General features: G+C 67.7%; 99 protein-coding genes and 1 tRNA gene (1 of these 100 running past the window's edge). 50 read left to right on the top strand and 50 right to left on the bottom strand.

Annotated features, from left to right (window positions below; all coding sequences use genetic code 11):
* Positions 1-122: 122 nt before the first annotated feature.
* Positions 123-431 (bottom strand): VF_A0006 family four-cysteine protein, encoded by a 309-nt coding sequence (locus tag SB786_RS11510; protein ID WP_410727565.1) that lies wholly within the window; start codon positions 429-431, stop codon positions 123-125.
* A gap of 202 nt (positions 432-633) precedes the next feature.
* Between SB786_RS11510 and imuA the strand changes: the two genes are divergently transcribed.
* The 13 genes from imuA (at position 634) to nagE (ending at position 20,185) form a co-directional block, all read left to right on the top strand.
* Positions 634-1,341, top strand: a complete 708-nt coding sequence (gene imuA / locus SB786_RS11515) for a translesion DNA synthesis-associated protein ImuA (protein WP_105787172.1) — start codon at positions 634-636, stop codon at positions 1,339-1,341.
* On the top strand, positions 1,274-2,761 hold the full coding sequence (locus SB786_RS11520) for a Y-family DNA polymerase (RefSeq protein ID WP_410727566.1): 1,488 nt from the start codon (positions 1,274-1,276) through the stop codon (positions 2,759-2,761). The genes imuA and SB786_RS11520 overlap by 68 nt, the downstream gene beginning before the upstream one ends.
* A 6-nt stretch (positions 2,762-2,767) precedes the next feature.
* A complete protein-coding gene (locus SB786_RS11525; RefSeq protein WP_410727567.1) occupies positions 2,768-5,983 on the top strand; it encodes an error-prone DNA polymerase in 3,216 nt (1,071 codons plus the stop codon).
* A gap of 607 nt (positions 5,984-6,590) precedes the next feature.
* Positions 6,591-7,139 carry a fimbrial protein gene (locus tag SB786_RS11530; RefSeq protein ID WP_410727568.1) on the top strand — a complete coding sequence of 183 codons (549 nt, stop codon included), beginning with the start codon at positions 6,591-6,593 and terminating at the stop codon, positions 7,137-7,139.
* Between the two features lie 104 nt (positions 7,140-7,243).
* A complete protein-coding gene (locus tag SB786_RS11535; protein WP_410727569.1) occupies positions 7,244-8,020 on the top strand; it encodes a fimbria/pilus periplasmic chaperone in 777 nt (258 codons plus the stop codon).
* A gap of 130 nt (positions 8,021-8,150) precedes the next feature.
* On the top strand, positions 8,151-10,730 hold the full coding sequence (locus SB786_RS11540) for a fimbria/pilus outer membrane usher protein (RefSeq protein ID WP_410727570.1): 2,580 nt from the start codon (positions 8,151-8,153) through the stop codon (positions 10,728-10,730).
* Between the two features lie 114 nt (positions 10,731-10,844).
* Positions 10,845-11,927: a fimbrial protein gene (locus SB786_RS11545; protein WP_410727571.1), complete on the top strand. Its 1,083-nt coding sequence runs from the start codon at positions 10,845-10,847 to the stop codon at positions 11,925-11,927.
* A 228-nt stretch (positions 11,928-12,155) separates the two neighbouring features.
* Complete coding sequence (locus tag SB786_RS11550) at positions 12,156-12,338, top strand: hypothetical protein (RefSeq protein WP_410727572.1); 183 nt, start codon at positions 12,156-12,158, stop codon at positions 12,336-12,338.
* A 452-nt stretch (positions 12,339-12,790) separates the two neighbouring features.
* Entirely contained in the window at positions 12,791-13,525 is a 735-nt protein-coding gene (locus SB786_RS11555; RefSeq protein WP_410727573.1) for a GntR family transcriptional regulator, read from the top strand.
* Between the two features lie 107 nt (positions 13,526-13,632).
* Positions 13,633-14,736: an N-acetylglucosamine-6-phosphate deacetylase gene (gene nagA, locus SB786_RS11560; RefSeq protein WP_410727574.1), complete on the top strand. Its 1,104-nt coding sequence runs from the start codon at positions 13,633-13,635 to the stop codon at positions 14,734-14,736.
* Positions 14,729-15,736: an SIS domain-containing protein gene (locus SB786_RS11565; protein WP_228907650.1), complete on the top strand. Its 1,008-nt coding sequence runs from the start codon at positions 14,729-14,731 to the stop codon at positions 15,734-15,736. The genes nagA and SB786_RS11565 overlap by 8 nt, the downstream gene beginning before the upstream one ends.
* 15 nt (positions 15,737-15,751) lie before the next feature.
* On the top strand, positions 15,752-18,334 hold the full coding sequence (gene ptsP / locus SB786_RS11570) for a phosphoenolpyruvate--protein phosphotransferase (RefSeq protein ID WP_410727575.1): 2,583 nt from the start codon (positions 15,752-15,754) through the stop codon (positions 18,332-18,334).
* Between the two features lie 87 nt (positions 18,335-18,421).
* The gene (gene nagE, locus SB786_RS11575; RefSeq protein ID WP_410727576.1) at positions 18,422-20,185 is read left to right on the top strand and encodes an N-acetylglucosamine-specific PTS transporter subunit IIBC; all 1,764 of its coding nucleotides are present in this window, start codon (positions 18,422-18,424) and stop codon (positions 20,183-20,185) included.
* A 408-nt stretch (positions 20,186-20,593) separates the two neighbouring features.
* Here nagE and SB786_RS11580 read toward each other — a convergent pair whose 3' ends face one another.
* The 6 genes from SB786_RS11580 to rpoH all read right to left on the bottom strand — a co-directional run bounded on the left by SB786_RS11580 (position 20,594) and on the right by rpoH (position 28,120).
* Positions 20,594-23,077 (bottom strand): family 20 glycosylhydrolase, encoded by a 2,484-nt coding sequence (locus tag SB786_RS11580; protein ID WP_410727577.1) that lies wholly within the window; start codon positions 23,075-23,077, stop codon positions 20,594-20,596.
* A gap of 586 nt (positions 23,078-23,663) precedes the next feature.
* Entirely contained in the window at positions 23,664-23,786 is a 123-nt protein-coding gene (cydX, locus tag SB786_RS11585) for a cytochrome bd-I oxidase subunit CydX (RefSeq protein WP_006483737.1), read from the bottom strand.
* Between the two features lie 53 nt (positions 23,787-23,839).
* Entirely contained in the window at positions 23,840-24,976 is a 1,137-nt protein-coding gene (gene cydB / locus SB786_RS11590) for a cytochrome d ubiquinol oxidase subunit II (protein ID WP_410727578.1), read from the bottom strand.
* Positions 24,977-25,007: 31 nt separating this feature from the next.
* Positions 25,008-26,588, bottom strand: a complete 1,581-nt coding sequence (locus tag SB786_RS11595; protein WP_410727579.1) for a cytochrome ubiquinol oxidase subunit I — start codon at positions 26,586-26,588, stop codon at positions 25,008-25,010.
* The gene (cydP, locus tag SB786_RS11600; protein ID WP_410727580.1) at positions 26,578-26,856 is read right to left on the bottom strand and encodes a cytochrome oxidase putative small subunit CydP; all 279 of its coding nucleotides are present in this window, start codon (positions 26,854-26,856) and stop codon (positions 26,578-26,580) included. The genes SB786_RS11595 and cydP overlap by 11 nt, the downstream gene beginning before the upstream one ends.
* A 328-nt stretch (positions 26,857-27,184) precedes the next feature.
* Complete coding sequence (rpoH, locus tag SB786_RS11605; protein ID WP_410727581.1) at positions 27,185-28,120, bottom strand: RNA polymerase sigma factor RpoH; 936 nt, start codon at positions 28,118-28,120, stop codon at positions 27,185-27,187.
* A gap of 359 nt (positions 28,121-28,479) precedes the next feature.
* On the opposite strand from rpoH, the gene SB786_RS11610 reads away from it, so the two are divergent.
* Together SB786_RS11610 and SB786_RS11615 are read left to right on the top strand one after the other, a co-directional pair.
* On the top strand, positions 28,480-29,049 hold the full coding sequence (locus tag SB786_RS11610; protein ID WP_410727582.1) for an acyloxyacyl hydrolase: 570 nt from the start codon (positions 28,480-28,482) through the stop codon (positions 29,047-29,049).
* Positions 29,050-29,094: 45 nt separating this feature from the next.
* On the top strand, positions 29,095-29,478 hold the full coding sequence (locus SB786_RS11615) for a nuclear transport factor 2 family protein (RefSeq protein WP_410727584.1): 384 nt from the start codon (positions 29,095-29,097) through the stop codon (positions 29,476-29,478).
* Positions 29,479-29,621: 143 nt separating this feature from the next.
* Here the strand turns inward: SB786_RS11615 and leuA are convergent, their stop codons facing one another.
* Entirely contained in the window at positions 29,622-31,268 is a 1,647-nt protein-coding gene (gene leuA, locus SB786_RS11620) for a 2-isopropylmalate synthase (RefSeq protein WP_410727585.1), read from the bottom strand.
* A gap of 404 nt (positions 31,269-31,672) precedes the next feature.
* On the bottom strand, positions 31,673-32,647 hold the full coding sequence (gene ybiB, locus SB786_RS11625) for a DNA-binding protein YbiB (protein WP_410727587.1): 975 nt from the start codon (positions 32,645-32,647) through the stop codon (positions 31,673-31,675).
* Positions 32,648-32,835: 188 nt separating this feature from the next.
* On the opposite strand from ybiB, the gene maiA reads away from it, so the two are divergent.
* Positions 32,836-33,480, top strand: a complete 645-nt coding sequence (gene maiA / locus SB786_RS11630; RefSeq protein WP_410727588.1) for a maleylacetoacetate isomerase — start codon at positions 32,836-32,838, stop codon at positions 33,478-33,480.
* 99 nt (positions 33,481-33,579) lie between these two features.
* On the opposite strand, the gene ftsY is transcribed toward maiA, so the two are convergent.
* Entirely contained in the window at positions 33,580-34,746 is a 1,167-nt protein-coding gene (gene ftsY / locus SB786_RS11635; RefSeq protein WP_410727589.1) for a signal recognition particle-docking protein FtsY, read from the bottom strand.
* Positions 34,747-34,946: 200 nt separating this feature from the next.
* On the opposite strand from ftsY, the gene rsmD reads away from it, so the two are divergent.
* From rsmD to SB786_RS11650, 3 genes are all read left to right on the top strand, one after another.
* A complete protein-coding gene (rsmD, locus tag SB786_RS11640; protein ID WP_410727590.1) occupies positions 34,947-35,561 on the top strand; it encodes a 16S rRNA (guanine(966)-N(2))-methyltransferase RsmD in 615 nt (204 codons plus the stop codon).
* 111 nt (positions 35,562-35,672) lie between these two features.
* Complete coding sequence (gene coaD, locus SB786_RS11645) at positions 35,673-36,170, top strand: pantetheine-phosphate adenylyltransferase (protein WP_006398238.1); 498 nt, start codon at positions 35,673-35,675, stop codon at positions 36,168-36,170.
* A 59-nt stretch (positions 36,171-36,229) separates the two neighbouring features.
* Positions 36,230-36,496 (top strand): YfhL family 4Fe-4S dicluster ferredoxin, encoded by a 267-nt coding sequence (locus SB786_RS11650; RefSeq protein WP_006760398.1) that lies wholly within the window; start codon positions 36,230-36,232, stop codon positions 36,494-36,496.
* Positions 36,497-36,589: 93 nt separating this feature from the next.
* On the opposite strand, the gene hisC is transcribed toward SB786_RS11650, so the two are convergent.
* From hisC to SB786_RS11690, 8 genes are all read right to left on the bottom strand, one after another.
* The gene (gene hisC, locus SB786_RS11655; RefSeq protein ID WP_410727591.1) at positions 36,590-37,657 is read right to left on the bottom strand and encodes a histidinol-phosphate transaminase; all 1,068 of its coding nucleotides are present in this window, start codon (positions 37,655-37,657) and stop codon (positions 36,590-36,592) included.
* A gap of 125 nt (positions 37,658-37,782) precedes the next feature.
* Positions 37,783-38,382: an aminoacyl-tRNA hydrolase gene (gene pth, locus SB786_RS11660; protein WP_410727592.1), complete on the bottom strand. Its 600-nt coding sequence runs from the start codon at positions 38,380-38,382 to the stop codon at positions 37,783-37,785.
* Positions 38,383-38,500: 118 nt separating this feature from the next.
* On the bottom strand, positions 38,501-39,109 hold the full coding sequence (locus tag SB786_RS11665) for a 50S ribosomal protein L25/general stress protein Ctc (RefSeq protein ID WP_006753282.1): 609 nt from the start codon (positions 39,107-39,109) through the stop codon (positions 38,501-38,503).
* 162 nt (positions 39,110-39,271) lie between these two features.
* Positions 39,272-40,234 carry a ribose-phosphate pyrophosphokinase gene (locus SB786_RS11670; protein ID WP_006760394.1) on the bottom strand — a complete coding sequence of 321 codons (963 nt, stop codon included), beginning with the start codon at positions 40,232-40,234 and terminating at the stop codon, positions 39,272-39,274.
* A 44-nt stretch (positions 40,235-40,278) separates the two neighbouring features.
* Positions 40,279-40,355: transfer RNA gene (locus SB786_RS11675), tRNA-Gln, on the bottom strand.
* Between the two features lie 53 nt (positions 40,356-40,408).
* A complete protein-coding gene (gene ispE / locus SB786_RS11680) occupies positions 40,409-41,290 on the bottom strand; it encodes a 4-(cytidine 5'-diphospho)-2-C-methyl-D-erythritol kinase (protein WP_410727593.1) in 882 nt (293 codons plus the stop codon).
* Between the two features lie 27 nt (positions 41,291-41,317).
* On the bottom strand, positions 41,318-41,938 hold the full coding sequence (gene lolB / locus SB786_RS11685) for a lipoprotein insertase outer membrane protein LolB (protein WP_410727594.1): 621 nt from the start codon (positions 41,936-41,938) through the stop codon (positions 41,318-41,320).
* Positions 41,938-43,761, bottom strand: a complete 1,824-nt coding sequence (locus tag SB786_RS11690) for a tetratricopeptide repeat protein (protein WP_410727595.1) — start codon at positions 43,759-43,761, stop codon at positions 41,938-41,940. The genes lolB and SB786_RS11690 overlap by 1 nt, the downstream gene beginning before the upstream one ends.
* A gap of 86 nt (positions 43,762-43,847) precedes the next feature.
* Here SB786_RS11690 and mutM point away from each other — a divergent pair, with 86 nt between their 5' ends.
* The gene (gene mutM, locus SB786_RS11695; RefSeq protein WP_410727596.1) at positions 43,848-44,675 is read left to right on the top strand and encodes a bifunctional DNA-formamidopyrimidine glycosylase/DNA-(apurinic or apyrimidinic site) lyase; all 828 of its coding nucleotides are present in this window, start codon (positions 43,848-43,850) and stop codon (positions 44,673-44,675) included.
* Positions 44,676-44,710: 35 nt separating this feature from the next.
* A complete protein-coding gene (gene mutY, locus SB786_RS11700) occupies positions 44,711-45,817 on the top strand; it encodes an A/G-specific adenine glycosylase (RefSeq protein ID WP_410727597.1) in 1,107 nt (368 codons plus the stop codon).
* Positions 45,818-45,935: 118 nt separating this feature from the next.
* Here mutY and SB786_RS11705 read toward each other — a convergent pair whose 3' ends face one another.
* The 11 genes from SB786_RS11705 to kdsD all read right to left on the bottom strand — a co-directional run bounded on the left by SB786_RS11705 (position 45,936) and on the right by kdsD (position 55,177).
* A complete protein-coding gene (locus tag SB786_RS11705; protein ID WP_006752630.1) occupies positions 45,936-46,571 on the bottom strand; it encodes an LON peptidase substrate-binding domain-containing protein in 636 nt (211 codons plus the stop codon).
* Between the two features lie 26 nt (positions 46,572-46,597).
* Positions 46,598-47,506, bottom strand: coding sequence for an RNase adapter RapZ (gene rapZ / locus SB786_RS11710; RefSeq protein ID WP_410727598.1), 909 nt, complete (start codon positions 47,504-47,506; stop codon positions 46,598-46,600).
* Positions 47,507-47,581: 75 nt separating this feature from the next.
* Positions 47,582-48,550, bottom strand: coding sequence for an HPr(Ser) kinase/phosphatase (gene hprK, locus SB786_RS11715; protein WP_010090664.1), 969 nt, complete (start codon positions 48,548-48,550; stop codon positions 47,582-47,584).
* A 129-nt stretch (positions 48,551-48,679) separates the two neighbouring features.
* Positions 48,680-49,192, bottom strand: a complete 513-nt coding sequence (locus SB786_RS11720) for a PTS sugar transporter subunit IIA (RefSeq protein WP_034176675.1) — start codon at positions 49,190-49,192, stop codon at positions 48,680-48,682.
* Positions 49,193-49,388: 196 nt separating this feature from the next.
* Positions 49,389-49,748, bottom strand: coding sequence for a ribosome hibernation-promoting factor, HPF/YfiA family (gene hpf, locus SB786_RS11725; RefSeq protein ID WP_006759028.1), 360 nt, complete (start codon positions 49,746-49,748; stop codon positions 49,389-49,391).
* 157 nt (positions 49,749-49,905) lie between these two features.
* Entirely contained in the window at positions 49,906-51,411 is a 1,506-nt protein-coding gene (locus SB786_RS11730) for an RNA polymerase factor sigma-54 (RefSeq protein WP_410727599.1), read from the bottom strand.
* Positions 51,412-51,580: 169 nt separating this feature from the next.
* Positions 51,581-52,357, bottom strand: a complete 777-nt coding sequence (lptB, locus tag SB786_RS11735) for an LPS export ABC transporter ATP-binding protein (RefSeq protein ID WP_006759030.1) — start codon at positions 52,355-52,357, stop codon at positions 51,581-51,583.
* Positions 52,354-53,019, bottom strand: a complete 666-nt coding sequence (gene lptA, locus SB786_RS11740; protein WP_410727600.1) for a lipopolysaccharide transport periplasmic protein LptA — start codon at positions 53,017-53,019, stop codon at positions 52,354-52,356. Before lptA ends, lptB begins: the two co-directional genes overlap by 4 nt.
* Before the next feature lie 20 nt (positions 53,020-53,039).
* Complete coding sequence (gene lptC / locus SB786_RS11745) at positions 53,040-53,654, bottom strand: LPS export ABC transporter periplasmic protein LptC (RefSeq protein ID WP_410727601.1); 615 nt, start codon at positions 53,652-53,654, stop codon at positions 53,040-53,042.
* Positions 53,655-53,657: 3 nt separating this feature from the next.
* Positions 53,658-54,194 carry a KdsC family phosphatase gene (locus SB786_RS11750; RefSeq protein WP_410727602.1) on the bottom strand — a complete coding sequence of 179 codons (537 nt, stop codon included), beginning with the start codon at positions 54,192-54,194 and terminating at the stop codon, positions 53,658-53,660.
* A complete protein-coding gene (gene kdsD, locus SB786_RS11755) occupies positions 54,194-55,177 on the bottom strand; it encodes an arabinose 5-phosphate isomerase KdsD (RefSeq protein WP_006752621.1) in 984 nt (327 codons plus the stop codon). Before kdsD ends, SB786_RS11750 begins: the two co-directional genes overlap by 1 nt.
* Positions 55,178-55,302: 125 nt before the next feature.
* Here kdsD and SB786_RS11760 point away from each other — a divergent pair, with 125 nt between their 5' ends.
* From SB786_RS11760 to purU, 5 genes are all read left to right on the top strand, one after another.
* Positions 55,303-57,309 (top strand): cation:proton antiporter, encoded by a 2,007-nt coding sequence (locus SB786_RS11760; RefSeq protein WP_410727603.1) that lies wholly within the window; start codon positions 55,303-55,305, stop codon positions 57,307-57,309.
* 78 nt (positions 57,310-57,387) lie between these two features.
* The gene (locus tag SB786_RS11765) at positions 57,388-57,954 is read left to right on the top strand and encodes an adenine phosphoribosyltransferase (protein WP_166723795.1); all 567 of its coding nucleotides are present in this window, start codon (positions 57,388-57,390) and stop codon (positions 57,952-57,954) included.
* Between the two features lie 26 nt (positions 57,955-57,980).
* Entirely contained in the window at positions 57,981-58,595 is a 615-nt protein-coding gene (locus SB786_RS11770) for a LysE family translocator (RefSeq protein ID WP_006759035.1), read from the top strand.
* Positions 58,596-58,600: 5 nt separating this feature from the next.
* Positions 58,601-59,458: an NUDIX hydrolase gene (locus SB786_RS11775; RefSeq protein ID WP_410727604.1), complete on the top strand. Its 858-nt coding sequence runs from the start codon at positions 58,601-58,603 to the stop codon at positions 59,456-59,458.
* A gap of 50 nt (positions 59,459-59,508) precedes the next feature.
* Positions 59,509-60,393, top strand: coding sequence for a formyltetrahydrofolate deformylase (purU, locus tag SB786_RS11780; RefSeq protein ID WP_410727605.1), 885 nt, complete (start codon positions 59,509-59,511; stop codon positions 60,391-60,393).
* A 94-nt stretch (positions 60,394-60,487) separates the two neighbouring features.
* On the opposite strand, the gene SB786_RS11785 is transcribed toward purU, so the two are convergent.
* Positions 60,488-61,570, bottom strand: a complete 1,083-nt coding sequence (locus SB786_RS11785; RefSeq protein WP_410727606.1) for an AI-2E family transporter — start codon at positions 61,568-61,570, stop codon at positions 60,488-60,490.
* A 258-nt stretch (positions 61,571-61,828) separates the two neighbouring features.
* Positions 61,829-64,714, bottom strand: coding sequence for an excinuclease ABC subunit UvrA (uvrA, locus tag SB786_RS11790; protein ID WP_410727607.1), 2,886 nt, complete (start codon positions 64,712-64,714; stop codon positions 61,829-61,831).
* Positions 64,715-64,976: 262 nt separating this feature from the next.
* Between uvrA and SB786_RS11795 the strand changes: the two genes are divergently transcribed.
* The 9 genes from SB786_RS11795 (at position 64,977) to SB786_RS11835 (ending at position 77,727) form a co-directional block, all read left to right on the top strand.
* Complete coding sequence (locus SB786_RS11795; RefSeq protein ID WP_410727608.1) at positions 64,977-66,164, top strand: MFS transporter; 1,188 nt, start codon at positions 64,977-64,979, stop codon at positions 66,162-66,164.
* A gap of 103 nt (positions 66,165-66,267) precedes the next feature.
* Positions 66,268-66,837 (top strand): single-stranded DNA-binding protein, encoded by a 570-nt coding sequence (locus tag SB786_RS11800; RefSeq protein ID WP_410727609.1) that lies wholly within the window; start codon positions 66,268-66,270, stop codon positions 66,835-66,837.
* A 668-nt stretch (positions 66,838-67,505) separates the two neighbouring features.
* Positions 67,506-69,131, top strand: a complete 1,626-nt coding sequence (locus SB786_RS11805; protein ID WP_410727610.1) for a ShlB/FhaC/HecB family hemolysin secretion/activation protein — start codon at positions 67,506-67,508, stop codon at positions 69,129-69,131.
* Positions 69,050-72,733, top strand: coding sequence for a GLUG motif-containing protein (locus SB786_RS11810; RefSeq protein WP_410727611.1), 3,684 nt, complete (start codon positions 69,050-69,052; stop codon positions 72,731-72,733). Before SB786_RS11805 ends, SB786_RS11810 begins: the two co-directional genes overlap by 82 nt.
* A gap of 350 nt (positions 72,734-73,083) precedes the next feature.
* The gene (locus tag SB786_RS11815) at positions 73,084-73,848 is read left to right on the top strand and encodes a ParA family protein (protein ID WP_410727612.1); all 765 of its coding nucleotides are present in this window, start codon (positions 73,084-73,086) and stop codon (positions 73,846-73,848) included.
* Between the two features lie 481 nt (positions 73,849-74,329).
* The gene (gene phaP / locus SB786_RS11820) at positions 74,330-74,911 is read left to right on the top strand and encodes a TIGR01841 family phasin (protein WP_410727613.1); all 582 of its coding nucleotides are present in this window, start codon (positions 74,330-74,332) and stop codon (positions 74,909-74,911) included.
* Between the two features lie 274 nt (positions 74,912-75,185).
* On the top strand, positions 75,186-76,367 hold the full coding sequence (locus SB786_RS11825) for an acetyl-CoA C-acetyltransferase (RefSeq protein WP_410727614.1): 1,182 nt from the start codon (positions 75,186-75,188) through the stop codon (positions 76,365-76,367).
* Positions 76,368-76,584: 217 nt separating this feature from the next.
* Positions 76,585-77,328: an acetoacetyl-CoA reductase gene (phbB, locus tag SB786_RS11830; protein ID WP_410727615.1), complete on the top strand. Its 744-nt coding sequence runs from the start codon at positions 76,585-76,587 to the stop codon at positions 77,326-77,328.
* Between the two features lie 198 nt (positions 77,329-77,526).
* Positions 77,527-77,727 carry a hypothetical protein gene (locus tag SB786_RS11835; RefSeq protein WP_410727616.1) on the top strand — a complete coding sequence of 67 codons (201 nt, stop codon included), beginning with the start codon at positions 77,527-77,529 and terminating at the stop codon, positions 77,725-77,727.
* 81 nt (positions 77,728-77,808) lie between these two features.
* Here the strand turns inward: SB786_RS11835 and SB786_RS11840 are convergent, their stop codons facing one another.
* The 10 genes from SB786_RS11840 to SB786_RS11885 form a co-directional block, all read right to left on the bottom strand.
* A complete protein-coding gene (locus SB786_RS11840; RefSeq protein ID WP_410727617.1) occupies positions 77,809-78,099 on the bottom strand; it encodes a hypothetical protein in 291 nt (96 codons plus the stop codon).
* A gap of 22 nt (positions 78,100-78,121) precedes the next feature.
* Positions 78,122-78,655, bottom strand: a complete 534-nt coding sequence (locus tag SB786_RS11845; RefSeq protein ID WP_410727618.1) for a hotdog family protein — start codon at positions 78,653-78,655, stop codon at positions 78,122-78,124.
* Entirely contained in the window at positions 78,652-79,470 is an 819-nt protein-coding gene (locus SB786_RS11850; RefSeq protein ID WP_410727619.1) for a beta-ketoacyl synthase chain length factor, read from the bottom strand. Before SB786_RS11850 ends, SB786_RS11845 begins: the two co-directional genes overlap by 4 nt.
* Positions 79,467-80,690 (bottom strand): beta-ketoacyl-[acyl-carrier-protein] synthase family protein, encoded by a 1,224-nt coding sequence (locus SB786_RS11855; protein WP_410727620.1) that lies wholly within the window; start codon positions 80,688-80,690, stop codon positions 79,467-79,469. Before SB786_RS11855 ends, SB786_RS11850 begins: the two co-directional genes overlap by 4 nt.
* A gap of 63 nt (positions 80,691-80,753) precedes the next feature.
* On the bottom strand, positions 80,754-81,647 hold the full coding sequence (locus tag SB786_RS11860; RefSeq protein ID WP_410727621.1) for a polysaccharide deacetylase family protein: 894 nt from the start codon (positions 81,645-81,647) through the stop codon (positions 80,754-80,756).
* The gene (locus tag SB786_RS11865; protein ID WP_410727622.1) at positions 81,644-84,124 is read right to left on the bottom strand and encodes an MMPL family transporter; all 2,481 of its coding nucleotides are present in this window, start codon (positions 84,122-84,124) and stop codon (positions 81,644-81,646) included. The genes SB786_RS11860 and SB786_RS11865 overlap by 4 nt, the downstream gene beginning before the upstream one ends.
* Positions 84,124-84,780 carry an outer membrane lipoprotein carrier protein LolA gene (locus SB786_RS11870; protein WP_410727623.1) on the bottom strand — a complete coding sequence of 219 codons (657 nt, stop codon included), beginning with the start codon at positions 84,778-84,780 and terminating at the stop codon, positions 84,124-84,126. The genes SB786_RS11865 and SB786_RS11870 overlap by 1 nt, the downstream gene beginning before the upstream one ends.
* Positions 84,777-85,751 carry an acyl-CoA synthetase gene (locus tag SB786_RS11875; protein WP_410727624.1) on the bottom strand — a complete coding sequence of 325 codons (975 nt, stop codon included), beginning with the start codon at positions 85,749-85,751 and terminating at the stop codon, positions 84,777-84,779. The genes SB786_RS11870 and SB786_RS11875 overlap by 4 nt, the downstream gene beginning before the upstream one ends.
* Entirely contained in the window at positions 85,748-87,517 is a 1,770-nt protein-coding gene (locus SB786_RS11880) for an AMP-binding protein (RefSeq protein ID WP_410727625.1), read from the bottom strand. Before SB786_RS11880 ends, SB786_RS11875 begins: the two co-directional genes overlap by 4 nt.
* Before the next feature lie 65 nt (positions 87,518-87,582).
* Positions 87,583-88,227, bottom strand: coding sequence for a hypothetical protein (locus tag SB786_RS11885; RefSeq protein ID WP_410727626.1), 645 nt, complete (start codon positions 88,225-88,227; stop codon positions 87,583-87,585).
* Between the two features lie 564 nt (positions 88,228-88,791).
* Between SB786_RS11885 and SB786_RS11890 the strand changes: the two genes are divergently transcribed.
* From SB786_RS11890 to SB786_RS11905, 4 genes are all read left to right on the top strand, one after another.
* Complete coding sequence (locus SB786_RS11890; protein WP_014896047.1) at positions 88,792-89,076, top strand: phosphopantetheine-binding protein; 285 nt, start codon at positions 88,792-88,794, stop codon at positions 89,074-89,076.
* Positions 89,077-89,183: 107 nt separating this feature from the next.
* The gene (gene fabG / locus SB786_RS11895) at positions 89,184-89,900 is read left to right on the top strand and encodes a 3-oxoacyl-ACP reductase FabG (RefSeq protein ID WP_410727627.1); all 717 of its coding nucleotides are present in this window, start codon (positions 89,184-89,186) and stop codon (positions 89,898-89,900) included.
* A 204-nt stretch (positions 89,901-90,104) separates the two neighbouring features.
* Complete coding sequence (locus tag SB786_RS11900; RefSeq protein ID WP_410727628.1) at positions 90,105-90,911, top strand: glycosyltransferase family 2 protein; 807 nt, start codon at positions 90,105-90,107, stop codon at positions 90,909-90,911.
* 151 nt (positions 90,912-91,062) lie between these two features.
* On the top strand, positions 91,063-91,824 hold the full coding sequence (locus SB786_RS11905; RefSeq protein ID WP_410727629.1) for a M48 family metalloprotease: 762 nt from the start codon (positions 91,063-91,065) through the stop codon (positions 91,822-91,824).
* A gap of 113 nt (positions 91,825-91,937) precedes the next feature.
* On the opposite strand, the gene SB786_RS11910 is transcribed toward SB786_RS11905, so the two are convergent.
* Genes SB786_RS11910 through SB786_RS11925 form a run of 4 tightly spaced genes read right to left on the bottom strand, consistent with a single transcriptional unit; the run spans position 91,938 to position 96,651 of the window.
* Entirely contained in the window at positions 91,938-93,638 is a 1,701-nt protein-coding gene (locus tag SB786_RS11910; RefSeq protein WP_410727630.1) for a lactate permease LctP family transporter, read from the bottom strand.
* Positions 93,639-93,686: 48 nt separating this feature from the next.
* Positions 93,687-95,132, bottom strand: coding sequence for a LutB/LldF family L-lactate oxidation iron-sulfur protein (locus SB786_RS11915; protein WP_410727631.1), 1,446 nt, complete (start codon positions 95,130-95,132; stop codon positions 93,687-93,689).
* On the bottom strand, positions 95,129-95,854 hold the full coding sequence (locus tag SB786_RS11920) for a LutC/YkgG family protein (protein ID WP_410727632.1): 726 nt from the start codon (positions 95,852-95,854) through the stop codon (positions 95,129-95,131). Before SB786_RS11920 ends, SB786_RS11915 begins: the two co-directional genes overlap by 4 nt.
* Positions 95,851-96,651: a (Fe-S)-binding protein gene (locus SB786_RS11925; protein ID WP_410727633.1), complete on the bottom strand. Its 801-nt coding sequence runs from the start codon at positions 96,649-96,651 to the stop codon at positions 95,851-95,853. The genes SB786_RS11920 and SB786_RS11925 overlap by 4 nt, the downstream gene beginning before the upstream one ends.
* Positions 96,652-96,791: 140 nt before the next feature.
* Here SB786_RS11925 and SB786_RS11930 point away from each other — a divergent pair, with 140 nt between their 5' ends.
* The 5 genes from SB786_RS11930 (at position 96,792) to SB786_RS11950 (ending at position 102,178) form a co-directional block, all read left to right on the top strand.
* Complete coding sequence (locus tag SB786_RS11930) at positions 96,792-97,505, top strand: FadR/GntR family transcriptional regulator (RefSeq protein WP_410727634.1); 714 nt, start codon at positions 96,792-96,794, stop codon at positions 97,503-97,505.
* A 239-nt stretch (positions 97,506-97,744) separates the two neighbouring features.
* Positions 97,745-99,367 carry a phospholipase D family protein gene (locus tag SB786_RS11935; RefSeq protein ID WP_410727635.1) on the top strand — a complete coding sequence of 541 codons (1,623 nt, stop codon included), beginning with the start codon at positions 97,745-97,747 and terminating at the stop codon, positions 99,365-99,367.
* A 256-nt stretch (positions 99,368-99,623) separates the two neighbouring features.
* Positions 99,624-100,397 carry a class II aldolase/adducin family protein gene (locus SB786_RS11940; protein ID WP_410727636.1) on the top strand — a complete coding sequence of 258 codons (774 nt, stop codon included), beginning with the start codon at positions 99,624-99,626 and terminating at the stop codon, positions 100,395-100,397.
* 281 nt (positions 100,398-100,678) lie between these two features.
* On the top strand, positions 100,679-101,113 hold the full coding sequence (locus SB786_RS11945) for a CHRD domain-containing protein (protein WP_410727637.1): 435 nt from the start codon (positions 100,679-100,681) through the stop codon (positions 101,111-101,113).
* Between the two features lie 102 nt (positions 101,114-101,215).
* Positions 101,216-102,178 carry an alpha/beta hydrolase gene (locus SB786_RS11950; RefSeq protein ID WP_410727638.1) on the top strand — a complete coding sequence of 321 codons (963 nt, stop codon included), beginning with the start codon at positions 101,216-101,218 and terminating at the stop codon, positions 102,176-102,178.
* Here SB786_RS11950 and SB786_RS11955 read toward each other — a convergent pair.
* Positions 102,148-102,990: an EcsC family protein gene (locus tag SB786_RS11955; protein ID WP_410727639.1), complete on the bottom strand. Its 843-nt coding sequence runs from the start codon at positions 102,988-102,990 to the stop codon at positions 102,148-102,150. The genes SB786_RS11950 and SB786_RS11955 overlap by 31 nt on opposite strands.
* A gap of 108 nt (positions 102,991-103,098) precedes the next feature.
* On the opposite strand from SB786_RS11955, the gene SB786_RS11960 reads away from it, so the two are divergent.
* A complete protein-coding gene (locus SB786_RS11960) occupies positions 103,099-104,694 on the top strand; it encodes an MDR family MFS transporter (protein ID WP_410727640.1) in 1,596 nt (531 codons plus the stop codon).
* 35 nt (positions 104,695-104,729) lie between these two features.
* Positions 104,730-105,176 carry a MarR family winged helix-turn-helix transcriptional regulator gene (locus SB786_RS11965; RefSeq protein WP_410727641.1) on the top strand — a complete coding sequence of 149 codons (447 nt, stop codon included), beginning with the start codon at positions 104,730-104,732 and terminating at the stop codon, positions 105,174-105,176.
* A gap of 145 nt (positions 105,177-105,321) precedes the next feature.
* Here the strand turns inward: SB786_RS11965 and SB786_RS11970 are convergent, their stop codons facing one another.
* Positions 105,322-105,903: a DJ-1/PfpI family protein gene (locus tag SB786_RS11970; protein ID WP_006759688.1), complete on the bottom strand. Its 582-nt coding sequence runs from the start codon at positions 105,901-105,903 to the stop codon at positions 105,322-105,324.
* Between the two features lie 163 nt (positions 105,904-106,066).
* The gene (locus SB786_RS11975) at positions 106,067-107,347 is read right to left on the bottom strand and encodes an amino acid deaminase (protein ID WP_410727642.1); all 1,281 of its coding nucleotides are present in this window, start codon (positions 107,345-107,347) and stop codon (positions 106,067-106,069) included.
* Between the two features lie 117 nt (positions 107,348-107,464).
* Here SB786_RS11975 and SB786_RS11980 point away from each other — a divergent pair, with 117 nt between their 5' ends.
* The 3 genes from SB786_RS11980 (at position 107,465) to SB786_RS11990 (ending at position 110,394) form a co-directional block, all read left to right on the top strand.
* Complete coding sequence (locus tag SB786_RS11980; RefSeq protein WP_410727643.1) at positions 107,465-108,400, top strand: MurR/RpiR family transcriptional regulator; 936 nt, start codon at positions 107,465-107,467, stop codon at positions 108,398-108,400.
* A 2-nt stretch (positions 108,401-108,402) separates the two neighbouring features.
* Positions 108,403-109,884, top strand: coding sequence for an N-acyl-D-amino-acid deacylase family protein (locus SB786_RS11985; protein WP_410727645.1), 1,482 nt, complete (start codon positions 108,403-108,405; stop codon positions 109,882-109,884).
* Between the two features lie 123 nt (positions 109,885-110,007).
* A complete protein-coding gene (locus SB786_RS11990; RefSeq protein WP_014896068.1) occupies positions 110,008-110,394 on the top strand; it encodes a RidA family protein in 387 nt (128 codons plus the stop codon).
* Between the two features lie 120 nt (positions 110,395-110,514).
* Here SB786_RS11990 and queF read toward each other — a convergent pair whose 3' ends face one another.
* Both queF and ilvA read right to left on the bottom strand, forming a co-directional pair.
* Positions 110,515-111,339: an NADPH-dependent 7-cyano-7-deazaguanine reductase QueF gene (gene queF, locus SB786_RS11995; RefSeq protein ID WP_410727646.1), complete on the bottom strand. Its 825-nt coding sequence runs from the start codon at positions 111,337-111,339 to the stop codon at positions 110,515-110,517.
* Positions 111,340-111,351: 12 nt separating this feature from the next.
* On the bottom strand, positions 111,352-112,875 hold the full coding sequence (ilvA, locus tag SB786_RS12000; protein ID WP_410727647.1) for a threonine ammonia-lyase, biosynthetic: 1,524 nt from the start codon (positions 112,873-112,875) through the stop codon (positions 111,352-111,354).
* Positions 112,876-113,462: 587 nt separating this feature from the next.
* Here ilvA and SB786_RS12005 point away from each other — a divergent pair.
* A protein-coding gene (locus tag SB786_RS12005) for a DUF3683 domain-containing protein (protein WP_410727648.1) crosses the window boundary here: on the top strand, positions 113,463-115,343 show its 5' end (the start). It continues 2,142 nt past the right edge of the window; 1,881 of the gene's 4,023 nt are visible here — the first part of the coding sequence; the start codon lies at positions 113,463-113,465; its stop codon lies off the right edge, out of view.

The following is a 115,343-nucleotide window of genomic DNA, read 5'->3' on the forward strand; positions in this document are numbered from 1 at the left end:
CCGCCCGGTGCGGACCCGCATGCCGGGTGGTGTGGGAGGGGACCGGTCAGGTTACTGACCGCCCCTATCCCGATTGGCGTGGCCGGTGGACAGCCGCCCGGCGTCAGGCGCTCAGCGCGTGCTCACATCTCGCCGCGCCGCGAGCAGATCGACATGATCTGCTGAATCGCGTAGTTGTCGCGTACGCCCGGCAGCGACTGCACGACGCATTCGTGAAAGCGCCGCTCGCGCGGCAGCAGCATCGCGTTGTTGCGGTACAGCGCATCGCACGAGCGCTGGATCAACTGGGCCGCCGCGCCGTTACGGCTTTCGCGCAGCGCGCCCAGCATGCAGTCGTCGTACTGCGCGTAGCCGTCGCCCAGCGCGAATGCCGCACCCGGCAGCATCAGCGCGGCGGCCGTGCACGCGATCGCACGGATCGCCCGTTTCATGTGCCCTCCGATAGCGGGGATGGGGTCGGCGGACAGCATAGCGTAAAGCCGCAAGAGCGGCTGACGCGTTGCGCCGATACCGGAGCGACCACCGCCGGCTTCCCCCGGTTTTCCTCTGACGAAAATACCGGTTTCGTACCAGTACTGTGCGACGCGAGCGCATTGCCATATACTGTATATCCATACAGTTGTGGGTGGCGTCATGCTCGCATCCTCCATTTCTCCCGAATCCCTTCATCCGTCGCTCTGGCGCGGCTCGCAGCTTGCGCGCGGCGGTCCGCGCACGATCGACACGGGCTTCGCGCCGCTGTCCGCCGAACTGCCGGGCGGCGGCTGGCCGGTCGGCGCGCTCGTCGAACTGCTGGCCGCGCAGCCGGGCTGCGGCGAGATGCGGCTGCTCGCGCCGGCGCTCGCGCGTACCGTCAGCGCACGGCGTCCGCTCGCGCTCGTCGCGCCGCCGCAGTCGCCGCATGCGAGCGCGCTGGCCGGTCTCGGCGTGCCGTCCGACGCGCTGCTGTGGCTGCGCGCCGGCAGCCGCACCGATGCGTTGTGGGCCGCCGAGCAGGCGCTCAAGACGGGCTGCTGCGGTGCGCTGCTGCTCTGGCAGGACGCGCGGCCCGACGCACTGCGGCGCCTCCATCTCGCGGCCGCTCGCACCGGCGACACACTGTTCGTGATGCTGCGCCCGCTGGCGGCCGCGCGGCAGCCGTCGCCGGCCGTGCTGCGCGTTTCGCTGCATCCGGTGCCGGGCGGTGTGTCGCTCGACATCGTCAAGCGTCGGGGGCCCGCGCGCAGCGAGCCGCTCACGCTCGATTTGCCATCGCCCATCGTGGAGAGCCGCTATGCGCGTCTTGCTCGGCATCCATCTGCCGCGCCTGCCGCTCGACGTGTGCGCCCCGCCGCCGTCTGACGCAGAGGCCGGTGCGGCCGGCTGTGCGGTGCTCGAGCAGGGTGTCGTGCTGATCGCCGATGCGGCCGCGCGCCGGCAGGGCGTGCGCGCGGGCATGAAGCGCGGCGGCGTGCTGACGCTCGCGCCCGACACGCAGCTCGTCGAACGCGATCCCGCCCGCGAGGCCGATGCACTGCGCGCGGTCGCGCTCGCGTTGCTGCGCTTCTCGCCGAGCGTCGCGCTCGACGACGAAGCGACGCTGCTCGTCGACGTCGGCCCGAGCCTGCGCCTGTTCGGCGGCCTGCCGTCGCTGTGCCGCCAGGTGCGCGCGACGCTCGCGGCGCTCGGCTATGCGGCGCGCCTGTCCGCCGCGCCGACCGGGCGCGGCGCGTGGCTGCTCGCGCGCACGTCGGCGCGTGCGCGGGTCCGGCGCCGCGTGGCCGGGCCGGCTTCGCTCGTCCGTGCGCTCGATCGTTTGCCGTGCGTGCTGCTGCCCGACGCGCGCCCGTATGTGGGCTGGTTCGACGGTCTCGGCTGCCGCACGCTCGCCGATCTGCGCGGCCTGCCGCGCGCGGGGCTGCAGCGCCGCTGCGGTCCGGCGCTGCTCGCCGCGCTCGATCGCGCGTACGGCGATGCGGTCGAGCCGCTCGCGTGGATGGCGGTGCCGCCCGTGTTCGACGTGCGGCTCGAATTGCCGGAACGCGTCGAATACGCGGAAGCCGTGCTGTTCGCCGCGCGGCGGCTCGTCGTGCAGCTTTGCGGCTGGCTGGCCGCGCGGCAACTGTCGCTGGCCGCGATGACGTTCGAGCTCGAGCACGAGCGCGGCCGTCAGGCCGTGCCGCCGACGCCGCTCGAGCTCGCGTTCGCCGCGCCCGTGCGCGACGAGGTGCATTTCATGCGGCTGCTCGGCGAGCGGCTCGCGCGTGTCGAGTTGCCGGCCGCGGTGATCGCGGTGCGGCTGACGGCCACCCGCGTCGAATCGGTCGCGCCGCCGGCCGACGATCTCTTTCCCGAGCCGGGCGGCACGAAAGAAACGCGGGCGCGGCTGTTCGAGCTGCTGGTCGCGCGGCTCGGCACGGAGAACGTGCTGCGCGCGGCACCCGTTGCCGATCACCGGCCCGAAGCGGCGAACCGCTGGTTGCCGCTCGATGCGCAGGCGGGCAAGCCGGCCGGCGGGTTGCCGGCCGCGCCGCCGCGTCCCGCGTGGCTGCTCGCCGAGCCGCAGCCGCTGCTGATGCGCGAGAACCGGCCGGTGTTCCATACGCCGCTCAGGATGATGTCGTCGCCCGAGCGGATCGAGGCGGGGTGGTTCGACGGTCAGCTCGTGGCGCGCGATTACTACGTCGCGCAGGACGAGGCCGGCGCGTGCTACTGGATCTTTCAGGAACGGTTGAGCAGCCAGGCGGATCCGCACTGGTTCCTGCACGGCCTGTTCGGGTGAGCGGCGATGGTTGCGGAATTCAGTTGGCTGCCCGATTACGCGGAGTTGTTCTGTCGTTCGAACTTCTCGTTCCTGCATGGCGCGTCGCATGCGGAGGAGCTGGTCGAGCGCGCCGCCGAGCTCGGCTATCGCGGGATCGCGATCACCGACGAATGCTCGCTCGCCGGCGCGCCGCGCATGCATGTCGCGGCGAAGGCGCAAGGGTTGCCGCTGATCGTCGGTTCGTTCTTCGAAGTAACGCCCGATGAAGTCGCTCCCGGCCACGATCCGGGCCCCGGCGCGTTCGGGCTCGTGCTGCTCGCGCAGAACCGCGAGGGCTACGGCAACCTGTCCGAGCTGATTTCGTGGCGGCGCATGGCATCGCCGAAGGGCACTTACAAGCTGACGTCGCGGATGCTGTCGGCGCCGCCGGCGGAGTTTGCGCACTTGCGCGGCATGCCCGACTGCTTCGCGATTCTCGTGCCCACGTACCCGGTGCGGGCGGACGTACTCGATGCGCAGGTCGCGTGGTTTCGCGCGACGTTCGGCGCGCGGGCGCGACTCGGGCTCGTGCAACTGCAGCGCCCGCTCGACGGCGCGCAGCGCGAGGAGATTCGCGCGGCCGGCGAGCGGCGCGGCGTGCGTATCGTCGCGCTCGGCGACGTGACGATGCATCGGCGCTCCTGCAAGCCGCTGCAGGACGTGATGACGGCGATCCGCGTCGGGATGCCGGTTTCCGAGTGCGGGTATGCGCTCGCGCCGAATGCGGAACAGCATCTGCGCGCGCGTGGGCGAATCGCGAAGCTGTTTTCGCCGGAGGAGCTCGACGAGACCTGCGCGATTCTCGATGCGTGCGATTTCAAACTCGACTCACTTCAATACGAGTATCCCGACGAGATCGTGCCGAAAGGGCTCACGCCGACACGCCATCTGGAACAGGAAACCTTCGCGGGGGCCGCCGCGCGTTATCCGCGGGGCATTCCGGAGAAAGTCGAGCAGCAGATCCGCCATGAACTCGACCTGATCGCGCGACTGAGTTACGAACCGTTCTTCCTCACCGTCTACGACATCGTCAAATACGCGCGCAGCCAGAACATCCTGTGTCAGGGCCGCGGTTCGGCGGCGAACTCGGTCGTGTGTTATTGCCTCGGCATCACCGAGGTGAATCCCGAGCAGAGCACGATGCTGTTCGAGCGCTTCATCAGCGAGGAGCGCGGCGAGCCGCCCGACATCGACGTCGACTTCGAGCATCAGCGCCGGGAAGAGGTGATCCAGCATATCTACGAAAAATACGGACACGATCGCGCCGCGCTCGCGGCGGCCGTCTCGACGTATCGCCCGCGCGGCGTGCTGCGCGAAACCGGCAAGGCGCTCGGTGTCGATCCGATGCTGGTCGATCGCGTCGCGAAGGCGCATCGCTGGTTCGACGGCAGCCGCGACCTGCTGCAGCAATTCGCGTCGACCGGGCTCGACCCCGCGACGCCGATCATTCGCGCGTGGGCCGAACTGGCCGGTCGACTGCTGAACTTTCCGCGTCACCTGTCGCAGCATTCGGGCGGCTTCGTGATCAGCCGCGGCAAGCTCACGCGGCTCGTGCCGGTCGAGAACGCGGCGATGGACGGGCGGCGCGTGATCCAGTGGGACAAGGACGATCTTGAGGCGCTCGGGCTGATGAAGGTGGACGTGCTCGCGCTCGGCATGCTGTCGGCGCTGCATCGCGCGTTCGACCTGCGCACCGCGTGGCGCGGGCCGCAGGAGGACGGCGAGCCGTTCACGCTGAAGCACATTCCGCAGGATGACGAAGCAACCTACGACATGATCTGCCGCGCCGATACGGTCGGCGTGTTCCAGATCGAATCGCGCGCGCAGATGTCGATGCTGCCGCGCCTGAAGCCGCGCAACTATTACGATCTGGTGGTCGAGGTTTCGATCGTGCGGCCGGGGCCGATCCAGGGCGGTGCCGTGCATCCGTACCTGAAGCGGCGCAGGATCAAGGCGGGCGAAGAGGAAGGGGAGATCACCTATCCGAGCGATGCGCTCAGGGTCGTGCTCGAACGCACGCTCGGCGTTCCGATCTTCCAGGAACAGGTGATGCAGATCGCGATCGTCGCAGCCGGTTTCACGCCCGGCGAGGCCGACCAGTTGCGTCGTGCGATGGCGGCCTGGAAGCGCAGGGGCGATCTCGGCCCGTATCACGACAAGATCGTGAACGGCATGCTCGAACGCGGCTACACACGCGAATTCGCCGAGCAGATCTTCGAGCAGATCAAAGGCTTCGGCGAATACGGTTTCCCCGAAAGCCACGCAGCCAGCTTCGCGAAACTCGCCTATGCCAGCAGCTGGCTCAAATGCCACGAACCGGCGATCTTCCTCGCCGCGCTGCTGAACAGCCAGCCGATGGGGTTCTATCCGCCGTCGCAGCTCGTGCAGGACGCGAAGCGTCACGGCGTGCAGGTCCTGCCGATCGACGTCACGCTCAGCAACTGGGAAGCCTCGCTCGAAGCGCTGCCCGATCAGCCGCCTCCCCACGGCGAGCCTGCCGTGCGGCTCGGCCTGTCGCTCGTGCGCGGCCTCGGCGAAGCCGCCGCGCGCCGGATCGAAGCGGCGCGTGCGGCCGCCCCGTTCGACAACGTCGATGTGCTGGCCCGCCGCGCGCAACTCGAACGCCGCGATCTCGAGGCGCTTGCCGCCGCGAACGCGCTCGCGACGCTCGCCGGCCATCGTCGCGATGCGTTGTGGCAGGCGGTCGCCGCGGCACCCGAGCGTGACCTGCTTGCGGCCGCGCCGATCGACGAACCCGACAAGCCGGCGCTCGGCGCACCGTCGGAAGCCGACGACATCCTCGCCGACTACGACACCACCGGCCTGACGCTGAACCGCCATCCCGTCGCACTGCTGCGGCCCGCGTTGCGCGCGCAGCGGCTGTCGTCCGCGGCCGAGCTGCGCGATCGCTCCGACGGCCGGCTCGCGCGCGCGTGCGGAATCGTGACGGCCCGCCAGATGCCGGGCACCGCGAAAGGCGTGATGTTCATGACGCTCGAGGACGAAACGGGGTGCGTGAACGTGATCGTCCGGCCCGAGCTGCTCGCGCGGCAGCGCCGCGAAACACTCGATTCGCGGCTGCTCGCGGTGTCGGGCGTGTGGCAGGTCGTCAGCGACGTGCGGCACCTCGTCGCGCAGCATTTCGAGGATCTGACGCCGCTGCTCGGCGGCCTGCGCACGTCGAGCCGCGAATTCCATTGATTCCTCCGGCCCGTGCCGCCGACCGCGCGGTGCTCGCCGCATGATGCATACCAGTCGGCTCAGACGGTTCCATTCCGACGATGCTCGTCGTGCTCGTTCGACAGGCGCGTCTCTCGGCGTGCGGGTCATGGCATCAGCCAGATGATTCGCAAACGCATTGAAGAGCGCTTCGATTGGGGTAAGTGCGGCATCTGGTCACACATTACCTCGGGAATCCGACGCCGCCACTGAGCGCACGACGGACGATCAGGCGCGATATTGATTGACGAGTAATACCGCGCGCCGGATGTCCGTGCGATGCGTGCCTTTCGTTCCCGTCGGCGGGCTCGCGTCGATATGTGCGCGACTCGCATGTCAGACAAGGCCGACATGGAGTCTCACCAAGGCTTCGATAAATCAGGATAACAAATCATTTGCGGAATTTGACAATAGTTTTAATTCGAATGGCGGAGTTTCGTACTCGTCCCATGGCGTGGGGCGACGGAAATTGAAATAATTCTTTCTGAAATACGCAAGGCTGAGGCTATCGGGACAACTCTTCAGGTGGCCTCCGGTGCAGATGCATATTTCCTTTTTTATTAACGTATCAACGTAATGAGGTCTGTTTATGAAGCTTACCCGCGCAAGTCTTGCCATTGCGACGTTCGCTGCCGCGATTGCGGCGCCCGGCATTTCGCAAGCCGCACCCGACGGCACCATCACGTTCAAGGGCAACATCTCCGCGCAAACCTGCACGGTCAGCGGTAACGGTGGCGGCAAAGACTTCACGGTCACGCTCCCGTCGGTTTCCGTCAGCACGCTGTCGGCCGCGGGTCAAGTGTCGGGCCGCACGCCGTTCACCATCGCACTGACCAACTGCTCGACGAAGACGGGCCTCGTGCACACGTTCTTCGAGTCGGGCCCGACCACCAATCAGGAAATCGGCACGCTGGAACTCCAGGGCGCCGACGCCGCCAAGAATGTCCAGGTTCAACTGCTGAACGCGGACCATTCCCCGATCAAGGCGGGTGCCGAGGATGCATCGCAGGGCGACAAGAAAGTGTCGATCGTCGATGGCAACGCAACGTTGCAGTACTACGCTCAGTACTACGCGACCGGCGCGGCGGGTGCTGGCCCGGCAAACACGCAGGTCATGTACACGATGGCCTACGAATAAGCAGAGCGCCGGTTTCACCGTCTCTCGATCTAGAAGGATGAGACGGGTAGATCCTGTCTCATCCTTCCATCGCTATTCCCATATTGAAACAGTTGATAACTGCCATGCAAACTAAGCAATCCTTAAGATGGCTCATCGCCGGCGGGTGCGTCGTGTTGGGGCTTGCAGCCGCCTTGAATGCACAAGCTTCCGTTGTCGTCGGTGGAACCCGGCTCGTATACGACGCAAACGAGGCCGAGGCCACGATCAAACTGTCGAACGACGATGGCAAGTCTCCCGCCCTGGTGCAGTCATGGGTCGATACGGGCGACATCAAGGCCGCTCCGTCGACGATCGACGCCCCGTTCACGGTCACGCCGCCGATTGCACGCATCGATCCCGGCAAGGGCCAGACGCTGCGTGTCGTGTTCACCGGCGGGCCGCAGCCGCAGGACAGGGAATCGGTGTTCTGGCTCAACGTCCTGGAAGTGCCGCCCAAGCCCGGTGCGGATCAGGCCGACACGAACAAGCTGCAACTGGCGTTCCGCACCCGGATCAAGTTGTTCTACCGTCCCGCAGGGCTCAAGGGCTCGTCCAACGATGCACCCGGGCAAATTGGCTGGCGGCTGACGCACAAGGACGGCCGTCCGTTTCTCGAAGCGCGCAATCCGACGCCGTACTACGTGTCGTTCTCGGCGATCGAAGCGAGATCCGGCGGCAAGACCATCCCGACGAACGAAGCCGGCATGGTTCCCCCGATGGGCAACAAGACTTTCCCGTTGAAGAGCGACCTTCCTGCGGCGCCGGACGCGAAAGTGTTTTACAGCGTGCTGAACGACTGGGGCGGCTCCGTCGAAGGCGATACGGCATTGAAGCCGGACAACACGCCTGCCGCGCACTAACGCCGGACGACTGATACCGCGCGACGGCGGTTTCACGCTCCCTCCATTTCCTCCGCTTGTACCCGATTTGCCCGACCGCAGCAGGCGGTCCGGGCGTGTTTTGTCGCGGAGATTTCAACTGGCCTTCGTTATGCAAAGAAGAAATCGAGATTCACTTTCCACCGCGCTACGCCCGTTCAGCCTGGTTGCCTCCGCGTTGTTCGCGTGCTCCGGCGCGTACGCTAGCGATGGCGCCGCCACGCAGGTGGCGCAAGTGGAATTCAACGATTTGTTCTTGCAGCGCCCCGGCGCGCCGCGCGTCGACGTCAGTCGCTACAGCAAGGGCAACATCGCGTCGCCCGGCGTCTACCGCGCGGACATCTACGTGAACCAGCATTGGCTCGGCCGCTCGGAGGTGACCCTCAAGCAGATCGGCAGCCGAAGCGATAACGTCCAACCGTGCTTCGATCGCGCGCTGCTCGAGCGCATGGGCGTGGATCTGTCCAAGCTGTCGGAGCAGGCGGCCGCGCAGATCGACGGCCCGGCCGACGCCAGTGCGTGCCTGACCTTGCCGGCGCTGGTGCCGGACGCGACCGCGCAGTTCGACAACGGCGAGCTGCGGCTCGACATCAGCGTGCCGCAGGCTTCGATGCTGCGCAACCCGCGCGAGTATGTCGATCCGCGCTACTGGGACGAAGGCGTGCCGGCCGCCATCTTGAAATACAACGCGAATGCGTACCGCTCGGTGGCGGAGGGCATGGCATCGACGCAAGGGTATGTCGGGCTGACGGCCGGGCTGAACGTCGGTCCGTGGCGCTTCCGGCACGACGGCAACGTATCGTACAACTCGTTCAGCGGCGGTACCCAGTATCAGAGCGTGCAGACCAACGTGAAGCGCTCGATCGCGAAACTGAAAAGCCAGCTCGTTCTGGGCGAGGCCTTCACGAACGGCAAGCTGTTCGATAGCGTCGGCTTTCGCGGCGTGCAGATCGAATCGGACGAGCGGATGTATCCGGCCTCGCAGCGTGGCTACGCACCGACGATTCACGGCATTGCGAACAGCAATGCGCTGGTGAGGATCCGCCAGAACGGCAACGTCATCTATGAAGCCAACGTCGCGGCCGGGCCGTTCGAGATCAACGACCTGTATCCGACCGGCTATGGCGGCGATCTTCAGGTCGAGGTCACCGAAGCCGACGGCAGCAAGCATGTGTCGAGCGTGCCCTATGCAGCGCCCGTCAACGCGCTGCGGGTCGGCAACACGCGCTTCAGCGCAACGGTGGGTCAGTACCGGAGCCAGATGCTGAACAGCAAGCCGTGGATGTTCGAAGGCACGCTGCTCCACGGTTTCACGAACGCCATCACCGGTTATGGCGGCCTGCAGGCAAGCGAAGGCTATATATCGGCCCTGGCCGGCGTCGCACTCAACACGTCGTTCGGCGCGTTCGGCTTCGATATCACGCAGGCGAACGCGAGCCTGAAGGGCCTGCCGAGCCGCAGCGGGCAGAGTATGCGGATCACCTACAGCAAGCTGCTCGCGCCGACCGACACGAACCTCACGATGGCGGCTTATCGTTATTCGAGCAGCGGCTACCTGAGCATGCGGGACGCGGTGACGTTGCGGGATCTGGCCGGGCGCGGCATGAACGATCACATGATGACGACCGGCGTGCAGCGCGGGCGGCTGCAGCTTACCGTCACGCAGAATTTGCCGCAGGGGTATGGCTCGTTCTACCTGTCCGGCTCGACGCAGGATTACTGGAATCAGAGCGGCCGGGATACGCAGTTCCAGGCCGGCTACAGCAACAATTTCAAGCAACTGAATTACAACGTGTCGCTGGTGCGCCAGCTCGACGCGACGCAGGGCCGGTGGGACAACCGCATGATGCTGACGCTCAATGTGCCGCTTGGCAGCGGCCCACGTGCGCCGTATTCGTCGACCATGCTGCAGCGCGACTCCGACGGCAGCGTGCAGGTGCAGGAATCGGTATCCGGTTCGCTCGGCGTCGACGACGCGTTCAGCTACGGGCTGAACGGCAGCAACACGAGCGGCGGCTCGGGGCGCGCGACGTCCAGCGTGGGCGGCAACGTATCGTACGCGTCGCCGTTGGCCACCATCACCGGCAGCGCGTCGAAGGGAACGGGCTTCAACCAGGTCGGCGCGGGCCTGTCTGGCGGCGTCGTGGCCTACAGCGGCGGCGTCGCGTTTGCGCCGCAACTGGCCGAAACCGTCGCGATCGTCGAAGCCAAGGGCGCGCGCGGCGCCCGCGTATTGAACGGCAGCGGCCTGCGCATCGACCCGTGGGGGCACGCCGTCGTCACGAGCCTGCAGCCGTTCTCGCGAAACGACATCGAGCTCGATCCGAAGGGCTTGCCGCTGAGCGTCGAACTCAAGTCGACGTCGCAATACACGGTGCCGACGGCGGGCGCCGTCACGCGGGTCAAATTCAAGGCCGAGGGCGGCGGGCGCTCGGTGATCATCCACGGCAAGACGGCCGACGGCGAGCCGTTGCCGTTCGGCGCGCAGGTGTTCGATGCGAAGGGGCAGGAAGTCGGCACCGTGGCGCAGGCGGGCCGCATCATCGTGCGCAGCATGAAGGGTGAAGCAGGCGACTTCAGCGTGAAGTGGGGCGACGGCACGAACGATCAGTGCCGGATGAGCGTTTCGGTAGCGGGCGGCGCATCGGGCAATAAGGCCTGGTCCACCGCGAATGCGGTGTGCGTGCGGTGATCTGCCGCTGGAAGGCGAAGTCGCAGGCGATCGCTCAATGCTCGTCCAATATGCGGCGGCAGATGGTCGTAACGAGGATTGCAGCCTGTATCGATTTAAGTAAAGGAATGCGAAATGTTGATGACGAAGCGAATGTTCGGGCGCCGGCTCCCGGCGCTGGGCAGAATCATGGCGGGCGGCCTCCTGTGCGCGGCGGCGATTTTTTCGAGCGCGAGCGAGGCTCGGGAAGTGAATGGCTGTTATGTCAAAAAGGATGGAGTGCCATTTCCGACCGACCAAAACGGCGTGTCCACCGTCAACATTGATGGCCTTCCCGGAAGCGTCCAGGTTGATCCCAACTCACCTAACGGGACAGTGATATACACGGCGTACTCACAGCCGGGAAGCTATGAGATGGGGTGCACGGCACTGACGTTCGGTTTCACTCTTGAATTTTCGACGGGGGGGCGCCTATCAGAAACGGCAGGTGGTCAGCCTAACGTGTACACCACCACTGTTCCCGGCATTGGCGTCCGGATTTCCGTGGCTGACATTTTATCCGGCGCGTATTGGCCGGTCTCTACTTCGAGATTGAGACCGGCGGTGTTCTATACCCAACTCATGATCAAGGTCGAATTGATCAAGATCGGTGCAATTACGTCTGGTGGTTCTATAGGGTACGTTGGCAAGATAATAATTCCGGACTATAGCCAACGCCTCCTGGAGATCAATATGGCGAGGCCGATCGCCGTCCGGCCGGTAGCGCCGACGTGCAAGGTCCAAACGCCCGCCATTCAGGCGTCGCTGGGCACCGTCTTCGGCAGGAGCCTGGAAGGCGGCGCGACGTCGAGCGCGGTGCCGTTCAATATCCGGTTGCTGTGTAGCGGCGCCGGACAAATCAGCGGAACGCCCGGCAAGGCGCTGACCTATATCACGTTGACGGATGCCACCAATCCGGGGAACCGGTCCGACATGCTTTCTCTCTCGAGCGATTCCACTGCTACCGGAGTCGGGATCCAGATTTTGCGTAGTGACGGTAGCATTGTCAGCTACGGCCCGGAGTCGAGCGCGGAGGGCAACCCGAATCAATGGTATGTCGGCGAGTATGGCAACGGCACAGTGGATATCCCGCTGAAAGCCCGCTATGCCGGCGAAGGCGGAAAAGTCGGGCCGGGCAGTGCGAATGGCCTTGCTACTTTCACGATGAGTTATCAGTAATCGGCACAGGCAGCGCCCACCCGCGGCGCTGTCGCTTCAATTCCGATCCTGGCCTGTTCGTTCGGCGTGAGCGTAACGTGTCGTGCCATGACCTGCTGTAGCCACAAGACCTGAACCCGCGTTCAATCCCGGTACACGTTACGGCACCACCGGCGCCTGTCGATCGATCGCGCCGTCGCGGCCGCGCAGGAGGGCCCTGAGCAGATATCCGGGCATGTCCGGATCGGGATGACCGAAACCATCTCGGCCTATCCGATGCCGTCACTGATGTCCGCCATCTCCCGGCGTTTCGGCAACCTCGGCGTGAGCATCGTCGAAGGCGAACGCGAAGCGATCGGGACGATGCTGCGGACGATCGCCTCGATATCGCGCTGCTGCCGGTGTCCAATGCCGCGGAAGTCGGCGACCTGAAATACGAGACGATTCTTCGTTCGCCGCGCCGGCTGGGGACCCATCCGGGGCATCCGCTGTAGGACGCCCGTCGCGTCACCCGCAAGGACGTCATGCGCGAGAACTATCTGCTGCTGGACATGGATGAGCACCTGCGAACCGTCGGGGGTAGCGCATCCAGCCGCCGCGCAATGCATACCAGTTGCCCAAAGTGGTTCTATCCTGGTCCGCTTCCGACGCCCGAAAACGCGGCAAATCCTTCCCTCGAACTGTCCCCTTGCATACCGCCTCGGGTAAATCCCTATCCCGAATCGCATTGTAAACAAAGGCTTTCCCGTTACTAAAACGCTTGCCGGGCAAGGCTTCCGGCGATTTACGCCGTGCTAATACCAGTTCGTTGACTGGTATTATGGTGGTTATATAATGCGTTCACTTTCGACGGTCCGAGATCGTCGTCCGACACGCGGAGGCACATGGAAACCGGCTGGGCCGAACTGGCGCCCGATCCCCTCGACGACACGCCGCTGTATCTGCAGCTCGCCCGCAACCTGGCGAGCGCGATTCACGCCGGCGCGTGGCGGGCCGGGGAGGCGCTGCCGTCGGAGCGGCTGCTGTCGGGGTCGGTCGGCGTGTCGCGGATCACGGCCCGCCGGGCGCTCGCGCTGCTGGTCGAGCAGGGGCTGATCAAGCGGGCGCGCGGCGCGGGCAGCTTCATCACGCCGCGTGTTGCCGATCCGCTGTCGCGTCTCGTCGGCTTCACAGCGAAGATGCAGCAGCGCGGCTTCGTGCCCGATTCGGTGTGGTTGTCGCGCAAGCTGCGCGCCGCGAGCCGCGACGAGATCACGCATCTCGGCCTCGCGCCCGGCGCGACGGTCGCGCGGCTCGAACGGCTGCGCCGCGCGGACGGCATCGTGATGGCCGTCGAGCATTCGACGCTGCCGGCCGCGGTGGTGCCCGATCCGCAGGCGCTCGGCGCGTCGCTGTACGAATACCTCGAGGCGCGCGGGATGACCGTGGTGCGCGCGCTGCAGCACTTTCGCGCGGCGAACGCGACGCACGAGATCGCGAAGTGGATGGCGGTGAAGCCGGGCTCGGCCCTGCTCGTGATCACGCGAATCGGCTACGGCGCCGACCAGCGCGCGATCGAAGTGAGCGAAACGTATTGCCGCGACGACTATTACGACTTCGTCGCCGAACTGAAACGCTGACGCGCAAGACTGCCCGCGCGCCAGGCGCGACGGAACGCAACGAAGCGCAACGGATTTGCAAATCGCGACGCGGATCTCCGCGTCACCAGATCATCAAGAGAAACGTCATGCTGACTGGAAACATCCTTACCCCCGACGGCTGGATTCACGGCTCGCTCGACACTGAGAACGGCCGCATCACCACGCTCGACGGCACGCCCGCCGATCCCTCGAAGAACGACGCGCCGTACATCCTGCCCGGCTTCATCGACCTGCACGTGCACGGCGGCGGCGGCGCCGACGTGATGGAAGGCGGCGACGCGATCGAGACGATCGCCCGCACGCATGCGCAGTTCGGCACGACGAGCCTGCTCGCGACGACGATGACCGCGCCGCGCGACGAACTGATGCAGGTCGTCGCCAATCTCGGCAGCGTCGCGCGCACCCGCACGCCCGGTGGCGCACGCGTGCTCGGCGTGCACCTCGAAGGCCCGTACATCAACCCCGGCAAGCTCGGCGCGCAGCCGGACGCGGCCGTGTCGGCCGTGCTCGACGAAGTGCTGAAGTACCTGTCGATCGCGCCGATCCGCGTCGTCACGCTCGCGCCGGAAATCGCCGGCCACATCGAGATCATCGGCGAGATGGCCGCGCGCGGCGTGCGCGTGCAGCTCGGCCACTCGCTCGCGACCTACGACGACGCCGTCGCCGCGCTCAAGCACGGCGCATGCGGCTTCACGCACCTGTTCAACGCGATGTCGCCGCTGCATCACCGCAATCCGGGCCTCGTCGGCGCGGCGCTCGCGCATGCCGAGTACGCGGAAATCATCCCCGACCTGCTGCACGTGCATCCGGGTGCGATTCGTGCGGCGCTGCGCGCGATCCCGCGCCTGTACGTCGTGACCGACAGCACGTCGGCCACCGGCATGCCCGACGGCGAATACCGGCTCGGCAGCCAGCACGTGACGAAGTGCCTCGGCGGCGTGCGGCTCGCCGACGGCACGCTCGCCGGCAGCACGCTGACGATGGACCAGGCGCTGCGCAACCTCGTGTCGCTCGGTCTGCCGATCGCCGACGTGTCGAACCGGATGTCGCGCTATGCGGCCGACTACCTCGGCATCGCCGATCGCGGCCGCCTCCAGCGCGGCGCCTGGGCCGACCTCGTCGTGTTCGATCGCGACCTGAACCTCACCGCGACCTACGTCGAAGGAGAATCGATTGTCGAATATGCTTAACGAAGCGCGCGAGTCCGCCCAGGTCGTCGCCGCGCAACTCGCCGACACCACGCGCGTCGAAGCGCTCGCCGGCCAACTGCTCGATCATCCGCCGGCCGTCGCGCTGACGGTCGCGCGCGGCAGCTCGGATCACGCCGCCAGCTATTTCGCGAGCCTGACGATGAGCCGCCTCGGCGTGCCCGTCGCGTCGCTGCCGATGTCGGTCGCGACGCTGCAGCAGGCGCCGCTGAAGGTGCAGGACCAGCTCGCGCTCGCCTTCTCCCAGTCGGGCAAGAGCCCCGATCTCGTCAACACGATGGCCGCGCTGCGCGAAGCCGGCGCGCGCACCGTCGCCGCGGTCAACGTGCTGCCGTCGCCGCTCGCCGACGCGTGCGAGCACCAGTTGCCGCTGCTGGCCGGCCCCGAGCTGTCGGTCGCCGCGACCAAGAGCTATATCGCGATGCTGTCGCTGTCCGCGCAGATCGTCGCGTACTGGCAGCGCGACGCCGCACTGATCACCGCGTTGCGCGGCCTGCCCGACGTGCTCGCGCAAGCCGGCCAGCTCGACTGGTCGCCGGCCGTCGCCGCGCTCGCGGACATCGAGCGGATGATCGTGATCGGCCGCGGCCTCGGGCTTGCAATCGCGCAGGAAGCCGCGCTGAAACTGAAGGAAACCTCCGGCATCCAGGCCGAGGCGTTCTCGAGCGCCGAAGTCCGTCACGGCCCGATGGAGCTGATCGACCGCGACTATCCGCTGCTGGTGTTCGCGCCGCCGGGGCCCGAGCAGGCCGGGCTGCTGCAGCTCGCGCAGGACATGCGCGCACGCGGCGCCGCCGTGCTGCTCGCGGCGCCTGCCGGCACGCCCGGCGCGACCTTGCCGCTGGCGCAGTCCGCCCATTCGGCGCTCGACCCGATCGCCGCCATTCTTTCGTTCTACGTGATGGCGGCGGATCTCGCCGTCGCGCGCGGCCGCAATCCCGACACGCCGCGCCACCTGAACAAAGTCACCGAAACGCACTGATAGCCGAGACAGCCGATGAGACGCGCCGAGGAGTCCCAGTTGAAGAGTTCCACCCATGATCCGATCGTCCTGCATGCCCCGCTGACCGGGCCGATCGTCGCGCTGGCCGATGTGCCCGATCCGGTGTTCTCCGGCGGGATGTTCGGCGACGGCATCGGCATCGACCCGCTCGCGGGCCGGCTCGTCGCGCCGTGCGCCGGCGTCGTGTCGCATCTCGCACGCACCGGCCATGCGCTGACCATCACGACGCCGCAGGGCGCGGAAGTGCTGCTGCACATCGGCATCGACACCGTCGAGCTGAACGGGCAGGGTTTCACCGCGCATGTCGAAGCCGGCGCGCGGGTCGCGGCGGGCGACCTGCTGATCGAGTTCGACCAGGACGCGGTCGCGCGCAGCGCGCATTCGCTGGTGTCGGTGATCGCGATCGCGAACTCCGACGCGTTCGAGGTCGTCGAGCGCGCGAGCGGTTTCGCGACCGCCGGCGAGACGCCGCTGCTGACGCTGCGCGGCAAGGGCGAAGCCGCCGCGCAGGCGGCGCAGGCCGGCGCCGCGGCGATGCACGAAGTGCGCCGCGAGCTCGTGCTGACGCAGCCGGGCGGCCTGCATGCACGCCCGGCCGCACGGGCGCGTGAATCCGTGCGTGGCATCGACGCGACGGTCGACGTGCAGTTCGACGGCCGCAAGGCGTCGATCACGAGCGTCGTGGGGCTGCTCGGCCTCGGCGCCGGTGAAGGCGCGACGATCGAACTGATCGGCCGCGGCGCGCACGCGCAGCAAGCCGTCGAAGCGGTCGAACATGAATTGCTGCGCGAAGCGCACGGCGAAGTCGAGGAGAAGCCGGCGCGGCTGCGTTCGCCGGCGCCGCAGATGGTCGTGCGCAATACCGGCGCGTCGCTCGACCCGAACACGCTCGCGGGCGTATGCGCGGCGCCCGGCATCGCGGTCGGCACGCTCGTGCGTCTCGACGATGCGGACATCGTGCCGCCCGAACAGGCGGCCGGCACGCCCGCGTCGGAAAGCCGCCGGCTCGACCAGGCGCTGAAGGCGGTCGACGCCGAACTCGACGAAACGGTGCGCAACGCGTCGGCGCGCGGCGCGGTCGGCGAGGCGGGGATCTTCGCGGTACATCGCGTGCTGCTCGAGGACCCGACGCTGGTCGACGCGGCGCGCGACCAGATCAGCCTCGGCAAGAGCGCGGGCTTCGCGTGGCGCGCGACGATCCGCGCGCAGATCGACACGCTGTCGAAGCTCGACGACGCGCTGCTCGCCGAGCGCGCGGCCGACCTGCGCGACATCGAGAAGCGCGTGCTGCGCGCACTTGGCCATACCAGCGGCGCGACGCGCGCACTGCCCGACGAGGCCGTGCTCGCCGCCGAGGAATTCACGCCGTCGGACCTGTCGTCGCTCGATCGCCAGCGCGTGACCGCGCTCGTGATGGCGCGCGGCGGCGCGACGTCGCATGCGGCGATCATCGCGCGCCAGCTCGGCATTCCGGCGCTCGTCGCGGTCGGCGACGCGCTGTACGCGATTCCGGACGGCACGCAGGTCGTCGTCGATGCGAGCGCGGGCCGTCTCGAACACGCACCGACCGCGCTCGACGTCGAGCGCGCGCGCCACGAACGCGAGCGTCTGGACGGCGTGCGCGAAGCGAACCGGCAGATGGCCGGCGCCGCCGCCGCGACCATCGACGGCCGCGCGATCGAGGTCGCCGCGAACATCGCGACGCTCGACGACGCGAACACCGCGGTCGACAACGGCGCGGACGCGATCGGCCTGCTGCGCACCGAGCTGATGTTCATCCATCGCCAGGCCGCGCCGAGCGTCGTCGAGCACCAGCAGAGCTACCAGTCGATCGTCGACGCGCTGCAGGGACGCACCGCGATCATCCGCACGCTCGACGTGGGTGCCGACAAGGAAGTCGACTACCTGACGCTGCCGCCCGAACCGAATCCGGCGCTCGGCCTGCGCGGCATCCGCCTCGCGCAGGTGCGCCCCGACTTGCTCGACGATCAGTTGCAGGGCCTGCTCGGGGTGCGGCCGTTCGGCGCGGTGCGCATCCTGCTGCCGATGGTGACGGATGCGGGCGAACTCGTGCGGCTGCGCAAGCGCATCGACGAATTCGCGCGTGCGCAGGGCCGCGCCGAGCCGATCGAGGTCGGCGCGATGATCGAGGTGCCGTCGGCGGCGCTGCTTGCCGACCAGCTCGCGCAGCACGCGGATTTCCTGTCGATCGGCACCAACGACCTCACGCAGTACACGCTCGCGATGGACCGCTGCCAGGCCGACCTGGCCGCGCAGTCCGACGGCCTGCATCCGGCCGTGCTGCGCCTGATCGACATCGCGGTGCGCGGCGCGGCGAAGCATGGCAAGTGGGTCGGCGTGTGCGGCGCGCTGGGCGGCGATCCGCTCGCGGTGCCGATCCTCATCGGCCTCGGCGTGACGGAACTGTCGGTGGATCCGGTGTCGGTGCCGGGCATCAAGGCGCGCGTGCGCCGTCTCGATTACCCGCTGTGTCGCCAGCGTGCGCAGGATCTGCTCGCACTCGACTCGGCACAGGCGGTAAGGGCAGCAAGCCGCGAGGTCTGGCCGCTCGACTGAACGTCGACGGCGGGCGCGCGACCCGTTTCACCACGAAAGCAATTCGTTCAACGACGATTCACGACGAGACATCGACTGGAGGACTGAATGGACGGGAATCCGTTTCTGAAGATACAGGGCCTGGGCCGGGCGCTGATGCTGCCGATCGCGGTGTTGCCGGTCGCCGGCATCCTGCTGCGGCTCGGGCAGCCGGATGTGTTCAACATCAAGATGATCGCCGACGCCGGCGGCGCGATCTTCGACAACCTGCCGCTGCTGTTCGCGATCGGCGTGGCGGTCGGTTTCGCGAAGGACAACAACGGCGTGGCGGCGCTCGCGGGCGCGATCGGCTACCTGATCGAAACCGCGATCATGAAGGACATCGATCCCAAGCTGAACATGGGCGTGCTGTCCGGGATCATCGCGGGCGTGGTCGCGGGGCTGCTGTACAACCGCTACAAGGACATCAAGCTGCCGGACTACCTCGCGTTCTTCGGCGGCAAGCGGTTCGTGCCGATCATCACGGGGCTCGCGTGCGTGATACTCGGCATCGTGTTCGGATACGTGTGGCAGCCGGTCCAGCATGCAATCGACGCGGCGGGCCAGTGGCTCACGACGGCGGGCGCGATCGGCGCGTTCGTGTTCGGCTTCCTGAACCGCCTGCTGCTCGTCACGGGCCTGCACCACATCATCAACTCGCTCGCATGGTTCGTGTTCGGCAACTTCACGCCGCCGGCCGGCGGCGAGATCGTGCACGGCGACCTGCACCGCTTCTTCGCGGGCGATCCGACCGCGGGCACCTTCATGGCCGGCTTCTTCCCGATCATGATGTTCGGCCTGCCGGCCGCGTGTCTCGCGATGCTGCACGAAGCGCCAAAGGAGCGCCGCGCGATGGTCGGCGGCCTGTTGTTCTCGATGGCGCTCACGTCGTTCCTGACCGGCGTGACCGAGCCGATCGAATTCAGCTTCATGTTCCTCGCGCCGGTGCTGTACGTGATCCACGCGGTGCTCACCGGGCTGTCGCTCGCGATCTGCCAGCTGCTCGGCGTGAAGCTCGGCTTCACGTTCTCGGCCGGCGCGATCGACTACATGCTGAACTACGGGCTGTCGACGAAGGGCTGGATCGCGATTCCGCTCGGCATCGCGTACGGTGTCGCGTACTACGGGCTGTTCCGCTTCTTCATCCGCAAGTTCAACATGGCGACGCCGGGCCGCGAGCCGGCCTCGGCCGATGCGGCGACCGAGTCGTTCGCATCGGGCGGTTTCGTCGCGCCGGCTGCCGGTGCCGCGGCGGCCGCGCCGCGTGCGCTGCGCTACATCGCCGCGCTTGGCGGAGCGGGCAACCTGACGGTCGTCGACGCATGCACGACGCGCCTGCGCCTGAGCGTCGTCGACCCGGAGAAGGTGTCGGAGCCTGAACTGAAGTCGATCGGCGCGCGCGGCGTGCTCAAGCGCGGCGGCAACAGCGTGCAGGTGATCATCGGGCCCGAGGCCGACATCATTGCCGACGAAATGCGTTCGGCGATCGGCAGCGGCGCGACCGGTGCCGCGGCGCCGGCCACGGCGGCGGCCGCGCAGCCGGTCACGGGCGCGGCGGCCGGCCCGCTCGATCCCGATCCGCTGCGCTGGCTCGCGGTGTTCGGCGGGGCGACCAACGTCGCAACGCTAGACGCGATCGCGACCACGCGCCTGCGTGTCGTCGTGCGCGACGCATCGGCGGTCGATCGTGAGCGCCTCGGTGCACTCGATGTCGCATGGGTGTCGCCGGATACGTTCCACATCGTCTGCGGCAACGCGGCGGCACGCTACGCTGAACAGCTCGGCGCACGTCTGCCGTCGACGGGCGGCGGCGCGGCCGCGCAACCGGCCTGATGCGCTGAGGCCGGCCCGGTCCGGGTCGCAGCGCAGCAAAACGAAAACGGCTTGCGATGTGTCGCAAGCCGTTTTTCATTGGCGGGGCGTATGCGCGATGCGTTCGTCTGCATCGCGCATCGCGCATCGAGCATCGCTCAGCCGGTCAGCCGGTCAGCCGGTCAGCCGCTCAGCGATTCACCGATCAGCGGTCAGCGGTCAGCCGCTCGACCGCTCGGCCAGTCAGCCAGCCAGCCAGCCAGCCAGCCGCTCGGCGCTCGGCGCTCACCGATCACCGATCACCGATCACCGATCACCGATCACCGATCACCGATCACCGATCACCGATCACCGATCAGCGGTCAGCCGCTCGACTCCTCGTCGACCGATCGGCCGCTCAGCCAGCCAGCCGCTCGGCCGCTCGATCGTTCACGGGTTCGTCAGCGTGAAGGTCGGCTTCCGGTAGCCGATGCCGGCCCGCTCTAGCTTCGGCAATTCGCGCTGCGTGACCAGCGTCGCGAAACCGGCCCAGTCGCGCTGCAGCGCGGCCGTGTCGACGCGGTGCGTGTCGCCGCGCTTGTAGCGCACGCCGGCCGCGTACGGCAGCTCCCAGTCGGCGCGGTGCCACGCGCGTTCGGCGAGCGCGAGCAGGCGCGGGTAGACCATGTACTCGAGGAACGTGTCGTTGCGCATCACCTCGCCCCAGGCTTGACCCTGGATGCCTTCGATGCGCGGCGCGGGGCCCGTGCCGGTCACCTCGAACGCGTTGCCGTCGCGATCGCCCATCACTTCGGCGTTCTGCGGCAGGTTCTCCGGCGCGAGCGAGAACACCTTGTACTCGTCGGTTGCCTGCGAACCCCAGTAATAGCCGCGTTCGCGCGGGTTCAGCGTGTACGGGAAGTCGAAGTACAGGTAGTCCGGCAGCGCCAGCACCGTCTGGTAGCCCTTGCCGCTCAGGTCGCGCGCGCTGTCCGACGCGCCCCAGAAGATCGTGTCCCACAGCGACACCATCACATGCCGCGTGCTGAAGTCCTGCGGCCCGCTCGCATGCTTGATGCCGTCCTGCCACGCGGCCATCGTGCCGATCCCGTTCGCGTCGACCGCCGCGCTCACCTGTTTCGCGAAGCGCGTCGGCAGCTCGTCGATCGACTTGATCTCGCCGCGCTGGAGCAGCGCCGTGCACGCGGGCGAGCGCGCCCACGGCTTGTCCTGCGCGGCGAGGTCGATGCGCCCCTTGTTCGGATCGGTGCCGTTCAACGGCTGGAAGCCGCCGCCGAGCAGGATGTTCTTCGCTTCGTCGCCGCCGTAGTGCCAGATGCGCAGCGGCGCCTGCGCGTCCGCATGCATCGCCGCGATCTCGCGGATCACCTTCGACGCGAAGTTGAGCGCGCCCGGCACGCACGGGTTCAGGTCGCTGCGCCGGTCGTAGAACTGCACCGTCGTCAGGTTCGACGTGTCCTGCGGATCGAGCAGCCGGTACGCGTTCGCGTCCTGTTCGCGGCCGGCCGCATGCAGCCGGCGGTAGCGCGCCTCCATCGACACGACGGCCGCGCGCGCGTGCGCGGGCATGTCGATTTCGGGAATCACGTCGATGAAGCGGTCGGCCGCGTAGCGCACGAGCGCGACGTAGTCGGCGCGCGTCAGGTAGCCGCCGCCCGAGCGGTCGTCGGGGCCGGAGCCGAGTTGCGGCAGCAGGCAGCGCGTCTCGCTCGGGTCGTGGCAGCGGCGCGCGCCGATGTCGGTCAGCTCGGGCAGGCCGGGAATCTCGATGCGCCAGCCTTCGTCGTCGGACAGGTGCAGGTGCAGGCGATTGAGCTTGTACGCACTCATCTGGTCGATCAGGCGGCGCAGCGTCGCCGGTTGCTTGAAGTTGCGCGCGAGATCGACGTGCATCCCGCGATGCGTGAAGCGCGGCGCATCCTCGATGAGCAGCGCCGGGATCGTGCCGCCGCCGGCCGGGGCAAGCGAGAACAGCGTCTGCACGCCGTAGTAGAGGCCGGCGCGATCGTAGCCTTCGATGAGGACGCCGCGCGGCCCGATCGCGAGCCGGTAGCCGCCCGGCGTCGCGATATCGGCCGGCAGCCGGCGCGGTGCGACCACGCCGAACACCGGCACGCGTGCGCCGTCCAGGCCGAGCGTCGTCGCGCGTTCGCGCAGCGCCGCGACCTGCGTGTCGGGCAGGTTGGCCAGCACGAGCTCGACGCCGCGCAGATCGAGCGCGCCGGGCAGCGGCTGCTCGCGCTTCACGCTCGGCAGCGCGCGGCTCGCGTCGGGCCGCGCGGCGACGGCCGGCGCGTTGCCCGTCGAGTTGTTCTGCGCGTCGGGCGGCAGCGATTCGACGTAGCGAAGCTCGTTGTCGGTGTCGTTGTAGCGGAGCACCGCGGGCGGTGCGCCGTCGACGACGACGTATGGCCGCGGAATCACGTCGCTGTAGCGCCGCACCCAGTATTCGGCGACGAACGGCAGCTCGATGCGTTCGCCGGGCGCGAGCCGTACCGATCCCGGCTGCGGCGTCAGCTCGTACAGGTCGCCGGTGAGCCGACGTAGCGCGAAACCCGGACGGTCGATTCGCAGCAGGCGGCGGATGCTGTGCAGGTAGAGTTTCCAGCCACCGTCGGCGATCGGCTGGTGGCCGCGGTTCTGCAGGAACAGGCGGCCCGTCGCGCAGGCCGCGCCGTCGGCGCCGAGGTCCGCACATGGCACGCCGGCCGCGGCCGCGTGGTTGTTGTCCACGGAGACGCGCAACGCGAGGCCATTCGACAGCAATGCCGCGAGATCGGCCGGCTGCGTGGCCGGCCGGGCGGTGCCGGCGATCGCGCCGGCGGCGGTTTGCACCGGCTCGGCGCAGGTCGCGGCCGGCAACAGCGCCGCGATCAGCAAGCCGGTCAACAGGGAGGGCAACGTGTTCTTCATTCGAACTCCTGAGAAAAAAGGGGGGCCTCGCGGCGTCGTGGGACGACGTCGCCGCGGTCGGGACTTTCAACGGAGCTGCGGGGACACCAGCGTCCGGCGCGAGGCGGTTGCGCCGGACGTATTCGGCACGCGAGTCGCGTGCGTTACGGAACGGGAGGCGGACACGCGTGCCGATCCGATCGGCGAGCGCACGTCGGCGCGTTCATCGGGAATGGGCGGCGGATGCGGCGGCGTCGACGCGTGCGTCGCCGGTGGTATCGGGGTGGTCGCGCCCGACGGCAACGGCGAGCGCCGTCACCCGGCAACCGGCCGCCGCACGCAAGCGGCGACGCGACGCGCAGGCGCGCGCCACACACAGGATTCGCATGTCTCCCCCACTCAAATGGATGCGGCCCGTTGGCGGCCGCGTCCAACGATCATATGAAACCTTTTATTGGTATTCAAGTGGTATCAATCTGGCGCTAAATTGGCATCGACCGACCGCGCGGGCACGCCGCTGTCCGGACGAAAAAAAACCTCGCATGAAGCGAGGTTCGTTCCGGACGCAGCGGTGGCGGGGCGATGGCGCGCCGCCCCCGCCCCCGCGTCAGTCGCGGCGTGCGCGCACCGGCGCTTCCTGCGGCTTTTGCCGCGCTTCGAGCCACATCGCGTTGACGATGCCGAACGACAGCGCGACGCCGATACCGAGAATCCAGCTGAAATACCACATGGTCCGACTCCTTGCGAAACGGTAGGCGAGGGCGCGTGCGCCCTCGGCCGGGTTCAATACATCGAATGTTCGTTCTCTTCGAGCGTCTGGCGCGTGACCTTGCCGCGCATCACGCGATAGACCCAGCTCGTGTAGAGCAGGACGATCGGCAGGAACACGATCACCGCGAACAGCATCACCTGCAGCGTCATGTGGCTCGACGTCGAATCCCACACGGTCAGGCTGCTGCGCGGGTCGAGCGACGACGGCATGATGAACGGGAACATCGAGAACCCCGCGGTCAGGATCACGCCGGTGATCATCAGGCCGGTGCAGAAGAACGCCGTCTTTTCCTGCCTGGAGCCGGCGAGCAGCAGCGCGAGCAGGCCGCCCGCGATCCCGACCAGCGGCGCCGCGATCATCCACGGATACTCGCCGTAGTTCGCGAGCCACAGGCCCGAGCCGGCGGCGACGTCCTTCAGCAGCGGGTTCGCGACCGTGTCGTTCGGCGCGGCGTGCGTGATGTGGAAGCCGCCGATCGTCGACGCGACCAGCACACCGGCCAGCACGAACAGCACGACCGCAACGAGCGCCGACACGCGCAGTGCGATCGACGCGCGGCGCGCGATCACGCCGTCGGTCTTCATCTTGATGAACGCGGCGCCGTGCGCGACGAGCATCGTGAGGCTGACGAGCCCGCAAAGCAGCGCGAACGGGTTCAGCAGCGCCCAGAAGCCGCCGTAGTAAGTCACCCGCAGGTCGCTGTCGAACTTGAACGGCACGCCCTGCAGCAGGTTGCCGAACGCGACGCCGAACACCAGCGCCGGCACGAAGCCGCCGACGAACAGGCCCCAGTCCCAGCCCGCGCGCCAGCGCGGGTCGGGCCGCTTGCTGCGATAGTCGAAGCCGACCGGCCGGAAGAACAGCGCGAACAGCACGAGCAGCATCGCGAAGTAGAAGCCGGAGAACGACGCGGCGTAGACGAGCGGCCATGCGGCGAACATCGCGCCGCCGGCCGTGATCAGCCACACCTGGTTGCCTTCCCACGTCGCGCCGACCGTGTTGACGATGATGCGGCGCTCGTCGTCGGTCTTGCCGAGGAACGGCAGCAGCGCGGTCGCGCCCATGTCGAAGCCGTCGGTGACGGCGAAGCCGATCAGCAGCACGCCGACGAGCAGCCACCAGATCAGCTTGAGAGTTGCATAGTCCATAGCGATTCCTTGTTCGGTTGCGAGGGCGTGCTCAAACCGCGGCCCGCTCGCCGGCAGCGGCGAGTTCGTGGTGATAGCGGCCGGTATGCAGCGACGACGGGCCGAGGCGCGCGTACTTGAACATCAGCTTGATCTCGATGACGAACAGCGCGGTGTAGAACAGGATGAAGCCGGCGAGACTCAGGTACAGGTCGCTCGGCTGCAGGCTCGACGCGGACAGGTGCGTCGGCAGCACGCCGGCGATCGTCCACGGCTGGCGGCCGAGCTCGGCGACGATCCAGCCGAATTCGATCGCGATCCACGGCAGCGGGATCGCCCACACCGCGTAGCGGAGGAACCACCGGCGGTTGTCCTGCAGCAACTCGCGGCGCGCGCAGAACCAGAACGCGGCAACGAACGTCGCGACGAACAGGAAGCCGAGGGCCACCATGATCCGGAACGAGAAGAACACGGGCGCGACCGGCGGGATCGTCTTCTTCGCGGCGGCCTTGATCTGCTCGGGCGTCGCGTCCGTCACGTTCGGCGTGAACTGCTTGAGCATCAACCCGTAGCCGAGATACTGCTTGTGCTGGTCGAACAACGCGCGGGTCGCCTCGCTCGTGTCGCCCTGCTTGATCTTCTGCAGCGCGCCGTACGCGACCATCCCGCTCTGGATGTGCTCCTCGCTGAGCTTCGCGAGCTCGCGCAGGCCGATCACGGGCTCGTCGATCGAGCGCGTCGCGATCAGGCCGAGCGCGTACGGGATCTTGATCGCGTAGTCGGTGCGCTGTTCCTCCTGGTTCGGAATGCCGATCAGCGTGAACGGGGCCGGCGCGGGCGCCGTTTCCCATTCGGATTCGATCGCGGCGAGCTTCATCTTCTGCACTTCGCCGGTCGTATAGCCCGATTCGTCGCCGAGCACGATCACGCAGAGCGTCGCCGCGAGGCCGAAGCCGGCCGCGACCGCGAACGAGCGCAGCGCGAAGTCGACGTCGCGCTTCTTCAGCAGGTACCACGACGACACGCCGAGCACGAACATCGCCGCCGACACGTAGCCGGCCGACACGGTGTGCACGAACTTCACCTGCGCGACCGGGTTGAACAGCACGTCGAACAGGCTCGTCATCTCCATGCGCATCGTCTGGTAGTTGAACTCCGCGCCGACCGGATTGTTCATCCAGCCGTTCGCGACGAGAATCCACAGCGCGGACAGGTTGGAGCCCAGCGCGACGAGGAACGTGACCATCAGGTGCTTGACCTTCGACAGGCGGTTCCAGCCGAAGAAGAACAGACCGACGAACGTCGATTCGAGGAAGAACGCCATCAGGCCTTCCACCGCGAGCGGCACGCCGAAGATGTCGCCGACGTAGTGCGAGTAGTACGACCAGTTCGTGCCGAACTGGAATTCGAGCGTGATGCCGGTCGTCACGCCCATCGCGAAGTTGATCCCGAACAGCTTGCCCCAGAACTGGGTCATGTCCTTGTAGACCTGCTTGCCGGTCATCACGTAGACGGCTTCCATGATGACGAGCAGCCAGGACAGGCCGAGCGTCAGCGGCACGAACAGGAAGTGGTAGAGCGCCGTGATGCCGAACTGTAGACGTGACAGATCGACGACTTCGCTACTTATCATGGTGGTCTCCCTCGGTAGATGCAGGAGCCGGCACCGAGAGCAGCTTCTCGGCGACGACGGCAGGCGGCAGCGACATGTGCTTGGCCTGCGGATGATTGAAGAATGCGTATTTGAGCGACATCAGGAGGATCAGCTTGACGATCAGCACCAGCGTGATGTCGCGCATGAGGGTCGGGCCGCGCGCCCATGCGGCGATGCGCGCGCGCCAGCCGATCGTGCCGGCGGCCTGCGGGGGAGGCGGCGCCGGCTGTTTGTTGATCGAGATCAAGGCGATTATCCTGAATCGATTTGCGTTGGTTTTGGGGCGACTTTACGTCGGATTTATGACGGCACTTAAGCTGTTTTAATCCTTTTAAGCCGACATGCCAATTTTAAAGCGCCGGCTTTCCGCTGCCGAGTGCCGCGCTGCGGCAGACCGTCGCGAATTGCGGGCCAAAACTTGAGGTAGATCAACGGTATGCGGATGAGGCCGGAATCCGTCGGAAAGCCGGTCGATAAGGTCGACTAATTGGCGAAGCGACGCAGGAAACGACGGACGAAAAAAAACCGCTGCCGGTCGGGCAGCGGTTTTGGGTGAAGCGTTCTAAATCGCGGATTTACGCGTATTCGGCGAGGGCGGTGCGCATCTTCTTCATGGCGCTCGCTTCGATCTGGCGGATGCGTTCCGCCGACACGCCGAATTCGGCCGCGAGATCGTGCAGCGTCGAGCCGCCCGCGCCGTCGTCGTCGACATTCAGCCAGCGCGCCTCGATGATCCGGCGGCTGCGTGCGTCGAGCGCCTCGAGCGCCTGCGCGATGCCGTCCGTCTGCAGCATGTCGCGCTGACGCGCGGCGAGCACGGCGCTCGGCTCGTTGTGCGAATCGGCCAGGTAGGCGATCGGCGCATACGACTCCTCGCCGTCGTCCACTTGGCCCTCGAGCGCGATGTCGCCGCCCGACAGGCGCGTTTCCATCTCGGTCACGTCTTCGCGCTTGACGTTGAGCTCCTGCGCGAGGCCGTCGATTTCCTCGGGCGTCATCGCCTGCATGCTCTTCTTGTGGCTGCGCAGGTTGAAGAACAGCTTGCGCTGCGCCTTCGTCGTCGCGACCTTCACCATCCGCCAGTTGCGCAGGATGTACTCGTGGATCTCGGCCTTGATCCAGTGGATCGCGTACGACACCAGGCGCACGTTTTGCGTCGGGTCGAAACGCTTCACCGCCTTCATCAGGCCGATGTTGCCTTCCTGGATCAGGTCGCCGTGCGGCAGGCCGTAGCCGAGATAGTTGCGCGCGATCGACACGACGAGCCGCAGGTGCGACAGCACGAGGCGGCGGGCCGAGTCGAGGTTGTTGTCTTCGCGGAATTCGGTCGCGTAGCGGCGTTCTTCCTCGGCGGTCAGCAACGGGATCCGGTTGACGGCCTGGATGTACGCGTCGATGTTGCCAAGCTGGCCCGGCAACATCGAATGAGTTGCGAGCGCCAGCGAGCCTGCCGATTCGGCCTTAGCCGGCGTCGGGCTCAGGGTGTTCGGAAGGGTCAGGGCGTGGCTCACTAAAAAACTCCTTTGGAATCAGGGACAAACCCTGGTCTCGGATGACATTCCGGGGACCATCTTAGCACTCCCGTAATCTGAGTGCTAACCCTTAGAGGGCGCGTGGGCATCCGAGTTCCCCGTTTTTCTATCGGACTTGTCGAGTCGATAGTCTAATTTGCGGCCGGGGACCCGGGTGGAAGTTCCGTAAACCGTTGTTTCTGAGGGTAATCAGTAGACGTTTTCGATTTTTGTAGTTTTGGAAGCAAACAATTTCGCTTCGTGATGCCGATTCGAAAAGTCCTTTACCATACCATTCAGTTCGCTTCGGGCCGGCTGCTGCGCACGGCTCCATTCAACACGCAAAGTTGGAGTGTCAGATGAACAATAAGAAGAATGGTCGGTCCCGTTGCCGGCTTACCCTGCATGCGCTACTGGCCGCGTCACTGCTGGGCGGATCGGGGGCCGCGTTCGCTGACCGCTGGGGGATCCAGGCGGGCGGCGGTTTTTCCGATCGCCGCGGGATCGACAAGGCCGATCTCGCCGTGGTGTGGGATCCGGGCTGGAACTGGTGGGAAATCGGCGGCTGGCACTTCGCGTTCGTGATGGAAGGCCACGTCGGCTACTGGCATACGGGCGGCAACGTTCACGCCAATCTCGGGGAGTTCGGCGCGACGCCGATGTTCCGTTTCATCAAGAGCGCGGGCCAGGTTCGCCCGTTCATCGAGGCCGGCGCCGGCATCCGGTTCCTGACTCACCCGACGATCTCGAACAATCTGTCGCTGTCGACATCCTTCCAGTTCGCGGACGTGGTCGGTGTCGGCGCGCAGTTTGGAGCACGCCAACAGTATCAGCTCGGTTACCGTTTTCAACATGTGTCTAACGCGGGTATCAAAGAGCCGAATCCTGGTATAAATTTCCACCAGTTCTACGTGCAGTACAACTTCTGATCCGCACGCCCGCGCACGGCGGGCGCGTTGCCGAGGAGTCAGGCGATGACGAAGGTGGTCGATGCGATTCGCGCACTCGAGCGCGATCGGTTCCGGGCGATGGTCGACGGGGACGGCGAGGCGCTCGACGCGCAGTTGTCGGACAAGGTGTTCTTCGTGCACACCAACGGCAAACGCGAAACCAAGCGGCAGTTCATCGACGCAATCGTCGCCGGCCGCCGTCGCTATCGCCAGATCGAAATCCAGTCGCAGGAGCTGCTGCCCGTCGGCGACGCCACGTGCGTCGTCACCGGGCGCGCGCTGATCGAGATGGAAACGAACAACGGCGGGCTGGTGTTTCCGATCGCCTATACGGCCGTCCACACCCACGAGCAGGGCCGCTGGCGCCTGCTGGCGTGGCAGGCGACGCGGTGCGCGACCGAGACATGAGCGCGCGTGGCGCTCCTTTTCATGTCCCGACCGAAGCGGCCTCCTGGGCCGCTTTTTGCTGACCCGTGCGGCGCGGATCGCGCGGCGCACGGGCGGTCACGCCCCGCTCCCTGACGTTCGAACCCTGAAGCGAAACCCGGTGCTCAGGCCGCCGCGCGTCGGTCGGCGCAATGCCAGGCCGAGCGGTTGATCGCGCTGACGACCGCGTCGAGCGCGGCGCTCGCCGGATCGGCGTGTACCCCGACGCCATGCCGCAGCGGCGCATCGCCGATCCGGCAGCCGACCGATACCGCGATCCTGCCGTCCGTCGTGCGCGCGTGTTCGCACGACGCGACGTCGATCGTCGCGCCGGCCGCCGTCGCGAAGGCCGCGGCCATCCGTTGCACGGCGTCTTCGGGCGTCGCGTCGGCCGGCGGCGCGACCGCGATGTCGCGGTTCTGCCAGCGCGCGGCGTCACCGTGGCGCGCGGCCGGGCCGGCGGTCTCGAAGAATTCGCGGGCGAACAGCGCGCAGATCGCATCGCCGGTCACTTCCTCGCCGGACGCGTCGGCGAGCGTCTGCACCGCGTGGCTGAACTCGATCTGCACGCGGCGCGTCGGCGTGAAGCCCATCCCGCGTTCGAGCAGGAACGTCGCGCCGCCCTTGCCGGACTGGCTGTTCACGCGGATCACCGCGTCGTAGCTGCGGCCGAGGTCGGCCGGGTCGATCGGCAGGTACGGCACTTCCCACACGGCGTCGGGCCGCTGCTGCGCGAAACCCTTGCGGATCGCATCCTGGTGCGAGCCGGAGAACGCGGTGAACACGAGGTCGCCCGCGTACGGATGGCGCGGATGCACCGGAATCTGGTTGCAGCGCTCGACCACGCGGCGCACCGCGTCGATGTCGGAGAAATCGAGGCCCGGGTCGATGCCCTGCGTGTAGAGGTTCAGCGCGAGCGTGACGAGATCGACGTTGCCGGTGCGCTCGCCGTTGCCGAACAGGCAGCCCTCGATGCGGTCGGCGCCCGCGAGCAGTGCGAGTTCGGCGGCCGCGACCGCGGTGCCGCGATCGTTGTGCGGATGCACGGACAGCACGATGCTGTCGCGATACGCGAGATTGCGGTCCATCCACTCGATCTGGTCGGCGAACACGTTCGGGCTCGCGGCTTCGACGGTCGCCGGCAGGTTGACGATCATCTTGTGATCGCGGGTCGGCCGCCATGCCTGCGCGACCGCGTCGCACACTTCGCGCGCGAACGTCAGTTCGGTCATGCTGAACGTTTCCGGCGAGTACTGGTAGGTCCAGTGCGTGTCCGGACGGGCCGCCGCATGTTCCTTGATGACGCGCGTGCCGTCGACGGCGAGTGCCTTCACGTCGTCCTTCGACATCCCGAACACGATGCGACGGAACGACGGGCAGATCGCGTTGTACAGGTGCACGATGGCGCGCGGCACGCCTTCGAGCGCGTCGAAGGTGCGTGCGATCAGGTCTTCGCGCGACTGCACGAGCACTTCGATCGTCACGTCGTCGGGGATGCGCTTGTCGTCGATCAGCTTGCGGACGAAATCGAAGTCGGTTTGCGACGCCGACGGAAAACCGACTTCGATCTCCTTGAAACCGATCGCAACCAGCATGTCGAAGAATTCCAGCTTCTGCTCGATGCTCATCGGCTCGATCAGCGACTGGTTGCCGTCGCGCAGGTCGGTGCTCATCCAGACCGGCGCACGCTCGATGGTGCGGGTCGGCCAGCGGCGGCCATTGAGGCGGACGGGTTCGAACGGACGGTACTTGTCTTGCGGGTTGCGCTTCATCTTCTGGACCTCGGGTCTCGAGTCGCGAGCGAAGACGGGCGGCGAGGGCGACGGTTGGCGCTGCCTCGCACCGTGGCGCCGGAAACGGCGCCGCGGATGCGGATGATCTTCGCGAATCGACCGACGGATAGACGGACGAATGCTGACGACTTCGGGTTGTAAAAACTGCGAGAAGGGTGCTGCGAGGAACTGCTGGAGGGACCGTGCGGACAGCACACGGCGCTACGAGAGCCTTAGGCTAGTCGTAGCGATAGCGACCGCGCTAGGCGGCCGGAGGTAATTCGGAGGGTGTTCGGAAAGGAACGCATGGCGACAACTCTATGCCAGGATGCGTGCGCGTGTCAAATGGTCGGTTCAAAGGTCGGCGCGAAAGAGGGCCGACCCGGATACCGTTCACGCTGCGGTCACGGTGCGGTCCGCACGATCCGCACGATCGTCGCGACCTGCCGCGCGAGCGCGTCGGGCACGGGGATTTCGCCGCGCAGCACGGCGTCCGTCCAGGCGGCCGTCGTCGCCGCGTCGCGCGATTCGGGCAGCACGACGGGCGGCGCGTCGGTCGACGAGCGCTCGGCCTCGATCAGCGTGTCGCACACGCCATCGTGCAGCCAGTCGACCTGCACCTGGCGCCGCGTGTCGGCCGCCGCTTCGCCTTCGGTGCCGCGCGCGAGCAGCGCACCGCCGAGCGCGGCGTCCGGATGATCGCGGAACAGTTGCGCGAGGCTCTCGCGGTACGGCGGATGCGTGTAGTTGACGAGCCGCAGCCCGGGCGGCGCGAACGGCTGCAGGATCTTCACCAGCGTGTGCGTGGAGTTGCGCACGCCGAGCACGCCGCGCATCGCCAACAGGTGCGCGATGCGCGGCGCCAGCGCATCGATCGGCGCGAACGCGACGCGGCGCTCGGCGAGCGTGTCCTCGATCGCGTCGTGCGACGTCGACGGCGCGATCGACAGCACCGAGAAGATCTCCGCGCTCGTCACGCGGCCGGGATCGCGCTCGACGCCGTGCACGAGCACCGGCACGCCTTCGCGCGCGAGCAGCAGCGCGAGCAGCGGCACCAGGTTCGGCTGCTTGCGCGCGCCGTTGTAGCTCGGAATCGACACCGGGCGGAACGCGGCATCCTGCACGTGCACGGGTTCGAACGACGCCTGCGCGGCGGCGAGCATCGCGGCCAGTTCGTCGGCGCTTTCACCCTTCAGGCGATAGGCGATCAGGATCGCGCCGAGTTCGACGTCCGACACGCGGCCATCGAGCATCGCGCGATAGAGCTCGAACGTGTCTTCGGCGGATAGCGCGCGTGCGCCGTGCGGGCCGCGGCCGATTTCCTTGATGAAGCGGGCGCAAGGGAACGGCGAGGCTGCGGGGTCGTGGGGAGCGGTCATCGGGCGTGGGGCGGGCGGCCGGCATCGGGCCGCGCGGTGAACGGTCAGGAATGCCCCGAGTATCGCATGCGCGCGGCTCGCCCAAGGGCGGCCGCGCGCGTCGGCACCGCGCGGCGCGCTAAACTCGGGTTCCCGGCGGGGCCCTGCGCTTGCCGTCGCCGGCCGAATACGACTACGAGAGACATCCCATGAAGCTCTACAGCTATTTCCGCAGTTCCGCGTCGTACCGCGTGCGGATCGCCCTGAACCTGAAGCGGCTGCCGTACGAAACGGTCCCCGTGCACATGCTGCGCGACGGCGGCGAGCAACTGAAGGACGCCTACCGCGCGGTGAATCCGGATGCGGTCGTGCCGACGCTGATCGACGGCGATGCCACGCTGCAGCAATCGCTCGCGATCATCGAATATCTCGAGGAAATGCATCCCGAACCTGCGCTGCTGCCGAAGCAGCCGGGTGACCGCGCGTATGTGCGGGCGATCGCGCTGCAGGTCGCGTGCGAGATCCATCCGCTGAACAACCTGCGCGTGCTGAAGTACCTGAAGCACACGCTGAAGGTGCCGGAGGAAGCGAAGAACGAGTGGTACCGGCACTGGATCGAGGCGGGTTTCGCGTCGCTCGAGACGCGCCTCGCGAATGATCCGCGTACCGGCAAGCTTTGCTTCGGCGACACGCCGACGCTCGCGGATATCTGCATCGTGCCGCAGGTGTTCAACGCGAACCGTTTCTCGATCGATACGACGCGCTTCCCGACGATCCAGCGGGTGGCCGATTATGCGTCGACGCTCGACGCGTTCAAGGCCGCCGAGCCCGGCGTGCAGCCCGACGCCGAGTGACGCGGTGACGCCGAGCGATGTCGCGGCCGCGGCTGGCGGTTTCCGGCGCGCATGAAAAAGGGCGCCCGAAGGCGCCCCGTGCGGTGCGGCCGGCGGCGTTCAGTCGAGTAGCGCGTCCGCGAATTCCACGGCGCTGAACGGCTGCAGGTCCTCGACCTTCTCGCCGACGCCGATGAAGTAGACGGGCACCGGGCGCTGCCGCGCGATCGCGGCGAGGATCCCGCCCTTGGCGGTGCCGTCGAGCTTCGTGACGATCAGGCCCGTGAGGCCGAGCGCGTCGTCGAAGGCCTTCACCTGCGTGAGCGCGTTCTGGCCGGTGTTCGCGTCGATCACGAGCAGCACCTCGTGCGGCGCGCCGTCGTGCGCCTTCGAGATCACGCGCTTCACCTTCTTCAGCTCTTCCATCAGGTGCAGCTGCGTCGGCAGGCGGCCGGCCGTGTCGGCCATCATCACGTCGATCTTGCGCGCGCGCGCGGCGCTGACCGCGTCGAAGATCACCGCGGCCGGGTCGCCGCTTTCCTGCTGGACGACCGTCACGTTGTTGCGTTCGCCCCAGACCGCCAGCTGTTCGCGCGCGGCCGCGCGGAACGTGTCGCCCGCTGCCAGCAGCACCGACTGGTCGAAGCTCTGCAGATGCTTTGCGAGCTTGCCGATGCTGGTGGTCTTGCCCGCGCCGTTCACGCCCGTGATCATCATCACGAGCGGCTGCGCGCGGCCGAGCATCAGCGATTTCTCGAGCGGCTTCAGCAGTTCGACGAGCAGGTCGTGCAGCGCGCTCTTCACCTGCTGCGGATCGGTCAGCCGCCCCGTTCGCACTTTCTCGCGCAGCGCACCGAGCAGGTACTCGGTCGCATCGACGCCGGCGTCGGACATCAGCAGCGCGGCCTCGAGTTCTTCGTACAGATCCTCGTCGATCTTCGTGTTGACGAACACGCCGGTGATGCTCGAACCCGTCTTCGCGAGCCCCGTTTTCAGGCGGGTGAGCCACGATTTTTTCGCGGAGGCGTCCTGCGTCGGCGGCGGCACGATCTCGACCGCTTCGACGACGTCGTCGCTGCCGTCGTTGGTCGGCGTGACCGTCATCACGACGGCCGGCGCTGCCGGTTGCGGTTGCGGTTGCGCGGGGGCGGGCGGTGCTTCGATCGCCTGACGGGCATCGGGGGCGGGCGCGTCGGACGGCTCGTCCGGTTGCAGCGCGTCGGCCGACTGCGATTCCGTGGAGTCGGACTCCTGCGTTTTCTTGAATCGTTTGAAGAAGCTGAACATGGTCTGACGTCGGGAAGAGGGCGGGCGCCGCGAGGTGGAGCGCGGCAGGGGCTGTCGGGCGTGCGCACGGCGGCCGAAACCGTGCATTTTATCAGTGCGGCGAGGCACTCGCGTCAGCCGGTGCCGCCGCTGTGGTAACGTGCGCCTGTTTGGCGGTGCGCCCCCGTGCACACCCGGTCCCTCCGTCGTCGATATTCCGTATGTCCCGTTCCTCTTCCGGCCGCCCGGCGGCCCCTTCCGGCCGCGGCAAGCCGCACACGATCCGCATCATCGGCGGTGACTGGAAACGCACGCCGCTCGCCGTGCTCGATCTCGACGGCCTGCGGCCGACGCCCGATCGCGTGCGCGAGACGCTGTTCAACTGGCTCGGCCAGGATCTCGACGGCCGGCGCTGCCTCGACCTGTTCGCGGGCACCGGCGCGCTCGGGTTCGAGGCCGCGTCGCGCGGCGCGACGAGCGTCGTGATGGTCGAGCGCCACCCGCGCGCGGCGCAGCAGCTGCGTGCGATCAAGGACAAGCTCGGCGCGCGCTCGGTCGAGGTCGCGGAAGCCGACGCGCTGCGGCTCGCGGCCGGGCTGACCCCGGGCGCGTTCGACGTCGTGTTCCTCGATCCGCCGTTCGGCGAGCCGGCCGTGCTCGATCGCGTGATCGCGCTGGCGGCGCCGCTCGTCGCGCCGGATGGCTTGCTCTACGTCGAGACGGCGGCGGAACTCGACCCGGCCGCGCACGAAGCGCTCGCCGGCTGGCAGGTGGTAAAGCACGGCAAGGCCGGTGCGGTTCACTACCATTTGCTGCAGCGCGAAAATGATGAATAATGCGCGTTCCATACGAGGCGGCGCGCCGGAAAGGCGACGCATGCCCATCTCGGCAGTGGCGTGCGCATCGCACGGCTGCCACCCCGTTTGCGTGATGACAGGAGGAGCGACATGGTAGTCGCCGTGTATCCCGGTACGTTCGATCCGCTGACGCGCGGGCATGAAGACCTCGTGCGGCGTGCGTCGAGTATTTTTGATACGCTGGTGGTCGGTGTGGCCGACAGCCGCGCGAAGAAGCCGTTCTTCTCGCTGGAGGAACGTCTGAAGATTGCGAACGAGGTGCTCGGCCATTATCCGAACGTGAAGGTGATGGGGTTCAAGGGCCTGTTGAAGGACTTTGTCCGCACCAACAACGCGCGCGTGATCGTGCGCGGCCTACGTGCCGTGTCCGATTTCGAGTATGAGTTCCAGATGGCGGGGATGAACCGCTATCTGCTGCCCGACGTCGAGACGATGTTCATGACGCCGTCCGATCAATACCAGTTCATCTCGGGGACGATCGTGCGCGAAATCGCGCAGTTGGGCGGCGATGTCAGCAAATTCGTGTTCCCGTCCGTCGAGAAGTGGCTGACCGAGAAAGTCGCCGCGATGGGAGGCCCCGCCGCGTGACGCGGCGCCGGCCGGTTTCATCGCGAAGCCGGCCGCCGGCCTGAAGAAGTGAGATCAGTATGTCTTTGATGATTACCGACGAGTGCATCAATTGCGACGTGTGCGAGCCCGAGTGCCCGAACGGCGCGATTTCGATGGGCCCGGATATCTACGTGATCGACCCGAACAAGTGCACCGAGTGCGTCGGCCATTTCGACGAACCGCAGTGCCAGCAGGTGTGTCCGGTCGAATGCATTCCGCGCGATCCGCAGCATGACGAATCGCACGCGCAGTTGATGGAGAAGTATCACGCGTTGACCGCCGCGAAGGGCGACGACGCGCAGTGACCCAGCAGTGACCCCGTCGTGACGCGCGCGTCACGACGTCACGATTTCCTCGACCGGCGCCGCTCGGCGCCGGTTACGCTTCCCGCTTGTGCTTCAGTCGATCAGCTCGCGCAGCGCCGCGACGAGCGCATCGCATTCCGCGTCGGTGCCGACCGTGATGCGCAAATGCTGGTCGATGCGCGGCGCGCGGAAGTGCCGCACGAAAATTTCCCGATCCTTCAGCTTTGCCGCGATCGCGCCCGCATCGTGCGCGGGACGGCGCGCGAACACGAAATTCGCGGCCGACGGCACGACGTCGAAGCCGAGCGCCTCGAGTGCATGCGTGAGGCGCGCACGGGTGTCGATCACGCGCCGGCAGGTCGCGTCGAAATAATCGGTGTCTTCGTATGCCGCCTGGGCGGCGGCCTGCGCGAGCCGGTCGAGCGGATAGGAGTTGAAGCTGTCCTTTACGCGATTGAGCGCGTCGATCAGCGCCGCATCGCCGAACGCGAAACCGACGCGCATGCCCGCGAGCGAGCGCGCCTTCGACGTCGTGTGCACGACGAGCAGGTTCGGATAGCGGTCGATCAGCGTGATCGCCGATTGCGCGCCGAAATCGACATACGCTTCGTCGATCAGCACGACCGACGACGGGTTCGCGGCCGCGATCCGTTCGATGTCCGCAAGCGGCAGCGCGCGCCCGGTCGGCGCGTTCGGGTTCGGAAACAGCACGCCGCCCGCGTCGTCGAGATAGTCGTCGACACGGATCGAGAAGTCGTCCGCGAGCGGCACGACCGCGGTCTCGACGCCGTACAGGCGCGCGTAGGTCGGATAGAAGCTGTACGAGATGTCGGGAAAACGCAGCGGCCGCTCATGCTTGAGCAGTGCCTGGAATGCGTGCGCGAGGACTTCGTCGGAGCCGTTGCCGACGAAGACCTGTTCGGGCTCGATGCGGTGATGGGCCGCGACCGTCTCGCGCAGTGCGCGCGCGAGCGGGTCGGGATAGCGGCGCAGCGTGTCGCCGGTGTCGCCGAGTTCGCGTGCGATCGCCGCGACGACGCGCGGCGAAGGCGGATAGGGATTCTCGTTGGTGTTCAGCTTGATGGGGTGTGCGAGTGCGGGCTGTTCGCCCGGCACATAAGGCACGAGTTGCTGAACGACGTCGCTCCAGTAACGGCTCACCGCTTGGCTCCTGACGGGCAAAAACGACCAGATTACCGCATGTGGGCGACGCGGTGCGCAATTGCACGGAACCGAGAGGCCGCCCGGCGCCGCCGGACGGCACGTTGCACCGTGCCGGTGCGGCTTCAGTTGCGATGCAGCTGCATCGTCGCGCGGTCGAGTTCACCCTTGACGACCATCGGCATCACGGCGAGCGCGCGCTCGATCGATGCGTCGATCACGTCCTGCTCGTCGCGGCGCGGCGGCTTCAGCACGAAGTTCGCGACGTCGGGCTTCGCGCCGGCACGCGCGCCTTCCGGGATCAGGTCGCGCGGATGGCCGATGCCGATGCGCAGCCGCCAGTATTGCTGCGACGACAGGTGCGCGGAGATGTCCTTCAGGCCGTTGTGGCCGCCGCTGCCGCCGCCGAGCTTCAGCTTCACGGTGCCGGGCGGCAGATCGAGCTCGTCGTGTGCGACGAGGATCTGGTCGGGCAGGATCTTGAAGAAACTCGCGAGCGCGACGACCGACTGGCCGGAGCGGTTCATGTAGGTTTGCGGCTCGAGCAGGTGGACTTCCTCGCCATGCAGGCGCGCTTTCGCGTAGAAGCCATGGAAGCGGCGCTCGTCGCGCAGCGTCGCGCCGGCTTCGCGGGCGAGCTGGTCGACCAGCCAGAAGCCGGCGTTGTGGCGTGTCGCAGTGTATTCCGCCCCGGGGTTGCCGAGGCCGACGATCAGTTTGATCATGACGTTTCGTAGGCGGCAGCGCCGCCTGGGCGCAGAAAAAGAAAAACCCGCCGGGCGAGCCGCGGCGGGTTGCGTCGACCGTTTCGTGAAACGGATCGAACGGGCGCGTGGGCAGCCCTTAGGCAGCCGGCGTTTCGCCTTCGCCTGCTGCGTCCGACACGGCGCCAGCCGGGATCGTCGCCGATGCGACAACCGGGTTTTCCGCGTCGATGTGCGCGACCAGCGCCACGCCCTTCGGCAGAGCGATGTCCTTCGCGTGCAGCGACTGACCTGCTTCGATCTTCGACAGGTCGACTTCGAGGAATTCCGGCAGAGCCGACGGCAGGCACTCGATTTCGATTTCCGTCGCGACGTGCGAGACGACTGCGCTCGACAGCTTCACTGCCGGGCTGACTTCAGCGTTCAGGAAGTGCAGCGGCACCTTCGTGTGCAGCTTCTTCTTCGCGTCGACGCGCTGGAAGTCCACGTGCAGCACGAGTTGCTTGAACGGGTGGTATTGCACGTCGCGCAGCAGAACCTGTTGCGACTGGCCGGCCACTTCGAGATCGAGGATCGACGAGTGGAAGGCTTCCTTCTTCAGTGCGTGCCACAGCGCGTTGTGATCGAGTTCGATCTTTTGCGGGGCAGCTTCGCCACCGTAGACGATACCCGTGGTCTTACCAGCGTTGCGCAGGCGGCGGCTCGCACCCGTACCTTGCTCTTGGCGCTCGAAAGCGACGACTTTCATGTGATTCTCCATTAGCTGCCCGCGACCAGGCAGTAAAACGGGGCCTGCGAAATGGCGGCCCCTGATGAAACGGGCGGGGTTTCGTCTATCCCGTCCGATTGTGCAAAAAGCGAAGCGTTGCCGCTTCGCTTTCCGCGCATGCTTTTTCGTGTCGTTACGCGATCAGGATTCGGCGAACAGCGACATCACCGAGTCGCCGCGACGGATTCGCGAGAACGTTTCGGCCAGCAGGCTCGCGCTCGTCAGCGAGCGGATCTTCGAGCAGGCCAGCGATTCGGCCGACAGCGGGATCGTATCGGTGACGACCAGCTCGTCGAGTTCCGATGCGGCGATACGCTCGGCCGCGCCACCCGACAGCACCGGGTGCGTCGCATACGCGAACACCTGCTTCGCACCGCGATTCTTCAAGACTTGCGCAGCCTTGCAGAGCGTGCCGGCCGTATCGACCATGTCGTCCATGATCACGCAGGTGCGGCCTTCGACTTCACCGATGATGTTCATCACTTCGGCGACGTTCGCTTTCGGACGACGCTTGTCGATGATCGCGAGATCGCAGTTGAGCTGCTTCGCGAGTGCCCGGGCGCGGACCACGCCGCCGACGTCCGGCGATACCACGAGCAGATCCGAGTAGTTCTGCTTGCGCAGGTCACCCAGCAGGATCGGCGTTGCGTAGATGTTGTCGACCGGGATGTCGAAGAAGCCTTGAATCTGGTCGGCGTGCAGATCCATCGTGATCATCCGCTCGACGCCGGCGATTTCCAGCATGTTCGCGATGACCTTCGCCGAGATCGCGACGCGCGCCGAGCGCGGGCGACGGTCCTGGCGGGCATAGCCGAAGTAGGGGATGGCAGCGGTGATCCGGCCGGCTGACGCACGCTTGAGCGCGTCGACCATGATCATCAGTTCCATCAGGTTGTCGTTCGTCGGCGCGCACGTGGATTGCAGGACGAAGACGTCCTTGCCGCGCACGTTTTCCTGGATCTCGACCTGAATCTCGCCGTCGGAGAAACGGCTGACCATTGCTTTGCCGAGGGGGATTCCAAGGATATTGACGACTTCCTGGGCGAGCGCGGGATTCGCGTTGCCAGTAAAGACCATCAGGCCATCATGGCTGTGGCTGCTCATCGTGCACCTGCTTCAGGCTTGGGCGGGAAATGCGGGAAAATTTTTGGCAGGGGAGGAAGGACTCGAACCCTCGCATGCCGGAATCAAAATCCGGTGCCTTGACCAACTTGGCGACTCCCCTACACTCAACTGATAACTTCACCGGACTTGTAGGCCATCCGGCAAAGCAAAACTTCATGACGCGAAAGCGAAGAGCGGATGCTCGTTCAGACTCTCGGCAACTGCACCGTTCCAACCGGTGGGCAGCTTGGCTTTCGCCGCTTCTGCCTCGTGCTTGCTTTGAAACGCTGCAAACACGCTTGCTCCGGAGCCGGTCATCCTCGCGGGGGTCACATTATACAACCATTTGACCACCTGCGCAACTTCCGCGTACTTACTTGTCACAACTTGCTGCATATCGTTCCGGCCGAAACTGTCTGGCCATCCCGCATCGCTGTTTTGCTGTGCAAGAAAGTCAGCAATTGTGACCGGCTTCGTATTTCTTGTCAACAACTCGTCTGAAAAAATTTCAGCGGTGGGGACATGAACTCGCGGCGTCACAACCAGGAACCAGCGAGTCGGCAATTCTACCTCAGCTAATTCTTCTCCGATACCCTCTGCGAACGCATTTTTTCCAAAAACGAAAAACGGGACGTCGGCGCCGAGTTTTACCGCGAGCGATTGCAGTTCCGTACGCGACAAGTCGAGCCGCCACAGGCGGTTCAGCGCGAGCAGCGTCGTCGCCGCGTCGGAGCTGCCGCCGCCGAGGCCCGCGCCCATCGGCAGGCACTTGTCGATCTCGATGTCGACGCCGGCCGTGGTGCCCGTATGCGCTTTCAGCAGGTTGGCCGCGCGCACGACGAGATCGCTTTCCTCGGGCACGCCCGGCACGTCGGTGACGCGTGCGACGCGACCGTCGTCGCGCAGCGTGAAGTGCAGCGTGTCGCCCCAGTTCAGCAGCTGGAACACGCTTTGCAGATCGTGATAGCCGTTCGGGCGACGGCCGGTGATGTGCAGGAACAGGTTGAGTTTCGCGGGCGCAAGGCAGTCGCGCAGCGAGCGGGTCGAATCGGTCATGCGTATGTCGGGGCTAGGTTCACGTGCTCACTGATCGAGCACGAGCTTGATGTCGAGCGGCGGCGTCGCGCGCACGAGGTTGACGCGTTTGACGCCGGTGGCCGGTGCGTCCGCGTAGGCGAGGTAGTCGATCGTCCAGCCGTCCTGGCGAATCTGCTTGACGTGCGTCGCGTCGGCCGGGTCGCGTTCCGTCTGCGCGGGCGTCGCGGGCGCGGGTGTCGGCAGCAGCCAGTAGCGCAGGCCGGCCAGCGGCAGCGAGAAGCCGAGCGTGTTCTGCATCAGCTCGCCGACGTCGGTCGCGTACTGCGGCTGGCGGTTCGGCAGTTCGAGCGTTGCGGCTTGCGGCGTCGATTTCACGACCGCGAGCGTCTGGCCGAGCGGGCTGCGCAGTTCGAGCGACACGTCGCCGCCGTGCTCCAGCCAGTCGAAGTTGCCGTACACGTTTTGCTGCCTGCCGAGACGGTCGTTGTACTGCACCGCGAAGCGGCCATGGTACGCATGCGTCGCGGCCGTCTGCAACGCGGCGCCGGCCGGCGCGTTCGCCGACGGCGGCGTGCTCGCGCAGCCAGCGAGCGCGAGCGCCGCGCCGGCCGCGGCCAGCGTGCGCAGCGCGCGGGAAGACAGGGAAAGCATCGGGAACATCCGCATCAGAGGCCGTTGATCTGGAGGCGCTTCAGCGTCTGCACGAGCGTGTCGTTGTCGGGCTCGAGCTTCTGCGCGGCTCGCCATGCGATACGCGCATCGTCCTGCGCGCCGCTTTTCCACAGCACTTCGCCGAGGTGCGCGCCGATCTCGGCGTTCGGCTGCAACTCGAACGCGTGCTGCAGCACCTTGGCCGCGCCGGTCGTGTCGCCCATCCGGTATTTCACCCAGCCGAGGCTGTCCATGATGTACGCGTCGTTCGGCGCGAGCGACAGTGCCTTGTCGATCAGCTTGCTGGCCTCCGGCAGGCGCTGATTGCGATCGGCCAGCGAATAGCCGAGCGCGTTGTACGCCTGCGGGTTGTCGGGCTGCGTGCGGATCAACTCCCGCAGTTGTTTTTCCATCGTCGCGTAGTGGCCCGTCTTTTCGGCCGCCATCGCGTAGTCGTAGCGCAGGTCGGGATCGTCCGGGAAGTCCTGGACCGCCTGGCCGAGCCGCGCCTCGGCTTCCGGATAGCGCTTTGCGGTGAACAGGATCGACGCGTCGGTGCGCGCGACCACGGCCGCATCGCGTGGATCGCTGATCGGCAGGTCGTCGAGCACCTTGCGGGCCTCGTCGGTCTTGCCCTGTTTCTGTAGCAGCTGCGCGCGCGTGATCTGCGCCGGCAGGTAGTGCTGGCTCGTCTGGTCGACCTTGTCGAGCCATTGCGACGCCTGCGCGTCGTTGCCCTGCTCGATCGAGATCTGCGCGAGGTAGATGTAGCCCTGGCCGACATCGAGGTTCGACTGCTTGTCGCCGAGGTGCACGTACTGTTTCAGGTACGCGCTCGCGTCGTCGAGCTTCTTCTGCTGGATCTTGATCAGCGCGAGCGCCATCAGCGGCGTCGGGTCCTTCGAGTCGAGCTTGCGCATCGTCTCGAACTGTTTCTGCGCGTCGTCAAGGCGGTCGTCGGCGAGATAGAGCTGCGACAGCGCGAGCCGCCCGTCGCGCGACTTCGGATTCTGCTGAACATATTTCTCGAACGACGCGATGCCGGCCGCGCGCTCCGCGGGGCCCATCTGCGACAGCATCAGCGCCGCCGGCAGGTAGTCAGGGCGGATCTGCAGCGCCTGCTTCAGCGACCGCGCCGCGCCTTCCTTGTCGTCGACCGCCAGTTGCTGCCGCGCGATCGCGAGCTGCGCCTCGGGGCGGTTCATGTCGTTCTTCAGCATGTCCTTCAGCACCGCGAGGCCGGCGACGCGGTCGGAGCCGCGCACCAGCAGCGCCTGCAGTGCGAGGATCGCGGGGCCGCGCGTTTCGCCGGTCGCGCGGGCCAGCTCGCGCGCGAGCATCGGCTGCGCGTCGGCCGGCTTGCCCGCGAGCACCAGCAGCGCGGCGTCGACTTGCGATGCGCGGTTCGAATCGGGCGCGTACTGGCGCCACAGATTGGCTGCGGACAGTGCGTCGGCCGGACTTTGCGCGCCCAGTGCGATCTCGGTCGCGCGCTGCGCCATGCGCGGATCGCGCGTGTCGCGGGCGAGGGCGAGGTAGGTCTGGTAGGCCGGCGCCGGCTGGTTGCGCTGGAGCGCAACTTCGGCGGCCAGCACCTGGTAGACGATCTGGCTCGTCAGCGGGGCGCCGGGGAGATTCTTCTGCTCGTCCGCCATCACATGCTCGAACGCGCCCTGCGGCTGCGCGTCGTCCGATGCCGGATCCTGCGCGTGAGCCGGGAAGGCGGTGAGGGTCCAGGCGGCGAACAGCGCGGCGCCGAGCGCACGGCGGACCGGGAAGACGCGCGCGCCGTGCTCGGCGGCGGGGCGCTTCAGAAGCAGCTTCGAGGGCAGAGTCATGGAAATCCGTTCGATGTTTCAACCGATTGTAACGCGCTCGCTACAATACACGCACGATCGTGAATCCCGTCTCAGACCCCCGAAACATGCCAGAGTTGCCAGAAGTCGAAGTCACGCGCCGGGGCATCGAGCCCTTTGTCGCGGGCCGCCGCGTCGAGCGTGTCGACGTCCGTACCGCGATGCTGCGCTGGCCCGTGCCGGCGGGGCTCGCGGAGCAATTGCGCGCGCGCGAGGTGCTCGCCGTCGAGCGGCGCGGCAAGTACCTGCTGTTCGAGGTCGACGCCGGCTGGTTCATCGTTCATCTCGGAATGACGGGCACGCTGCGCGTGCTGCCCGCGGCCGGCGTGCCGGTCGCCGCGAAACACGACCACATCGACTGGATCTTCGACGAGTTCGTGCTGCGCTTTCGCGATCCGCGCCGCTTCGGCGCCGTGTTGTGGCACGCGCGCGAAGCGGGCGACGTGCATGCGCATCCGCTGCTCGCCAGCCTGGGCGTCGAGCCGTTCTCGCCGGCGTTCACCGGCGCGCTGCTGCACGCGCGCACGCGCGGCCGCACGGTGTCGGTCAAGCAGGCGCTGCTCGCGGGCGACATGGTCGTCGGCGTCGGCAATATCTATGCGTCGGAGAGCCTGTTTCAAGCCGGCATCCGGCCGACGACCGCCGCCGGCAAGGTATCGCTGCCGCGCTACGAGCGACTGGCCGACGCGGTGCGCGCGACGCTCGCCGACGCGATCGAGCGCGGCGGCAGCACGTTGCGCGATTTTGTCGGCAGCAACGGCGAAAGCGGCTATTTCCAGCTCGACTGCTTCGTCTACGACCGTGCGGGGCTGCCTTGCCGCGTATGCGGCACGCCGATCCGCCAGATCGTGCAGGGTCAGCGCTCGACCTATTTCTGCCCGACCTGCCAGCGTTGAGCCCCGTTGAAACCTTTTTCCAAAGATTCGAACACTTGAAGCCGCCCCGCATTGCTCCCGCTCCGTTCCCCGTCACGCCGCTGCACCGCACGTTCGCCACGCGCCTGATCGCATGGCAGCGCATGCACGGCCGCCACGACCTGCCGTGGCAGAACACCCGCGATCCGTACCGGATCTGGCTGTCGGAAATCATGCTTCAGCAGACGCAGGTGTCGACGGTCATCCCGTACTACCTGCGCTTTCTCGAACGCTTTCCCGACGTCGCCGCGCTCGCGGCTGCGCCTGCCGACGACGTGATGGCGCTGTGGGCCGGCCTCGGCTACTACTCCCGCGCACGCAACCTGCACCGCTGCGCGCAGGTCGTCGTCGCCGAGCATGGCGGTGTATTCCCGTCGACGCCCGACGCGCTCGCCGAACTGCCGGGCATCGGCCGCTCGACGGCCGCGGCGATCGCGTCGTTCGCGTACGGTGCGCGCGCGACGATCCTCGACGGCAACGTGAAGCGCGTGCTCGCGCGGGTATTCGGCGTGGAAGGCTTTCCGGGCGAGAAGCGTGTCGAGAACGACATGTGGGCGTTGGCCGAATCGCTGCTGCCCGATGCCGCGAACGAGGCCGACGTGAGTGCCTATACGCAGGGGCTGATGGATCTCGGCGCGACGCTGTGCGTGCGCGGCAAGCCGGATTGCGCGCGTTGTCCGTTCGCGGGCGACTGCGTCGCGCAATCGACGGGGCGGCAGCGCGAACTGCCGGCCGCGCGGCCGAAGAAGGCCGTGCCGACCCGCAAGACCTGGATGCTCGTGCTGCGCGACGGCGACGCCGTGCTGCTCGAGCGGCGTCCGCCCGCCGGCATCTGGGGCGGCCTGTGGTGCCTGCCCCAGGCGGACGGCGATGCCGCGCTCGCGGCACTCGCACGCGGCTTCGGCGGCGGTGGCCCGGTGCCGCTCGCTCCATTTACGCACACGTTCACGCATTTCCGGCTCGAGATCGAACCGCGGCTGAGCGACATGACGAACGGCGGGCTGCCGGCCGCGCACGCGCAGGATGCCGAGACGGCCTGGGTGCCGCTGAGCGGGCTCGCTGCGTACGGCGTGCCGGCGCCCGTGCGCAAGTTGCTCGATGCGCTGAGCGGGCCGCTGCTGTAACGAAAGGGGAAGGGGCCGCGCTCGGGAAGGCGCCCGGTCGCCGCGGGGCATCCGTCCGTTCGGCACAGCGCGGCGGCGGCACCGCTGCACCGCTGACATGCGACAGGACGGCCGATGCCTACAGCCATCCGTGCCGGTCGAGCACGTGGTGCACGGCATCGATCCGCGCGCCGACATCCGGAAACTCCATCAGCTTCTGCCGCGCGCGCAGGTCGAGCGGCAGCAGTTCCGCGAGGCGGTTCGACACCCAGCTCGGATCGTCGAGGCGGAACGGTTCGGCGAACGGCAGCTTGCCCGGTTCGGATTTCTTCAGCGCTTCGATGATGCGCTCGAGCACCTCGGCGCACGAGCCGAATTGCGCGAGCGCCTGCTCGCCTTCGAGCGGGATGTCGTCGGGCAGCGGCTCCGCGATCCCAACCAGCAGCCCGTTGCCTTCTACGCGATACGACAGCAGCTCGAAACGCTGCGTGCCGATCGCCTCCAGGTACAGCATCCCGAATTCGCCGGTGTCGCACTCGGTGATGCGCGCCATGCAGCCGATGGTCTCGGGCACCGACACGGCGCCGTCCTGCGCGACTTCGGGGCCGCTTTTCAGCAGGCACACACCGAACGGTGCGTCGTCGCGCAGGCATGCGCGGGACATGTCGAGATAGCGCGCCTCGAACACCTTGAGGGGCAGCCAGCCACCGGGAAACAGCACCGTGTGCAGCGGAAACAGCGGCAGGTCGATCAGGGTGGTCGATAGGGTGGACATGGCGCGCCGGGGAGAGGGCGGTGTCGCTAAGGTCGGTCGACCTCGTTGACGAGCCGCGACGACGCGTCGACATCCACTGGCGCGTCACGATGCCGCACGATCACGTTCGCATCGTGCGCGAGGCGCGCGGCGAGCGTTTCCGCGATGAACACCGAGCGATGCTGACCGCCCGTGCAGCCGATGGCGACGGTCAGGTAGCTGCGGTTGTCTTCGCGAAAGTGCGGCAGCCATTTCATCAGGAACGCATGGATGTCGTCGATCATCTGGTGGACGATCGGCAGTGCGTCGAGAAAGGCGATGACCGGCTGGTCCAGCCCGGTGAGCGGGCGCAGCTCATGGTCGTAGTACGGATTCGGCAGCGCGCGCACGTCGAACATCAGGTCGGCATCGAGCGGCACGCCGCGCTTGAAGCCGAATGACTCGAACATCACCATCAGGTCGTTGTTCTTCTGCTCGATGAAGCGCTTGACCCACGTGCGCAGCACGTTCGCGCGCAGGGTGCTCGTATCGATCTGGTGACCGAATTCAGCGAGCGGCGCGACCAGGTCGCGCTCGCGCTCGATCGCTTCCTCGAGCGACGACAGCAGCCCGATGTTCGCGTCGTGCGACGGCGAACCGGACAGCGGGTGGCGTCGGCGCGTTTCGGAGAAGCGCTGGATCAGCGCCTGCGTGCTTGCGTTGAGGAACAGCACGCGGACATCGTGCTCGAGCGACAGCGAGCGGATCAGGCCGGGCATTTCGTCGAGCGACGCGCTCGAGCGCGCATCGATTGCGACCGCGAGCCGATGCTGGCCGCCGTCGGCCAGGTAGCGGGCGAGTTCGGGGAGCACATGCGGCGGCAGGTTGTCGACGCAGTAGTAGCCTGCGTCTTCAAGCGCATTCAGCGCGACGGACTTGCCTGAGCCGGAGATGCCGGTGATGAGGACGATACGCATGGGAAGCAGAGAATCCGGACGTTTCATCATAGCACCGGCTCGACGCGTCGGCGCTGCGAGGCCGGCGCGGGGAAGTTACACGAGCTTGCCGGGGAACTGACTGTCGGGATCTTGCATCGCGAGTCGTTGCCGATCCATGAAATCGCGCAACGTGTCGATGCCGCGCAACTGCAGGATCGTGTTCCGCACGGCCGCCTCGACCAGCACCGCGAGGTTGCGGCCGGCCGCCACCTGGATCGTGACCTTGCTGATCGGCAAGCCGAGCACGTCAACCGTCTGGCTTTCCAGCGGCAGCCGCTGGAATTCGCCGTCCGGGCGGCGCACGAGCTGGACGATCAGCTTCAGCTTCATTTTCCGGCGCACGGCGGTTTCACCGAAGATCGTCTTGATGTCGAGCAGGCCGAGGCCGCGCACTTCGAGCAGGTTCTGCAGCAGCGGCGGGCAGCGGCCTTCGACAAAATCGGGGCCAAGTCGGACGAAGTCGACGGCGTCGTCGGCGACGAGGCCGTGGCCGCGGCTGATGAGTTCGAGGCCGAGTTCGCTCTTGCCGAGCCCTGAGTCGCCGGTGAGCAGCACGCCCATCCCCAGGATGTCGAGGAACACGCCGTGCAGCGTCGCGCGCGGTGCGAGGATGCGCGACATGTAGAGCCGCAGGCTGTCGATCACCGCGGCGGCGGACATCGGCGTCGTGAACAACGGCGTGGACGAGCGCGTGCAGCGCAGCACGAGTTCGGGCGGCGCGGCGGCGCCGCCGGCGACGACGAGAAACGGCGGTTCGAGCGCGATCAGCTCGGCCATGTGGCGCGAGCGGTCTTCGTCGGTCTGCCGCTGGTAATAGTCGATTTCGGCTTCGCCGAGCACCTGGATCCGGTTCGGGTGGATCAGGTTCAGGTGGCCGACGAGGTCGGCGCTCGACGTCGCGTTGGCGACGGTGTCGGCCGAAAAACCGCGCTCCCAGCCTTCATGCCCCGTCAGCCAGCTCAGTTTCAGCGTGGCCGCGTTGTCGTCGAAGATGCTCTGGGCGTTGATGCTGGACGTATCCATGACTTTCGTCACTCCAATGAGCCGGTGCATGCGCGCGGCGACGGGCGTCGCCATGCCGGACCGGCGCCGGGCGGCCCTGGACGGCGGCGCGTGCCGCCTCGTTCGGGAAAATATTCCGCCCGGATCAACTCAAGGTTGCCACTGAGTGAGCACGCGATGCAACTCGGCGAGATCTGTTTCGTTGTGCAGACGCTCGCGCGCGTCGCGATCGGACAGCAGTTGCGCGATTTCCGACAGGATCTCGAGGTGCTGTTGGGTAGCTTGCTCGGGGACGAGCAGGAAAATCAGCAGACCGACCGGCTGGCCGTCGGGCGCTTCGAACGGGATCGCGTCGGCGAGCCGCACGAACGCGGCGAGCGGGTGCTTGAGCCCCTTGATGCGCCCGTGCGGAATCGCGACGCCCTCGCCGAGCCCGGTCGAGCCGAGGCGCTCGCGCGCGAACAGGTTGTCCGTGACGGTGCTGCGGGCGACGCCGTTCTGATTCTCGAACATCAGCCCGGCTTGTTCGAAGACGCGTTTCTTGCTGGTGACGGAGAGGTCGATGACGACGTTCTCTATGGGCAGGATTTTGGCTAGGCGATTCATGTTGGCAGGCGATTGGGCGGCCTGGGGTCTCCTTGCGGCGGCAGACTGATTTTCCATGTTCGGCGATATCAAGGTGTTTGGCATCGGCACCTGCAACGCAGCTACCGCACCCAACGCCCCCCCGGCGATAACCGGGACATTATAGAGCACAGCCGCGTGCGTGGCGCGGCATGGACGGACCGGTCGCACCACTGCCGCCTGGACACAAAAAAAACGCCCGGCGAACCGGGCGGCGTGTGTGTTGCGGTGAACGTTATTGCGGCGGCAGTTCGATCTGGTCGATCGACGGCTGCAGCTTGATCGGGTCGTGCGCATGGGTCTGCAGACGCTCCATGTGCTTGACGACCTGGCGGTCCAGCTTGTCGATCAGCAGATCGATCGCAGCGTAGAGGTTGCCGTTTGCGGTTTCGACGAAGATGTCCTTGCCCTTCAGGTGCAGATTGATTTCCGCGCGCTGCTGCTTGTCCTTTTCCTTGTGGTTGTCGACCGAGAGGATCACAGTGCCATCGATCACCTGATCGCTATGGCGTAGCACCCGGTCCAGCTTGGTGATCACGTATTCGCGAATTGCAGGCGTGACTTCGAGATGATGTCCACTGATCTTCAGGTTCATAGTGCTTCTCCAAGCGAGTGACCACCCGGCCGCATCGAGGCGGCGCTCCGGTCGACTTGCCCTTGCCGCACGTGGCGGCAAATTCGCGGACAGGTCGCCCGGCTGTCCCCCGTGTGCGCGGTGGCCGGAAGACGCCCGCCGCCGGGCAGGCAGCAGGCTAAAGAGACTTGCGCAGATTCACTGCCGGGATTTTGAGGGCTTCGCGATACTTGGCAACCGTGCGGCGCGCAACCACGAAACCCTGTTCTGCCAGCAGCTCGGCAATGCGGCTGTCCGAAAGTGGCGATTTTGGGTCTTCAGCTCCTATCAGTTGCTTGATCAGGGCTCGGATGGCGGTCGACGATGCGGCGCCTCCGGTGTCGGTCGAAACGTGTGACCCGAAGAAGTACTTGAATTCCAGCGTACCGAACGGGGTCAGCATGTACTTGCCTGTTGTCACACGGCTGACAGTCGACTCGTGTAGGCCCAGCGTATCAGCTATTTCCCGCAAAACCAAGGGGCGCATCGCGATTTCACCATGCGCGAAGAAATTCTTTTGACGTTCGACAATGGCCTGCGCGACACGCAGGATCGTGTCGAATCGCTGCTGGATGTTCTTGATCAGCCAGCGTGCTTCCTGGAGCTGCTGCTTCAGCGATCCGGCCGACGGATCACCGCGGCTGTTGCGCAGGATGTTCGCGTACAGGTTGTTGATCCGCAGGCGCGGCATCACTTCCGGATTGAGTTCCGCGAGCCATCCTTGGCCGGCCTTCTTCACGATGATGTCGGGCACGACGTAGTCGGCCTCCGCCTTGCCGTAGGCGGCGCCGGGGAACGGCTCCAACGAGCGGATCAGCGCGTGCGCGTCGCGCAGCGCGTCGTCGCTCGCCTTCAGGTGCTTGCGCAGCCGCGTGAAGTCGCGCGCGGCAAGCAGCTCGAGGTGTTGCGACACGATTTCCAGCGCGAGCGTGCGGGTGGGGGACGGATCGAGGCGCAGCAACTGCAGCTTCAGGCATTCGGAGGCCGAACGGGCCCCGACCCCGGCCGGATCGAAACTGTGCAGCAGCGCGAGGGCCGCATTCAGTTCGTCGCAGTCGACTTCCAGTTCCGGCGGCAGGTCGGTGAGTACTTCGTCGAGCGACGCGGTCAGGTAGCCGTCGTCGTCGAGCGATTCGATCAGGAACATCACGAGCGCGCGATCGCGCGGACCGGCCTGCGTGACGCGCAATTGCGCGGACAGGTGGTCGCGCAGCGACGTCGCGGCTTCCTGCACCTGCAGCGGCGGGAGGTCGTCATCGTCCGACGCGCCGCTCGAGCGGCCGTACTCGTCGAGATTCCACTGCGGGCCGTCGCCGGCGTCGCTTGACCCGTAGCCGTCGTATTCGTCGGCGCCGGCCGGCTCGTCGCGCTCGGCGCGCTCGCTCGACTGGCTGCTGCCGTTCGCGGGGCCCGGCTCGATGTTCTGTCCGGAAGGCCCCTGCGCGATCAGCGATCCGTCCGCCGCGACACGCAGCGGACTCGTGATCCATTCGTCTTCGTTCTCGAGCAGTGGATTCTGCGCGACGGCCATCGCGACTTCCTGCTGCAGTTCGAGCGTCGACAGTTGCAGGAGCCGGATCGACTGCTGCAGTTGCGGGGTCAGCGCCAGGTGTTGCGACAGGCGGAGTTGAAGGCTGGCTTTCATGGCAGAGAGGGAGTCATACCGGCAGTTTGCCACGACCGACCCGCATTGAGCCATCGGCGATTACGCGCGGCGCAGCGCCCGGCCGCGGGCAGGGCCGCCACGCGGGGCACGCGGGCGCAGCCCCGCGCGGCGATGCCGGGCGGGGTGCAGCCAGCCACAAAAGGGGAGGTTACATGCGGAAGTGTTCGCCGAGGTACACGCGGCGCACGCTTTCGTTTTCGATGATTTCGCTGGGCGCGCCGGCGGCGAGCACCGAACCGTCGCTGATGATGTATGCGTGGTCGCAGATGCCGAGCGTTTCGCGGACGTTGTGATCGGTGATCAACACGCCGATGTTGCGCTGCTTCAGGAACTTGACGATCTTCTGGATCTCGAGCACCGCGATCGGGTCGACGCCGGCGAACGGTTCGTCGAGCAGGATGAAGTTCGGGCTGGTCGCAAGCGCACGTGCGATCTCGACGCGACGGCGTTCGCCGCCCGACAGCGACAGCGCCGGGTTCTCGCGCAGGTGGCCGATCTGCAGTTCGTCGAGCAACTCCTCGGTGCGCGCTGCGATCGCGTCCTTCGACAGGCGCTTGCCGTCTTCGCCGTGCTGCAGTTCGAGCACCGCGCGGATGTTTTCCTCGACGGTCAGCTTGCGGAACACCGACGCTTCCTGCGGCAGGTACGACAAGCCGAGCGATGCACGCTTGTGGATCGGCAGCAGGCTGATCGAGCTGCCGTTCAGCGAGATCTCGCCCGCGTCGAGCGGCACGAGGCCGACGATCATGTAGAACGACGTCGTCTTGCCCGCGCCGTTCGGGCCGAGCAGGCCGACGACTTCGCCGCTCTTCACGTCGAGTGACACGTCCTTGACGACCGTGCGCGAGCCGTAGCGTTTCTTCAGGTTGCGCACGACGAGCGAACTCGTCGCGCCGGCCGGCTGGCGATTCGGTAGCGCGTTCATTGTCCCGGCGCTCCCTGGATCGTGGTCGACGGCGACAGCTTCGCCGGCGCGCCGTTCAACTGGCCGGGGCCGCCGCTCTTCGGCGACAGCATCGCGCGCACGCGGCCGTTCGGATTGCCCGGCGCCGCGACGTCCTTGCCGCCCTTCGCGGTGTAGAAGTCGCGCTGGCCGTCGTACGTGATCACGCTGCCGTGCACCGTGTCGGCGATCGTCGACGTGCCCTGCAGGCGGCGCACGGTCGCGGCGGTCGTCAGGGTCGTCAGGTCCTGCTTGCCGTCGTAGTCGATGCGCTCGCCGTCGCCGTCGATGTACTCGTCGAGACCTTCGCGTTTCTGGCGGAACGTCGCGTGCTTCTTGCCGCTGCCGAACGACGTCGCGTACTGATAGCCTTCCGGATCCTGGCGCACTTCGACGCGATCGCCCTTGATGATGATCGTGCCCTTCGTGATCACGACGTTGCCGGTCGCGACCGTCACCTGCTTCAGGTCGTCGTAGGTGAGGTTGTCCGCCTCGACGTTGATCGGCTTGTTCTGGTCAGCCTTCTCGGCATGGGCGAGCGGCGCCAGCCCGACGAGCGGGAGCGCCACGAGCGTCGCGGCGAGCGCGGCGCGGACGGCGCGCGCAGCGCCGCCGGAATTCTGTCGAGGGAACGGTTCGTTCATGCAGTCACGTGAGGGATGCGTCACCTGGATTGACCTTTCGAGCCGCCGGACGTGTCCGCCGCGGCGATCGTGCCGCGCACGTTGCCGTAAAGCTCGATGACCCGGGTGACGTTGTTGTACTTCATGCCGTCGGTCGCGTTGACGAGCGACAGGCCGCGCTGAAGTTTAACCGGCTTTTCGGTCTGGATCACATCGTCATTGACGAAGATCCGGAAATGCTGGGAATCCGCCTGCATCTGCGGATCGCCGCCGCCGGCCACGCGCAGGATGCGCGCGTCGTCATACAAATCGACGATCGACACGTCGCCGTTGACGGTGCCGCGCTTGGCGGTGGTCGTGACGACCGGCTTGCCGGGCTGGAATGCGCGCATGGCCGGATCGGCCAGGTCGCTGTTGTCGGTGTCTTCATAGTGGACCAGCTTCGCGGCCGTCAGCCGGTACTGGGTCGTGCCCGACTGGTCGAGCTCGGTGACCGAGAAGTTGTCCGCGAAATAGTCGGGCGTATGGCGCTTCGGCCGCGCGGTGCCCTCGCCGGGGGGCGGCAGCGTCGCCTGCAGCAGCCACCACGTGATGCCCGCGAGCGCGGCGACCGCGATCAGCGGCAGCAACTGGGTCCAGCGGAAATGCGTGTTCATCCGTCAGGCTCCGCAGGCGGCCGCGAGCAGCGCGTCGTAGCGGCGCTGCGCGCGCAGGATCGCGTCGCAGACTTCGCGCACCGCGCCGTGGCCGCCGCGGGCCTCCGCCACCCAGTGCGCGCGGGCGATCACCTCGGGGTGCGCGTTGGCCGGCGCGGCCGCGAAGCCGCAGCGCAGCAGCACCGGCAGGTCGGGCCAGTCGTCGCCCATGTAGCCGCATGCGTCGGCGCCGATGTCGAGCGACGCGATCAGGTCGGCGAACACGGCGAGCTTGTCCTCGACACCCTGGAACAGGTGCGCGATCTTCATTTCCTTCGCGCGCGCCGCGACGATCTCCGAGCGGCGGCCGGTGATGATCGCGGTCGCGATGCCGGCCTCGCCGAGCAGCTTCACGCCATGGCCGTCGAGCGAATTGAACGACTTCATCGCGTCGCCGGCCGCGGTAAACAGCAGGCCGCCGTCGGTCAGCACGCCGTCGACGTCGAAAATCATCAGCTTCACGCGGCTCGCGCGTTCGGCCGCAGTCAGCGCTGCGCTCATCAGATCACCTTCTTCGAAAACAGGTCGTGCATGTTCAGCGCGCCGATCAGCGCGCCGTCGGCATCGACCACCAGCATCTGGTTGATCCGGTGGCGCTCCATCAGTTCCACGGCCTCGACCGCGAGATGTTCGGGGCCGATCGTACGCGGTTCGCGCGTCATCACGTCGACGATCGGCAGCGTGCGGAAATCGCCTTCGCGCGCGAGCACGCGGCGCAGGTCGCCGTCGGTGAAGATGCCGGCCACGCGGCCGTCGGCGCCGACGACGGCCGTCATGCCCAGCCGTTTCGCGGTGATCTGGAACAGCGCGTCCGACAACGTGGCATCGAGTCCGACGCGCGGCACGTCGTCGCCCGAGCGCATCACGTCGCGCACATGGGTGAGCAGGCGCCGGCCGAGCGCACCGCCCGGATGCGAGCGCGCGAAATCCTCGGAGCCGAAGCCGCGCGCGTCGAGGACCGCGACGGCGAGCGCGTCGCCGAGCGCCAGCGCGGCGGTCGTGCTCGCGGTGGGCGCGAGGTTCAGCGGGCACGCTTCCTTCGACACCGCGGCGTTCAGGTTCACGTCGGCGAGCGTGCCGAGGCTCGATTCCGCACGGCCCGTGATCGCGATCAGCTTCGCGCCGATCCGCTTGACGAGCGGCAGGATCGCGACGAGTTCTTCCGACTCGCCGGAATAGGAGATGCCGATGAAGACGTCGTCCGACGTGACCATGCCGAGATCGCCATGGCTGGCCTCGGCCGGATGGACGAAGAAGGCCGGCGTGCCGGTGCTCGCCAGCGTGGCCGCGATCTTGCGGGCGATATGCCCCGATTTGCCGATGCCGGATACCACGACGCGCCCGCGGCAGCCGAGCAGCAGCGCGACGGCTTGCACGAAGTCGCCGTCGAGCTGGTCGCGCAGCGCGCGCACGGCGTCCGCCTCGATGTCGAGCACGTCGCGGGCGAGCGCGAGCGCCCGGTCATCATTGATTTTCGCTATCATGCGCGGAGTATAGCAAAGGCGTTTGTTCGCCGCGCCGCGCCTTCGGACTCGTCCGAGGTCGCTTGCCCCCCGCCACCACCCGCGCCCGCATTGCCGTGGCCCCGACGAACGAGGACGCTTTGCCCGTGATTTCCCCGCTCGAAATGACCCTGCTGCTGCTGCTGGCCTCGGTGGTGGGCGTCGTCGTCTTTCGCTCGTTGAACCTGCCGCCGATGCTCGGCTACCTGACCGTCGGCATCCTGGTCGGCCCGCACGCATTCGGCATCGCCGCGGACCTCGAGCGGGCCGAGCACCTCGCGGAATTCGGCGTGGTATTCCTGATGTTCTCGATCGGCCTCGAATTCTCGCTCGCGAAGCTGAGGGCGATGCAGCGGCTCGTGTTCGGGCTCGGGCTGCTGCAGGTGGTCGTGACGCTCGTGCTCGCGGTCGCGCTCGGCGCGCTGTTCGAGCGCTGGGTGCACATCACGTGGCAGGGCAGCGTCGCGCTCGGCGGCGCACTCGCGATGTCGTCGACGGCGATCGTGTCGAAGATGCTCGCCGAGCGGCTGGAGATCGAGACCGAGCACGGCCGCAACATCTTCGGCGTGCTGCTGTTCCAGGATCTCGCGGTGGTGCCGCTGCTGATCGTAATCGCCGCGTTCGGCGCGGAGTCGTCGAAGGATCTCGCGATCACGCTCGGCTTCGCGGCGGTCAAGATCGTGATCGCGCTCGCGCTGCTGCTCGTCATCGGTCAGCGCTTCATGACGCGCTGGCTCAACGTGGTCGCGCGGCGCCGCTCGCAGGAACTGTTCGTGCTGAACCTGCTGCTCATCACGCTCGGCGCCGCGTTCATCACCGACCGCTTCGGGCTGTCGCTCGCGCTCGGCGCGTTCATCGCGGGGATGCTGATCTCCGAGACGCCGTTCCGTCATCAGGTGGAAGAGGACATCAAGCCGTTTCGCGACGTGCTGCTCGGGCTGTTCTTCGTGACGACCGGGATGCTGCTCGATCCGCGCGTGATCTGGGAGCACCCGTTGCTCGTGCTCGGCTTCTTCGTCGGGCAGATCCTGTTCAAGGGGACGATGATCGCGGGGCTCGCGCGCCTCTTCGGCGCGACGCCGGGCGTCGCGATGCGCACCGGCATCGGGCTCGCGCAGGCCGGCGAATTCGGCTTCGTGCTGCTCAACCTGATCCTCGACCGGCATCTCGTCGATTCGACGCTGCTGCAGGCGATTCTCGCGTCGATGCTGCTATCGATGCTCGCCGCGCCGTTCCTGATCCAGAACGCCGACCGGATCGTGATGCGGCTGTCGTCGACGGAATGGATGCAGCAGTCGCTGCAGATGACGCGCATTGCGACGCAAAGCCTCAAGCAGCGCGGCCACGTGATCATCTGCGGCTACGGCCGCGCGGGCCAGAACCTGGCGCGCATGCTCGAGCAGGAAGGCATTTCGTACGTCGCGCTGGACCTCGATCCCGATCGCGTGAGCGCGGCCGCGACGGCCGGCGAATCGGTCGTGTTCGGCGACGCGGCGCGTCGCGAGTCGCTGCTCGCGGCCGGTATCCATCGCGCGGCGGCCGTCGCGATCACGTACGCGAACACGCCGTCCGCGCTGCGCGTGCTGCACCACGTGCACGAGCTGGAGCCGACGCTGCCGGCGATCGTGCGCACGGTCGACGACGCCGATCTCGAGAAGCTGCTCGCGGCCGGCGCGACCGAGGTGATTCCGGAAATCGTCGAGGGCAGCCTGATGCTCGCGTCGCACACGCTGGTGCTGGTCGGCGTGCCGATGCGCAAGGTCGTGCGGCGCGTCGAGGAGATGCGCGACGAGCGCTACCGGCTGCTGCGCGGCTATTTCCACGGCGCGGACGACGCGGACGACGACGATCACGAGCAGGTGCGGCTACAATCGGTGCCGGTCGACGTGCGTGCGGACGCGGTCGGGCGCTCGCTGGAGGAGCTCGGGCTGTATGCGCTCGGGCTGGAAGTCACGGCGATCCGCCGGCACGGGATTCGCGGCGTCGAACCCGACCCGCTCACCAAGCTGCGCGCGAGCGACATCGTCGTGCTGCGCGGGCTGCCCGAGGCGCTCGCGCTCGCGGAGGAGCGGCTGTCGCGCCATCGGCGCGAGCCGCCGGCCGCGGCCGCCTGAGTCGCGATTTGGTCGACCCGACCCGTATTGATTCGAAACGGTGCCGATCTTCGCGCACCGTTTTTTTCGGAGAGTTTCATGCCGCATTCGTCGTCGGGCGCACCGCTCGATCCGGTCGCCTTCATCCACAGCCAGATCCGCACCGTGCCCGACTGGCCGCAGCCGGGCGTCATGTTCCGCGACATTACGACGCTGCTGCAGAGCCCGAAGGCGCTGCGCATCCTCGTCGATCTGTTCGTCGAACGCTATGTCGATGCGAAGCTCGACTACGTCGCGGGGCTCGACGCGCGCGGCTTCATCATCGCGCCGATCGTCGCGTACGAGCTGAGTGTCGGCTTCGTGCCGATCCGCAAGGTCGGCAAGCTGCCGTACAAGACGCGCTCGGAATCCTACGACCTCGAATACGGCAGCGCGACGGTCGAGATCCACGAGGACGCGTGCCGCCCCGGCGACCGCGTGATCATCATGGACGACCTGATCGCGACCGGCGGCACGATGATGGCGGGGCGCAACCTGCTGCAGCGGCTCGGCGCGGTCGTCGTCGAGGGCGCGGCGATCATCGACCTGCCCGATCTCGGCGGCTCGACGCTGCTGCGCAACGCGGGGCTGCCCGTCTATACCGTCACCGAATTCCCCGGCCACTGAACGCCGGCCCACCCCGCGAGGTCACGATGCCCAACTTCATGCTGTTTCTCGCCACGTCGATCGCGATCACGTTCGCGCCCGGTCCCGACAATCTGCAGGTGCTCGCACGCGGCATCTCGCAAGGCCGCGCGGCCGGCTTCGTCGCGGCGCTCGGCTTCACGGCCGGGATCCTGTTCCATACGACGCTCGCGGCGCTCGGCGTCGCGGCCGTGCTGCGCTCGTCGCCGGTCGCGTTCCAGGCGCTGAAGCTCGCGGGTGCCGCGTACCTCGTGTGGATCGGCATCAAGGCGCTGCGCAGCCAGGGCCTCGCGAATGCGCATGCGCGTCCGCCTCAGCCGCTGCGTGCGATCTTCCGGCAGAGCGTGATCGGCAACCTGATGAACCCGAAGGTCACGCTGTTCTTCGTCGTGTTCCTGCCGCAGTTCGTCGATCCGCACGGCGCGCAGGGCGTGACGCTGCAGATGTTCGAGCTCGGCGCGCTGTTCATGCTGCAGACGGCCGCGATCTTCTCGCTGTTCGGCGTCGGCGCGGGCGCGATCGGCGCATGGCTGAAGCGCCGTCCGAAGGCCGGCGTGTGGCTCGACCGGATCGCCGGCGCGACCTTCATCGCGATCGGCATCCGCGTGGCGCTGAAGGACTGAACCCGATGACGTTTCCGTGCATCGCGGCCGCGCGCCGCTTCGATCCGCTTGCGCACCTGCGTTTCGAGATCGCGGGCGAGCAGGTCGGCTGGGTGCGTCGCCGGGACGTCGCGAAGCTCGCCCGCTGGCCCGACGTGTTCGAGTTGACCGACGAGCGCGTCGTGCTGTCGGCGCGCTATGACACGGTCGATGCGCGCAGCATGGCGCTCGCGAGCGCGATCGGCGCGCTGGCGGCCGAAGGCGCGATTCCCGGCTGGCGCGACGAGATCTATGCGATCCGCAACCGCTTCGACGATCCGCCGCTCGCGTATATCGAGCGCGCCGCGTCGCGTTTTTTCGGCACGCAGACTTATGCGGTGCACCTGAACGGCATCGTAGAATATGCGGCTGCGCCGGGTTCGCCCGCCGCGCCGCAGATGTGGCTCGGCCGCCGCAGCGCGACCAAGGCCACCGACCCCGGCATGCTCGACAACGTCGTCGCGGGCGGCATCGGCTGGGGCTTGAGCGTTCACGAGACGCTCACGAAGGAATGCTGGGAAGAGGCCGGCATGCCGGCCGAACTGGCGGCGCGCGCGATCGCGGGCCGGGCGGTGCAGGTGCTGTGCTCGCTGCCCGAAGGCACGCAGTCCGAACTGATCTTCGTGTACGACCTGCCGCTGCCGCGCGATTTCGCGCCGCACAACCAGGACGGCGAAGTGGCCGAGCACCTGCTGGCCGGTGTGCCCGAGGTGATCGGCTGGTTGCGCGAAGGCCGCGCGACGATGGATGCGAGCCTCGCGATGCTTGACACGCTGCTGCGCCACCGCTGGCTCGCGGCGGCCGACGCGGCGGGCATCGACGCGCTGTTTGCGCCGGGCGCGTAACGCGCCGAACGGCCTATTTGACGAATACCGAAACGAAGGGAGTAGCGGTCATGTCGACCGATCACAGCTTTATCTTGAAACTGTCGTGCCCCGACCGGCACGGCATCGTTCACGCGGTCTCGGGCTTCCTGTTCGAGCGCAGCAACAACATTCTCGACTCGGCGCAGTTCGGCGACAGCCGCACCGGCGAGTTCTTCATGCGCGTGCATTTCGAGCAGGACGCCGACGGCGCGGATGCCGCGTCGGCGCTCGACACGCTTCGCCACGAATTCGCACCGCTCGCCGAGCAGTTCGCGATGCGCTGGGAGCTGCACGACGCGGCCGTGAAGCCGCGTGTCGTGATCATGGTGTCGAAGATCGGCCACTGCCTGAACGACCTGCTGTTCCGCTACCGCACCGGCCAGCTGCCGATCGAGATCCCGGCGATCGTGTCGAACCACAAGGAGTTCTACCAGCTCGCCGCGAGCTACAACATCCCGTTTCATCACTTTCCGCTCGTGGGCGGGTCGTCCGATGCGGCGAAGGCCGCGCAGGAAGCGCGCGTGCTGGAAGTGATCGACGAGCACCGGGCCGATCTCGTCGTGCTCGCGCGCTACATGCAGATCCTGTCGCCGAACATGTGCCAGCAGCTCGCCGGCCGCGCGATCAACATCCATCATTCGTTCCTGCCGAGCTTCAAGGGCGCGAAGCCGTATTACCAGGCGTTCGACCGCGGCGTGAAGCTGATCGGCGCGACTGCGCACTACGTGACGACCGACCTCGACGAAGGCCCGATCATCGAGCAGGAAGTCGAGCGCGTCGACCACAGCATGACGCCCGACCAGCTCACCGCGATCGGCCGCGACGTCGAGTGCGTGACGCTCGCGCGTGCGGTGAAGTGGCATGTCGAGCACCGGATCGTGCTGAACGGGACGAAGACCGTCGTGTTCCGCTGATCGGCGGTTCGCGTCGGCCGTCGGCCGGCCCGCCAGTAACAATGCCGCGCCTGGATGGGGCGCGGCGTTTTTTTATCGCGTGATGCGCGGCGCGTCAGATCAGCCGCAGCATGTACAGCTCGCGCTTCAGGTACGCATAGAAGATCGGCGCGGCGATCACGCCCGGCAGCCCGAACGCGGCTTCCATGATCAGCATCGCGAGCAGCAGCTCCCACGCGCGCGACTCGATCTGGCCGCCGATGATCTTCGCGTTCAGGAAATATTCGAGCTTGTGGATCACGACGAGGAACGCGAGCGAGGCGATCGCGGTGCCCATGCTGACCGACAGCGACACCGCGACGATCAGCGTGTTCGAGATCAGGTTGCCGATCACCGGCAGCAGCCCGACGATGAACGTGACGAGCACGAGTGTTTTGGACAACGGCAGCCGCTGGTGGAAGATCGGCAGCGCGACGAGCAGGTAGATGCCGGTGAAGGCTGCGTTGATCGCCGAGATCTTGATCTGCGCGAACACGATCCGGCGGAACGATTCGGCGAAGCGCGACACGCGCGTGACGAGTGCGGTCGACAGCGGCCGGCGCACCTTGCCGTGCTCGACGCCGATCGCGATCATCGCGCCGATGATCATCCCGAACAGCACATGGCCGAAGCCGCGCGCGACGCTCTTGCCGCCTTGCTGGAGCTGATCCATGTGCGAGTGCATCAGCAGCGCCGCCTTGGTTTTCATCTGTTCGACGTCGACGGGCAGCAGGTTCGCGATCCAGGCCGGCGTGCGGGCGCGCGTCTGCTCGACGATCTGCATCAACTGGCCGAGCAGGCTCTGCAGGTTCGGTACCGTATGCTCGAAGTGATCGATGATGCCGATCGTCAGGCCCGTGAGGCCGCCGACGATCGCGATCGACAGCAGCACGACGGCGACCCAGCGCGCGCGCATGCTCGTCGTGTGGCGTTCGATCACCGGCGCGATCGCGTGGATCAGCTGATAGACCAGCATGCCGGCCAGCAGCCCGCCCAGCAGCCTGAGTTCGATGACGAGCACCATCGCGACGAGGGCGAACAGATAGCTGCCGATCTCGATCGCCGACAGCTTCGGCAGGCTGAAGTCGCTCGTCAGCCGCACGCTGCGCAGGTGGGGCTCGCGGCTCTGCGCGTCGCGCGACTCTTGTTGCTTCTCCATCGTGGATTCCTGTCGTTCGTGTGTCGCACCGCGCGGTGGGCGGCAGGACGGTGCTCGCCCGGCGTCGCACCGGATTGGTGCGGATAGCGAACCTTACGACCGTAAAGTATAGCTGCCATTATGGTCCGTCACGGGACAGTTTGGCTCGTGGTGTAAACGCAGAAGGGAAAACCGCACAAGGGAAAACGAGGAGACCGGCGCCGCGGCGGGCGCCGGCAGGCGCGCGGCCGGGGCGCCCGCGCGCGGGGACGGAACCGTTCAGCCGGCCGCCGCCTTGCGGGGCGAACGCTTGAGCAGCGGCGCGAGGTACTTGCCGGTGAAGCTCGCCTTGGTCTTCGCGACCTCCTCGGGCGTGCCCTGCGCGATGATCTGGCCGCCGCCGGCACCGCCTTCGGGGCCGAGGTCGATCACCCAGTCGGCCGTCTTGATCACGTCGAGATTGTGCTCGATGATCACGACCGTGTTGCCCTGGTCGCGCAACCGGTGAATCACCTCGAGCAGCAGCGCGATGTCGTGGAAGTGCAGGCCGGTGGTCGGCTCGTCGAGGATGTACAGCGTGCGGCCCGTGTCGCGCTTCGACAGCTCCAGCGACAGCTTCACGCGCTGCGCCTCGCCGCCCGACAGCGTCGTGGCCGACTGGCCGAGGCGGATGTAGCCGAGGCCGACGTCGAGCAGCGTCTTCAGCTTGCGGGCGATCACCGGCACCGCGCTGAAGAATTCGTACGCCTGTTCGACCGTCATGTCGAGCACTTCGCTGATGTTCTTGCCCTTGTAATGCACGTCGAGCGTTTCGCGGTTGTAGCGCTTGCCGTGGCACACGTCGCACGGCACGTAGACGTCCGGCAGGAAGTGCATCTCGACCTTCAGCACGCCGTCGCCCTGGCACGACTCGCAGCGGCCGCCCTTCACGTTGAACGAGAAGCGGCCCGGATCGTAGCCGCGCTCCTTCGCGGTCGGCACGCCCGAGAACAGCTCGCGGATCGGGGTGAACAGGCCCGTGTAGGTGGCCGGGTTCGAGCGCGGCGTGCGGCCGATCGGCGACTGGTCGACGTTGATCACCTTGTCGAAGTGCTCGAGACCCTCGATTGCCTCGTGGGGCGCCGGCTCGGCCGACGAGCCGTACAGGTGGCGCGCGACCGCGTGATACAGCGTGTCGTTGATCAGCGTCGACTTGCCGGAGCCCGACACGCCGGTGATGCAGGTCAGCAGGCCGACCGGCAACTCGAGGTCGACGTGCTTCAGGTTGTTGCCGTGCGCGTCGACGATACGCAGCATCCGCTCGGGATCGGGCGCGATCCGCTCGTCCGGATACTCGATCGTGCGCTTGCCGACCAGATACTGGCCTGTGAGCGACTGCGGGTTCGACTGCACCTGCTTCGGCGTGCCTTCGGCGACGACCACGCCGCCGTGCTCGCCCGCGCCGGGGCCCATGTCGACGACGTAGTCGGCCGTGCGGATCATGTCCTCGTCGTGCTCGACGACGATCACCGAGTTGCCGAGGTCGCGCAGGTGCTTGAGCGTCGCGATCAGGCGGTCGTTGTCGCGCTGGTGCAGGCCGATCGACGGCTCGTCGAGCACGTACATCACGCCGGTCAGGCCCGAGCCGATCTGCGACGCGAGCCGGATCCGCTGCGCCTCGCCGCCGGACAGCGTCTCGGCGCTGCGCTCGAGCGACAGGTAGTCGAGGCCGACGTTGTTCAGGAAGGTCAGGCGCGCGACGATTTCCTGGATCACCTTGTCGGCGATCTCGCGTTTCGCGCCGTCGAGCGACAGGCCGGCGAAATAGCCGAGCGCGTCGCGCAGCGGCCAGCCGCTGATTTCATAGATGCCGCGCGCGTAGTCGCCCGCGCCGACCCGCACGTGGCGCGCCTCGCGGCGCAGCCGCGTGCCTTCGCACGACGGGCACGGCTGGTTGTTCTGGTACTTCGCGAGTTCTTCGCGCACCGCGACCGAATCGGTCTCGCGGTAGCGGCGCTCGAGGTTCGGGATGATCCCTTCGAACACGTGCTCGCGGATCGTCGTGCGGCCGCGCTCGTTGATGTACGAGAACGGGATCGTCTGCTTGCCCGAACCGAACAGCAGCACCTTGCGGATCTTTTCGGGCAGATCCTCGAACGCGGCGTCGATGTCGAATTCGTAGAACGCCGCGAGGCTCTGCAGCATCTGGAAGTAGAACTGGTTGCGGCGGTCCCAGCCCTTCACGGCGCCCGCGGCGAGCGACAGCGACGGGTGCGCGACGACCCGCTTCGGGTCGAAGAACGTGATCTGGCCGAGGCCGTCGCATTCGGGGCACGCACCCATCGGGTTGTTGAACGAGAACAGGCGCGGCTCGAGCTCCTGCAGCGAGTACGAGCAGATCGGGCACGCGAACTTCGAGCTGAACAGGTGTTCGTGGTCGGTATCCATCTCGAGCGCGATCGCGCGGCCGTCGGCGAGGCGCAGCGCGGTCTCGAACGATTCCGCGAGGCGCTGCTTCATGTCCGGGCGCACCTTCAGGCGGTCGACGACGACGTCGATCGTGTGCTTGTCGTTCTTCTTGAGCTTCGGCAGCGACTCGACCTCGTAGATCTTCGCGACGCCTTCGTTCGCGGTGCCGCCGCCCGAGCGCACGCGAAAGCGCACGAAGCCCTGCGCCTGCATGTCCTCGAACAGCTCGGCGTGCTCGCCCTTGCGGTTCGCGACGACGGGCGCGAGGATCATCAGCTTGGTTTCCTCGGGCAGCGCGAGCGCCGCGTCGACCATCTGCGACACGCTCTGCGCCTCGAGCGGGATGTCGTGGTCGGGGCAGTACGGCGTGCCGACACGTGCGAACAAAAGTCGCAGGTAGTCGTGGATCTCGGTGACCGTGCCGACGGTCGAACGCGGGTTGTGGGACGTCGCCTTCTGCTCGATCGAGATCGCGGGCGACAGGCCCTCGATCAGGTCGACATCGGGTTTCTCCATCAACTGCAGGAACTGGCGGGCGTATGCGGACAGGCTTTCGACGTAGCGGCGCTGGCCCTCTGCATAAAGGGTGTCGAACGCGAGCGACGACTTGCCCGACCCGGACAACCCGGTAATCACGATCAGCTTGTGGCGCGGCAGGTCGAGATTGACGTTTTTCAGGTTGTGGGTGCGTGCCCCACGGATACGGATCTGTTCCATGAACCTGGCGAAAATGGAGGGAACCAAACCTGCTACTATAACGGCTTTTCGAGGCCGTCGTTGGGGCTCCCCAGCCTTTGCAGCAACTGGCAGCAAGGCGGTGCCCACGCCGGGGAAGCGGCCGCGCCGCACGGCTTCGGGCGGCCCGCGGGCTGCCCGTCGGACGTCCCGGAAAGCGCCTGCCAGCCTGCCGGGCCGGTGGCCCTGATCTTCCGCCGCCCGCCGCCGGGCGGACATTCCGATCATTCGAAATTCATTCCCGATGTCCAATCCGTCCGCCACGTCTTCCCGCATGAGTGCGCCCGAACTGCGCGCGACCACGTCGCTCGCGGCGATCTTCGCGCTGCGCATGCTCGGCCTGTTCATGATCATGCCGGTGTTCTCGGTCTACGCGAAAACCATCCCGGGCGGCGACAACGTGCTGCTCGTGGGCATCGCGCTCGGGGCCTACGGCGTCACGCAGTCGCTGTTCTACATCTTCTACGGGTGGGCGTCCGACAAGTTCGGCCGCAAGCCGGTGATCGCCGCGGGCCTCGTGATCTTCGCGCTCGGCAGCTTCGTCGCCGCGTTCGCGCACGACATCACGTGGATCATCGTCGGTCGCGTGATCCAGGGGATGGGCGCCGTGTCGTCCGCGGTGCTCGCGTTCATCGCCGACCTGACCTCCGAGCAGAACCGCACGAAGGCGATGGCGATGGTCGGCGGCTCGATCGGCGTGTCGTTCGCGGTCGCGATCGTCGGCGCGCCGATCGTGTTCCACTGGGTCGGGATGAGCGGGCTGTTCGCGATCGTCGGCGTGCTGTCGATCCTCGCGATCGGCGTCGTCGTGTGGATCGTTCCCGACGCGGCGAAGCCCGTGCACGTGCCGGCGCCGTTCGCCGAGGTGCTGCACAACGGCGAACTGCTGCGCCTGAACTTCGGCGTGCTCGTGCTGCACGCGACGCAGACGGCGCTGTTTCTCGTCGTGCCGCGCCTGCTGGTCGACGGCGGGCTGCCGGTCGCCGCGCACTGGAAGATCTACCTGCCGGTGATGGGGCTCGCGTTCGTGATGATGGTCCCGGCGATCATCGTCGCGGAAAAACGGGGCAAGATGAAGCCGGTCCTGCTCGGCGGGATCCTCGCTATCCTGATCGGCCAATTGTTGCTGGGCAGCGCACCGCATACCATTCTGATTGTGGCGGCGATCCTGTTCGTGTACTTCCTGGGCTTCAACATCCTGGAAGCATCGCAGCCGTCGCTCGTGTCGAAGCTCGCGCCCGGTTCGCGCAAGGGCGCGGCCACCGGCGTCTACAACACCACGCAATCGATCGGGCTCGCGCTCGGGGGCATTGTGGGCGGCTGGCTGCTGAAGCACGGCGGCGCGAACACCGTCTTCTATGCGTGTTCTGGGCTCGTGGCGGCGTGGCTTATAATCGCGGCCAGCATGAAAGCGCCGCCGCGCAAGGCCTGAACCTACTTTTCGGACACGCACGGGCGGCGCTCGCCGGCTTGTCCGGCGGGCCGCTCCGACGACTTTCGCGAGCGGCCCGGCATCGAATTTACTGGAGAAACACATGGCATCCGTCAACAAGGTCATCCTCGTCGGCAATCTCGGCGCCGATCCTGAAGTCCGTTACCTGCCGAGCGGCGACGCGGTTGCGAACATCCGTCTCGCGACGACCGATCGCTACAAGGACAAGGCAAGCGGCGATTTCAAGGAAATGACCGAGTGGCACCGCGTCGCCTTCTTCGGCCGTCTGGCGGAAATCGTCAGCGAATACCTGAAGAAGGGTTCGTCGGTCTATATCGAGGGCCGTATCCGCACGCGCAAGTGGCAAGGCCAGGACGGCCAGGATCGCTACTCGACCGAAATCGTCGCCGACCAGATGCAGATGCTGGGTGGCCGCGGCGGCTCGGCCGGCGGCGGTGGCGGCAGTGACGAAGGCGGTTACGGCGGCGGCTACGGTGGTGGCGGCGGCGGCGGTCGCGGCGGCGAGCAGATGGAGCGCGGCGGTGGCGGCGGTGGCGGTCGTGCCAGCGGCGCACCGCGCGGCGGCGCAGGTGGCGCAGGCGGCGGCCAGAGCCGTCCGAGCGCGCCGGCAGGCGGCGGCTTCGACGAGATGGACGACGATATTCCGTTCTGATGTCTCGTAACCGAAATCTGTAAAGATCAACCCGCCTTTCGGCGGGTTTTTTTTAGTCGTTTTCAGCCCTGGCGGATCAAATCCGATTCGATTTCAGGGGCGGATTTTCCTTTCCTTTGGGATCGTGCGCCCCGAATGGCCGGCGCCAGGCAGCGCTTTCGCACCCATGGCCTCCCACTCCCGCAGGCCGATCCGCTGACGGCCCCCAGACACGGTCCGCATTCCTTCATTGTTTCCGCATGTCCGATCGACGCCGGGCGGACCTTGTCACGTCGATATCGTTAGGATACCAACTGATTTGGCGGTGGGGAGCCGTCATGTCAATCATGGAGCCAGGCAGCGGGAGGCGATAAAAAACTTGATGGATACGTAGTTTTTTTCGTGGTTTATTAGGAATTTATCGAAAATGTTGCGATTTTTGAATAATAAATCGTACTTGTATTATTTACCTCAATACGGCTGGAACCTACGATTCGGTAGCGAATGCAAATGGTGGTTTACCGAGTTGAATGATGGATCATTACGGCCGAGGTTTCCTGTACTTTTTTGCGACCCGGCACTTCGACGTCACGCGTCGTAGTCGCGACGACACCCGGCCAGGGGCGCCGTGCGGGCCCGTTGCCGGTCACGGCGGCGGTAGGCCGTACGCATTGGGCTGCTGCGCGGCGATGGGGCTGTTGCTGCCCGGCATCGCCCTTTCGCAGGTGCCGAACGCGGGCCAGTCGATGCGCGAAATCGAATCCGTGCGCCCGGCGCTGCCGGTCGCGCCGGCACCCGAATTGAGCATCGAGCGCGGCGAGCAGGCCGCGCCCGTGACCGACGGGGCCGATGCGGGGCCGCGCGTGACGGTTCGCGCGTTCGCGATCGGCGGCAACCGGGTGTTCACGTCGGCGCAGCTCGAGGCGCTCGTCCAGGACCTGACCGGGCGGGAGCTGAGTTTCGGAGAGCTGCAGGCGGCGGCGGCGCGCATCACCTCCTATTACCGCGAGCACGGCTATGTGCTCGCGCGTGCCTATCTGCCGCGTCAGGACATCGACGACGGCATCGTCCGGATCGACGTGCTGGAAGGCCGCTACGACCGGATCGAACTCCATAACCGCTCGCGCGTGCTGGACAGCGTGGTGCGCCAGCCGTTGTCCGCGCTGCGTCCGGGCGAGGCAGTGCGCGGCGCCGATCTGGCGCGCAGCCTGCTGCTCGTCGGCGACCTGCCCGGCGTCGACGCCAAGGGCACGTTGCGTTCGGGGCGCTCGCAGGGCTCGACCGATCTGGTAATCGACGCCGACCCCGGACCGATCGCGACGGGAACGCTCGAGGCGGACAACTACGGCAATCTGTCGACCGGGCGCTACCGGCTCACGGGCAGCGTCGCGGTCAACTCGCCGCTGCGCATCGGCGACCGGCTCACGTTGCGCGGCATGGGAAGCGACGAACTCCAGCGCTATTACAGCGCGTCGTACCAGCTACCCGTCGGGCCGTGGTCCACGCGCGTCGGCGTCGGCTATTCGAATCTGCATTCGAAGGTCGGCGAAGGCTTCGAGGAACTCGATCTGCACAGCCGCGCCAACATCCAGAGCGCATTTGTCGTCCAGCCGCTGCTGCGCGGCCGCGCGTTCAACCTGAACGCGCAACTCCAATACGAGAACAAGAACCTTCACGACGACTATCGCGCGTTCCAAATACAGGACGACAAGAACGTCGGTCTATGGACTCTCACGCTGAGCGGCAACAGCGACGACGCATTGCTGGGCGGCGGCACCACCGCCTTCTCCGTTTCGGCCGGCGCGGGCCGTCTGCGCACCGCCGACGTCCTTGGAGCGCAGGGGTTCGTCAAGACGCGCGGCACCTTCAAGAAACTCGGCATCAGCGTGATGCGCCTTCAGGCGCTCGGCTCGCGCTTCCAGTTCTACACGCAGTTCAGCGGCCAGCTGTCGTCGGGCAATCTCGACGCGTCCGAGCAGTTCAGTCTGGGCGGCCCGTACGGCGTGCGCGCCTATACGCTCGGCTCGGGCAGCGGCGATCAGGGGTGGCAGGCGAGCGCGGAATTGCGTTATGCGGTGGCGCCCGGCTGGCGGGTCAGCACGTTCGTCGACGCCGGCCGGGTCGGCATCAACAAGCATCGCGTGTTCAAGGACACCAACATCATCCGCATGCAGGCCGCGGGGCTCGGCGCGGGATGGTACGGGAAGGGGCATCAAATCACGGTGGCGGCCGCATGGCCGTTCGCCTCCAGCGAAGGGCTGGCGTCGTCCGCCGGCTCTCCGCGAATCTGGTTTCAGGCGACTCAGTATTTCTGAGCGTCTGGACGAGCGCCTGCATTACGCAGGGTTTGGCAGTAAATACAACAAGGAAACCAAAGATGAACAAGGCTTATGCACTGGTCTGGAATCAAGCGAACGGATGCTGGAGCGTGGCGGGCGAGAACGCGCGTCGGCGCGGCAAGGCAGGAGGCCGCCGGGTAATCGCGGCGGCCGTGTCGCTGCTGGGCTTCGCGGCATCGAGCGCATATGCTCTGCCGACGGGCGCCGAGATCGTGTCGGGCAAGGGGGACTTCGCGACGTCGGCCGACAACAAGACGATGTCGATCAACCAGCATACGGACAAGCTGATCACGAACTGGCAGGACTTCAGCGTCGCCGGCGGCGAGCGCGTGTCGTTCAATCAGCCGACGAACCAGTCGCTGGCGCTGAACCGGGTGGTCGGTGCGAACGGCAGCAACATCGAAGGCCGCATCGATGCGAACGGCAAGGTGTTCCTGGTGAACCCGAACGGGGTGCTGTTCGGATCGGGCGCGCAAGTGAACGTGGGCGGCCTGGTGGCGTCGACGCGCGACATCTCGAACAAGGATTTCCTGGACGGCAACTTCCGCTTTACCGGTAAGTCGGCAGGCCAGGTGGTGAACCAGGGCACGATCACGGCGGCGGAAGGCGGCGGTGTCGCGCTGCTGGGCGCCCAGGTGGCGAACAACGGCGTGATCCAGGCGCAGATGGGCACGGTCGCGCTGGGCGCGGGCAATGACGTGAAGGTGAACTTCGACGGCAGCAAGCTGCTGAGCCTCGAGGTGAACGGCGCGGCGGTCGACGCGCTGGTGAGCAACGGCGGCCTGCTGAAGGCCGACGGCGGCCAGGTGCTGATGTCGGCACGCTCGGCGGACAACCTGCTGGGCACGGTGGTGAACAACAGCGGGACGATCGAGGCGAAGGGGCTGAAGAACGTCGCGGGCCGGATCACGCTGGACGGCGGCGAAGGCGCGGTGCAAGTGGCCGGTACGCTGGACGCGAGCACGCTGGCGGGCGCGGAAGGGCACGGCGCAGTGGTGACGAAGGGCGCCGCAGTGCGCGTAGCGGACACGGCGGCGGTCGACACGCGCGGGCACGATGGCGTGGCGGGCAAGTGGACGATCGAGTCGGCGAATGCCGGCGTGGGCAAGAGCGCCGCATCGCGCGCGCTCGTGATTGGCGGCCAGCAGGTCGGCGGTTCGGGCGGTTCGGATGCCGCGATCGGTGCGGACACGCTGGCGCGCAATCTCGGCACGACCAACGTCGAACTCGCTCGCACGACCGGCACGCTGAAGGTGGACGCGCCGGTTACCTGGAACAGCGACAACGGGCTGACGCTGACGTCGCGTCAAGGCGACGTGGAGCTGGGCGGGCCGGTGACGGCGACGGGCGACAACGCGGGCGTCACGGTGAACGCGGCGCAGCAGATCCGCGTGAACGACAAGCTGTCGCTGGGCGGCCGCAACGCGAGCCTCGAACTGAATCCGGGCAGCGGTCTGGCGGTGAACGGCAACGGCGCCGTCACGCTGTCGGGTGCGAATGCGTCGTATCGTTCGAACGGCGACGCGTATCGCGTGATCAACAGCGTCGATCAACTGCGTTCGATCGACAACGACCTGTCGGGCCGCTACGTGCTCGGCAGCGCAATCGACGGCGGTGGCCGCCAGTTCCGGAGCATCGGCAATGACCGCACGTTCTTCGGCAAGTTCGACGGCCTGGGCAACACGGTCAGCAACGTATCGGTGTACGGCACCGGCCCGTTCATCGGCCTGTTCTCGGTGAACTCCGGCTACATCGGCAACCTGAAGCTCGCGTCGGTGAACGTGACGGGCGCGCAATCGTACACGGGCAACGGGCCGGCGCTGATCGGCAGCCTCGCGGGCGTGAATACGGACACCGGTGTCATTTCCAACGTGAACGCGACGAACGTGGTAGTGAACGGCGGGACGTCGCGCATGCAGGTGCTGGGCGGTCTCGTGGGCTCCAACCTCGGCGGCGACATCGATCGGTCGTCGGTCACGGGGCGCATCGCGGGCAGCTGGGCCACGTTGGCGATGGGCGGGCTCGTCGGCGAAAGCTACACGATTGCGGGCCGTCCGGAGAAGCTGGGGACGATCAGCAACAGCTCGGCCAATACGACCATTTCGGGTGGGGTCGCGGATCAGAGCTGGGTCTACGGCGGCGTGGGCGGCCTGGTCGGCGTTAACCGAGGTGCCGTGATCTCGAATTCGAGCAGCGCGGGAAGCATCACGCTGGCGCAGACGAATGCGAAGGTGGGCGGTCTGGTCGGCGTGAACAGCGTGAACGGTAAGGTCGGCACGGGCGCGATCGACAATTCGTCGTCGAGCGTCAACGTCACCGTCAGCGGCCGTAACGGCAGCATCGGTGGTCTGGTGGGCGATAACGACGTCGGCACGAGCATCGCCAATTCGTCGGCGAGCGGCACTGTGCGCGGCGCCGGCGGCTCCGTGATCGGCGGGCTCATCGGCGTGAACCGCGGTTCGCTCTCGAATGTGTCGGCGAGCGGCGCGGTCAACAGCACCGCGTCCGGCTCCACCATCGGCGGCCTCATTGGCCGGCATCTTCTCGGCACGGTCGCCAATGGAACGGCGTCAGGCAATGTGTCGGGCGTCGGCTCGGCCGCGATCGGCGGTCTCGTGGGCGTGAACGAGGGCACCCTGGCGAACGGAACGGCCACGGGCAACGTGACCGACAAGTCGGCAGCGCTTATCGGTGGCCTCGTGGGTCAAAACAAGGGGCAAATCACGGTGGGGATCGCACGCGGCGACGTAACCAGCGGCGGAGCCAGCCAAATCGGTGGTCTGGTCGGCAATAACGACAAGGGCACGATTTCCGGATCGGAGGCTCACGGCCAGGTGACGGGCGGCGCTTTCAGCCTCGCGGGCGGTCTCGTCGGCGTCAACACGGGTGTCGTCGGCGGGTCCAGCGCGACCGGTAACGTGAGCGCTGGCATGAAGAGCACCGCAGGCGGCCTCGTCGGCATGAACGGCGGCACCATCGCGGGTGGCAAGGCGTCAGGCAAGGTCGTAGCGGGCGATTCCGCGAACGTCGGCGGTCTGGCCGGCAAGAACGCGAACGGAGACATTGCGAATAGCGAGGCGTCCGGCAAGGTGGAGGCCGGCAACTCCGCGTACGCCGGCGGCCTGGTCGGCCACAACGACGGCCGCGTGTCCAAGTCGAACGCATCCGGCGCGGTGAGCGCCGGTATGAATAGCGTTGTAGGCGGCCTGATCGGCATGAATGACATGGCGGGCCGTGTTGCGGGTAGCACGGCGACTGGCAACGTGACGGGCGGCAATTATGCGAACGTCGGCGGTCTGGTCGGCACCAACGGCAACTTCGTGTCGGAGTCGGAATCGTCGGGCACGGTGAGCGGCGGTGTCGGCGCGCGCCTCGGCGGTCTCGTCGGCATGAACGTGGGCACGCTGCATAAGGGCTCCACGAGCAGCCGCATCAACTATGTCCCGGGGTATAACCAGCTCTACGGTGGTCTGGCTGGCGTGAACTACGGGCGTATTGAGTCGAGCGTGGCAACCGGCCCGGCCGCGGCGGTGCAACAGGTCGGTGTTGGCCGTCCGGTTGGCCTTGCGTCCCGGTAAGCGCATCGGTCTCGACGCGGGGGGCGGGCTTTTCGCCGGCCCCCCGCGAAGCTGACCGTCGCTTATCGTAGTCACTGAAGGCGGGGCATCGGAGTGATCCGGTGCCCCGCCTTCGTCGTTCATCAGCGCGACTCCAGCGGGCCGGCGTAGCGGGGCCGCGTGCCCGGCTGTCTGTCTGGATCACGCAACCATCGAAGGCGGGCGGCAGCGGAGGCATCCGCGGCGGGCGCACATCGATGCACGCATGGGGCTCGGCAATTCGCCGCACATCCCGAGGCATGTCGCAATACGGCAGCCAACCTGTCTCGGGTATGCTGGTGTCTTCCGGTGGCTTCGATCGAGAGGGGACTATGCGGCGTGTTGTGTTCAACCAGAAGGGGGGCGTGGGCAAATCGACGATCGTCTGTAATCTGGCGGCGATCAGCGCCAGCGAGGGGATGCGCACGCTTGTCGTCGATCTCGATGCACAGGCGAACTCGACGCAATATCTGCTCGGCGACCGGGCGGCCGAAGTCGGTCCGACTGCCGCTGATTTCTTCGAAACCGCGCTGACGTTCAACTTCCGGCCGGTCGATACCGCGTCGTTCATTCATCGGACCCCATTCGAGAACCTCGATGTGATGCCCGCGCATCCGGATCTCGACACGCTGCACGGCAAGCTCGAGTCGCGCTACAAGATCTACAAGCTGCGCGACGCGCTGAACGAGCTCGACACCTATGACGCCGTCTATATCGACACGCCGCCCGCGCTGAACTTCTACACGCGCTCGGCGCTGATCGCGGTCGAGCGCTGCCTGATTCCGTTCGACTGCGACGACTTCTCGCGCCGCGCGCTGTACACGCTGCTCGATAACGTGAAGGAAATCCAGCAGGACCATAACGCGGCGCTCGAGGTCGAAGGGATCATCATCAACCAGTTCCAGCCGCGTGCAAGCCTGCCGCAGCGGCTGGTCGACGAGCTCATCGACGAAGGGTTGCCGGTGCTGGCGTCGCGGCTGTCGGCATCGGTGAAGATCCGCGAGTCGCATCAGCAGTCGACGCCGGTGATCCATCTCGAGCCGGCACACAAGCTCGCGCAGGAGTTTCGCGCGCTCCATCGCGAGCTGGTCGGGTGAGGCATCGCCACCATGCGCGGCAATTCATCTGATAATTGAATTCATTGTTAATAATTCATATTCCGATTCCGGAAATAATCACGATAACGATTTCAGAATAAAACCTAAGAAAAACGATTACATGGATGGTTTTTTCTGTTTTCATGCGCACCTATTTTCAAATAACGGAAATGGTGATAGGGTAAATATTGCCGATTGGCGCGGTGCGCGAAGGTGTACAAATGTAAAAGTCTTTTTAGAGCGGGGCGTTGCGGGGCGACCCCATTAGGCGCGCCGCGGCCGCCAGGCGATCATTTCAACCCTTAAGGGTTTTCACCTAGCATTAATGCCATTTAATTGACAATTAATGCACCTAAAATGCGTTCTTCAACTTCTCGCATTCAATGCCGTCTGCGGGTTGAAAATAAGGGAGCAGGCCTCCGATCTGACTTCCGTTTTTCTTTGTGTCGTTTCTCGCAAATTGCCAACAGGAGCGTACCCGATGTCCGTATTTGCCCCCGAAAAATTCGCCGCCGATTATCAGTCCGGGATCGCCGCATGGTTCGCGCTTGCCCGTCCGGCGATCAACGGTTTCGAGGCTGTCGTCGAACTCAATGTACAAGCGGCCAAGACGGCGCTCGAAGAGTACGAGGACAAGCTGAAGAACGCGTTCAACACCAGCAACCCGGCCGCGGGATTCGCGCAGCAGGTCGCCGTCCCGCAGGAAGCGGCCGGTAAGGCCATCGCGTACGGCCGCCACCTGTTCGACATCGCGGTGTCGACGCAGGCCGAGTGGGCGAAGGTCGCGCAGGTTCAGTACGAGCAGAACGACAAGCGCGTGAAGGACGTGTTCGGCGAACTGTCGAAGCACGCGCCGGCCGGTTCGGCCCCGGTGGTCGCCGCGCTGAACTCGGCGCTGTCCGCGGCGACGGCCGCGGCCGATTCCGTGCGCGCAGCGACGGGGCAGGCGATCGAGGCCGCGCAAAGCGGTTTCGATGCGGTCAGCGAAACGACGGCGCGCGGTGCCAAGCAGACGGCCACCGCCGCACGCAAGGAAGCGGCTTCGCGCGACTCGGCTGCATGAGCGCGTGTCGCGCGCAGGCGCGACATGAGTGAGGAGTGAGCGGCGCCGGAAGGCGCCGGCCGCCGCGTGTGCCGCGTGGCGGCCGGCAACCCTCCGGCTCGCCGCGGCGTGCCCGGGAACGGCCGGAACACGCGGATGTGCCGCGCGCATGCGCGCGAACGTGCAGCCGCATCGCGAGCCGCGCGGCGCTCATGCGCCCGCACCGGCCGCAGTGCCGTACCGGCACCGGCACACAATTCGGATCGACCCACTGATTTCAAAGCAGGAACTGAACATGACGGACGTAGTGATCGTATCGGCCGCGCGGACCGCGGTCGGCAAATTCGGCGGCTCGCTCGCGAAGATCGCGGCACCGGAACTTGGCGCGACGGTGATTCGCGCGGTGCTGGAGCGCTCGGGCGTGAAGCCCGAGCAGGTGAGCGAAGTGATCATGGGCCAGGTGCTGGCGGCGGGCTCGGGGCAGAACCCGGCGCGTCAGTCGCTGATCAAGGCCGGCCTGCCGAGCGCGGTGCCGGGCATGACGATCAACAAGGTGTGCGGCTCGGGCCTGAAGGCCGTGATGCTGGCGGCGAACGCGATCGCGGCGGGCGACGCGGAGATCGTGATCGCCGGCGGCCAGGAAAACATGAGCGCGGCGCCGCACGTGCTGCCGGGCTCGCGCGACGGGTTCCGGATGGGTGACGCGAAGCTGGTCGACACGATGATCGTCGACGGCCTGTGGGACGTGTACAACCAGTACCACATGGGCATCACGGCGGAGAACGTCGCGAAGGAATACGGGATCACGCGCGACGAGCAGGACGCGTTCGCGGCGCTGTCGCAGAACAAGGCGGAAGCCGCGCAGAAGGCCGGCCGCTTCAACGACGAGATCGTGCCGGTGTCGATTCCGCAGCGCAAGGGCGAGCCGCTGCAGTTCGCGACCGACGAGTTCGTGCGTCACGGCGTGACGGCGGAGTCGCTGGCCGGGCTGAAGCCGGCGTTCGCGAAGGACGGCTCGGTGACGGCGGCGAACGCGTCGGGGCTGAACGACGGCGCGGCGGCGGTGCTGGTGATGTCGGCGCAGAAGGCGGCGGCGCTGGGCCTGACGCCGCTTGCGCGGATCAAGGCGTATGCGAATGCGGGCGTGGATCCGAGCGTGATGGGCATGGGTCCGGTGCCGGCCTCGCGCCGTGCGCTGGAGCGCGCGGGCTGGACGCCGGGCGACCTGGACCTGATGGAAATCAACGAGGCCTTCGCGGCGCAGGCGCTGGCGGTGCACAAGCAAATGGGCTGGGACACGTCGAAGGTGAACGTGAACGGCGGGGCGATCGCGATCGGCCACCCGATCGGCGCGTCGGGCTGCCGGATCCTGGTGACGCTGCTGCACGAGATGGTCAAGCGCGATGCGAAGCGCGGGCTGGCGTCGCTGTGCATCGGCGGCGGGATGGGTGTCGCACTCGCGGTCGAGCGCGGTTGAGCCGGGCCTGACGATCAAGCACGCGTGCGGCGCAGGCCTGCGCCGCGCACGCGCGAAGCAGCTTTCGCGCGCAACGAGCAACCCGCAACAGGCGTGATGTTCCGGTGCGCGCCGCGTCGGCAACGCGGGCGCGCGCGCATCGAAGCGGTGGGGCGGCGGCATGTGCCATGTCGCCGCCGCGCACCATTGATTACTTTTCTTCTCGGTAACTAATAGGATGACTAAGCGAATTGCAGTTGTGACAGGTGGGATGGGCGGTCTTGGCGAAGCGATCAGCATCCGGTTGAACGACGCTGGCTACCAGGTCGTTGTCACGTATTCGCCGAACAATACCGGTGCCGATCGCTGGCTGACCGAGATGCACACGGCCGGTCGCGAATTCCACGCGTATCCGGTGGACGTGGCCGATTACGATTCGTGCCAGCAATGCATCGAGAAAATCGTCCGGGAAGTCGGCCCGGTCGACATCCTGGTGAACAACGCGGGCATCACGCGCGACATGACGCTGCGCAAGCTCGACAAGGTCAACTGGGACGCGGTGATCCGCACCAATCTCGATTCCGTGTTCAACATGACGAAGCCGGTTTGCGACGGCATGGTCGAGCGCGGCTGGGGGCGCATCGTCAACATCGCGTCGGTCAACGGCTCGAAGGGTTCGATCGGCCAGACCAACTACGCGGCCGCGAAGGCCGGCATGCACGGCTTCACGAAATCGCTCGCGCTCGAGACCGCGCGCAAGGGCGTGACGGTGAACACCGTGTCGCCGGGCTATCTCGCGACGAAGATGGTCACGGCGATCCCGCAGGACATCCTCGATACGAAGATCCTCCCGCAGATTCCGGCGGGCCGGCTCGGCAAGCCCGAGGAAGTCGCGGCGCTGGTCGCGTATCTGTGCTCGGAGGACGCCGGCTTCGTGACGGGCTCCAACATCGCGATCAACGGCGGCCAGCACATGCACTGACGCGCGCGGCGGCCCGGGCGGCGTTCGCGCAAGTCCGGGCCGTGCTCCCGCTGTATCCAGCGCCGGGGCGACGCGCACGCGCGCGGTGATGGATCACGGACGCAGGTTCGCCGCACATGCGGCGGGCCGCATGCGCCCGCGCTCCGGCCACCGCGTCGCGGCATGCGTGCCGCACCGGCCTCGCATTCCGGAGGAGGCATGGGTGAAACCTGGATGGGACTCGCGATCGGCGGCTCGGCACTGGCCGTCGCGCTGACGATGGCGATCGCGCTTCACTGGCTCGAGCGGCGCCGTGCACGGCTGCTGCGAAATTTCGATCATCGCGATTGCCGGTTCGTCGCATACGGCAAGTGCTTCGCACGCAGGCCGGCGCGCCGCACGCGCAGCGGCGTGCGCTGACGGTGGCGGTGCGGCAGCGGCGCACTCGAGCGTCGTGCCGCATCCCGCGCATCCTGCCTGCGGTGCGCGGGACGCTCACCCTCAATCGCCCTTCTGCGCGCCTTCGCCCGAATCATTCTTGTGGAAGATTCGCTTCGTCGTGCGCTTGGTCGCATCCCAGCCCTCGCGCGATACATGCGCGATGCCGTGGCCGACCGTCTTCGCGGCGCTCGCGGTCGCATGGCCGAAGCTGCGCGCGGCCTCGCCGGTCTTGTGCGCGGCTTCCTTCGAATCGCGCTTGATGTCCTGCTTCACTTCCGACATGTCCGCGGGCGCGATCGGGCTGATCAGCGCGAGAACGATTGCGCTGCAAATGAACTGACGTGCTTTCACGACCTGGTTTCCTTGGGCAAATTCATCGGGGGCCTGCGTGGCCGACCTGTGGCGGAACGCGTGCGCCGGCCGCCGATGCATCGAGCATCACCGCGGCTCGGCCGCTGAGCAGCACGCGATCGCCGCAGCGCAGCGCGAAGCCGTACAGCACGGAATGGTCGTCGCCGCCGATGCGTTCGGCGTCGACGATCAGCGGCAGCGCGAACGTGTCGAGCCGATCGACGAACGCGTCGACGTTGCGCACGCTCGCGAGATAGCCGGCGCGCGGCCGCGCGTGTTCCATCTGTTCCTGTTGCGTATTGAGCAGCGCGCCGTGCACGGCCATCGCCTGCGCCGCATATTCGATTCCGCAGACCGACGCGAGCCGGCCGCGCGAGCGCAGCGGGTTGTGCGGATCGCAGTGGCTCGTCGCGCTGCAGCGGATGCGCGCGGCATCCCATGCTTCGACCTGATCGAGCACGCACATCGCGCCGTCGTGCGGAATGTGCGCGGCGATCCATGCGCGATCGAGCGTCGCCGGCGGCATCGGCATCGGCGTCGAGACGGGCGCCGTCATCGCGCGTGCTCCGCAGCCACATCCGGCGGCGCGATATCGACCTGCACGCGTGCGTCTTCCAGATAGTCGAGCACGACGCGCGTCGCGCGCCGTGCGGCGAGTGCTTCGAGCAGCGGCAGCGCACGCGCGGCCGGATTGCCGGCGCGCAGCGCGTCGAGTTCGCGGTTCGCGAGCGTCGTCGCCGGCGCATCGGTCAGCTGCACGTCGATGCGCGCGAGCGTGCGTTCGCTTGCGTCGGGCGCGAACACGAACGCGACGCCGAATGCGTCGACGATCGGCCGCACCGCGCGCAGCGGCTCCGGATAGTCGGTGTCGTAGGCGATCAGCAGGCTCGGCACGCGATCGACCGAGACCTGGCACAGGCTCTCGAGCAGGCCCGCGGCAAAGCTGCCGTCGTGCGCGCACAGCACGTTCGACGTCGCCATTGCACGGGTGGCGATGCTCCAGTAGCCGGCCGGCGCGTTGTGCACGGAGTTGTGAAAGCGCGTGGGCGACAGGTGGCGGTCGTCGCCGGCGAGGGTCTCGCAGATCGCGTGGCAATTCTGGCCGTCGCCGCCGGACGCGCTAAATACGGTCGCGAGCGTGGCGGCATCGCGACCGCTCGCGGCTGCCGCTTCGAGCCCGACCGCGAGCGCGACGCGCACCACGGGGCCGGTGCGGCGACGTTCCGCCGGCGGCAGGCCGGCCGGCGGCGGCAGCACGGTGCGCGCGCTCGCATAGGCCGCGCGGCCCGCCAGCACGTCGGCCGCGTGCGGCCAGTCGTTCAGTCCCGGCCCGACGAGGCCGACGCTTTCGATGAAGGCGGTGAGTGTCATGTCGGCTCCCGGCGGCGGGCGTGCTCGGCGCGGCCGAGGATCAGGCTGCAATTCGTGCCGCCGAAGCCGAACGAATTGGACAGGACCGCACGCAGGTGCGCGTCGCGGCTCGCGAGCACGTAGTCGGCGGCGAGCGCCGGGTCGGCTTGCGTCGTGTTGACGCCGGCCGGCACGAACTGCTCGCGCAGCGCGAGCGCGGCGATGACTGCTTCGAGCGCGCCGGCGGCGCCGAGCGTGTGACCGGTCGCTCCCTTCGTCGAGCTGCACGGCGTGCGGGCGAGCAGCGCGCCCACGGCGCGGCTTTCGGCGGCGTCGTTGCTGGGCGTCGCCGTGCCGTGCAGGTTCACGTAGTCGATGTCGCCCGCCTCGAGGCGGGCCGATGCGAGCGCCTGTTCGATCGCGAGGCGCGCGCCGAGCCCGTCCGGATGCGGCGACGACATGTGATGCGCATCGCTCGATTCGCCGACGCCGAGCAGCAGGATCGCGTCGTCGTCGAGCGCGGCGGGTGCCTGCGGCACGCGTTCGAGCAGTGCGAACGCGGCGGCCTCGCCGATCGAGATGCCGTCGCGCGCGACGTCGAACGGACGGCACGGCTTGCGCGACAACAGTTCGAGCGAATTGAAGCCGTACAGCGTCGTCAGGCACAGCGAATCGACGCCGCCGACGACGGCCGCATCGATCAGCCCCGCTTCGATCATCCGGCGCGCGGAGCCGAATACCTTCGCGCCGGACGAACACGCGGACGAGATCGCCATCGCCGGCCCGCGCAGCGCGAAATACGCGCGCACGAATGCGGCCGGCGAATACGGATTGTGGGTGTGCGCATAGCGGAATCCGGCGGGCAGTGCGCCGCTCGCCGGATCGCGTTGCTCGTACGCGCGTTCGGTCTCGAGGATGCCGGAGGTGCTCGTGCCGAGGAACACGCCGACGCGTGCGGCGCCATGGCGCGACACGGCCGCCGCGACGCGCGCGTCGAAGCCGTCCTGGACGAGGCCGAGCTGCGCGAGGCGGTTGTTGCGGCAGTCGAAATCGGCGAGATCCGCGCGCACGGGCCCTGCATCGACGCCGTCCACCGAGCCGATCCAGGTGTCGAGTTCGGCGCGCTCGAAGTCGCACGGCGTGAGCGCGCCGCGTGCGTGGCGCAGCGCGTCGAGGGTCGCGTCGAGGCCGCGGCCGATGCAGCTGGTGGCGGTGAAGTGCGAGAGCAGGAGAGGTTTCACGAGGGTCGCATCCGGTGGCCGGAACGGGCGCCGCAGCAGGGCTGACGGGCGCGCCGGGCATGGTCAGATTTTATCAAACGGGGGTGCCGGCATCCCCGGCTGGCCGGGCGGTTCGGGCGGTTCGGGCGTGAGCACGGCACGCAGCGTGGTCCACTGCAACCGCGCATCGGCGGCCGCGCGCAGCAGCGCCGGCAGCACGTCGAGCACGACCGGTTCGCCGCGCGCATCGCGCGCCGCATGGCCGTCATGCACGAGCAGGATGTCCTGGGGCGCGAGGCCGTTCAGCAGGCGGCGCGCGACGGTGTCCGCATCGTGCTCGCGCGTGTCGAAGCCGCGTCGCGTCCAGCTGGCGAGTTGCAGGCCGAACTCGCAGAGCACCGGCTCGAGAAACGGATTGCGCAGGCCGGCGGGCGCGCGGAAGAAGCGCGGTCGCGTGCCGGCGATCTCGGTCAGCGTCTGCTGCGCGGCGGCGATTTCGCGCCGCAGCGCGGCGGGGCCCGACAGCGAGAACGTATGCCGGTGCCGCTGGCTGTGGTTCTCGACCGCGTGGCCGCGCGCGACGATCGCTTCGATCCACTGCGGATGGCGTCGCGCGAGGTCGCCGATGCAGAAGAACGTCGCGCGTGCATCGTAACGATCGAGCAGGTCGAGCACGCGCGGCGTGACGTCGGGGTCCGGGCCGTCGTCGATCGTCAGCGCGATCCGGCGGCCGGCGCCGGCCGGCAGCCGCGTCCAGTTCGGCCCGAGCAATGCGCTGCGCGGCCACAGGCCGGCAGCCGTCAGCGCGAGATGCGAGGCGACCACGCCGCCGGCGGCCCACGGCCACGCGGCCGGCTGCGAGACGACCGCCGCGAGCGCGCCCGCATGCAGCGCGGCCGTGCCCGCGATCAGCGGCGTCGGTTTCCAGCGGCGCGCGTCGCCAGGCTGCAGCGGTGAAACGGATGACGACGCGTTCATGCGTGAGCTCCTGTCGGATCATGGGGACGGCCGTTCGCGGCCGCGGCGCGCGGCGCGAGAATCGCCGCGAACGCCAGCGCGAGCATCGCGCCGGGGCCGACGGTCAGCCCGAAGGTTTCGAGCAGCGGCACACGCGACAGCGCGAGCAGGCCGAAGCCGGCGACCGTCGCGAGGTTCGCGACCAGCAGTGATACGAGCGTGTACGGCGTGACGGGTTGTGCGTCGTCGCGCTTGCAGAAGAACAGCGCATAGTTCGAGCCGACCGCGACGATCAGCAGCATCCCGACGAGGTGCAGGATCGTCAGCGGCACGCCGGCGAGCGCGAAGCCGGCCGTCACCACGAACACGGCCGCGACGAGCGGCGCGAGTGCACGCACGACGCGGCGCGGCGAGCGCCGCGCGATCAGCAGCAGCACGGCGATCGCCGCGAAACCCGCGAGCGACAGCCGGATGTCCTCGTGCACGTAGTTCACGTACAGGCGGTCGGCCTCGGCTTTCATGTCGACGAACAGCGCGTCGGGTACGCCGGCGCGCGCGACGGCCGCGCGGATCGGCGCGGCATCGAGTGCCGGCGCGGCCGTCGACGCGGTGCGCGCGGCGTCCGGCGCGCGCAGCGGCAGCATCGCGCTCCAGCGGCCCGCTCGCTCGGTCAGCAGCGCGTCGACGGCGAGCGCCATCGACGTGCCGCGCAGGTCGGCGCGCGTGAGCAGCGGCGCGTGGCGCGCGGCCTCGACATCGGCGACGAATGGTGCAAACAACTCGGCCCTGACTGAGATCGGCTGGTTTGCGACGGCCGCGCGCATGCGCGCGACAAGCTCGTAGGCCTCCGGCAGGCTCGCCTGGCGTGCGCGCTGCGCGGCGTCGCTCGGCAGGTAGCGCGCGGGACTTTCGAAGCCCGCGAGCGCGCCGCGATCGACGAGCGGCTGCAAGTGCGCGGCGACCCGTTCCGCGCGTTCGAGCGCGGCCTGTTCGGTCGGCGCGGAAATCACGACGAGGTAGCGCACGTCCGGTGCACCGACATCGGCGCGCAGGCGCGCGTCGAGTGCCTGCGCGCGGGCGGGAACCGGGCTGAGCGCCGCGAGCTCGCGGCTCCACAGGCCATCGCGATGCAGCACGAGCGTCGCGCACGCGGCGAGCACGAGCACGGCGAGCGGCCAGCGCAGCCGCGGCGCCGCGGCGGCCGCACGCGCGAGCACCGCGCCGATGCGTGACACGTCGCGAATCGCTACGTGCTCGCCGCGCAGGTGCGGCAGCACGTAGCGCGTGACGAGCGCGGCGGCCGTCAGCCCGACGATCGAATAGAGCCCGAGCTGCACGAGGCCCGGAAAGCCCGAGAACAGCATCGATGCGAAGCCGCACACGGACGTGAGCACGCCGAGCCGGATCGTCGGCCAGTATGCGGCGAGCCACGCGCGCATCGCGTCGGCGGGCCGCGCGGCGCCGCGCGAGCCGGCCTGCGACGATTGCACGAACAGGTAGATCGAATAGTCGACGGCCTCGCCGATCAGCGTCGTGCCGAAGCCGAGCGTCAGCCCGTGGACCGTGCCGAACGCGACGCTGACCGCCGCGATGCCGGCCGCGATGCCCGTCAGCACCGGCAGCAGCCCCAGCGCGAGCGTGCGCGGCGAGCGGTACAGCGTCAGCAGCAGCGCGACGATCAGCACGATGCTCGCGCTCGACAGCCGCTCGACGTCGTGCCGGATCGTGTCGCGCGTGTCGACCGAGAACACGCCGGGGCCGGCCATCGCGAGCGTGTATGCGGCCGGGTTCGGCAGCGCTTGCGTCGCGGCGGAGAACGCGCGGCGCACCGCGTCGATCGCGCGTGCCTGCGCGTCGGTGTCGGAGCCGGCGGCGGCCGTCTGCACGACGAGCACCGCGCGCGTGCCGTCGCGCGACGCCCACACGCCGTCGCGCACGGCGGGCTGCGCGCCGCTGTCGAGCTGGTCGACGAGCGCGGTCACTTCGCCGGTCGGGTCGCGCGGCAGCATCGCCTTCGCGACGAGGCCCGCCGACGAGCCCAGCAGGTCGAGGCTGTCGCCGAGCGCCTGGTGCAGGCCGTCCGCGCTGAAGCGTTGCGGCGTGACGGCCGGGCTCAGCAGGTAGCGATGATCGAACACGAACTGCCGGTCGCGTGCATCGTTCACGGCCTCGCCGTTGTTGATCGCCGAGAATTGCCGGTCGGCGCGCAGCGTGCCGGCGACGCGCCGCGACAGCGCGGCGCGCGTGGCCGGGTCGCCGCCGTCGATCGCGACGAGGATCAGCCGCGACACGATGCCGTCGCGCAGTTGCTCGACGAGCACGCGCTGCCCGGCGCTCGGCGCGCGCGGCAGGAACGCGGACAGGTCGGCCGTGAAATTCGCGCGGGCGATCGCGATCGCGCATGCGACGAGCGCGAGCAGCCACACGAGCACCGCGCGTTGCCGCCACGCGGGCAGGCGCCGGGTGACAGGAGCGGTCGGCCGGGTGCGTTCGTCCATCAGTTCGCCGGGACGGGTTGCAGGCGCATCGTCGAATGGTCGCCGTCGGCCTGCCGGATCGCGACGCTGCGCAACACGTCGCGCGTGCCGTCGAGCGTGATCGTGCTGACGACCTTCAGCATCCGCGAATCGAGCGGCGTGAGCGTCAGCGTCCAGTCGTCGCCACGGCCGGCGAGCGCGACCTTGTACACCTGCTCGAGCGCGTAGCGGTTGCCGGCGAGCGTCGCGCGGATGCTGTCGATGAAGGCGCCGAGCTCGGGGTAGCGCGCGAGCGCGAGCGTGAATTTGCGGTTGTTGCGCTCGACGGTGAGCATGTCGCCGTCGACCACGAGGTGTTCGGGCTTCGGGCTCAACGTGTGCTTCTCGAGATGGTCGGGCGCGACGAACACGAGCTCGCCCGACGATTCGAGCGGCTGCGCGGCGATCGACAGCGTCTTCGTCTCGGTGAACGTGGCACGCCCGGACTTGTGCTGCGCGAGCGTCGACATCAGCCGGTCGAGGGTCCATGCCGAACCGGTGTCGGCCGCGTGCGCGGGCAGCGCGAGCGCGACGGCGGCCGCGACGGCGAACAGGCGCGCGGCGCGGCGCGGCGCGAGCCGGAACGACGGCGGGATCGGCAGTTGGAACGGCGACAGGAAGCGGCGAACAGCGGTCATGCGTCGGAATCCCTCGGGGTGGACAGCCCGGTGCACGCGCGCGCATCGTCGCGGCGCGCGGCGGCGTCGCCGGTCTGCCAGAAATCGAAATAGTTGAACCAGTTGTACGGCGCCGCACGGCAATACCGGTCGAGCAGCGCGACGTAGCGCGCGAGCGCCGCATCGACGGCCGCCGCGCGCGTGTCGCGGCGCACGTCGGAGAAATCGGCGAGTGTCTCGAAGTGCACATCGTAGCGATTGCCGTCGCGATAGAGGCCGGTCATGAACAGCACCGGGCGCCGCAGCATCGCGGCCATGTAGAGCGGCCCGAGCGGGAACGCGGCCGGCGCGCGGAGCAGCGGCAGCCGCCGCATCGACGCGGCCGCGTCGTCGTGCAGCGTGCGGTCGGCGAGCATCCCGACCATGCAGTTCGCGTCGAGGCGCTCGCGCACCTTCAGCATCGAGTCGACCTGCCCGAGCGGAATCACTTCCGGCTTCGCGGCCGGATTCACGGCGGCGAGCGTCGCGTTGATCTTGCGCGCGTTCTCTTCGAACATCGTGACGACGACGCGCAGGTCCGGACGCGTGCGACCGATCGCCCGCACGACTTCGAAGCTGCCGAGATGCGCGCCCATCAGGACTGCGCCGCGCCCGCCGGCGAGCGCGTCGTCCACCCGCGTTTCGCCGTGCAGCCGGATGTCGAACAGGTCGAAGCGGCCGTTCATCAGGTAGATGCGGTCGTGGATGGTCGCCGCGAACGTGAAGACGTGCCGGTACACGTCGCGCCAGCGCGCCGGACGCCCGAGCACGCGATGCAGGTAGTCGCGCGACGCCGCGCGGGCGACCGGCGAGAACAGCACGAAATAGGCCGCGATGGCGTGCAGCACGGCGCGCGACGGCCGCCGGCCGAACCGCAGCGAGATCCAGGTCATCGCGCGCAGCAGCCCCGCGTTGCTGCGTTCCTCGCGCTCGGCCCATGCGGTGCGCTTCATGGCTGCGCGCCGTCCCGTGCGGCGGGCGGCGCGGACAGCACGCCGGTCGCCACGTCGCGCGCGCCGGCGCGCAGCGTGAAGCGGATCGCACCGCCGGCCGCCGCATCGAACGCGAGATCGAGCGGTTCGCCGGGCGCGACCGGGCTCAGGAATTTCGCGGAAGCCAGCCGCCACGTATCCAGCGGGCGGTTCAGCGATGCGCCGAGCGCGGCGATCGCGTGATCGAGCAGCACGACGCCCGGCACGATCGGATGACCGGGGAAATGACCGGGCAGCGCCGGGTGATCGGCGGGAATCGTGAACGCGAGCGGCGCATCCGTCTCGCTGCGATTGCGCGCGTCGGCCGCGGCGGCGCGCGTGTGCCGTGCGACGAGCGCGGCGAGCACGTCGCGCGGCAGCTTGCCCGTTTCGTTGCGCGGCAACGCATCGACGAACACGAGCGGACGCGGCATGAACGCGGGATCGATCCGTTCGCGCAGCGCGCGCTGCAGAGCTGCCGCGGCGAGCGTCGGGGCGACCACGAGCGCGACGAGGCGCGTGACCGCGTCGCGGGCCGCATCGGCGTCGGCCGGCGCGGCTTCGTCCGGCATGAAGAACACGCCGTCGACGACGCCGGCAATCGCATTCAATTGATGATTCAGATAGGCGAGCGACGTGCGCTTGCCGGCGATGTTGACGAGGTCCGCCTTGCGGCCGTGCAGCAGGAACCGGCCGTCGCCGAGCAGCTCGATCGCGTCGCCCATCGGCACCGGAGCCTCGACGTGTCCGCCCGATACCCACACGGTCGCGCCGCTGTCGTCGCCCGCGGCGTCGCGATCCGGCGCGTCATGTGCGTCACGCGCATCACGCGCATCGAGCCGGATGTCCGCGAACAGTTGCCAGGTCGCGCCCCGCGACGTGCGGCGCGTCGCGATCTGGCCGGTCTCGGTGCTGCCGTAGATCTCGACGAGCGGCGCGTCGAGCGCGGCCTCGGCTTCGCACGCGAGTTTTTCCGACAGCGGCGCGGTGGCCGACAGCACGAGCGCGGCCGGCGGCAGCGCATGGCCGGCCGACAGCAGCGCGCGCAGGTGGATCGGCGACGTGACGAGCACGCGCGGCTGCGGGATCGCGCCGAGTTCGTCGCGAATGTCGACCGGATAGAACGGCTGGCGGTTGCTGAACGCGAGGCCGCCGATCAGCGCGAGCAGCACCGTCGACTCGAAGCCGTACATGTGCTGCGCGGGCACGGTGCCGATCAGCGTGGCCGCGCGGCCGTCGAGCAGGCCGAGGCGGTCGGCCGCGGCGCGCACGCAGCCGACCAGGAAGCCCCAGGTCTTGCGGTGCGGCACCGGCGCGCCGGTCGAGCCGGAGGTGAACACGTACGCCATGATCCGCGCCGCGTCGATCTGCGGCACCACGCAGGGTGCGTCGTCGGGGAGGTCGCCGGCGGCGGTGTCCGGATACGCGAAGCGGGGCAGGTCGATCATGCAGTCCGGCGCGTCGTGCAGGCAGAATGCGTCCGGTGCGAACGACGCGAGCTGGCGCACCATCTCCGGCGTGTGCGTCGACGGCAGCAGGCTGATCCTGCCGGAGACGAGCGCCGCGCACAGGCTGACCGCAAAGCGGTAGCGGTCGCGGCACACGTTGAACACGTGGCCGCCGGCGGGCAGGGCGGCGGCCACGCGCGCGACGTCGGCGACGAACGCGCGCACGGTGACGGGCGTGCCGTCGCGCCAGGCGATCGTCTGGTCCGGCGAGGAATGGAATACCAGCGGGTGAGTCGGCATAAATCGGCGAGAGCGGGAAGCGGTGACCGACGCGGCCGCGATGCGGCGCCGCGCCGGTCATGAATTCATCGTGACGGTTGCGTCGACGCGCGGTACGCGCGCACCGCGTCGACCATCCGCGCCCGCGCATCGTGCGGCAGTGCGAAGCGCCGGCACGCATGCTCGGCGGCGAACATCACGGCGACGAGCGGCAGCGACAGGTAGTTCGCGAACGTCGACCACGCGACGATCGGCGCGGTCGCGAACATCAGCGTCGACACGGCGGCGATCGCGACGAAGAACAGCGTCCACGCGAGCGTGATGCGCCGCGTGTAGCGCGCGACGGCCGGCGTGATCGTGCCGTGGATCATCGTCGCGAAACGCGTGCACAGCGGCACCTGGCCGGCCGCGAGCGTGCGGCCGAACAGCAGCGCCATCGCGAGGTTGAAGCTCGCGTGTTCGAGATACAGCCCCCATTCGAAATGGCGCGCGAGCGGGATGCGCGCGGCCCACAGCGCGACGGCGGCCAGTAGCCACGCCGGCACGAGCCGCGAGCGCCTCGGCGAGCGCCATGCCGCACCGAGCGCGAGCAGCAGCGGCGGTACGAGCGCCATCGCGAGGCCGACGCCATGCGCGCCGGGCGTCGCGGCCGCGTAATGCGCGCCGACCTGGTACGCCGCCACCGCGGCGACCGCGCCGACGCCGCGCACGATGGCGAGCGGCGCGCTCATCGCGGCGCTCCCGGCGCGCGACGCGGGCGCGCGTCGCCGCCGGCGGCCGCGGCACGGCGGCGCACGGGCGGGCAAACGGGGGCGAGGCAAACGGACGGGCGCGGCATGGCTGCTGAAGACATCGGGCGGATCGGGGGGGCGGACGCGTTCGTCGGGCCGTCAAACATCATATGAATGGCGGCCGGGACGCTTGTCCGGGCCGGCTGTCGTGCTCGCCATTTTAGGGCCGCGGCGCGGTGGTTCGAGGCGGGTGTGGCCGGGTTTTGTAACCGAATGTATGGCAACGCACTGACGCTTTCGCAGCGGCGATCCATTTCATCCGAAGCGGCTCAAGCGTCTGCTGCGATTGGAGCCACAAACCGGTCGCGGCGTGGCCCTTCAGTCTGTAACCATTCGCCGTATACGCACCGATACCCATCATCTAGAATCCGCGTAACTTTTACAAATGATCACCGATAACGCAGGCGGGGAAGCCGGCAGACGCCGGAGGGACGGAGATTCGCGCGGGCTTCGCACGCGCCGGGCATGCATGACGTTTGCCGTTTCCGGGTGCCTCCCGCTGCCATGGGCCGCCTGCCCGCAAGCATGATGAACGCACTGGAACAAGAGCTCGCCACGCTGATCATCGGCGAACTGAATCTCGAAGACGTCCCGCTCGAAACGGTGACGGCCGGGACCCCGCTGTACGGCGAGGGCTTCGGGCTCGACTCCATCGACATCCTGGAAATCGCGCTGCTGATCTCGAAGAAATACGGCTTCGAGCTGCGCTCGGACAATCCGGACAACCAAAAGATCTTCGCGACGCTCGGCGCGCTTGCCGCATACGTCGCCGCGCATCGCACGAAGTGACGGGCGCGCACGGCGCGGCACACGGATGATTACCGCATGCGGCGGCCGTCGCTGGACGACAGGCCGCCGCGTCGATCGAGGTGAAACGCGATGAACGGAGCAAGTCGATGCGGGCGCTCGTGACGGGCGGCAGCGGCGCACTCGGGCAGGCGATCTGCACGGCGCTCGCGCAGGCCGGTCACGAAGTCTGGGTGCACGCGAATCGAAATCTCGCGCAGGCGGAGGCCGTCGCGCAGCAGATCGCAGCGGCCGGCGGCATCGCGCATGCGATCGCATTCGACGTGACCGATGGCGACGCGACGCTCGCCGCGCTCGCGCCGTTCGTCGACGACGCGCCGGTGCAGATCCTCGTCAACAACGCGGGCATTCACGACGACGCGCCGCTGGCCGGCATGTCGCGCCGGCAATGGCACGGCGTGATCGACGTGACACTCAACGGTTTTTTCAACGTCACGCAGCCGCTGTTGCTGCCGATGATCCGAACGCGGCGCGGACGGATCGTCAACATCGCGTCGGTCGCGGGCGTGACCGGCAACCGCGGACAGGTCAACTACGCGGCCGCGAAGGCGGGGCTGATCGGCGCGACGAAGTCGCTGTCGCTGGAGCTCGCGTCGCGCGGCATCACGGTGAACGCGGTCGCGCCCGGCATCATCGAATCGCCGATGGCCGACCATGCGTTTCCCGCCGAACGGATCAGGCAGCTCGTGCCGGCACAACGCGCGGGCCGGCCCGACGAAGTCGCGGCGATGGTCGCGTATCTGGTATCCGATGCGGCCGCCTATGTGACGGGACAAGTGCTGTCCGTCAACGGCGGGCTCGCATGACGACGCGCGCGGCGGCGGCTTGACGCTGCCGGTCGAGATCGAGGCGATCGCCGGCCATCCGCTGGCGCAACTGTCGTGAAGCGCGCGGGCCTGTCGCTGCGCGAACCGTCGCCGCACGCGGGCGGCGTCGAGGAAGCCTGTCGGCGCGCGCCCGCAGGCCATAAACTTTTGTCAGGATCATCGTCTTCGCAATCGGCCGTTCCCATGTCCAAGCAGCACGCCTCGTCCACCCATCTCGTGTTGATTCCGAGTTACAACCCGGGCATCAAGGTCGACACGACCGTGCGCAACGCCCGCGCGCAGTGGAACCCGGTGTGGGTCGTCGTCGACGGCAGCACCGACGGCAGCGCCGAGCGGCTGCAGGCGATGGCCGAGCGCGATCCGGGGCTGCGCGTGATCGTGCTGCCGGAGAATCGCGGCAAGGGCGCGGCGGTGCTGGCCGGCCTCGACGCGGCGGCCGCGAGCGGCTTCACGCACGTGCTGACGATGGATTCCGACGGCCAGCATCCGGCCGAGTTGATTCCTGAATTCATGGCCGCATCGCAGGCGAGCCCGGACGCGATGGTGCTGGGCCTGCCGAAGTTCGACGCGAGCGCGCCGCAACTGCGCGTGCAGGGCCGGCGGCTGTCGAACGGATGGGCCGACCTCGAGACGCTGTGGGCCGGGATCGGCGATTCGCTGTACGGCTTTCGCGTATATCCGGTCGCGCCGCTCGCCGCGATCATGCATCGGCAGCCGTGGATGCGCGGCTTCGACTTCGATCCGGAAGCGGCTGTGCGGCTGTGCTGGGCCGGCGTGCGGCCGATCCGCATCGAAGCGCCGGTGCGCTACTTCGGCGCGCACGAGGGCGGGGTGTCGCATTTCCACTACGGTCGCGACAACGCGCTGCTCGTGTGGATGCACCTGCGGCTGTTCGCCGGTTTCGTGGTGCGGCTGCCGATGCTGGCCGCGCGGCGGCTGATGCGCCGGCCGCGTTCCGCGTTCAGCCGGTCGCACGGCAGCCGCGATTGACCGTCGATTCGTCATCAATCCATTGAGAAATTGCGCCGTTCATTCCGTATCGGCTGGTAATCAACCTGTCATTCGATGTAAACATCTGGTAATTTTCTGCCGGATTATGCAAAATCGCCGCTCCCAAACTACAACTACCGAGGGATCCGGGATGCATATCAAGAAAGCGGCGGCAGCGTGTGGCGTGGCGTTCCTGTTGAGCGCATGCGGCGGCGTGCAGAATCTCGACGCGAACAGCCTGACGTCGGCGGGGAGCAACCTGTTCAAGGCGGCGACGCTGTCGGACAGCGACATCGCGGCACTGTCGAACGACTCATGCAAGGCGAGCGACGCCGAATCGAAGATCGCCGCGCCGAACAGCGCGTACGCGAAGCGCCTGACGAAGGTGATGAAGGGCTTCGGCGACATGACGCTGAACGGCCAGAAGATCAACTACAAGGTCTACGTGACCAAGGACGTCAACGCGTGGGCGATGGGCAACGGCTGCGTGCGCGTGTACAGCGGCCTGATGGACATGATGAACGACGACGAACTGCGCGGCGTGATCGGTCATGAAATGGGCCACGTCGCACTGGGTCACTCGAAGAAGGCGATGCAGACCGCCTACGCGGTCAGCGCGGCGCGCACCGCGGCCGGCGCGGCATCGCCGGGCGTCGCGGCCCTGACGAGCTCGCAGCTCGGCGACATCACCGAGAAGTTCATCAACGCGCAGTTCTCGCAGACGCAGGAAAGCGCGGCCGACGACTACTCGTTCGACCTGATGAAGCAGAAGAGCATGAACCAGAAGGGCCTCGTCACCGCGTTCCAGAAGCTCGCGCAACTCGATGGCGGCAAGAGCTCGATGATGAGCTCGCACCCGTCGTCGACGAGCCGTGCGCAGCACATCCAGGACCGCATCGCGAAGGGCAGCTGATCGCCATTCAAGGCGCCGGCTTCGTCGGGCGCCCCGGGATGAACCAAACCCCACGCTCTTTCGGGCGTGGGGTTTTGTTTTTGGAGAGCCCGGAAAGCGGCCGCGCCGCTGGCTTACGGCACCATCCCCGGCAGCACGTAGGCCTGCACGAGCGTGATCAGGCCGACGATCACCGCGAACAGCACGCTGTGGCGCACCGTGAAGCGGAACAGATCGGACTCCTTGCCGACGAGGCCGGTCGCCGCGCATGCCACGGCGATCGACTGCGGCGAAATCATCTTCGCGGTCACGCCGCCCGTCGTGTTCGCGGCGACCGCGAGCGTCTCGGGCACGCCGAGCTGGTGCGCGGTCGCTTGCTGCAGCGAGCAGAACAGCGCGTTCGACGACGTGTCCGAGCCGGTCAGGAACACGCCGAGCCAGCCGAGGAACGGCGAGAAGAACGGGAACGCGGCGCCGGTGCCGGCCAGCATCAGCGCGAGCGTCGACGACATCCCCGAGTAATTCGCGACGAACGCGAACGCGAGCACGAGGCCGATCGACAGGATCGGGCGCGTGAGTTCCTTCAGCGTCTCGCCGAACGTGACGAGCGCGTCGCGCGGCTTCATCCGCAGCAGCGCCATCGAGATCAGCGCGGTCACGAGGATCGCGCTGCCCACCGCCGACACGAGGTCGAGCTTCAGCACCGCGTCGAGCGCCTTCGGCGTCGCGGCGATCGGCGCGGTCTTCACGACCAGCTGGTCGAGCCCGGCCACATGGAACTTCAGGACGGTCGATGCGAGCGCGCCGTGCGCGGCGAACAGCGCCTTGAACGGCGCGATGCTCCATACGGTGACGACGGCCGTCAGTATCAGGAACGGCGACCACGCGCGCACGGTCTGCGCGAGCGTGTACGGCGACGCCTGGCGGCTCGCGCCCGAACCGTTGCCGCCCGCGCCGAATCCCGCGAGCGCCGCGCCGCCGCCGGACGCGACGAGGCCGCCTGCCGTCTGCTTCGCGCTGCTCGGCTGCCAGACCTTCAGGAACACGGCCAGCGACACGAGGCTGACAAGCGACGACGTGATGTCCGGCAGCTCTGGCCCGATGTGGTTCGACGTGAAGTACTGCGTGATCGCGAAGCTGCCGCCCGCGACGAGCGCGGCCGGCCACGTCTGCCGCACGCCGCGCAGCCCGTCCATCATGAACACGAGCCAGAACGGCACCGCGAGCGACAGCAGCGGCAACTGCCGGCCGGCCATCGCGCCGATGTGGAGCGGGTCGATGCCCGTCACCTGCCCGGCGACGATGATCGGAATCCCCATCGCGCCGAACGCGACCGGCGCGGTGTTCGCGATCAGGCACAGTCCGGCCGCGTGCAGCGGCTTGAAGCCGAGGCCGACGAGCAGCGCGGCCGTGATCGCGACGGGCGCGCCGAAGCCGGCGGCGCCTTCGAGGAACGCGCCGAACGAGAAGCCGATCAGCAGCATCTGCAGCCGCTGGTCGTCGGTGATCGACAGCACCGATGCGCGGATGATGTCGAACTGGCCGGTCTTCACGACGATCTTGTACAGGAACACGGCCGCGACGATGATCCACGCGATCGGCCACAGGCCGTACGCGAAGCCGAAGCCGGCCGCCGCGAGTGCCTGCGGCACGGGCATCCCGTACGCGAGGATCGCGACGCCGAGCGACAGCAGCAGCGTGATCAACGCGGCAACGTGCCCCTTCATCCGCAAGGCGGCGAGCGCGATGAAAAAGAAGATGATCGGAATTGCGGCGACGAACGCCGACAGCCCGAGGCTGCCGAGCGGCGTGTAGATCTGATGCCAAACCTGCATGGTTGTCTCCTCCATGGATTTATCGGGGTACGGGTTTGAAAGCGGGGGCTATTCGGGCTGGCCGCGCGCGCGCAGCAGGTCGGACAGGCTGCGCGGCGCCGGCTCGAGCGGCGTGCGGTGCTGCGTCCAGCCCATCTGCTTCGCGGGCGTCAGCGCGCGCAGCCGCGTCGCGGTCCAGCGGAACGCGCGATACGCACGCGGGTGCGCGAACGCACCCGACCAGAAGCGCCACACGAGGTCTTCCGCGCGGTTGTAGTTCGCGCCCTGGCCGCGCAGCGGATGCGCGACGGGCTCGTCGGGCTTGCGGTTCGCCTCGGTGCGCAGCCGCACCAGCAGCTGCGGGATCGGAATCCGGACCGGGCATACCTCGCCGCACGCGCCGCACAGCGTCGACGCGGTCGGCAGGTCGGCCGTCGCGTCGAGGCCGAGCAGGTGCGGCGAGATGATCTTGCCGATCGGGCCGGGATAGGTCGTCCCGTAGGCGTGGCCGCCGATGCGCGTATAGACCGGGCAATGGTTCATGCACGCGCCGCAGCGGATGCACTGCAGCGTCGCGCGCAGCTGTTCGTCCGCGTAAGCCTGCGTGCGGCCGTTGTCGAGCAGCACGAGATGCAGCTCGCGCGGGCCGTCGAGCTCGCCGTCGCGGCGCGGGCCCGAGATCAGGTTGAAGTAGGTCGTGATCGCCTGGCCGGTGGCCGAACGCGTCAGCAGGCTCGACAGCGGCACGATGTGCTCGAGCTTCTCGACGACCTTCTCGATCCCCATGATCGCGACATGCGTATCGGGCACGGTGGTCGACAGCCGGCCGTTGCCCTCGTTCTCGACCAGCCACAGCGTGCCCGTGTCGGCCGCCGCGAAGTTCACGCCGGACAGGCCGATGTCGGCTTCCGCGAACGCGCGGCGCAGCGCGCGCCGGCCGGTCTGGATCAGTTCGTCGACGTCCTCCGTGTAGCGCGTGCCGGGGATGTGCTGCTCGAACAGCTCGGCGATGTCGCCGCGCGTCTTGTGGATCGCCGGCATCACGATGTGCGACGGCTTCTCGCCCGCGAGCTGCACGATGAACTCGCCCATGTCGGACTCGATGCAGTCGACGCCGTGATCCGCGAGGTAATGGTTCAGCTCGATTTCCTCGCTCGCCATCGACTTGCCCTTGATCACGCGGCGCGCGTGGTTCGCCTGCGCGATGCCGAGCACGATCGCGTTCGCGTCGGCGGCCGTCTCCGCCCAGTGCACCTGCACGCCGGCGGCGGTGAGCGTGGCCTCCAGCCGCTCGAGCAGCGCCGGCAGTTGCGCGAGCGCGTGCTGCCGCACGGCTTCGCCGAGATCGCGCAACTGCTGCAGCTCGGTGTCGTCGGGGAACTGGGTCGCGCGCTTGCCCTGCAGGAAGTCCATCGCGCCGCGAAAGCTCCGGCGCAGCGCGGGATCGTCGAGCGCGGCGCGCGCACGGGCCTTGAAGTCGCCGGGAGCGACGAATTGCAGCGGTTGGTCGGTCATCGCGGCAGCTCCTGGCAGGCGGTTGCGGCCGGTTCGGCGGCCGGCTCGGTGACGATCACGACCCACAGGTTGCGCGGGCCGTGTGCGCCGTACGCGAGGGTCTGCTGGATATCAGACGTCTTCGACGGGCCCGACACCAGCACGACGTTGGTCGGCATGCCGGCGTGCCAGCGCTCCGCGTGCACGGCCGCGTGAAGGTCGGCATGCAGCGTGTTCGCGTGGACGAGTGCGACGTGCAGCGGCGGCACCAGCGACACCGTGCGCGGCGTGCCGGCATCGGGCGCGAGCACGAGGGTGCCGGTCGTCGCGATGCCCGAGCGCGCGACGGTGAAGCCCGCATCGATCGTGTCGAACAGCTCGGCTTTCCACGCGTCGATCGGCCGGTCGAACGGCACCGGCGCGACCGCGTCGGGCAGCGCCCGCACGAGCGCCGCGGATTCGGGGCGGGCCGGGTCGAGCAGCAGGCGGCGCACGCCGGCGTCGGCCAGACGCGCGGCAAGCTGCGCGGGCCACGCGTCGGCGCTGGCGCACCAGACGTCGGCATGCGACGCGGCGAGCGCGGCCTGCATCGTCCGCACGAGCGCAAGCGGGTCGGGGGCGGCCGGCGCGCGCCTCGCGGCGTAGTGCGTGTCGATGCGCGCATCGAGCGCCGCTGCGGCGTTCATGGCGACACCGGGCGCGGCGGCGCGCAGGCGCGCGAGGATGGCGTCGCGCGCGCTCATTGCGAATCCCCGCGCAGCGAGCCGGCGCCTGCCGTGCGGCGCCACAGGAAGCTCGCGAGATGCTCGACGGGCAGCGCGGCGCCGGCCTTCTCGGCCGCGTGACCGAGGTTCAGCAGGCAGCCGCAGTCCGCCGACACGAGGCGCTCGCAACCGGTCGCGCAGGCCGATGCGACCTTGTCGCTCACCATCGCGCCGGAGATGTCGGGATGTTTCAGCGAGAACGTGCCGCCGAAGCCGCAGCATTCCGATTCGCGTTCGTGTTCGATGCGCGTGACGCCGGGCAGCGCATCGACGAGCGCGACGCCGTGCGCGCGGGTGCCCATCTCGCGGCGGGCCGCGCACGACGTGTGCAGCACCACGCGTTCGTCCGGGCCGGCGTTCGCGGTAACGGCGTCGAGCCGCACGTCGAGCACATGGACGAGGAATTCGGCGAGTTCGTAGGTGCGCTCGGCGATCGCGCGGGCCTTCGGGCCATGCACGGGATCGTCGGCGAACAGCGCCGGCCAATGGTGCCGGATCATGCCCGCGCACGAGCCGGACGGCACGATCACAGGCCATGGCTCGGCGAACAGGTCGAGCTGCGCGGCCGCGACGCGGCGCGCGTCGTCGGGATTGCCGCTGCTGTAGGCGGGCTGTCCGCAGCAGCTCTGGCCGCGCGGATAGTGCACGGTCAGGCCTTCGCGTTCCAGCAGGCGGACCGTGTCGAGCCCGGCTTCGGGGACGAATAGGTCGACCAGGCAGGTCGCGAACAGGTAGACGTGCGCGGGCGCGGCGGTGGGGTAGTGCCTTTCGTTCATGTCTCGCTCCAGGTGCGGCGGCCCGGCATGCGGATGCGGGACGACGATTTCGCTTTCGCTGCATAATTCCCGCGACGGCGCCGAAGCTCAAATTGGTTGGGCCAATCGGCGCGACGGGTATTCCGGATGGGGAGACGGCGATGGCGGCGATGACGGCACGGGGCCGGACGGAAGGGGTGATGCGCAAGATCGAGACGGCGCTGCTCGACGGCACGTGGCAGGCCGGCGCGCGGCTGCCGGCCGAGCGCGTGCTCGCGCAGCAGTACGGCGTCGCGCGCAATACGGTGCGCGAGGCGACCCAGCGGCTCGTCGCGCGCGGGCTACTGCAGAGCCGGCGCGGCGCGGGCGTGTACGTGACGGACCAGTTGCGCGCGGGCATCGCGTCGCCGTGGGGCCAGCTGGTCGCCGACCATCCGGCCTTGCGCGACGACATTCTCGAATTCCGTCGCGTGCTTGAAGGCGCGACCGCGTATTTCGCCGCGCTGCGCGCCGACGCGAACGACCGGCGCCGGATCCGCACGCTGCTGCGCGAGCTCGAAACCGCGCACGCGAACGACGATGCGGCGGTCGAGGCGTCGGCCGACGCGAAGCTGCACGAGGCGATCGCGCTCGCGTCGCACAACACGATGTTCCTGCACCTGCACACGAGCGTGATCGGGATGCTGCGCGAGCACATCTCGATCAACGTCGCGGGGATGACGACGCACGAGCAGGCGTCCGAGTTGCTGCTGCAGCAGCACCGGGTGGTCTGCGACGCGATCTGCGCGCAGCGGCCCGAGGAGGCGCGCACCGCGATGCAGACGCATATCGACTACGTGCGCAGCCACTTCGAGCGAAGCGGCGACGCGTCGTGAGATTGGTTGGACCATGGCCGCTGCAGGCCCGCACGGCGGACGGTCGCGGGCCGCGAGCCTCGGGCTACCGTGCCGGGCGCGTGCCGCGGGCGACGCGCGTTGCGGCCGCGGGGGGCCGCCCGCGCCGGCCGCGCGATTGACCGGTTCGTCCGGCGACCACTAGAATCGGCCGGAACCGCCTGTCAGCCGCGCGCCGCGGCGATTGCGGACCCATTGATCCGCCTGTCGAGGAAGCTTTCGTGCTCACGTCTTTGATTCGGCGCGCGCCGGCCGCGCTGTCGTGGCGCGCCATGTGCCGCCCGGCCCGCGCGCTGATCGTCTGCGCGCTGCTGCCGCTCGTCGCCTGCGCGACGCACCCGCCCGCCACCTCGCTCGATCGCCCCGTGTCCCACGCGTTGTCGGCCGATACCGCGACCCCGCTGCGCGATGCGCTGGCCGCGCCGGAAGCCGCGCATCCGGGGCAGTCGGGCTTCCGGTTGCTCGCCGACGGCGCCACCGCGTTGCAGATGCGCATCGCGCTCGCGCGCGCGGCGACGAAGACGCTCGACATGCAGTACTACATCGCGACCGAGGATACGACCGGCAAGCTGCTGCTCGGCGCGGCGCTGTACGCGGCCGATCGCGGCGTGCGCGTGCGGATGCTGGTCGACGACCTGAACTTCGACGACATCGACCGCGTGATGGCCGCGCTGAATACGCATCAGAACATCGAGATCCGCGTGTTCAACCCGTTCGGCGCGTCGCAGCGCGGCATGGTCGAGCGCACGGCCAACTTCTTCACGCGGATCGACAGCTTCACGCGCCGGATGCACAACAAGGCGATGATCGCGGATAACCAGCTGGCGATCGTCGGCGGCCGCAATCTCGGCGACCAGTACTTCAGCGCGAGCCCGACGCTGCAGTTCCGCGATCTCGACGTGCTCTCGGCCGGCCCCGTGACGAGCGACATCTCGAAGAGCTTCGACGACTACTGGGCGAGCGCGAGCAGCTATCCGCTGCGCGTGCTGAATCATCAGAAGTTCGATCCGAAGGAGCTCGACGCGATGCGCGACGAGCTGCGCGAGCACTGGCGCAAGAACGCCGATCCGTACAACGCGAAGCCGCTGAACGCGACGCCGCTCGCGCAGCAGATCGCGCGCGACCAACTCGAGCTCGTGTGGGCGCCGGCCGAATTCAAGGTCGATGCGCCGGACAAGGTCGCGCGCCCGACCGACGCGTACGTGAGCCCGCCGATGCAGCGCCTGGGCGAGCTGACGCGCGGCGCGCGCAAGGAATTCCTCGCGTTCTCGCCGTACTTCGTGCCGCACGACGCCGGCGTGAAGGTCCTCGGCGATACGGCCGCGCGCGGCGTGCGGGTCGCGATCGTGACGAATTCGCTCGCGGCCACCGACGCGGTCGCGGTGCAGTCCGGCTATGCGCCTTATCGCATCCCGTTACTGCAGCGCGGCGTCGAGCTGTACGAATTCAAGGCGCAGCCGGACCAGCAGCCGACCCGGCTGTTCGGCTCGCGCTCGCGTGCGAGCCTGCACGCGAAGGCGTACGTGATCGACCGGCAAATCCTCGTGATCGGGTCGCTGAACCTCGACCCGCGCTCGGCGCACCTCAACACCGAGCTGGCGCTCGTGATTCACAGCCCGGTGCTCGCGCAGCAGGCCGCGGCGATCTTCGCGCGCGTGACGCAGCCCGACGAAAGCTATCGCGTCACGCTCGCGAAGCAGACTGACGGCGGCCGGCCCGCGCTCGAATGGACCGGCGTCGACGGCGGTCAGCCGACCACCTATCACGTCGATCCGCATGCCGGGCTGATGCGCAACGTGATGACCGGCATCTTCATGTTGCTGCCGGTCGACGACCAGCTGTAAGGGCCGGAACGACTCGGGCCAAACCCGCGATTCCGGTGCGTGGGGAAAGGTGATATGGTTGTGTGCGCAACGATATGCGCATCGTGACGGCACCGGCGGACGGCTCGCGCAACGCGGGCCGGACCGGCGCCGAACGACGTGCCTGACGACGCCGAACCAGCCGCCATGCAGCCCGCGCCGCGTGCGACGCCAGCAGACGACCGACGATGCGCGCCGCCGCCCGCGCAGCCGCGCCCGTCCGCCACCGGAGTGCCCCATGCAACGTGTACCGAACCAGCCGTTCACGCGTCCCGCCCGTTTCTCCGAGGCCGAATGGCAGGCGCGCGTGAAGCTCGCGGCCGCCTACCGGATCTTCGACCATCTCGGCTGGACCGAGCTGATCTACAACCATATCTCGCTGCGCGTGCCGGGCGAGGACGGCCATTTCCTGATCAATCCGTTCGGGCTCCATTACCGCGAGGTATGCGCGTCGAACCTCGTGAAGATCGATATCGACGGCAACGTGATCGGCCATTCCGACTGGCCGATCAACCCGGCGGGCTTCACGTTCCACAGCGCGATTCATGCGGCGCTGCCCGACGCGCACTGCGTGATGCACGTGCATACGACGCCGACGATGGCCGTGTGCTGCTCGCGCGACGGGCTGTCGTTCTCGAACTTCTATTCGGCGCAGCTGTACGGGAAGATCGCGTATCACGATTTCGAGGGCATCACAGTGCATCTCGAGGAAGGGCGGCGCATCGTCGAGAGCGCCGGCGGGCGGCCCGTGCTGCTGCTGCGCAACCATGGGCCCGTGACGATCGGCGCGACGCTCGCGCAGACCTTCTCGCTGATGTGGCTGCTCAATCGCGCGTGCGAGGTGCAGGTCGCGACCCACGCGATCGGCGACGCACTGCCGATCGCGCCGCCGGTGCTCGAGGGCTGCGTGCGCGATTCGCTGAATTTCGATCCGAAGCACGGCGCGGGGCAGGACGCGTTCGACGCGTTGCAGCGCATCGTCGATCGCATCGATCCCGGCTATCGCGCGTGACGCACGCCGGTGACGATGCGCGCATGCCGCGCGGGCAAAAAAAACGCGGCCGGATGGCCGCGTGAATACTCGCAGAACTCCTTCGGACGAAGGAAACAAGCAACTGTGAGACGAAGTGTAGCGAAAGGCCGCTCGCGGATTGAGGGCTTCAGCTGGAAAGGTCTCTTCCAGATTCCCGCAGGCTCGCCGACGACGCGCGGGGGTGCCGGATCGGCGGCGATCGACTACCATCATGTCACGCCCCCGTCCGGGTGGCGTACCACGTCGTTCAAGGAGGATTCATGCCGAAGCTGCGTTTGCTCCAGGTGGCGTTGCTCGCGGGTGTGCTGGCCGCCGGCGGTGCCGCTGCCGAAACGGTGCGCCTGTCCGCCAACCTGCAGCCGTCGAGCGAGGTGCCGCCCACCGCGACGAAGGGCTCCGGCGCCGTCGACGCCACCTACGACACGGCCACCCACGTCCTGCATTGGACGGCGACGTACGAACACCTCACGGGGCCGGCGACCGCCGCGCACTTCCACGGGCCCGCGCCGGTCGGCCAGAACGCCGGCGTGCAGGTGCCGGTGCCGAAGGACGAACTGGCGAGCCCGATGAAGGGCTCGAAGGAGCTCACCGACGCGCAGGTGACCGACCTGATGAGCGGCAAGTGGTACTTCAACGTGCACACGAAGGAGCATCCGTCCGGCGAGATCCGCGGCCAGATGATGCCGGCGAACTGAGCCGGCCGGGCGCGCGCCCGCGTTTGATATAGAGGCTCCCGTCGAGCGGCGCGGCGGCGATCGCACGTACCATCGTCACACTGCGATGACGGAGTGGGTTCGATGAGTTGGCAAAGCAAGTTCGCGTGCTGGCTGCTGCGCTGGCAGTTTCGTCCCGAGACCACGCGCCCGGTGCTCGATCCCGCCCGCGCGCGGCGCTTCACCGACCTGAGAATGATCGTGCCGCGTCGCGCGCCGTCGGGCTACCGGCTGCGCGAGTGCTACGGTCCCGGCGACGCGCCGCTGCGCGGCGAATGGCTCGAACGCACCGACGCGCTCGCCGCTCGCGGGCCCGGCCGCACGCTGCTGTACTTCCACGGCGGCGGCTACTATTTCTGTTCGACGAAAACCCATCGGCCGCTCGTGTTCGGCCTCACGAAGCGCGCGGGCGTGCGCTCGTTCTCGCTCGACTACCGGCTCGCACCCGAAAACCGCTTCCCGGCCGCGCTCGACGACGCGCTGGCCGCCTACCGGCAATTGCTCGCGCTCGGCACGCCGCCCGAATCGATCGTGTTCGGCGGCGATTCGGCAGGCGGCGGCCTCGCGCTCGCGACGCTCGTCGCGCTGCGCGATCGCGGCGAACCGTTGCCGGCCGGCGCGATCCTGTTCTCGCCGTGGACCGACCTGGCCGGCACGGGCGGCACGATGCGCAGCAACGACGGCCCCGACCCGATGTTCGCGGGCGCGGCGCTGCCGAAGGCGGCGAAGCTGTATCTGGGCGATGCGTCGGCCACGCATCCGTACGCGTCGCCGTTCTATGCGGATTTCACCGGGCTGCCGCCGCTCTTTATCCAGGTCGGCAGCACCGAGGTGCTGCTCGACGATTCGCGCCGCGTCGCCGACAAGGCGAAGGCGGCCGGCGTGCCGGTGGAGATCGAGGTATGGCCCGACATGCCGCACGTGTGGCAGTTGTACGCGCCGATGGTGCCGGAGTCGCGCGACGCGCTCGACCGGGCGGCCGCATTCCTGCGCCGCGTCGCGGTCGAGCGGGCGGTTCAGCGCGTCGGCGAGCCGTCGATCGCCTGATACGCGGCTTTCACGGCCACCGAGCCGTACTTGCGCTCGAGCCGGCGCACGGTGAAGTGGCCGTGCGCCATCTGCTGGAAGTGGTCGATGAACAGCGTGTTGACGGTCGCGCCGAGCACCGCGCCGATCGCCGGGATCGACTTCGCGGCCATCTGCTCGGTGACCTGCACCGAGAAGCGTGACGCGACCGTCTGCACGAGCTTGAACACCGCCGCCGAGCTGTGCGCGCCGATGCCTTTCGACGTGATGTCCGACGACGCCTTCGAGATCGCCTGCGCGAGCGCGCCGCGCAGCACGAAATAGCCGAGATCGGCGTCCTCGTCGCGCTTGTCCGGGTTGCCGCCCATGCCGAGCACGGCCAGGCACTGCAGTTGTGTATCCACCGAGCCCAGATCCTCGCCCTCGCTGCGCGCGATGTCGCAGACCGAGCGGAAGATCAGCGTCGTCGTCACCGGCAGCTCGACCGGCAGCGCGAGGAAGCCGAATGCGCCGCCCGCCGCGCCGGTCGTCGCGACCGCGAGCTTGTGCAGCAGGTTGCTCGGCTTGTCCGGCTCGGCATCGGGTGTCTGCGGCTTGCCGAGCGTGCGCAGCGCGATGTTCAGGCACTTGCGCAGCGCGAGCTGCGTCGCGTCGTTGATCTTGCCGGTCGCGAAGTCCGGCAGCCGCGCGATCATCTTCTCGACCGGCGCGCCCAGCACGCCCGTCAGCTTCATCGTCAGCGACGGGCTTTCCAGCACCTGCTTCGCGCGCCGCAGGGCGTCGTGATCCTCCGGCGACAGCGTCGCGGCAGGCGTGATTGAAATCGGTTCCATCTTTCTCCTTGGCGGCCGGGGGCGGGGTGAACCGTCGCCAGCCTAGCTTACCCCGGCGTGCTAGAATTTTAAGATTATTTGACTCGTCAAAAGTTGCATCAACAAAAAATGGCCGTCCATACTGCCGCCCACCATTCGAGCGGGCAAGTCCTGCCGTTCCGCGAATCGCTGCTGGCGATGATCGGGATCTCGTTCGTCACCATGCTCGTCGCGCTCGACCAGACGGTCGTCGGCACCGCGTTGCCGACCATCGTCGCCGAACTCAGGGGCTTCGACCTCTACGCGTGGGTCGCGACCTCGTACCTGCTCAGTTCCGTGATCACCGTGCCGATCTTCGGCCGCCTCGGCGACTATTACGGCCGAAAGCCGTTTGTCATCGCGTCGATCGTCGTGTTCACCGGCGCGTCGGTGCTGTGCGGAATGGCGAACGACATGCTGTACCTGGTGCTCGCGCGCGGGCTGCAGGGGATCGGTGGCGGGATGCTGGTCGGCACCGCGTTCGCGTGCATTCCCGACCTGTTCCCCGATTCCGTCGTGCGGCTGCGCTGGCAGGTGCTGATGAGTTCCGCGTTCGGCATCGCGAACGCGGTCGGGCCGTCGCTCGGCGGGATCCTGACCCAGTCGTTCGGCTGGCGCTCGGTGTTCTACGTGAACCTGCCGGTCGGCCTGCTGTCGCTGTTGTTCGTGTGGCGCTACCTGCCGCACCTGCGGCATGTCGAGCACGACCGCAAGATGCGGCTCGACTGGCCCGGCGCGCTGCTGATCGCGCTGTCGCTCGGTGCGCTGCAGCTGTTCGTCGAATGGCTGCCGAAGTACGGCGTGATGAGCTGGGCGTCGCTGCTGCTGGTCGTCGCGGTCGGCGCCGGCATCGGGTTGTGGCATTGGGAAAAGCGCTGCGCGCAGCCGATCCTGCCGTTCGACATGTTCGGCAATCGCGCGCTGTCGGCGCTGTTCGTGCTCGCGATGCTCGCCGGCTTCTCGATGTTCTCGCTGCTGTTCTACGCGCCGCTGCTGTTCCAGGGCGGCTTCGGGATGTCGCCGAAGGCGGCGGGGCTCGTGATCACGCCGCTCGTCGTGTTCATCACGATCGGCAGCATCATGAACGGCCGCGTCATCACGCGCATCCGCAATCCGAACGCGATGCTGCACGTCGGTTTCGTGCTGTTCGCGATCGCGTGCGCGGGCATCGTCGTGTCGACCCACGCGACGCCGACCTGGATGCTGATGGCGCTGATGGTCGCCGGCGGCATCGGTCTCGGTTTCGTGCTGCCCAACCTCACGGTGTTCGCGCAGCGGACGGCCGGCCGCGAGCACCTCGGCATCGCGACCGCGCTGCTGCAGTCGCTGCGGATGGTTGGCGGGATGCTCGGCACGGCGCTGACCGGCACGCTCGTCAATCAGATGTATTCGAGCGGCGTGCGCGATGCGCTGTCGGGCGACCACGCGCTGCAATGGCATGCGCGCCTCGCCGATCCGCAGATCCTGATCGACCGCGCCGCGCAAGGCGGTCTGGTCGCGGAGCTGACCCGCGCCGGGCATAATGGCGCGCTGCTGCTGGAAGCGGCCCGCGAATCGCTGGTCGGCGCGATTCACCTGGGTGTCGCGATGGCGGCGGTCGTCGCCGTGGTGTCGGTGTGGCAGTGCCGCCGCGTGCCGCCGATCGCGCTGCGGCGCAAGATCGAGCCGCATGTCGCGGCCGATTGACCGATTCAACGATTCAACGGACACGAATTCAGCGCATGGAAGAACAGGACCGCGTCGCGATCTTGCAGCAATTCGGACGCACGTATCGCGCGTTCATGACCGCGTTCGAAACCAACGTCGGGCAGCCGATGCCGCGCTGGCGGATCATGGTCGCGCTGCACACGATGGGCGGGCATGCGTCGCAGAAGAAGCTCGTCGAAGTGCTGCGCATCGATCCGGGCGCGCTCACGCGCCAGCTGAAATCGCTCGATGCGCTCGGCTGGATCGAGCGCGCGTCCGATGCCCGCGACAACCGCGTGACCAACGTCACGCTGACCGACGCCGGCCGCGCCGCATTCGACGCGTGCCTGCCACGGCGCAAGGCGTTCCTCGAACAGACGATGGCGCAACTGCCGGACGACGTGCTGAATGCGTTGTCGGGCGCGCTGGCGATGCTGGAGTCGCGGATCGCGGAGGTCGGCTCGACGCCGGCATCGCATTGAAGAGCAGGGCGGCAAGCGGCGACGGCGCGTACGCGTCGGCCGGTGGCGGCCGGCGCGGCACCTGAGGCGGGCGGGGCGACGAAGCGCACCGGGCGCACGAACCCGCCGTCGCCCGGCGTTTCACTTCATCTCATCGCAACTGCATTTACAGCTCGATGCGCGTGCCGAGCAGCACGAGGAACTGCGCGAGCCAGGCCGGATGCGCGGGCCACGCGGGTGCGGTGACGAACGGCGCGTCGGTCACGGCCGCATCGACCGGGATGTCCGCGTATTCGCCGCCCGCGAGCTTCACTTCGGGCGCGCAGGCCGGGTAGGCCGAGATGCGCTTGCCGCGGATCACGTCGGCGGCCGCGAGCAGCTGCGCCGCATGGCAGATCGCCGCGATCGGCTTGCCGGCTTCCGCGAACGCGCGCACCAGCGCGATCACCTTCGAATCCAGGCGCAGGTATTCGGGCGCGCGGCCGCCCGCGATCGCGAGCGCGTCGTAGCCCGACGCATCGACGTCGTCGAACGTCGCGTTCAGCGTGAACAGGTGGCCGGGTTTTTCGGTGTAGGTCTGGTCGCCTTCGAAATCGTGAATCGCGGTCTTGATCTTGTCGCCCGCGCGCTTGCCCGGGCAGACTGCATCGACGTGATGGCCGACGGCCTGCAGCGCCTGGAACGGCACCATCGTTTCGTAGTCTTCGGCGAAATCGCCGGTCAGGAACAGGATCTTCTTCGCGGCCATGGCTTTCTCCATTGAACAGCATTGAGGGCCGTTCGCGCCGTGTGCGGCAGACGGGCGCTACGGCGGCGAAGCGGCCCCGAGGACGAAAGCGCAGTGTACTCCGGCAGATTGAAGCGCGCGTGACGGCCGCCCCGCGCGGCGGCGGGGCGGCGTGCGCGGAGTGTCAGAAGAAGGTTTCGACGATTTCCGTCACGCGGAATTGCGGATCGAGGACGAGCAACTGGCGCCACTTGTCGAACGTTAGGCACGGGTGCGAAATGTCGAACGCGACCATGTCGCCGACCTTCACGTCCGCGCCCGGCGGGATCTGCAGGTACGCGTGCTGGTCCATCATCCCGGTGACGGCCCAGCCTTCGCTCGCGGCGACGTCGCGCGGCGCGCTGTCGCGGCCCGGCCGGAAGTGGCGCGCCGGCTCCGGCAGGCCCGCGTCGAACGCCGCGTCGCGCTTGCCGAGCGCGATGATCGCGCGATCCTGCTCCGGCACCGACTGCACGTATGCCCACAGCTGCAGTGCCGGCAGCAGCCCTTCACCCATCCGGCGGGCGATCGGGTTGCGCGCGAACACGTCGGTCTGCGCCTTCTTGTAGATGCCGACGTCGTGCGTCAGGTAGCAGCCCGGACGCAGCACGACTTCCGCGAAACCGGCGTCGGACGCCTTCGCGAATTCCTCCGCGACCACGTCGTACCACGCCGAGCCGGCGCCCGACAGGATCGCCGGCGTGCGCGCGAAACGGCCGGCTTCGGCGAGCTCGCGCGTGAGCGCGACCGCGTCCTGCAGGAACGCGCGGATCTCGCCTTCCTCCTTCAGCACGCCTTCGTAGAGTTCGATGCCGGCCAGCTTCAGCGTGTCCGGATAGCGCGCGATCGCGTCGAGCACGGCTTTGCGCTGCGCGGCATCGCGCACGCCCGCGCGGCCGCCGGGCACGCCGAGCTCGAGCAGCACGTTCAGCGTCTTCTTCGCGTCGCCGAAGAAGCGGCCGAGCTGGTCGACGCTGTCGGCCGAATCGACGAGGCAGAAGAACTCGAAGTCCGGGTCGGACAGCAGCCCCGCGATGATCGTCATGTTCTGGCGGCCGACCAGCTGGTTCGCGAGCAGCACGCGCCGCACGCCGCCGTGATATGCGGCCTGCGTCTGGTGCGCGGTCGCGAGCGTGATGCCCCACGCGCCGGCGGCCAACTGGCGGCGGAACAGTTGCGGCGCCATCGTCGTCTTGCCGTGCGGCGCGAACTGGGCGCCGTACTGCTGGACGAACGCCTGCATCCAGTTCAGATTGTGTTCGATGCGATCCGCGTACAGCACCGCGGCCGGCAGGCTGACGTCTTCCGCGAGCAGGTTCCACTCGAGGCGGGTTGCGTCGCCGAGCGGCACACTCGCGCTCGGCAGGTTGCCGAGGCCCTTGCCCAACGGATTGATTGTCGGTTCCTGATAGTTTGTAACTTTCATGTCATCCCGCTCCATCATCACTATGCATTGCACTGAAGTTGACACGCCGATGGTACAGAAAGTAGCATCGGCGCGGTGATGTTATTTAGTAACATAAAGCGCCCACCCTTTCAGAAGATGAATTCGCCCGCCACCCCGTCCGCACCGTTCGCCGCCGAGCCCCCGGCTCCGGTCGCCCAGCCGCTCCTCGACATCGTCGCGCGCATCGCCGAATGCGCGCCCGAGCTGCGTGAGGCCGAACGCAAGGTCGCGGCATACATCCTCGCCGATCTCGCGCGCGCCGCGCATGCGAGCATCGGCACGCTGGCGCGCGACGCGGGGGTCAGCGTCGCGACGGTCACGCGTTTCGCGAAGGCCGTCGGCTGCCGCGACGTGCGCGAACTGAAGGTGCTCGTCGCGCAGGCCGCGGCCGTCGGCCAGCGCTTCTTCGTGCCGTCCAGCGCGCATCCCGACGAAGACACGAGCCCGGCATCGGTCGTCTACGACGAGATCCGCGTGGCGCTCGCGCACAACCACCAGCTGCTGCGCAACACGTCGTTCGACGCGGCGGCCGACCTGCTGGCCGGCGCGAAGATGGTCTACGTGTACGGGCAGGGCGGCGGTTCGACCGCGCTCGCCGACGAGCTGCGCTTCAGGCTCGTGCGCTTCGGCCGGCCGGTCGCGAGCTACCAGGACAGCCTCCTGCAGCGCATGGTGGCCGCGACGCTGTCGCGCGACGCCGTGGTCGTCGCGCTGTCGGTGAGCGGGCGCGTGCCCGAGCTGCTCGAGAGCTGCCGCCTTGCGAAGCGCTACGGCGCGACGCTGATCGCGATCACCGCGCCGGCTTCGCCGCTCGCGAAGCTCGCCGACCACCTGATCCCGGTCGTCGCGTTCGAAACCGATTTCATTTACAAGCCTTCGACATCGCGCTACGCGATGATGATGGCGATCGACGTGCTCGTTACCGGAGTCGCGCTGCGGCTCGGCGATGCGGGCCGGGAATCGCTGCGCCGCATCAAGCATGCGCTCGATGCGCACCGCGGCGGCGGAGACCGTCAACCGGTAGGAGACTGACCATGCATTCGCATCCCGAAGCCGCCGATACGCTGATCGTCGGTGCGCAGCTGTACGACGGCACCGGCGCAGCGCCCGTCACGCGCGACGTCGCGATCCGCAACGGCGTGATCGCGGCGATCGGCAACCTGTCGAACTGGCTCGCCGAAACCGTCGTCGATGCGAACGGCCGCGCGCTCGCGCCGGGCTTCGTCGACGTGCACACGCACGACGACACGCACGTGATCCGCGCGCCGGAGATGCTGCCGAAGATCTCGCAGGGCGTGACGACCGTGATCGTCGGCAACTGCGGGATCAGCGCGTCGCCGGTGACGCTCGCGGGCGATCCGCCCGATCCGATGAACCTGCTCGGCGATCGCGACGCGTTCCGCTACCCGACCTTCGCCGCCTATGTCGCGGCCGTGAACGATGCGCGTCCGGCCGTCAACGTCGCGGCGCTCGTCGGGCACACCGCGCTGCGCAACAACCAGATGGACCGCCTCGACCGTGCCGCGACCGACGGCGAAATCGCCGGGATGCGCACGCAGCTCGAGGAGGCGCTCGCGAACGGGGCGCTCGGGCTGTCGTCGGGCCTGGCCTACGGCTCCGCGTTCGCGGCGCCGGCCGAGGAAGTGATGGCGCTCGCCGAGCCGCTCGCGAATGCGGGTGCGCTGTACACGACGCACATGCGAACCGAATTCGACGCGATCCTCGACGCGATGGACGAGGCCTATCGCGTCGGCCGTCACGCGCAGGTGCCGGTCGTGATCTCGCACCTGAAGTGCGCGGGCCCGTCGAACTGGGGGCGCAGTACCGAGGTGCTCGCGTCGCTCGAAGGCGCGCGCCGCTACCAGCCGGTCGGCTGCGACTGCTATCCGTACAGCCGTAGTTCGTCGACGCTCGACCTGAAGCAGGTGACGGGCGACATCGACATCACGATCACGTGGTCGGAGCCGCATCCGGAAGTCGCCGGCAAGCTGCTGAAGGCGATCGCGGCCGACTGGGGCGTGACCGAGCAGGAGGCCGCGCAGCGCATCCGCCCGGCCGGCGCCGTGTACCACAACATGTCCGAGGACGACGTGCGCCGGATCCTGTCGCACCCGGCGACGATGGTCGGCTCGGACGGCCTGCCGAACGATCCGCTGCCGCACCCGCGGCTGTGGGGTGCATTCCCGCGCGTGCTCGGCCATTACGTGCGCGACACGAACCTGCTGCCGCTCGAGGAAGCGATCCGCAAGATGACGTCGCTGTCCGCGCGCCGCTACGGGATCGCGCGGCGCGGCGAAGTGCAGGTCGGCTACCAAGCGGATCTCGTGCTGTTCGATCCGGCGCGCGTGCTCGATGCCGCGACGTTCGACAAGCCGCAGCAACCCGCGCACGGGATCGACGCGGTGTGGGTGAACGGCGTGCTGACGTATGAGAACGGCCAGCCGACCGGCGCGCGCGCCGGCGGTTTCGTCGCACGCGGCGAGCGCGTGCCGGCGAGTGCCGACGCTGCGTTCTGAGCGCGGTCTCCAACCGATTTGCCGCGTGCGCCATGTCGGCGCGCGCATCCGCAACCGTGCGTTGCATGGGACTGGCGCGGGCGCTGACGTGCCGATGCCGGTCGACAAACCAGGAGTGAAACGATGAAGCGATATGGCGTGGGCGAAGCGAAGGGTACCGGCGGCCAGGTGATGCCGTTTGCACGCGCGGTCGAGGCCGACGGCTGGCTGTACGTGTCGGGCCAGACGCCGATGGTGAACGGCGAGGTCGTCGAAGGCGGGATCGTCACGCAGTCGAAGCAGACGATCGAGAACGTGATCGCGATCCTGAAGGAAGCCGGCTACGGCCTCGAGCACGTCGTGCGCTGCGGCGTGTGGCTCGACGACGCACGCGATTTCGCGTCGTTCAACAAGGTGTTCGTGTCGTACTTCGGCGAGCATCCGCCGGCACGCGCGTGCGTGCAGTCGAGCATGGTCATCGACTGCAAGGTCGAGGTCGACTGCATCGCTTACAAGGCGCCGGTGAAGTAACGCGCGCGTTTCCCCTGCACAGCAAAACAGCCCCGTCGGCGCGAGCCGGCGGGGCTGTATCGTTGCGGGCCTCATGGTTGTCGCTGGCTGCGGCTGGCGGCGATTGCCCGCCGCGCGCCCTCACTGCCGCGCAGTCCGCGCGTTATCCGGCATCGGCTGGTTGTAATTCGTGCGGAACGGGTTGATGTCCAGCCCGCCGCGGCGCGTATAGCGCGCATACACCGCGAGCTTCAACGGTTTGCACGCGTGCAGGATGTCGAGGAAGATCCGCTCGACGCACTGCTCGTGAAATCCCGTGTGATTGCGGAACGAGATGATGTAGCGCAGCAAGCCCGCATGGTCGATCTGCGGCCCGACGTAGTGAATCTGCACGCTGCCCCAGTCGGGCTGGCCGGTGACTGGGCAGTTCGAGCGCAGCAGGTCGGACACGAGCGTCTCCTCGACCGGCGCTTCATCGTGGGCCGCCGACAGCAGCGACGGATCCGGTTCGTACACGTCGGTGTCGAGGTCGAGCCGGTCGAGCGACAGCCCGTCGAGCTCTTCCATCTCGAGCTTGCCGAAATCGTGCGGCGACACGAGCTGCACCGACACGCTCGCGCCGCACGCGGCCGACACGTCGCGCTTCAACGTGTCGCGCACCGCATCGACCGAGTCGAACTTCGATTGGGCAAACGAGCCGAGATACAGCTTGAACGACTTCGATTCGACGATGTTCGGCGATTCGGCCGGCACGTAGAACGTCGCGACCGCGACCTGCGGCTTGCCGCGCGCGTTGAGCCAGGACAGCTCGTACGCGTTCCAGATGTCGGTGCCGAAGAACGGCGGCGCCGACGTGATGCCGAGCTGCGCGCGCGCACCCGCGCGCGGGATCGGGAACAGCAGCGACGCGTCGTACTGGGCGGCATAGACGGTGGCCTTGCCGAGCGGGGAGTGTTCGGGATTCATTGCACGAAGCCTTTACGACAGGAAGAGCCGGTACGCCGGATTGGCGCTCTCTTCGACATACGGATAGCCGAGCGCCGCGAGGAAGCGTTCGAACTCGGCGCGATCGGCCTGCGGCACCTGCAGCCCGACGAGGATCGAGCTGTAGTCCGCACCCTGGTTGCGATAGTGGAACAAGCTGATGTTCCAGTCCGGCGCCATCGACGACAGGAACTTCATCAGCGCGCCCGGCCGTTCCGGGAATTCGAAGCGGAACAGGCGTTCGTCGAGCGCGAGCGGCGAGCGGCCGCCCACCATGTAGCGGATGTGTTCCTTCGACAGCTCGTCGTGCGTCAGGTCGACGGTCTTGAAGCCGTGCGACTCGAAATTCGCGGCGATCTCGGCCGATTCGCCGCGCCGCTTGATCTGCACGCCGACGAAGATGTGCGCGGCCTGCGCATCGGCGATCCGGTAGTTGAACTCGGTGACGTTGCGTTCGCCGACGAGCGAGCAGAAGCGCTTGAAGCTGCCGCGCTCCTCGGGGATCGTGACCGCGAACACGGCTTCGCGCGCCTCGCCCACTTCCGCGCGTTCAGCGACGAAACGCATCCGGTCGAAGTTCATGTTCGCGCCGGACGTGACCGCGACGAGCGTCTGGTTCTCGATCCCTTCGCGTTCCGCGTAGTGTTTCGCGCCCGCGACCGCGAGCGCGCCGGACGGCTCGAGCACGCTGCGCGTATCCTGGAACACGTCCTTGATCGCCGCGCACAGCGCGTCGGTGTCGACCGTCACGACGCCGTCGAGGAATTCGCTGCAGAGCCGGAAGGTTTCCTCGCCGACGAGCTTCACCGCGGTGCCGTCCGCGAACAGCCCGACCTCGGTCAGCTCGACGCGCTCGCCTTTCTGCAGCGACTGCGCCATCGCGCATGAATCCTCGGCCTGCACGCCGAACACCTTGATCTCCGGCCGCACCGCCTTCACGTACGCGGCCACGCCGGCCGCGAGGCCGCCGCCGCCGATCGGCACGAAGATCGCGTGAATCGGGCCCTGGTGCTGCCGCAGGATTTCCATCGCGATCGTGCCCTGGCCGGCGATCACGTACGGATCGTCGAACGGGTGGACGAACGTGAGGTCGCGTTCGGCCTGCACCTTCACGGCGTGCGCATACGCATCGCTGTACGACTCGCCCGCCTGGATCACCTCGACGCTCGGGCCGCCGTGCGCGCGCACCGCGTCGACCTTCACCTGCGGCGTCGTGACGGGCACGACGATCACGGCCTTGATGCCCATCCGGGCCGCGGAGAACGCGACGCCCTGCGCATGATTGCCGGCCGATGCCGTGATCACGCCGCGCGCGAGCGCGTCGGCCGGAATGTGCGCCATCTTGTTGTACGCGCCGCGCAGCTTGAACGAGAACACCGGTTGGTTGTCCTCGCGCTTCAGGTAAACGGGATTGCGCAGCCGGGCCGACAGGTTGCGGGCGGGTTCGAGTTCCGTCTCGAGCGCGACGTCGTAGACGCGCGCGGTGAGGATTTTCTTCAGGTAATCGTGGGATGCCATGGGCGCTCGCATGCGGTGCGGAAGCAGACGGTAAAGGATCAATGATAGCGCCAAGGGTCCGCCCGCACGCAAGCGGCATGCCGGGCGCATCGTGGCGCAACCGCGCGGGCGGCCGCGTTTGCCGCGCGACGCGTCCCTGTTTTCCCGTTTGACGACCGGCTTAACCGCATGGTTACCGACCGGACGGACGGCAAATGCCGCCGCGAAATGGTGCCGAACCAAGTCTGGTGCGGGTTGCGGCGAAAGCCCCACGAGCTGTCCGGCCTGTCACGGGCGGCTCGATCATGGGTTAGAATTCTGTTTTGAATCAAGGATCGGAAGATGCAGAGGCACCCTCGGATCGCCCCGTTGAAGCCGACGCCGCGCGCAGCCAGCCCTGCGGCGGAGCGGCATGCGCGCCGCGCGCGATCGTGCTGATGGCTCCGAGTGCCGCCAGGCCCTGCCAACCCGGAACGGTGAGTCCAGACCCGCTCCGGCCCCATGCGAAATAGTCGCGCGCCTGGCACCAGAACAGATTTCCCCAAGATTGCGCCTACGCGCTTGCCGACGCCCGTGCACGGTGTATCGGCCCTCCGAGTCGTCCGAACATGAACGCACCACAAGTTTTCGATCCGCATGGCGCGGCCGCCGCCGTCGCCACCGACCCCGCGCCCCGACTGCGCGAGATTCCCTATAACTACACGTCCTTCTCCGACCGCGAGATCGTGATCCGCCTGCTCGGCGAACAGGCGTGGTCGGTGCTCGACGAGCTGCGCGCAGAACGCCGCACGGGCCGCTCGGCCCGGATGCTGTACGAAGTGCTCGGCGACATCTGGGTCGTGCGCCGCAACCCGTATCTGCAGGACGACCTGCTCGACAACCCGAAGCGCCGCGCGCTCCTGATCGAGGCGCTGAACCACCGTCTGACCGAGATCGGCAAGCGCCGCCGCGCCGACCTCACCGCGCACCACGACGACGCGGGCCGCGAACGCGCGGAACGTGTCGAGATGCTCGAGGCCGCCGCGCAGCGCGCGGTCGACGAATTCGCCGACGAATTCGACAAGATGGCCGACCTGCGCCGCCGCGCGACCAAGGCGCTCGGCCGCTGCACGCAGAAGGACAACATCCGCTTCGACGGGCTGTCGCGCGTGTCGCACGTGACCGATGCGACCGACTGGCGCGTCGAATACCCGTTCGTCGTGCTGACCCCCGATACCGAAGCCGAGATCGCGGCACTGATCAAGGCCTGCTTCGAGCTCGGCCTGACCGTGATCCCGCGCGGCGGCGGCACCGGCTACACGGGCGGCGCGGTGCCGCTCACGCCGTTCTCCGCGGTGATCAACACCGAGAAGCTCGAACAGCTCGGCGCGGTCGAGCTCACCGAACTGCCGGGCGTCGCGCACAAGGTGCCGACGATCTTCTCCGGCGCGGGCGTCGTCACGCGCCGCGTGACGGAAGCGGCCGAAGCGGCCGGCTACGTGTTCGCGGTCGATCCGACCTCGCTCGACGCATCGTGCATCGGCGGCAACGTCGCGATGAACGCCGGCGGCAAGAAGGCCGTGCTGTGGGGCACCGCGCTCGACAACCTGGCCTGGTGGCGGATGGTCGACCCGGATGGCAACTGGCTCGAAGTCACGCGCCACGAGCACAACCAGGGCAAGATCCACGACATCGCGGTCGCGCGCTTCGAGCTGAAGTGGTTCGACGGCGCGTATGCGCCGGGCGAGAAGCTGCTGAAGAGCGAGATGCTCGAGATCGAAGGCCGCCGGTTCCGCAAGGAAGGCCTCGGCAAGGACGTGACCGACAAGTTCCTCGCCGGCCTGCCGGGCGTGCAGAAGGAAGGCTGCGACGGGCTGATCACGTCCGCGCGCTGGGTGCTGCACAAGATGCCCGCGCACACGCGCACCGTCTGTCTCGAATTCTTCGGCCAGGCGCGCGAGGCGATCCCGAGCATCGTCGAAATCAAGGACTACCTGTTCGAGACGTCGAAGCAGGGTGGCGCGATCCTCGCGGGCCTCGAGCACCTCGACGAGCGCTACCTGCGCGCGGTCGGCTACGCGACCAAGAGCAAGCGCAACGCATTCCCGAAGATGGTGCTGATCGGCGACATCGTCGGCGACGACGCCGATGCGGTCGCGCAAGCGACGTCCGAAGTGATCCGGATGGCGAACGGCAAGAGCGGCGAAGGCTTCGTCGCGGTCAGCGCGGAGGCGCGCAAGCGCTTCTGGCTCGACCGCAGCCGCACGGCCGCGATCGCGAAGCACACGAACGCGTTCAAGATCAACGAGGACGTCGTCATCCCGCTGAACCGGATGGGTGAGTACACCGACGGCATCGAGCGGATCAACATCGAACTGTCGCTGAAGAACAAGCTGCAGCTGGTCGACGCGCTCGAGGCGTTCTTCCGCGGCGGCAACCTGCCGCTCGGCAAGACCGACGACGCGAACGAGATCCCGAGCGCCGAGTTGCTCGAGGATCGCGTGCAGCAG

The sequence above is a fragment of the Burkholderia sp. SIMBA_062 genome (assembly GCF_046534765.1).
In the GTDB taxonomy this organism is placed as follows: Bacteria; Pseudomonadota; Gammaproteobacteria; order Burkholderiales; family Burkholderiaceae; genus Burkholderia; species Burkholderia ambifaria.

Bases quoted from the DNA above. Each gene is read 5' to 3' on its own strand.
- SB786_RS11510 (WP_410727565.1), bottom strand. From the start codon at position 431: ATGAAACGGGCGATCCGTGCGATCGCGTGCACGGCCGCCGCGCTGATG.
- imuA (WP_105787172.1), top strand. From the start codon at position 634: ATGCTCGCATCCTCCATTTCTCCCGAATCCCTTCATCCGTCGCTCTGG.
- SB786_RS11520 (WP_410727566.1), top strand. From the start codon at position 1,274: ATGCGCGTCTTGCTCGGCATCCATCTGCCGCGCCTGCCGCTCGACGTG.
- SB786_RS11525 (WP_410727567.1), top strand. From the start codon at position 2,768: ATGGTTGCGGAATTCAGTTGGCTGCCCGATTACGCGGAGTTGTTCTGT.
- SB786_RS11530 (WP_410727568.1), top strand. From the start codon at position 6,591: ATGAAGCTTACCCGCGCAAGTCTTGCCATTGCGACGTTCGCTGCCGCG.
- SB786_RS11535 (WP_410727569.1), top strand. From the start codon at position 7,244: ATGCAAACTAAGCAATCCTTAAGATGGCTCATCGCCGGCGGGTGCGTC.
- SB786_RS11540 (WP_410727570.1), top strand. From the start codon at position 8,151: ATGCAAAGAAGAAATCGAGATTCACTTTCCACCGCGCTACGCCCGTTC.
- SB786_RS11545 (WP_410727571.1), top strand. From the start codon at position 10,845: ATGTTGATGACGAAGCGAATGTTCGGGCGCCGGCTCCCGGCGCTGGGC.
- SB786_RS11550 (WP_410727572.1), top strand. From the start codon at position 12,156: ATGACCGAAACCATCTCGGCCTATCCGATGCCGTCACTGATGTCCGCC.
- SB786_RS11555 (WP_410727573.1), top strand. From the start codon at position 12,791: ATGGAAACCGGCTGGGCCGAACTGGCGCCCGATCCCCTCGACGACACG.
- nagA (WP_410727574.1), top strand. From the start codon at position 13,633: ATGCTGACTGGAAACATCCTTACCCCCGACGGCTGGATTCACGGCTCG.
- SB786_RS11565 (WP_228907650.1), top strand. From the start codon at position 14,729: ATGCTTAACGAAGCGCGCGAGTCCGCCCAGGTCGTCGCCGCGCAACTC.
- ptsP (WP_410727575.1), top strand. From the start codon at position 15,752: ATGAGACGCGCCGAGGAGTCCCAGTTGAAGAGTTCCACCCATGATCCG.
- nagE (WP_410727576.1), top strand. From the start codon at position 18,422: ATGGACGGGAATCCGTTTCTGAAGATACAGGGCCTGGGCCGGGCGCTG.
- SB786_RS11580 (WP_410727577.1), bottom strand. From the start codon at position 23,077: ATGAAGAACACGTTGCCCTCCCTGTTGACCGGCTTGCTGATCGCGGCG.
- cydX (WP_006483737.1), bottom strand. From the start codon at position 23,786: ATGTGGTATTTCAGCTGGATTCTCGGTATCGGCGTCGCGCTGTCGTTC.
- cydB (WP_410727578.1), bottom strand. From the start codon at position 24,976: ATGGACTATGCAACTCTCAAGCTGATCTGGTGGCTGCTCGTCGGCGTG.
- SB786_RS11595 (WP_410727579.1), bottom strand. From the start codon at position 26,588: ATGATAAGTAGCGAAGTCGTCGATCTGTCACGTCTACAGTTCGGCATC.
- SB786_RS11610 (WP_410727582.1), top strand. From the start codon at position 28,480: ATGAACAATAAGAAGAATGGTCGGTCCCGTTGCCGGCTTACCCTGCAT.
- SB786_RS11615 (WP_410727584.1), top strand. From the start codon at position 29,095: ATGACGAAGGTGGTCGATGCGATTCGCGCACTCGAGCGCGATCGGTTC.
- leuA (WP_410727585.1), bottom strand. From the start codon at position 31,268: ATGAAGCGCAACCCGCAAGACAAGTACCGTCCGTTCGAACCCGTCCGC.
- ybiB (WP_410727587.1), bottom strand. From the start codon at position 32,647: ATGACCGCTCCCCACGACCCCGCAGCCTCGCCGTTCCCTTGCGCCCGC.
- maiA (WP_410727588.1), top strand. From the start codon at position 32,836: ATGAAGCTCTACAGCTATTTCCGCAGTTCCGCGTCGTACCGCGTGCGG.
- ftsY (WP_410727589.1), bottom strand. From the start codon at position 34,746: ATGTTCAGCTTCTTCAAACGATTCAAGAAAACGCAGGAGTCCGACTCC.
- rsmD (WP_410727590.1), top strand. From the start codon at position 34,947: ATGTCCCGTTCCTCTTCCGGCCGCCCGGCGGCCCCTTCCGGCCGCGGC.
- coaD (WP_006398238.1), top strand. From the start codon at position 35,673: ATGGTAGTCGCCGTGTATCCCGGTACGTTCGATCCGCTGACGCGCGGG.
- SB786_RS11650 (WP_006760398.1), top strand. From the start codon at position 36,230: ATGTCTTTGATGATTACCGACGAGTGCATCAATTGCGACGTGTGCGAG.
- pth (WP_410727592.1), bottom strand. From the start codon at position 38,382: ATGATCAAACTGATCGTCGGCCTCGGCAACCCCGGGGCGGAATACACT.
- SB786_RS11665 (WP_006753282.1), bottom strand. From the start codon at position 39,109: ATGAAAGTCGTCGCTTTCGAGCGCCAAGAGCAAGGTACGGGTGCGAGC.
- SB786_RS11670 (WP_006760394.1), bottom strand. From the start codon at position 40,234: ATGAGCAGCCACAGCCATGATGGCCTGATGGTCTTTACTGGCAACGCG.
- ispE (WP_410727593.1), bottom strand. From the start codon at position 41,290: ATGACCGATTCGACCCGCTCGCTGCGCGACTGCCTTGCGCCCGCGAAA.
- lolB (WP_410727594.1), bottom strand. From the start codon at position 41,938: ATGCGGATGTTCCCGATGCTTTCCCTGTCTTCCCGCGCGCTGCGCACG.
- SB786_RS11690 (WP_410727595.1), bottom strand. From the start codon at position 43,761: ATGACTCTGCCCTCGAAGCTGCTTCTGAAGCGCCCCGCCGCCGAGCAC.
- mutM (WP_410727596.1), top strand. From the start codon at position 43,848: ATGCCAGAGTTGCCAGAAGTCGAAGTCACGCGCCGGGGCATCGAGCCC.
- SB786_RS11705 (WP_006752630.1), bottom strand. From the start codon at position 46,571: ATGTCCACCCTATCGACCACCCTGATCGACCTGCCGCTGTTTCCGCTG.
- rapZ (WP_410727598.1), bottom strand. From the start codon at position 47,506: ATGCGTATCGTCCTCATCACCGGCATCTCCGGCTCAGGCAAGTCCGTC.
- hprK (WP_010090664.1), bottom strand. From the start codon at position 48,550: ATGGATACGTCCAGCATCAACGCCCAGAGCATCTTCGACGACAACGCG.
- SB786_RS11720 (WP_034176675.1), bottom strand. From the start codon at position 49,192: ATGGAAAATCAGTCTGCCGCCGCAAGGAGACCCCAGGCCGCCCAATCG.
- hpf (WP_006759028.1), bottom strand. From the start codon at position 49,748: ATGAACCTGAAGATCAGTGGACATCATCTCGAAGTCACGCCTGCAATT.
- SB786_RS11730 (WP_410727599.1), bottom strand. From the start codon at position 51,411: ATGAAAGCCAGCCTTCAACTCCGCCTGTCGCAACACCTGGCGCTGACC.
- lptB (WP_006759030.1), bottom strand. From the start codon at position 52,357: ATGAACGCGCTACCGAATCGCCAGCCGGCCGGCGCGACGAGTTCGCTC.
- lptA (WP_410727600.1), bottom strand. From the start codon at position 53,019: ATGAACGAACCGTTCCCTCGACAGAATTCCGGCGGCGCTGCGCGCGCC.
- lptC (WP_410727601.1), bottom strand. From the start codon at position 53,654: ATGAACACGCATTTCCGCTGGACCCAGTTGCTGCCGCTGATCGCGGTC.
- SB786_RS11750 (WP_410727602.1), bottom strand. From the start codon at position 54,194: ATGAGCGCAGCGCTGACTGCGGCCGAACGCGCGAGCCGCGTGAAGCTG.
- kdsD (WP_006752621.1), bottom strand. From the start codon at position 55,177: ATGATAGCGAAAATCAATGATGACCGGGCGCTCGCGCTCGCCCGCGAC.
- SB786_RS11765 (WP_166723795.1), top strand. From the start codon at position 57,388: ATGCCGCATTCGTCGTCGGGCGCACCGCTCGATCCGGTCGCCTTCATC.
- SB786_RS11770 (WP_006759035.1), top strand. From the start codon at position 57,981: ATGCCCAACTTCATGCTGTTTCTCGCCACGTCGATCGCGATCACGTTC.
- SB786_RS11775 (WP_410727604.1), top strand. From the start codon at position 58,601: ATGACGTTTCCGTGCATCGCGGCCGCGCGCCGCTTCGATCCGCTTGCG.
- purU (WP_410727605.1), top strand. From the start codon at position 59,509: ATGTCGACCGATCACAGCTTTATCTTGAAACTGTCGTGCCCCGACCGG.
- SB786_RS11785 (WP_410727606.1), bottom strand. From the start codon at position 61,570: ATGGAGAAGCAACAAGAGTCGCGCGACGCGCAGAGCCGCGAGCCCCAC.
- uvrA (WP_410727607.1), bottom strand. From the start codon at position 64,714: ATGGAACAGATCCGTATCCGTGGGGCACGCACCCACAACCTGAAAAAC.
- SB786_RS11795 (WP_410727608.1), top strand. From the start codon at position 64,977: ATGTCCAATCCGTCCGCCACGTCTTCCCGCATGAGTGCGCCCGAACTG.
- SB786_RS11800 (WP_410727609.1), top strand. From the start codon at position 66,268: ATGGCATCCGTCAACAAGGTCATCCTCGTCGGCAATCTCGGCGCCGAT.
- SB786_RS11805 (WP_410727610.1), top strand. From the start codon at position 67,506: ATGGGGCTGTTGCTGCCCGGCATCGCCCTTTCGCAGGTGCCGAACGCG.
- SB786_RS11810 (WP_410727611.1), top strand. From the start codon at position 69,050: ATGGCCGTTCGCCTCCAGCGAAGGGCTGGCGTCGTCCGCCGGCTCTCC.
- SB786_RS11815 (WP_410727612.1), top strand. From the start codon at position 73,084: ATGCGGCGTGTTGTGTTCAACCAGAAGGGGGGCGTGGGCAAATCGACG.
- phaP (WP_410727613.1), top strand. From the start codon at position 74,330: ATGTCCGTATTTGCCCCCGAAAAATTCGCCGCCGATTATCAGTCCGGG.
- SB786_RS11825 (WP_410727614.1), top strand. From the start codon at position 75,186: ATGACGGACGTAGTGATCGTATCGGCCGCGCGGACCGCGGTCGGCAAA.
- phbB (WP_410727615.1), top strand. From the start codon at position 76,585: ATGACTAAGCGAATTGCAGTTGTGACAGGTGGGATGGGCGGTCTTGGC.
- SB786_RS11835 (WP_410727616.1), top strand. From the start codon at position 77,527: ATGGGTGAAACCTGGATGGGACTCGCGATCGGCGGCTCGGCACTGGCC.
- SB786_RS11845 (WP_410727618.1), bottom strand. From the start codon at position 78,655: ATGACGGCGCCCGTCTCGACGCCGATGCCGATGCCGCCGGCGACGCTC.
- SB786_RS11850 (WP_410727619.1), bottom strand. From the start codon at position 79,470: ATGACACTCACCGCCTTCATCGAAAGCGTCGGCCTCGTCGGGCCGGGA.
- SB786_RS11860 (WP_410727621.1), bottom strand. From the start codon at position 81,647: ATGAACGCGTCGTCATCCGTTTCACCGCTGCAGCCTGGCGACGCGCGC.
- SB786_RS11865 (WP_410727622.1), bottom strand. From the start codon at position 84,124: ATGGACGAACGCACCCGGCCGACCGCTCCTGTCACCCGGCGCCTGCCC.
- SB786_RS11870 (WP_410727623.1), bottom strand. From the start codon at position 84,780: ATGACCGCTGTTCGCCGCTTCCTGTCGCCGTTCCAACTGCCGATCCCG.
- SB786_RS11875 (WP_410727624.1), bottom strand. From the start codon at position 85,751: ATGAAGCGCACCGCATGGGCCGAGCGCGAGGAACGCAGCAACGCGGGG.
- SB786_RS11880 (WP_410727625.1), bottom strand. From the start codon at position 87,517: ATGCCGACTCACCCGCTGGTATTCCATTCCTCGCCGGACCAGACGATC.
- SB786_RS11885 (WP_410727626.1), bottom strand. From the start codon at position 88,227: ATGAGCGCGCCGCTCGCCATCGTGCGCGGCGTCGGCGCGGTCGCCGCG.
- SB786_RS11890 (WP_014896047.1), top strand. From the start codon at position 88,792: ATGGGCCGCCTGCCCGCAAGCATGATGAACGCACTGGAACAAGAGCTC.
- fabG (WP_410727627.1), top strand. From the start codon at position 89,184: ATGCGGGCGCTCGTGACGGGCGGCAGCGGCGCACTCGGGCAGGCGATC.
- SB786_RS11900 (WP_410727628.1), top strand. From the start codon at position 90,105: ATGTCCAAGCAGCACGCCTCGTCCACCCATCTCGTGTTGATTCCGAGT.
- SB786_RS11905 (WP_410727629.1), top strand. From the start codon at position 91,063: ATGCATATCAAGAAAGCGGCGGCAGCGTGTGGCGTGGCGTTCCTGTTG.
- SB786_RS11910 (WP_410727630.1), bottom strand. From the start codon at position 93,638: ATGCAGGTTTGGCATCAGATCTACACGCCGCTCGGCAGCCTCGGGCTG.
- SB786_RS11915 (WP_410727631.1), bottom strand. From the start codon at position 95,132: ATGACCGACCAACCGCTGCAATTCGTCGCTCCCGGCGACTTCAAGGCC.
- SB786_RS11920 (WP_410727632.1), bottom strand. From the start codon at position 95,854: ATGAGCGCGCGCGACGCCATCCTCGCGCGCCTGCGCGCCGCCGCGCCC.
- SB786_RS11925 (WP_410727633.1), bottom strand. From the start codon at position 96,651: ATGAACGAAAGGCACTACCCCACCGCCGCGCCCGCGCACGTCTACCTG.
- SB786_RS11930 (WP_410727634.1), top strand. From the start codon at position 96,792: ATGGCGGCGATGACGGCACGGGGCCGGACGGAAGGGGTGATGCGCAAG.
- SB786_RS11940 (WP_410727636.1), top strand. From the start codon at position 99,624: ATGCAACGTGTACCGAACCAGCCGTTCACGCGTCCCGCCCGTTTCTCC.
- SB786_RS11945 (WP_410727637.1), top strand. From the start codon at position 100,679: ATGCCGAAGCTGCGTTTGCTCCAGGTGGCGTTGCTCGCGGGTGTGCTG.
- SB786_RS11950 (WP_410727638.1), top strand. From the start codon at position 101,216: ATGAGTTGGCAAAGCAAGTTCGCGTGCTGGCTGCTGCGCTGGCAGTTT.
- SB786_RS11955 (WP_410727639.1), bottom strand. From the start codon at position 102,990: ATGGAACCGATTTCAATCACGCCTGCCGCGACGCTGTCGCCGGAGGAT.
- SB786_RS11960 (WP_410727640.1), top strand. From the start codon at position 103,099: ATGGCCGTCCATACTGCCGCCCACCATTCGAGCGGGCAAGTCCTGCCG.
- SB786_RS11965 (WP_410727641.1), top strand. From the start codon at position 104,730: ATGGAAGAACAGGACCGCGTCGCGATCTTGCAGCAATTCGGACGCACG.
- SB786_RS11970 (WP_006759688.1), bottom strand. From the start codon at position 105,903: ATGGCCGCGAAGAAGATCCTGTTCCTGACCGGCGATTTCGCCGAAGAC.
- SB786_RS11975 (WP_410727642.1), bottom strand. From the start codon at position 107,347: ATGAAAGTTACAAACTATCAGGAACCGACAATCAATCCGTTGGGCAAG.
- SB786_RS11980 (WP_410727643.1), top strand. From the start codon at position 107,465: ATGAATTCGCCCGCCACCCCGTCCGCACCGTTCGCCGCCGAGCCCCCG.
- SB786_RS11985 (WP_410727645.1), top strand. From the start codon at position 108,403: ATGCATTCGCATCCCGAAGCCGCCGATACGCTGATCGTCGGTGCGCAG.
- SB786_RS11990 (WP_014896068.1), top strand. From the start codon at position 110,008: ATGAAGCGATATGGCGTGGGCGAAGCGAAGGGTACCGGCGGCCAGGTG.
- queF (WP_410727646.1), bottom strand. From the start codon at position 111,339: ATGAATCCCGAACACTCCCCGCTCGGCAAGGCCACCGTCTATGCCGCC.
- ilvA (WP_410727647.1), bottom strand. From the start codon at position 112,875: ATGGCATCCCACGATTACCTGAAGAAAATCCTCACCGCGCGCGTCTAC.